The sequence below is a fragment of the Candidatus Solincola tengchongensis genome (assembly GCF_015711935.1).
Taxonomy (GTDB): domain Bacteria; phylum Actinomycetota; class Geothermincolia; order Geothermincolales; family RBG-13-55-18; genus Solincola_A; species Solincola_A tengchongensis.
This window is the reverse complement of record NZ_JACVJJ010000101.1, coordinates 1-83,199: the sequence shown is the minus strand read 5'-3', so window position 1 is coordinate 83,199 and position 83,199 is coordinate 1. Positions and strand designations below refer to the sequence as shown.

The following is an 83,199-nucleotide window of genomic DNA, read 5'->3' as shown; positions in this document are numbered from 1 at the left end:
ACGCCGTCCATGAAGGTCTGGAGGTCCCTGGAGTGCATGAAGCGCAGGAGCATCTGGGCCTGACCGGAGAAGGGCACCTCGCGCATGACGGCGCATTCCTCTTCCGGGGCATAATAGGCCATCATCCCCACCGCCTCCAGCAGGGCCATGGATTCGGCGTCGATCAAGGGGAAGGGGAGGATGCGGTTGGAATGGGGGTCGCTGCGCAGCTGCTGCACCAGGGTGGCGTAGTTGTCGGCGGTGATGTCCCTAAGCATATCCTGGATCCCCTGGGGGAGCTGCTGGAGCACGGAGCCGACCATCTCGCTCACAGGGGTAACCGTAGTGTCCAGGCCGAAGAGGCCGGCGCAGTTGTTGAAGCCGGCGTCCTCCAGGGTCTCCTCGTTCCCGTCCAGGTCCCACCCCGCGAACATAGAGGTCATGATGCCGCCCAGGGAATGGCCTCCCACGAAGACCTTCTCCCGGCGCACCTCCGGGTCGGGGACCATGGTCATGACGACCTTGAAGACGTCTTCGGTGGCCAGCTTGAGGCCGAACTCGGAGAGGAAGGGGACGTCGGGGTCGCGGAGCCATCCTCGGAAGGTGCGTCCGTTGACCTCCTTGCCCAGGTAGTAATAGTCGATGGCCTTGCGGGCGGCCTCCTCAACGGTCATCCGGCCGGCCTCTATCTCCTCCTCCAGGAAGTTGGCCACCGAGAGGTCCTCGAGGGTATTGGGCCTCCTCTCCACGGCCCAGACCTCCAGGTTCAAGCCCCGCTGTGTCTTGGCAATATATACCAGCTGACGCCCGAGGTACTCGAACCCGTTTGCTCCCTCCAGGATGCCCGGGAGCATGACCAGCATGGCATCGGTGTTCTCCGGATCGACGAGCTTCGGGTCTTCCGCATGCAGCGTTGAGCCGTCGGCGGGCCTGAAGCGCAGGAAGTGTATGTAGTCGCATTCCGGAGGCGGCTCACCGTTGTCTCGCGGCGCGGGAGAATAGACGGTCTGCTCCTCCACAACCACGGCGGCGTCCACGTCCTCCTCGCTCCAGGCCCTCTCCGCGGGCGGATGGGGATTCTCGGGAACCGGGCCGCCCGGCTGGTAGCAACCGGCACAGATCAAAAGGGCGGCAAAAAAGAACGCGGCGATTACATTGAGGGTTTTTCTCATGGCCTCCCCCTTTCTCGTCCCCCAACCGGCAATCCCTGAATTCCGCGCCCTCTCTCGCTGAAGGTGAACGCGAACTCATTATAATACTTTTCTAAATTATTGTCATCTCTGACACATGTCAAATATGTAATTATTTCAGCGACGCGAGCTCGGCGAGAGAGGCGGGATCCCCCGCAGCTACGGCGGGAATCTCACGGCTTGAAAAAGGTCAAAGCGCGGGGTTTGCCAATCACCCGTGCGGGGTTATATCATAAACCTACAGGTCATATCAGGTTCGTGAGGAAGTTCGATCGGAGGCTCAAGCCCTGGCGGCCTGGGCCTCCTGCGTTTTAGGACGGATAGAAAGGAGACAGCCCATGAAGGTCGGACCCTTCAAGACCGTGGTCCTGCGCTACGAGCTCTTCGACGAGCAGGGAGAGCTCATCGACTCCTCGCCAGAGGGTCACCCCTTCAGCTTCGTGTTCGGCGAAGGGAGCATCATACCCGGCCTGGAGAGGGAACTCGAGGGCATGGAGCCCGGAGAGGCCAAGGAGATTGTGGTCCAGCCCGAGGACGCCTACGGCCCCAAGAACCCCAACCTCATCCAGAAAGTCCCCAGGGAGATGTTCTCCGGCGGGGCGGACCTCGAGGTGGGCATGGCCTACACGGGCAGGACAGACGCGGGAAACGTGGTGAACTTCACGGTCACCGCCATGGACGACCAGAACGTGGAGATCGACCTCAACCATCCCCTGGCGGGAAAGGTGCTCCGCTTCAAAGTGACCATCGAGGACGTCCTGGATTAGAGGCATTCCGCGGCACGGAAAGCGGCCGGTCGGGACGGAAAACCACGGCCGATCGCCGGCGAAGGAGGAAATGATGGGAGAGAGAGTCCCGGCCGGCTCCGGGGAAAGGAACCCGGCCTCGGAACGTGGGGGCGGTGAAACGCGGCACGGACGCGCCAGGGATCCCCGCCTGGAGGCCCTGATATCGGACTGGAAAAGGGGAGAAAAGGACCGCTGGAGAGGCCACGGAAAATCCACGGGCAGACGGAAGCGCTGACCGCCTCCACGCGATAGGTCCCGTCCCATCCCCTTTTAAGAGGCCGTGTGGAGGCGCCACGGTTCCCCGTCGTGCTTCTCTCGAAGACCCTCTCAACCGCCTAATCCGCAAGGCCCGGCGATGCGCAGGTATTGGACATGCCGTGGGTGTACACCCTCGCTGAGGCCCACCGGGAAGCTTGCTTCCCTTTCGGTTGAGCCTAAAGCGTGCGCCTCCTGCCGAACATCCTTACGTGGCCGGGACTCACGGCCCTCCAAAGCGGTGTTGCAGGGTGCCTTACCGGTGGGCGCAAGATGCGGGGGCCGAGCGGATTCTTGCCCCATCCCCGCTTCAACAAGGCGTCTCCTGTTCCCCCAGCCCCAGCAGAGGGAGCAGCTTGCTCTTCCCGATGGCTTTCCAGTGATATTCACGGAAGACGTGCTTGAAATGCTGGAAGGTAGCGTGCGAGGAGAGGAATTCGTGAATGCGTCCGGCAACGGCCCTGGGGTCTTCCTCCAGGTCCACCACGATGGCGTTGCTCGTGGAGCCCAGGACCTCCCGCAGGGTAGGTATGTTGGAACATACGATGGGCATGCGCAAAAGCCCTGCCTCCAGGACGGGTAGCCCGAAGCCCTCGGCATAGCTGGTGAGCATAAGGACATCGGCAAGGGAGTAGATGTCCCGGGTGGCCTTCCAGTCGGCCACTGTGGGGGTCCCGTCGGCCATGCGGTATTCGCCCAGGAAGAGCACGTGCTCGCCCATCCCCAACTCCTCCACTAAACCCTTGAGCCGCTTGAAGTAGTCGCCGGCCTCCTGGTTGTGGGGGTCCACGTAACCGGTGATGATGAGCAGGAGGTCCGGATAATAATATCGGAGGGCCTGGCAGATGCGGACGGTCATTTCCAGGTTCTTCCTGGGAGTGATGCGCACCGGCGATATGACGTTGAGATCCCTCTCGTAGAGAGAAAACTCATCGATTAGCGCCGCAGCCTGGGGGGCGAGGGAGAGGAAATGGGAGAGGTCCACGCCGTTCCTCACCACCTCTATCTCCTCCTCGGGCAAGCCCAGGAGGCGGGAGAACTGCTCGCGCCGGTGCTCGGTTATGGTCACATACCTGGCGCCGGGGACGGGCTCGGTCATCAAGGTATAGGGATACTCTTCATGGGGCACGCGGTAAGCGGGGTCGAAATACGGCGAGTCATGGCACCAGACGACGGACCTCAAAGAGCCCTCCTCCATCAAGGCGCGTAGGGCGGCGGTGGCCACCAGGTTGAAGGGCATGGTCAGCATGTTGTGGACGATGAGGGCCTGGATCCCTGCCAGGAGCTCCCTGATCTTGCCCGAAAGCCGCTCCGTGGCGCGCCGGAACTCATGCCCGGACAGGTTGCGGAACGCCGGGTAGTTGGAGGAAAGCTCCGGGAGGAGAACCGTCTCCACCCCTGTTGCAATCTCCCCGCCAACGCCGACGATCACCCTCACGCGCATTCCACATTCGGCCAGGAAGACGGCCTGGTTGCGGAGGATGGTCTCCACGCCTCCCACCACAGGAGGAGCGCTGTAGTGAACTATGGCCACACCGGGACGATCATCGCCGCCCTCGAACCTCTTTCTCGAACCCATGCCTCAATTATATAGTCGGGTCGTCCGTGCGTACCCCGCTCCCTCGCGAACTATGAGCCGTGTGCATCGGGTAAACAGGCACTGCGGACCGTCCTGGCAGGCGGCTCTGACGGACACCTCGAGCACCCGCTATCCGCGGCGCATCGCGGCCCAAAGTGGTTCTCGCCCCGGCGAACGGCGAACTGGACTACATGCCGTTGCGCGCCGGATTCACCGGAGCTTCGGGGATGGGATAAAATGTAAGAGTTCCGTTGGTTCGCCAGGAAAACGGCACCGCCGCATTCGCCAAGCCTCGCTCGAGTCGCCCGGCAAGGTGAAAGGGGGCAGGAAGGATGTTCTGCGGAAACTGCGGTAAGGAGATCAAGCAAGGAGCGAAATTTTGCGTCTATTGCGGGACGCCGGTGCCTGCGGCTTTCCCTCCCGGTGTGGGTTGGGGGACACCTCCTCCTGCCGGCCGTGTCGCTCCCCCCTCACCTCCGGGACCCGGATCCGCTGCCTCGGCCCATGGCCACGGACCGGCACGACCCCCGGCACCGCCCACCCCCCAACAGAACAAGTCGGCGCTCATATGGTTGCTGGTCATCGTGGGAATTGCCGTCATCTCCATCATCGTGCTCATAGTGCTCTTCCTAATCGCCAGTGAGGGGACGAAAAAAGGCAGGGGGCTCGAGGGCACGGTCGCTGGGGGGTCATCGGAAGAGGATGCCAGGGAGGCGGAGGCCACGGTCAGATCCTTCTCCCAGGCCCTGGCGGCGGGCGACGTCGACGCTCTCATCGAGGCCATGGAACCGGATTACGTTGCCGCCGTGGAGAATGCCCTGGGGAGGGACTACCGGGAGATGCTTTCGGAGTATTACCATCACGTGCTGTTCTGGAACCTGGAGCTGGAAGTCGGCGAGTTGGACGTCGAGGTCTCGGGGGACCGGGCCACGGTTACCGTGGTCGAGGGCGCTTTGAGCCATGCCAACGACGGGGAAACCATCGGAGTGGACGCCTCGGAGGGTGGCACGGAGCCCCTGCGGCTGGTCAAGCGAGGAGGCAAATGGTACATAACGTCGGAGACCCTTGCCCGCTTAGGGCTGTCTATCGAGGACCTCATCGCTTACTTCGGCGGTGCCGATTCCACCGGAGGCCAGGCCGAGAACGGAGAGGGCCTCGCCGACAGTGAAGGGGATTGGCCGCTCGACATGGAGGTTTCCCTCCCCGTCGATTCGGAGGAAGAAGCCGTCGCCCTGGTGCTGCAGGACCCCGTGGTACTCGACTTCTACCTCACCGCGCCCAACGCCCAGATCGAGGTCACCGACGAGGGCTCCTTCTATCTCGTTCACGTCTTCGAGGTGGTGATGCACTCCGCCACGGAGGGACATAACGCCACCTGCGGCTGGTATTCCGTGGACAAGCAAACGGGCGTGGTGGATAACTACATCCTCTGACACCCCGCCTCCAGGTTGCCGATGGTCTTGGGGTCGTTCTTCTCCGCCAATCGGCCGAGAACCCTTCACGCCTATTCTGAGCGCTTGCCCTCTCCGGCAACTCTGCCTCCTCCCCCGCTCACCCCACCCACCAGAGGGCGCGGCGGCCGCAAACAGGAAGGGGCCGGCCTGATGGGGGTTTCCGGGGTTGTCGGAACTTGTGGCTCTCCGGGGGGCCGTTTCACCCGCCAACGCGTATAAGGTCGACCTGAGAGTCACCCCTGGCTGGGCGCCGGAGCCCCATAATCCAGCCGGAAAAACCCCATATTTCAGTCCCATAAAACAAATCGGGCCCGAGCACGCCACTCGGACCCCTTGCTGCCTGGCACGCCCGGAGGGAGTCGAACCCCCAACCTACGGATCCGTAGTCCGTCGCTCTATCCAGTTGAGCTACGGGCGCACATCTCGCGCCTCCCGCCTGGGTGAAGCGCATTTATTATTTTAACTTCTTGGCGCCCCCAAGCCAAGACATCATGGAGAGCACCCCTTTATTTCTGTTGATCCGCTTGCCCTATCGGGACGATAGGGCGGTTTCTCGACCTTTTTCAGCCCGAAAAGCTTCCGCGGAAACGGTTCAGCGTCAAGAGGAGTCCGGCGCTTTTTCCGCGCCCCCCTCCGCATATGCCCCACCGGCAACCTTCGGGAGGTTTATGGATAATGAAACCCGACAGCCGCAAAGCTCAAAGACCCAGCTCGCTCTCGGCGAGCTGGGAATCGGAGAAGTCCTCCGGACTCACAGAGTCCATGGCCCGGTCGAGGTCCTTGAGCAGGGAATCCACATCCGAGCGGTCGGCAACCCCAACCTGTATCCCGCCTTCACTCGAAGGCGCCGGACCCTGACCGCTCTCCTCCTTTCCGCAGGAGGTGGTCGTGAGTGAAGAACCTAAAAGGATGACAGCCGCCAGGACCAGCCCCGCAGGCCTGCTGAGCCTTCCTTCTCTCACCCTCGCACCCCCTTTGCTCATCGCCCCGACGGTCAGGCCGACTCGGGGAGCTGCCCCCTCAACTCCTGGATGTCGGCGCGTATGGTCTGCTGGTAGAAGAGCCGTATCTCCACGGCGTCCTGTCGGACCGCCTGCAGGAGTCGGCGCGCCTCGCGGAGGAGGGAGTAGAAGCTACCCTGCGCCTGCTCGGGGGAGAGGGCGGCGATCTTCTCCAGCTCCTCGATGAATGCCCGATAATCCCGGGCGAACCCCTCGAACATCCCCTCCCAGGTGGCCAGGTCCCGCTCCAGCTTGGAGACATCGTAGCCCTTGGCCTTCATCTTCTCCAGGAATTCCTCCACCGCGGCTTTTACCCGCTCGTACGTCTCTCTGTGCCTCTGCTGGTTGTTGTTGAAGCGGGTGATAATGAGCTCGATACGCTTCTGGACGAACTCCCAGCGCTCCTGCAGGCGTTCCTGCAGACGGCCCTCACCGCCGGACTGGCCCTCCTGGGCCAGAGCGGGTGCAATGGAGATGGTCAGCAACAAGGCCACCATTCCCACCATGATTGACGCCCTTTTCATCCCGCATCCCTCCTCCTTGTATCCTTTTCTCCGACGTTCTCCCGGCTTGTCTTTCGCCCGGCAAGGCCAGGAGGGAGTTCCATCGCCATCCCTGCGCCTCTCCCGGCTCGCTTTTTCTTCCATCCGCTCCGAGCCTGGTCCCCGGCGCTCTTCCCTTTTTTATTTTCGTGCCGCCATATTAAGAAAATGTTAAGCGGCCCTTAAAGTTCCTTCCCCACTCACCTTCCGCCTCCCCTAAAGCGCGCGGAAACCCCCGGTTATTGCCCCGCGAGGACAGGCACGCCGGCATTCCAGGCATCTTATGCACTCCGCCGAATCGGGATTCTCGAAGATGTCGATATCCACCGGGCAGACCTTCCGGCACTTCCCGCAGGTATCGCACTTTTCCCTGTCCACCCGCATGCGGTAGAGGCTGATGCGGTTGCAGGCGCCGAGCATGGCCCCCAGCGGGCAGACCGCCCGGCAGAAGGGCCGTCTTGAGAACATAAACCAGAGGAGGAAAGCGAGCAGGATGGCGATCTTCATCCAGAAAAACCAGCCCGTGGGAGGCAGCGGGTCGCGGGGAGGGACCGCCTTTAAGAACAGGCCCCCTTCCAGGGCACCCATGGGACAGAGGCGGGAAAACCAGCTCTCCGCAGTGAGCAGAGGCACGATCACCGCCAATCCGAGCAGGAAAGCATATCTCCCCCATGCGGCCCGTCGCGGAAGGCGCAATTCGGGCACGGGAACCTTGTATAGCAGGTCCTGGAGGAAGCCGAAGGGGCATATCCACCCGCAGGGCATCCTTCCCACCACCACGCCCACCAACCCCACCGATCCCAGGACGTAGAGCAAGGCTCCCAATCCCCGGGAAACATACCCCTTCACCTTCCCCGAGAGCAGGGAAAAGGAGTGCTGGAGGCTGCCGATAGGACAGGAGAACACGGTAAGAGGGCAGGCATTACAATTCAGGCCCGGGACGCACAGGCCCTTCATGCCGCCCTGATAAATGGAGCGGGAGCCAAAATAGAGGAAATAGGGGTTGAGGGCCAGGAGCGCCGTCAGCTGGGTAATCCTTCTTCCGCGCATCTCGCCTAAAGGGGTTCATATTAGGCCGATGCAGTCCAGGCATATGACCACCGCGTGGGCGTAAACCGTCCGCGGTCCCTCCCAGATTAGGGATAGGCCGATGGCCACGGCGAATACGGCCAGGAGCCACCACGCACGCCTGATACTGCGGCTCTTCTTTCTCGCGTCCTTCAAATCGCCCTCCTCCTCGGGCCTTTTCCGCGAGCCCGATCCCCAGAAAACAGCTGGGCCGTCGTTTAAAGTGTTGCCCATTTGGCGGACCGTGTCGAGCCCCGTAATATCCATATAGTTCGGCGAGTAGTATCACGCCCTTCTCTTATTGAATTTGCCGATATCAGATAGGGCGTTTTCTCGACTCGCTTCAAACACTGAAGCTCCCGCAAAGGGTACCGCACCAGCGCCTACCGGAACGGTGAAGCATCGCGATCCGCCGCCGGCTTTATGATACTAAGCCCTCGCGGGCATCTTCCTTGGCCACGCTTGACCGGAAATCGGGACTCGCCTCCGGGCAACTTCCCCCGCATCGCCTGGATTCCCCGACCGGGCAGGCCGCAACGCGGAAAGGCCCCGGACGTCTCCGGGGCCCATGTCACATGTTTTCCTGGCGGAAGGGGAGGGATTCGAACCCTCGAGGCGGCTTTCGCCACCCACACGATTTCCAGTCGTGCTCCTTAGGCCAGACTCGGACACCCTTCCAGCGTCGTCCCGCTCCGCCTCGGCGTCCTCGAGGCGGCAAAATCTATTATAGATATGAGCACTACGGCTTTCCAGCTAAACTCGAGTTCTCGGCTTTTCGGCTTCGGGCACCTCTCGCCATCTCCCGGAAAAGGGCCCGAGGCGCGCGGCTCAATCTCGTCCCGTCCCCCTGGAGTCCTCCCTGGATCTCTCTTTCTCGATGAGCTCCGCGACCCGGCGCGCCGCGCGCCCTACCACCTCCGAGCAGTGCTCCACCATCCCCGACCGAAAAGCCTCCTGGAGCTCCCGGGGGTCATACATGTTGTATGTGCGGCCCATGAGCCTTTTCTGGATGTCGTAACATCGCGAGCTCCCCCAGGTCTCCACGAAATGATCGTGGAGTTCCTTGCACAGGAGGTAGGAACGCATGGGTTTCATCATGTCCCGGTGGTCCTTGCGTTCCCTCCCGAAGAGCAGGCCCAGGACCATGCAGCCGCCGGTGAGGGCCCCGCAAGAGCCGTCCCCGGTCAAGCCTATGCCGTCCGCAAGGCCGCTTGCCGCTTTGAAAACGCCTTCCTCCTCGATGCCCAGGGCATCCAACAGTCCAGCGACCACAGACTGCGCACATCCGGTGCAGGTAGCCTCGTATTCCTTGGCCAATTGGTATGCCTCCTCGGCAAGGGATACCTTCTTATCTTCCAAGCCCTCCTCCTTCCTCTCACGCACGAACGGAAACACGTACGCCTCGAAACAGACCAAGCGCGGGAATCTATCTGCCCCGGCGCGGACATGAACATTGTAACCCTCCCTCGCGACGGAAGGGGCAGCATTTAAGGAACGCGAGCCGGCCTCTGTCGCGTCCTTTCGCGCCTCCGCGCATCGTCCGATGCCGTTGCTGCCCGACGGCGGCCGCATGGTCGTTCCGGATTTGTTATCCTGACCGCGGGATGTTATAAAGTGATTGTCCCCTCGCGACGAGGACGCCGGCGGAAACTTGATGGTTTTACTGGAAAAAGATGGGAGGTAAGCCTTGGCGGTTCTGGGCATCGACCTCGGCGGGACCAAGACGGCGGGAATCCTATACCATCATGGAGATATAATCGAGCGATACCGGAGCAACACGGACATCTCCTCTTCGGAGACGGTCATCGAGGGGATAAAGGCCACTTGTTCCCGGCTCCTGGAGGCCGCCCGCTCCAGGGGGATCACTGTGGAATCCATCGGATTGGGCATCGCCGGGTTCATAGACTTCGAGCGCGGCGTCGTGACCGACGCCCCCAACCACCCGCTGCACGAAGCCCCCGTGCGCGATATACTCCAAAGCGCCTTCGATCTTCCGGTCATCGTGGATAACGACGCCAACGTTGCTGCTCTGGCCGAGGCCAGGCTGGGGGCCGGAAAGGGTTCGCGCTACCTGGTACACCTCACGCTAGGAACGGGCATCGGCGGAGGCATAGTCATCGACGGCGAGGTATACCGCGGGGCCCAGGGCGCCGCAGCCGAGCTGGGACACATGATAATCGACGAGAACGGGCCGATTTGCAACTGCGGGTCTCGTGGCTGCCTGGAGGCGCTGGCTTCCGGAGTGGCCATTTACAAGCGGGTGGAGGAGCTCTCCTGGACCAAGAAGCGCTCTCCTATGCTGGACGAATTCCGAAGCGACCCCTTGTCCTTCCGGGCCGAGGCCGTGGAGCGCCACGCTGCGGCGGGAGACGAGTACGCCCTGGACATCCTCCGGAACGCGGGGAAACACCTCGGGGTGGGGATAACCTCCATCATCAACATCTTCAACCCGGACGCGGTGACCCTGAGCGGCGGCCTCCTGGGCTGCTTCCGCTTCATGGAGGAGGAGATGCGCCTGACCGTGGACGGCATGGCCATCCCCATAAGCCGCAGGCATGCCCGGATCCTGACCAGCATTCTCGGCGAAGACGGTGGAACCCTGGGCGCGGCCCTCCTGGCATCCTTGCTGCCCGCCTGAGCCCGCGCGGCCAGCCGGCAGCAGACCCCTTCGTGCCCGGGTCGTGGCTTTCACACAAGCAAAGCCCCTTTCCGTGGCCTCGAGGGCAACGGGGTCTCGTGCCGGCTACGGGCATCGTGTAACGAAGTCGGACTCGCGGCGGAGGCGGGCCTGGCCCTGAGGCCGTCTTCCATCGGCACGTCGTGACGGGGTCCGGGTTTTAAGCAATGTGGGCAGGAGGCGGTATAAGCTGCGAGCCGGACACGGTAAGAGTTCCCCCCTAATCTCCCCTTCCACACTCCATCCCGCCGTCCGATACATCAACGCCCTCCGCTTTTACCGCCCTGCCCGAGCGGTAGAGGGCCTCCCCCGCAAGGCCCATGGGTATGACCAGGGCCACGGTCAGGCCCAGCCTGAGGAAGGTGAACTTCCACCCCAGAAACTGCAGTTCCATGAGCTCCAGAGGCAGCTTTATACAGGCCCAGGCGGAGAGAAAGACCATTACGTTGGCCACCCGCGCTCCCTTCTTGAGAAGCATCGCCGCCAGGGGAAAGGCCACGTAGAGCGGGCCCGTGGGGAGGGTACCCAGCAAGATGGAAACGAGGAGTCCGGGCAACCCCGATTCCTCGCCGAGATATCTCACCACTGTCTCGCGCTTCACCCACACGGCGAAGAGCCCCATGAGGATCATGACCGCCGGCAGGATAAAGACCATCTCCTGGAAATACTCCCAGGATATGCGCAGCGCCCGGGATCCCCTGTCCCTGTAGAGCAGGGAGAGGACCGCGAAGGCGGCGATGGACGACGCCAGGAACACCAGATCCCACCTTACCCGTTTCCGCCACGAAACCTCTACGGGTCCCGGCCTCCTCGATCTTCCCCGCCTCTTTTCCATCTTCCTCACCCCGGCCGGCATCTCCCGGTAACGCTAGAGGATGAGCCCCATGATCAGGGCTATGGCCAAGGCCACCAGAAAGCTCAGGCCGTTGCGCAAGAGGGCGAAACGCCTGTCGAGTTCCCTTATCTCCAGAGGAAGGAAGACGAAGCCGATCATGGTCAGGGTGGTGATGAAGGCGGCCATGGACATCAACCCGGCCCCCATGTCCAGGAGGGACTTGGCCAGCGGGAAGGCGATGAGGGCGGGGATGAAGAGTACCGATCCCAGCGCGGCGGCGATGAGCAAGCCCAGTGCGCCCTTCTCGCTCCCTATGGTGGAAGCTATCCATTTAGCGGGAATGAACCCGACGATCAGGCCTATCACGGCTATGACGGCCAGGACGCTCGGGCCCATGCGCTTTACCGCGTTCAAGGCTATACGCAGCGCAGATGCAGTCTTCTCGCGGTCCTTGAGCAGGGAGGCCAGCAGGCAGGCCCCCACCAGGGAATCTATCACGATCGCCGTAAGAGACATCCGGAACACCTCCACGCGGACGGCGTAAAAAGCCTTCCCTACCAGCTGAAACCTCCCTCACGGGAAATCCTCCGGCGCGGTCGGGATTTCCTTATTCACATGTATATCACATCTATATGTTATTAGCATATAGTCTTTATGTCAACATCTTTTTCCGGCCCCCGCAGGTTGACGGGCATCAACCTCCATATGCTGCACGGAGCATTCATAATGCCCCCTCATAGCGTATTCATTCATAGAAAAGCGACGGAAGGCGGGCGGATGGGGTGCCAGCTGGCACCTTGGAGGCCGCTCTGCACGACTAGACATGGCACGAAAGGAGGTCGTGAGGACACATGGGTCTTTTGGCGGAATGCTGGGAAGGGTTCGCCCACTGGGGCACAGGAGGTTGGATCTGGATGGGAATAATGATGGTCGCCGGATTGGTCCTGTTGGCGGTTTTAATCTATGCCGCTTTCCGGGGCTTGTCCCACTACACTGCCGTTACCGGTCCGGGCGGAGCGGTCCGCGAAACGCCGCTGGACATCGCCCGCAGAAGGTATGCGGCCGGCGAGATCTCGCCTGAGGAGTTCGAGCGTCTTAAGGCCGATTTGGGCGGATAAGAGTGCGCGGATGCGCGGATGAGGGCAGGGGCTGAGTCGTGCGCCGGAAGCGCTGAGTCGTGCGCCGGAAGTAGAGCCTCGCCGCGACTCAGCCCTCCTCGTCGGCTCGGCTCCGGGGATCCAGACGCCTCGCGGCAATGATGTCAGCGCCTGTGCCAAGAAGGTCACGGTAGATTACCTGGCCGTCCCGTACCGGCGCATCGACCTCCACGTCGGCAAGGGCTTTCACGGCTTCCCTGACCAGGGATTTCGGTATGGGCCGGGTGGAGACCACCGGAAGCTGTGGGATGACGCCGTTCCGCACCCTGACCGTGGTGGTCACCGTCCGGCGGGGATTCCTGAACTCCTCCTCCGCATAGCGCCTCCCGACCTCGCACTCATGCCCGGTGACCTCCAGGACCTCTCCGTCCTCCTCCGTCAGCTCCAGCGCGCAGCTGAGCGGGCAGTTTATGCAGGTGAAGGCGTGCTTTCTCCTCATCCTTGCCGCCCCTTTGTCTCCTCCTCCGGCACCACTTGCACATCGAGCTCTCCCCGCGCGAGGGCCTCCTTCAACCTCTCCGGGTCAGCCTTCAACCTCACCATCTCCGGAGGCCGTACCATCCTGATCTTTCTTTCCGCCAGGAGCAGGTCGCCGGATGACAACCGTGCCCTCACCGCCCTTTCCGGACGGCTGACCCGGAAGTAAAAGTGAGCCTCCTCACCATACTCCCTCAGCAGTTGGGGAACCACGAACTTCACGTTCCGGCCCGGACGGACGCGAAGGCATTCTCCCCTCTTCCTTATCCCCTGCAGGACGTATTCCGCCGCCGACCGCCCTGCCGTCTCCGCGGTATGGGTCACGTAATCCACCAGGTCGAAGACGTTCATCACGTTCCCGCAGGCGAAGATGCCTTCCACCGAGGTCTCCATGCGCTCGTCCACCACCGGTCCGCCGGTGGCCGGATCGAGTGGGATGCCCGCCCTCTTGGAGAGCTCGTTTTCGGGAATGAGGCCCACAGAAAGCACAAGGGTGTCGCAAGGGACCAGCCTCTCCGTGCCCGGCACCGGCTTCAGGTTCTCGTCCACCCGGGACACGGTCACCGCTTCCACTCTCTTCCTGCCGTGGATGAAGGTCACGGTGTGAGACAGATGCAGGGGTATGTCGTAATCGTGCAGGCACTGCACCAGGTTGCGGGTCAAGCCCCCGGGGTGGTCCATGATCTCGTAGACCCCTTCCACCTCCGCGCCCTCCAGGGTGAAGCGGCGGGCCATTATAAGACCGATATCCCCTGAGCCCAGGATGACCACCCGGCGGCCGGGCATGAGGCCCTCGATGTTGATATCCCTCTGGGCGGCCCCGGCGCAGACCACCCCCGCGGGGCGGTAGCCGGGGATGAGTATCTGGTGTCGGGTCCTCTCCCGACAGCCCATGGCCAGGATAACCGCTTTGGGCCTTATCTCCATAACGCCGTCACGGGAATTGACGGCGGTGAGGCTGCGGTCCGGCCTCAGGTCGAGGACCATGGTGTTCAGCTTCACCTCCACGTCGGACTTCTCCAGACGGTCGATGTAGCGCTGCGCGTATTGTGGGCCGGTGAGGGTCTCGCCGAAGACGATGGACCCGAAACCGTCATGTATGCACTGGGGAAGGATGCCCCCCAGTTCCACGTCGCGCTCGATGAGCATCACGTCCTTCAGCCCGGCATCGCAGGCCGCCAGGGCTGCCCCCAGGCCCGCCGGCCCGGCTCCTATAACCACCAGGTCCGGTCTCCTAACCCTGACCATGCCCGCTCCTCTCCGCTCGCAGAAAATCCTTGGTCTCCGCCAGATAAACGGGCGAGCCTTCGCCGCTCTTGGTGATCTCGGTGACCGGTCGCCCCAACTCCCGGGCCAGGATGGCGGCCACACGGTGTCCGCAGAAACCGCCCTGACAGCGCCCCATTCCCGTCCTGGTGCGCCTCTTTACGCCGTCCATGTCCGTGGCGGGGATGAGGGAATGTATGGCCGCCAGCACTTCCGCCTCGGTCACGTACTCGCACCTGCAGATGATGTTCCCCCAACGGGGGTCCTTCCTGATAAGCGCGTCCCGTTCCTGGTCGTCAAGTTCGGCGAAACGGGGGGTCGCCGGCCTCACGTGACGGAAGTCCGGCCGGGGCTCGCGGGGTATCCCAAGCTCGTGGAGGAAGCCCATCACCATCTCCACGATGGCCGGGGCGGAGGCCAAGCCCGGGGACTGAATCCCGGCTACGTTCACGAAACCTTTCACGCGGTTCGAGGCCTCGATCACGAAGTCCTCCTCGTAGGTGGGGGCTCGTACTCCGCTGAAAGCCGAGATGACAGCATCTTTGGGAAAATCTGGTAGAAGATAATGGAAGCGCTCGAAGATCTCCTCTATCTCCTCCGCCGAGATGGAGGTATCGTACTTGTCGTCCACCTCGACCGCCGTGGGGCCCAGCTGGAGATTGCCCTCCACGGTGGGCATCGCCCCGCCTCCCTTGGAGCGCTCCTTCTTCATCCCCGGCATCCTGAATAGGGCCACGCTGGAGCGCACGTATTCGCTGGTCACCTGGCGGTCGAAGAGCAGGGTGGCGCCCTTGCGCGGGTGGATGCGGAAGCCGCCCGCCCCGGCCATCTCCGCCACCTCGTCGGCGAAGACACCCGCGGCGTTTATCACCAGAGGGGTAGCTATCTCGCCCCGGCTGGTGATTACCCCCCTCACTTCGTCGCCCTCGACCCGGAAGCCGGTCACCTCTGTATTGAGGAGGAACCGGGCCCCGTTCATCACCGCGTGCTCCGCCAAGGCGATGGTCAGTTTATAGGGGCAGACCAGCCCATAGTTGGGGTCGAAAACGCCGGAAACGGCCTCCGGGGTTACATTGGGCTCCTTTTTCAGCACCTCCTCGCGGCTAAGGATCCGGAGCCCCCTGATGCCTGCCGCTTCCCCGTAGGCAACGATGCCTTCCGGTATCTTCACCCTCAGAAGCTCGTCGAGCTGCTGGGGGTTCATTGATTCCGCCACCTCGGGTGGGACGGAGCGCGGGGTGACCACGATGAGCAATCCCTGCCGCTTGAACTCCACGCCCAGGCCCTGGACGAACCCCTCGTACATGTGGTTGCCGCGAACGTTCAATCTCTGCTTGAGGGTCCCGGCCTCCTCGCCTATCCCCGAGTGCACCTCAGCGTTGTTGGCCTTGCTGGCCCCGCAGGCCACGTCGTTCTCCTTGTCCAGCACCACGACATCCGGCGTGTAGCGGGTTATCTCTCGCGCCACCGCGCACCCAATGACCCCCGCCCCCACCACGACCGCCTGCGCCCTGGCCGGCAATCGCGGCTCAAGCTTCTCCCTAATGGGCTCACGGTCCATCTCGTCCGGCTTTCCTCCTCGCATCTGTCGCGCCTAACTCGCGGCTCAAGCCGCATGAGCGCGGATCAGTCTTCCCGTGTTTTGTTCCGTTTCAGGCAGGAGGCCAGGGTATGCCTCTCGGCCGTGCGTCAATGGCCGGCAACCGGCCATCCCATTCTATACACGAGCCCAGAGGTTCGCCAACACCTCAGCGAGGCCGCATGGTGTTGGCCTGGTTGGGGCAGAATCTCACACAGAGTCCGCATCCCTGGCAATCGGCGACCCTCGCCTTTCCCTCCATCAGGGACCTTTCTCCGAAGGCGCAGATCTCCACGCAGGTCCCGCACCCCCGGCATTTCTCCAGGTCCACCTCGGAGCGATATTTTGATGGAATATAATGGTAGCCATCTTCCTTGAAGGTACGGTACCCGATTATGGGCAGGCAGGAACAGGCGCAGCAGTTGCAGATGACGAAATAGTTGGCGCTTCCACGGAAATACATGTGGCGGTCGAGCATCTGAACCAGGCCCTTCTCGTTGCTCTCCCGCACGATGCGCAGGGCCTCCTCCTTGTCGATGGGTCGATAGTCCCGGGGGAACAGCTCCAGCCATATGGGGGCGCCGGTGAGGATGATGATGTCCGTTTCCAGGGGGTGGTCGCAGGCTTTTGTGGCCAACCGGCAGCGGCAGGGCCCGACGGCGATGCGGCCGTCATCCGGGAGCTTCCGGATGAAATCCTCCATCTCCCCCAAGGTCATCACCTGGCTGACAATGGCCCTCTCGGCCATGAACTTGGCCAGGGCGTAATAGAAGAACTTCCTAACCGGGGGCCGGGACATGAAGTCGCGGTTGAGCAGCCAGTAGAAAAAGGCCAGTAGCTGCACCTCGAACCGGGCGTAGAACTTTAGCATGCGCTGCCGAAGCTCGCTTTCTTCGGCGATGAAGACATCGCCCCAGTGAGCCGGGGCCGCCAGCCACAGGACAATCGCCGCTCCCATGAACATTCCCATTGGTGTGTACTTCCTCTTCATGGCCTAAGCTTCCCCCCTTCACGAATCTCCCCTGGGCCGGCACGAGGCCGTCCTCGCGATCGCCGCTTCCCAATGCCGATGCCCACGCCACTTCTTCCCCACATCCGTCCCGGTCGCAACTAAAGCATATCATCGCTCATGGTGTTAACGCTCCCGCGGCACATCCTCTGGAGACACTCCTTGCCGATAGCCTCGACTGCCGCAAGGCGGGAGTTTCCCCTATTCTCCCGCCACAATTCTCCGCCCTGAGGCGCGGCAACGAGCGCGCGCCCGCGTCTGCGCTCCTCAGGACCAGGACACGCGCTCCATAACCCCCATCCTCGAAGGCGCGCGGTAAGCATTGAAAGGAGGGTGGCAAAACTATAGATTAGAGGGGGCAGCGTGGGGTTTCGAGCATGTAGCGGGGTGCAGCGTATGTATCGCGGCACGTGGATCCGGCGCGCCCCCAAGGAGGAGAGAGGACATGGAACAGCGCTGGGTGGCATGGTTCAAATTGTTCCTGGTCGCTTTCTTCCTTGCCTTCGCAGGCTCCTTCGTGGCCCTCACGGTAAGGGGGGCAAAGCAAGCAGGGGCTGTTTCTTCCTGGCCGGACTCCGAGCCGCAGGCGAGCCCTTTCCCCGCCCCCCGAGCCTCCATCCCCGAATTGCTGCGCCGGCTCGACAGACTGGAGGTCCTCCGCCTGCGACCATCCTGGGAGGTGGAGGTGGGAAGTGGTCAGGCCCTGCTTTCCCTGGAAGGCGACAGGTTATACGTGGCCTCCTCGACGGATTCATCGGGGAGCTCGCTCTACTGCCTGGACGCACGCTCGGGGGCAGTCCTCTGGAGCCGCACGCTGGACGCTTGGATATCCTCTCCTCCCAGCCCCTGGAAAGAGGTCGTTTACGTGGGGACGACCTCACATGTCCTGCACGCCGTCGACGCACAAAGCGGCAACGAGCTGTGGTCCTTCACCGCCCAGGGGGAAATACTCACCCGACCTTTGGCGGACGACGGCTTGCTGCTCTTTTTCGCCGACAATAACGCGGTTTTTGGGCTCTCCAACAGACTCTACGCCCTGGATCCGGGAAGCGGGGCCCTCCTGTGGTCCTATGACACCGAGAGCTGGACGCCGTCTCCTCCCGCCACCGGGCAAGGTCTGATCTTCACCGCAGGCTCCAAGTCCACCGTCCTGGCCCTGGACAGGAACACCGGTCGGGAGGTGTGGGTCAAGCCGGTGGACAGCGCGGTTTTCTCCTCCCCCCTGCTCGCCGGTGACCGTTTGTATGTGGCCACCGTCGACGGGCGCATGTATGCCCTGGACATTCGAACCGGCGAGAGGTTGTGGGAGGTGGGGATGTATCACTTCACTCCCTCTTTCTCCCGCACGGCAAAGGGTAACGTCCTACTGGACCGCTGCCCGGACCGCGTGTTGGCCCTGTCCATGGAAGACGGCCGTATACGGTGGGGCCTGGGCGGCAATCCTCTGCTCGCGGCCGGACCGCAATCCCCTGAGGTCGTTTACGTATATTTCCCGGAAGGCAGGCTTCTTGAGCTGGACGCGGATACGGGAAGATGTCTTCGCATCTACGTTTTCGGGTTCGACTTTTCACAACGACCCTACGTGAGCGGTGGATGGGTGTATTGTGTTTCCTCGGACGGAAAGATACGCGCCTGCCTTCTTCCCCAAGCATCCACCGCGGATTGAAGGGCGGGCCGGTCGGAGCAAGCCATGAAGACGAAGGCGACGAAAGGGCCCTCCGTAGGGGCAAAGGGTCGCCCCTCGGGGGTTTTGAGGTCCGAATTGGCTTACCTGGGGATGTTGTGCCTCACCCTTTTTCTCTACATGACCCTGGCGCTATCCTCCCTGGCACCCAACGGGGTCATCGGAAAGATGTCCACCACACATATGGCGGCACAGAGGAATGTCTTCCTCCGCCAACTCCTGGAGATATGCGGCTTCCAGAACGCCAGCCCTCTCGGGCTGCGGATCTTTCTCTACGTCGTCCTACTGCTCCTTGTGATCTGCTATTTCTGGGCGGTCCATATCTTTCTGCGCCGTCCCCGCGGATTGCCCTCTATCCTCTCGGTCTGGTTTGTCCTGAACATCATCCTCCTCATCGTCCCGCCGCTCCTCAGCCGCGACGTGTTCTCGTATATGTTCTACGGGAAGATAGCGACCGCTTACGGCCGTAACCCGTACCTGGTCACCCCCCAGCGTTTTTCCGCCGACCCTCTCTTCCCGCTCACCAGTCTTTACTGGAAGAACACCCCCGTGGTCTACGGCCCCCTTTTTACGTTGCTCTCCATGCTTCTCATGCGTCTTTCCGGAAACCAGATAACCCTGGGGGTTTACCTCTTCAAATCCACCGCCGCCCTCTTCAATCTGGCCTGCGTTCTCCTCATCTGGTATATCCTGGGGAAATATTCCCCACGACGCCGTGCCTTCGGGACTATGCTCTACGCATGGAACCCGCTGCTCCTCATCCATTCTACGGGAGGCGCGCACAATGACGTCATCATGGCCGCTCTGGCCCTGGCCGCTCTGGCCCTGCTCATGCAAGGACGAAGGCGATTCGGGTTCTTTCTTCTGTGCCTCTCGTTCATGATCAAGTACATCACCCTGATCCTCATGGCCGCCTACCTGGTCTATCTCTTTCGAAAGCGAGAGAATATCAGGGGCTGGCTCAGGGACGTGTGCGTCCTGGCGCTCATCTTCCTGGCCGTCTTCGCGGCCTTTTACGCCCCCTTCTGGCAGGGGCTCAGGACCCTCTCCCCCATACTGGAGAACCTGAAGCTGCGCAATTACAATCTGCCGGCCGGATGGCTCCTGGCGGCCACGGGAGGCCTGCTGGGCCTGGTTCTCCGCCTGAACATGCGGGTGGCCTTTTCGGTGGCCTCGGTCCTCTGTTCCCTGTTCCTCAACGCCGTCTTTCTGGTCGCCTTCGCGCATTTCTCTCGTCGCTGCCGCTCGGAGCGTGACTTCCCGGAGTGCTGGTTCCTTGTGACCCTGGCCTTTATCCTCACCCGCACCTACTTTCTTTCCTGGTATCTTTTCTGGGTCTTCCCCTTCCTCTGCCTCCGGCGTTGGGACGGGCTCTCCCGCTTCACTCTCACCGCCGGAACCCTGACCCTTTATTTCGCTGACCTCATGCCCTACTCGGCGTGAAGCCCAACAAGGGGGCTAGAGCCGCGCGACGTCCGTTTACCTCTCTCGCCTCCGCTGGGCGCGATTCCCCTCCGGGGTGACCGCCAAGAGGGGGGAGGCGGCGAGAAGATTTGCGCGTTTCCCCCATGGCAGGGGATTGGCAGGCAACGAAACGCCCGATGGAGGCTGCGCGCTGCGCTTCTGACCGAACGCCGGGTGATGCAGCGCTTTGCGGCGATAAAAAGAAGGCCTTCTCGGCCTTCGGCATGAATCACTGGTGGGCCTAACTGGATTCGAACCAGTGACCTCACCCTTATCAGGGGTGCGCTCTAACCTGCTGAGCTATAGGCCCTTGCATCCATAGATTATAACCACGCTTCGCCCCCAACACAAGAAAGGGCTTTATGCACAATTTCAACAACATGTTGTGGATATCTCTATACTTCACCACCATATATTGTATTCATTCCTCGAGGGTCACGCCTTCCGGAACGCGGAAGTTATCCTCCGACACCTCCCCTACCCGGCGGTATTCCCATTCAAGCCTCTTTATCTTGCCTCCCGGCCCGATCACCTCCCACGTGGAGGGAAGATGCCCGGGCCCGTCCAGATATGCGGTTACGGTGCGCCCATCTTGCGTTTCCATGTGGAACTCCCCTCGCTCCCAATAAGAAGGAAGCTCGAAGTAGGGTTTCATCACCTGGGACGGAAGGAACCCGGACCTCTTGGATGCCTCTTCAAGGTCTATCTCGCTATAGGTCCTGCGCTGGAGGTTGACCATCCAACCCCTCCCCTCCTCACGGTTATAGATCACCACTCGCGGTATCCCTTCCAGGACCACCCGGAAGGAGCCCCCTTTATAGATCCCCACCCCAAGAACTTTCTCGTCGTCCATGGCCTTGACCTGATAGCTCCCCTCCAGGGTGCTGCGTTTCCCCTCCTCTTGGGGCACTCCCTTTATGTCCCCTCCTCCACACCCGCAAATCGCTGCGGTGAACACCACGGACGCCACTATCGCAAAAGCCGCTCTTGGCCCGCGTCTTCTCAAGGCGCCCCGACCCCCTGTTCTTCCTGGGCTCTGCCCTTTTATCCCTTCATCACCGCCACTGGTCTCATGCGGGCCACACGACGGGAGATGCCCGCCCCTTCGCATATCTCCACCACAGCACGCACGTCCTTGTAGGCCTCCGGCGCCTCCTCCGCCAGCCCCGAAAGCTGGGCCGCTCGCACGAGGATGCCCATCCTCTCCAGCCTCCTCTTGAGCTCCTCGCCTCTCACCTGCTTCTTGGCCGCCTTCCTGCTCATGGTCCTCCCGGCGCCGTGGCAGGTTGAGCCGAAGCTCTTCTCCAGGGCTTCCTGGGTCCCCACCAGGACATAGGAATGGCTTCCCATATCCCCGGGGATGATCACCGGCTGGCCGGTGCCGGAGTACCTCTCCGGCACCTCCGGCCTCGTGCCCGGGAAGGCACGGGTGGCTCCTTTGCGGTGCACCATGAGGGTCAAGCGTTTGCCGTCCACCACATGCTCCTCGATCTTGGCCAGGTTGTGTGATATGTCGTAGAGGACGTGCATCCCAAGGTTCCGTGCCCCTGACCGGAAGGTCCTCTCGAAACATTCCCTTATCCAGTGGGTTATGGCCTCGCGGTTGCACATGGCGAAGTTGGCGGCACAGGCCATGGCCGCCAGGTAGTCGCGGCCCTCCCGGGACTCCACGGGGGCGCAGACCAGCTGGCGGTCGGGCAGCGAATACCCGTATTTCTTCAGGGACGCCCCCATTATCTCGATGTAATCCGTGCATATCTGATGGCCAAGCCCCCTGGATCCGGAATGCACCATGACCACCAATTGGCCCTCGGAGAGACCCAGTTCGTCAGCTGGAGGCCTGGTCTCCTCCACAACCTGAATTTCCAGGAAATGGTTCCCAGAACCCAGGGTCCCCACCTGGTCCTTTCCCCTGGCGAACGCCCGTTCGCTGACCTTGGACGGGTCGGCTCCCGGATAGCGCCCCAGTTCTTCCATGGCCTCGAGATCCTCTTCCCATCCTATGCCCCGAGCCACCAGCTCTGGGGCTCCCTTGGCCATGAGCCTCTCCATCTCGCTGCGTTCCAGGTGAAGCCTTCCCTTGGTGCCCAAACCCTTTGGTACGGAGGCGTTGAGCATGTCCAGAAGCTCGGGCAGTTTTTCTTTCGCCTCCTCCCAGGACAAGGAGGTGAGCACGAGCCTCACCCCACAGGAGATGTCGTAACCCACGCCGCCCGGTGATATAACGCCGTCTTCCGCCAGGGTGGCGGCAACGCCTCCGATAGGAAAGCCGTATCCCCAGTGGATATCGGGCATGGCCAGGGAGGCCTTGACGATGCCCGGCAGGCAGGCCACGTTGGCTACCTGTTGCAGGGCGTTGTCCCCGTCTGCTTTTTCCAATATTTCCCTATCGGCGAAGACGATGCCCGGGACCCTCATGCCTTCTTGGGCGTCGTCCGGTATCTCCCACATGTACTCGTCAATCTTCCTAACTTTGTCAAGAAAACCCATCTTTTTCACCCCCTTCGGGCGAATCTCTCCTTCATCAAGCCGGGCTCATGGTTCACCGCCGCCTCCGAGGCGCAGGCTCTCCTCGCTTGCTTCGAGACATAGCGCGAGGGGTTGGGGGTCGAAGCCCCGCCAAACGGAGACGCAACTCATGCCGTCCCTTCCGTCCACCTCCCTGCGACGGGGTGGCCTGCGGCGCGAGCGGAAAACCCCCCTCAATTCAGACGTCGAATATGACCTGGGCGATCCAGATGCCGTTATCTTCGCCGAACGACAACATGTGATAAGTGGGGGCTTTTATCTCCCCGGAGACCTTGTGTTTCCCCGTATCAAGAGGCTCTCCCAGCCCCCATCCTTCGGCCTGTCTTTCGGTCACCTCGCGAACCTCGAAATCTCCGAAAGCCCATCCTTCCGCTTCGACCAAGAAAAGGATTTCCGATAGCCACCTCACCAGGAGCTCCTCCAGGCCCGAGGCCTCGGCGGCCACATGCCTTCTCTCCCTGGGCTCCACGCTCTCCACATCCAGGATGAGGGACATCATCCCCAGCGCGCAATTGGCGAAGGCCTCTTCCCTGGACCTCCCGTAGGCCCTTATACCTACGTCCGCGGTGTGGTCGAGGACCTCGAACCTCTTCAGCTCTCTCCCTCCTCCTCAGTTTCCTCCCTCTCGTCCGACCAACCCTCGCGGGAGGCAAGGTGGGCAATCGATGCCACCCTGTCGTCCTCCCGCAGGCTCATCACCCTCACCCCTTGAGTGGCGCGTCCCATTCGGGAGATATCCTCCACGGGGACCCTGATGACCACTCCCTCTACGGATATGGCCATCAGCTCCTGGTTCTCTCTGACCACCCTGGCATCCACTATCTTCCCTCTTGCCCCACCGGCGGCTATCGTGCGCACTCCCTTGCCTCCCCTGTGGCGCCTCGGATACTTGGAAATGGCCGTCCTCTTCCCGTAACCCTGTTCGGTGATCACAAAGAGGTCGGCGTCCTCGGCGACGATGCCCATAGCGATGACCTCGTCACCGGGCGACAGGTTTATCCCCCGTACTCCGCGCGTATCCCTTCCCATGGGGCGGCAATCCGTTTCCGGAAAACGAAGGGCTTGCCCCTCCCTGGTGACCAGTATCAACTCGCTCTGCCCATCGGTAAGACGGGTGTCGATGACCTCGTCCCCTTCCTGGAGGTCTATGGCTATCAGTCCGTCCCGGCGCGGAGAATCGTACTGCTTGAAGGGGGTCTTCTTGACCATGCCTTTTCTGGTGGCCATCACCAGATAGCTCTCCTCCGGATAATCACGGGTCGCAATCACCGAGCATATCTTCTCGCCGGGCCCGAGGGGAAGTAGGTTCACCAGGGCATGCCCTCTGGAGGTGCGGGAACCTTCCGGAAGCTCATAGACCTTCAGCCGGTACGACCTCCCGCGGTTGGAGAAGAAGTGTATGTAGTGATGGGTAGAGGCGATGAACAGGTGTTCCACGAAATCGCCTTCCTTGAGGTTCATGCCCGTAACCCCCTTGCCTCCCCTTCTCTGGGTTCGATAGGTGGCGATGGGCAGCCTCTTCACGTAGCCGGAATGGGTGATGGTGACCACCACCTCCTCTTCCGCTATCAGGTCCTCGATCTCCAGATCATCATAGTCGGGTACTATATCCGTACGGCGAGGGTCGGCGTATTTTCTCTTGATCTCCGTGAGCTCCTCCACGATCAGGGCGCGGACCTTCTTCTCGTCGGCCAGGATCTCCCTCAAACGGGCTATCTCCTTCAGGAGTTCCTTGTGCTCCTCCCGAACCTTCTCCCGCTCCATGCCGGTGAGCCTCTGGAGCCGCATGTCCAATATGGCCTGGGCCTGTTCTTCACTCAGCTTGAACCGTTTCATCAACCCTTCCCTGGCATCCTGAACGGTGCGCGATTTCTTTATCAGTTCGATGACCGCGTCCAGGTTGGCCAGGGCAATCAGAAGGCCCTCCAGGATGTGGGCCCTTTTTTCCGCCCTATCCAGCTCGAACCGCGTCCTCCGGGTGATGACCTCCACCTGATGGTTTATATAGGCCGCGAGCGCATCTTTAAGGGAGAGGATGCGGGGTACCCCATCCACGAGGGCCAGCATTATGATGCCAAAGGATTCCTGTAGTTGTGTATGTTTATAGAGCTGGTTGAGGACCACCTGGGGGGCGGCTTCCTTGCGCAGCTCGATCACCAGCCTCATCCCGGTGCGATCGCTCTCGTCCCTTAAGTCGGCTATTCCCGACAGTTTTTTGCTCCTCACCAGTTCGGCTATTCGCTCCGTGAGGCGCGCCTTGTTCACCTGGAAGGGGATCTCGGTCACGACGATGCGGCTTCTGCCCGACTTGGTCTGCTCGATGTGCGCCTTTCCCCGGACCCTTATGACGCCCCGCCCCGTCTCATAGGCTTCCCTGAGGCCCTCCAGGCCCATGACCACGCCGCCGGTGGGGAAGTCGGGCCCATGGATATAACGCATAAGGTCACGCGATTCGAGATCTGGGTTCTCTATCAGGGCAATGGTGGCCTCGATGACCTCCCCCAGGTTGTGTGGGGGTATGTTGGTGGACATACCCACGGCAATGCCCGATGACCCGTTGGCCAGCAGATTCGGAAACCTCGAGGGAAGGACGGTGGGTTCCTGGAGTGACCCGTCGTAATTGGGAATGAAGTCCACGGTATCCTTGTCGATGTCCCTCAACAACTCCATGCTGATGGGTGAAAGGCGGGCCTCCGTGTAGCGCATTGCCGCCGGGCTGTCCCCGTCGACGGAGCCGAAGTTCCCGTGACCGTCCACCAGCTCGTACCGGCTGGAGAAGTCCTGGGCCATGCGCACCAGTGTGTCGTAAATGGCCGCGTCGCCGTGGGGGTGGTATTTCCCCATGACATCTCCCACCACCCTCGCGGATTTCCGGTAGGGCCGGTTGGGGGTCAAGTTCTGCTCATACATCCCGTAGAGGATGCGACGGTGCACGGGCTTCAACCCGTCCCGCACGTCGGGGAGCGCCCTACCCACGATCACGCTCATGGCGTAATCGATGTAGGAACGGCGCATTTCCTCCTCTATTTCCACGGTCTTGATTTTTCCGGACAATGCCTGTACCATCCTCCATCCTCCCCTCGGCGAGGTTCTCGCGGGCTATCGATTTCAGATGTCCAGGAAGCGCACGTTCTTGGCGTGCCTCTGGATGAACTGTCGCCGGGCTTCCACATCATCGCCCATGAGGGTGTTGAATATCTCGTCGGCTATTATGGCATCCTCCAGGGTGACCTGTATGAGGACCCTCTTCTCCGGGTTCATGGTGGTCTCCCACAGCTGCTCGGCGTTCATCTCGCCCAAGCCCTTGTATCTCTGGATCTCGTACTTCCGCCCGTCGAATCGCTTCAACAGCTCCTCCAGTTCGGTATCGTTATAGGCATAGTAATCCGTCTTGTCGCAGTGGACGCGGTAAAGAGGGGGCTGGGCGATGTATACGTAACCGGATTCGATCATCTCCTGCATGTAACGGAAGAAGAAGGTCAGTATGAGAGTCCTTATGTGGGCCCCATCAACGTCCGCGTCGGTCATGATGATGGCTTTATGGTACCTGGCCTTGGATATGTCGAACTCCTCGCCTATGCCGGTCCCCGCGGCGGAGATGATGGCCTGTATCTCGCTGTTGTTGAGTATCTTATGCAGCCTCGCCTTCTCCACGTTGAGGATCTTGCCCTTTAGAGGCAGTATGGCCTGGAACCGCCTATCCCTCGCCTGCTTGGCCGATCCACCCGCGGAGTCACCCTCCACCAGGTATATCTCGCACATGGAGGGGTCTCTCATCGTGCAGTCCGCCAGCTTACCCGGAAGCGACGTGCTCTCGAGAAGGCTTTTCCGACGGGTCAGCTCTCGCGCGTGCCTGGCCGCCATCCTCGCCTTGGATGCACCTATCACCTTGTTCACTATGGCCCGTGCCTCCGCCGGGTTTTCCTCCAGCCACTCCGAGAGCTTGGTGTTCACCGTGGACTCCACGAAGCCCTTTATATCTGTGTTTCCCAGCTTCGTCTTGGTCTGGCCTTCGAACTGAGGCTCCTTGAGCTTCACGCTGATTATGGCCGCCAGCCCCTCCCTCACGTCCTCCCCTATCAGGTTGGGGTCCTTCTCCTTGAGAAAGCCCTTCTTGCGGGCGTAATCGTTGATCACCCTGGTGAGGGCGGATTTGAATCCGGCCAGGTGGGTCCCTCCCTCGTGAGTGTTTATGTTGTTGGCGAAGGTATATATGTTCTCCACATAGCCCTTGTTAAACTGCATGGCTATCTCAACCTGAGCCTCCTCCTGCTCGGAGCTCATGTAGATTATCTTGTTGTGGAGGGGTTCTTTGCTGGAATTCACGTGCTTTATGAAGTCGATTATTCCGCCCTCGTACTTGTATACCACCTCTTCCGGGGGTTCCTTCCTCTCGTCCCTTATCTCGATGCGCAGGCCCCGGTTGAGAAAGGCCATCTCCCGCATGCGCTGGGCGATGGTCTCGAAGTCGAATTCCACGGTCTCGAATATCTCCGGGTCGGGGGAAAACCTTATAATGGTGCCCGTTCTTCTCGTCTCACCCACCACCTGCAGTTCGGTGGTCGGAACCCCCTTCTCGTATCTTTGTTGATATACCTTCCCGTCCCTTCCCACCTCGAGAATGAGCCACTTGGACAGCGCATTGACAACGGACACGCCTACCCCATGGAGCCCGCCCGATACCTTGTACACTTTCCCGCCGAACTTGCCCCCGGCGTGAAGAGTGGTGAGAACGACCTCCGCGGCCGGCCTCTGTTGCTTCTCCATGATCCCAACGGGTATGCCGCGTCCGTCGTCTATCACGGTAATGCTGTTGTCCCTGTGGATAGTGATCCATATGTTGTTGCAATAACCAGCCAGGCATTCATCGATGCTGTTGTCCACCACCTCATAGACGAGGTGGTGTAGTCCTCTCGGCCCCGTTGAGCCTATGTACATGCTCGGCCTTTTACGAACGGCCTCCAGGCCCTCGAGCACCGAGATGGACCTCTCGTCGTAGACCTCAGCGGCGTCCTTCGCTCCGGTCATCTTTCCTCCAAGATCGAGGCTCTCGCACGGAATTTTGCTTTTTTACAAGTTAAATTATAGCATTCTGGGCGGTTTCACGTGAAAACGGGATATTCACCATGACTCTAGAGTTAAACTTGAGGTATATATTTTATGATGATGTCCTCTATTTTTAGCCCCGTCTCATCCCTTACCCTTTCTATTACCTCCTTCCTGCGCACGCTGAGCTCCTGCGCCCAGGCATGGGAGTCAACCCTTACGACAAGCTTCTCGCCTTTAAACCCGCATGGAGCCCCTTTCGGGAGGCCCCCCATCTTTTCCCACGCCTTCTTAACCTTCAGCAGGTCCTCCACCTTTTTCAGGCCCTCTTCGGCGAGCGTTTCTTTTATCAGGTCTTTTATCTCTCTCATCGCCGTTCCTTACCCTGTGGTTCCCGGTCAGATGATACCCGCCGCCGAGGACATACATCTTCGCCCTCATCGTGTCTTTTTGCTCTCTATTACGTTGTCCAAAAACCGCAGTTTCAATTTTCTTCACGGCGGTATGAGTGTATGGCTTCACCTTTATGAATCCCTGTCCCCTCGCCTCGTCAATTCAAGTATCCTGTCCGCCCCAAGCTCCTTTACCTCCTCCGTTGAAGTCACAAGTACCTGCCACCTTCGCTTAAGACTTTCGGCGAGTCTCATTCGGTTCCTGGAATCCAACTCGGAGAAGCAATCGTCTAGAAGAAGGACCACCTCTTTTCCCGTCAACTCTTCCATTATCCTGGTTTGTGCCAACTTGCACGCCAGGCAGAACATCTTCTGTTCCCCCTGTGATCCCTCCCTACGTATATTCCTTCCGTTCAGATAGAACAGGATCTCGTCCCTGTGAGGGCCGGAGAGGCTCACCCCCCGTCTTATCTCCGCCTCCCTTAACCTTCTTATCCTACGCAGGTTCTCCTCTTCACTTTCCGAGGAGAAGGACGAATAATATTTGATCTCCACCTCCCCCATCCCCCACTCCCTCAATACTTCCTCCAGTGAGTGGGACAATATACGGAGGGCTTCTCTCCTTTCCTTCACTATCTCCATACCCTGCCTCACCAGCAGGATATCCCAGCTCTCTACGTCGCTAACCCTCCAACTCTCCTTTTTTGCTATTTTCAAGGCATGGTTCCTCTGCCTCAACACCCTGCCGTAGTCCCTTAACAACTCTAAATATGCCGGTTTTATTCCTCTTATGACATCATCGATGAACCTCCTCCTCTGTTCCGGATTTCCTTTCACTAGAAAGACGTCATCAGGAACGAAGGCCACCGCTCTTATATTCTCAAATCTTTTCCTTCGCGTTTCTTCTCCTTTCCTTATGACTACCCTTCCTTCCCCCTCCACGTTTCCGGATACCCTTCCCTCGACCAACCCTTCGTCAGAACCGTTTCTTATCATCTCCTGTACATCCGCACCTTTCAGCGACCTCCCCTCTAATAAGAAAAAAATGGCCTCGAGAAGATTGGTCTTCCCGACGCCGTTTTCACCCAAGACGAGGTTCAAGCCTGGTCCGAGGTTTATCGTATATTCATCGTAATTCCTGAAGTTGTTCAGCCTTACTGTGACCAGCAATTCCTAGATCCTTATCGGCATTATTATATATATAAAATCCTCCTTGTCCTTTTCTTTTATAACCCCGGGTTTCAGAGACTCGTTTATCCCAATGACCACCACCTCCCCTTCTACCGAGTTAACTCCGTCCTCAAGAAACTTCCCGTTAAAGGCTATAGTCACGGCCTCCCCCTCGTAATCGATGGGGATTATCTCTCTTCCTTCACCAACGTCCTTTGACTCGCTGTTCAAAACCAGCTTTCCCGGCTCAACGTTTAATCTTATCGTGCTGTTGACAAGGGATGCTCTCTTCAGAGCGCTCAATAACTCGTCCTTGCGTACTTCCAGCGTCTTCTCCGTGTTCTCCGGTATAAACTGCTCATAACGAGGAAACTTACCGTCAATTAGTCTAATAGTGAAGGAGACATCCCCACTCTCAAACTTCAGTTGCCCTGCGCTCTCGTCCCTGTATATCTTAACCGCATCCTCCCCTCCCAATAGGCGGGTAAAATTCTGCATAGGGGTTGCAGGAACTATATAACTCCCTTTTTCCGCCAACTCAAAACCCTCTCTTATCTTCTTTACCGCAAGCCTGTAGCTGTCCGTACTCACCAGACTCACTTCGCTCTCCTTAAAGTCCATAAATATTCCGGTGAGCGTTGGCCTCTTTTCATCTCTGGAAGCCGCCTTTGATACCGCTTGCACGGAGCGGGCAAGAAGTAGGTTATCCATCCTCTCGACTACCGGTTTATTCACCTCCGGTGGGCTTGGAAAATCATCTATGGGCATTGTGAATATTTTAAAGACGTTGTTCTCACCGCTCACCTGCAACTCGTTTCCCGACATCTCCAATGCGAGTTTGTCTTCTCTTAGGTCTCGAAAGAGCTCGAAGAGTATCTTGTGATTTACCACGCAACTTCCTTCTTCCTCAACGTTTGCTCCGCAGAAGGTAATAGTCGACGATTCCAGATCCGTGGAGTAAAACCTCACCCTCTCTCCTTCGGCTCTTAACATAACACCCGAAAGAATAGGCATCACGCTTCTCGAACTCACGGAATGCTGCACATACTGCAGGCATTTAAGGAAATCGTCCCTTAAGACTTTAATCTTCATCATCTACGCCTCCTTATGATTACAAATAAACAATATTCAAACACATATTAGTAGTATTAAGAGCTGTTAAAGAGGTGGAAAAAAGAACGACGCTATTTATAAGCTCGCTTTTTATAAGCTGAGCCTGTGAATAAAGGTGTGAATAAGAGGTGATAGTATGTGAGGAAAGTGTTCTATAAAATCTCTCATGAAAATATTTAGACAATCCCCTCATCTTTCTCCACCTATTTTCAACATCTTTTCAACCGGTTGGTTATTTTCTGGACCATGTTGTATATATCTCTTTTTTCCTTCATCAACTCCCGTATCTTTTCTACCGAGTGTATGGCGGTGGAATGATGTCTACCTCCGAGGGCGTTGCTGATTACCGGCAGGGAAGCGTCGGTGAGCTCACGGCACAGATACATGCAAATCTGACGAGCGGTGACAAGTTGCCTCGAACGGTTAGGACTCTTCAGCTGCTCCACGGAGATGTTAAAACACTCCGCAGTAACGTTGATAATTTGCTCCACTGTTATGGTTGGTGAGGGTTCCTCGGGAAGGATGTCACGTAGGACCTCGGTAGCCAGTTCGACACTGATGGGTTGTCTTATAAGGCTGGAGTAGGCGACGACTCGGATAAGGGCCCCCTCGAGCTCACGGATGTTGGACTCGAAGCGGGAGGCAATGTAATAGATGACATCGTCCGGGACTTCCTTCTTATCAAGATCGACCTTCTTCTTAAGGATGGCTATGCGTGTTTCGAGGTCCGGCGGCTGTATGTCGGTTATCAGTCCCCACTCAAATCTGGAGATCAACCTGTCCTCGAGGTTGGGAATATCCTTTGGGGGACGGTCACTACTGAGGACGATCTGTTTGTTGTTGTTATGCAGGTCATTGAAGGTGTGAAAGAACTCCTCCTGCATCCTTTCCTTGTTGGCGAGGAACTGTATATCGTCCACGAGGAGCATGTCGTTTGACCTGTACTTCTTCTGAAAACTTGGGACCCTCTTATCGCGTATTGCGTCGATGTAGTCGTTGACGAACTTCTCCGTTGATACATAGGTGATCTTAAAGTTGGGGTATAACTTCTTTGTGTAATGTCCTATGGCGTTCATGAGATGGGTCTTTCCGAGACCGACACCGCCATATATGTATAGAGGGTTGTAAGATGTGGGGTTCTCAGAAACGGAAAGGGCCGCAGCGTGCGCAAAACGATTGCTGGGACCTATAACGAAGGTCTCAAAGGTAAACCTTGGATTCAGGTCGGATGTAGTGGTCTCTTCCTCCAGAAGGTTGACATCAAGGAATACCGGCTTCCTCCCCCCCTTTTTTCTGCGATCCTTAAAGGTGAGCCTTACGTCACTCACTCCCTCAAAAGTCTCCCTGACTACCTCCCGTATAAGGTTAAGATATCTTTTATCAACCCATTCCTTGGTGAAGATGTTGTTGGTGTAGAGGACCAAAGTATTCCCTTCGACTCCCTCGAGATTGATGTTCTTGATCCATATGGATGAGGAGTCGGGAATGCGCTTCTGTATTTTTTCCACACATTTATCCCACAGTTGGCCAGTCTTAGAGGTCATCGGATCATCCCCCGAGGTGGGTCATCGGACGCATCACAGGCGTATTCTATTATAGCGAAAGAATGCTCTGCAAGTATGATTTTCCGATATCTGAAAGGAATCTTTTTCCATCCGTGGACCGGGTGATGAGGCCTAGCCTCTCGAGTTTTACGAGCTCGCGGTGTGCGGTGCTGAGGCTGATTCCAAGCTCGCTAGCGACCTGAGAGGGGCCGACGGAATCCTCCTCCGTGAGAAGGAAGAGGATATTGTTCTGGCGGTGAGAGAGTTTTTCCACCAGACCGTCCATCCCGGTTTCGACATCGCCGGTTAGGCTTACGGAGATGTACGTGCCGCCGCCGGGTTGGCTGAAGACCTGAAGGTTGCCGCCAAGATCGGCGATTTCCTTCTCGGCCAGGTAAAAACCCAGACCAACCCCACGGATAACGGAGCGTTGCGCCTCGGTTGCGGTAGAGTAACCGGGCTCGAGGGCGAGGTCGAGGCGGCTTATACCTGGCCCGGTGTCGGATACATAGAACCTGTTCAGGGAGGGATCGACCACCACCGAGGCGGCACACGGCACCGCATGCACAAGGTTATCGATGAGTTCGCGAACGGCTGTCTCCGGCGGTTGTGGGTGGGAGACCTCGAGTGCGGACACGACAACATCCACGACCTTGTCACTGAAGGAACGGAAGTCCGTCGAGGATATCTCGTGGATCTTGAAACCTTCTCCGTCGGGAATCGCCACCCTCGTATGGGGAGGGCTGATGACCGGGTTCCTTTCCCACAGCCCCGCTGTCTCCACCTCTTTTCACCCCCTTTTTTCATGAGAGAGAAAAACCCTTGAAGATAAGGAAAAATCGCATGAAGCCAGGGAGACGGTGCCACTGCTGTGCACAAACGGTGCTCGTTAAAAGTGCTGGAACAACATCCTCACCCTTTCCTGTTGGTTTGCCCCTCAAGACCATAAAAACACAATGTTTATGCGCCAAATCAAAGTTTTCCACAGCCTTTTCAACACCTGTTGATAACTGACCGGACCCCCCTCGTCCATTGGAGCAAGAGAAATTATAACAGGGCCGATATGGGCCATTAAGGGGCATTTTTGACAACAATAAAAGAAGGCGAACGACGCCTCTGATTTCCCCGTTGCGTCAATAAAAAACCCACTCGAAAGCTCATTCGACGACTCAAAACAAAGCCTACTCGAAATACTCTGCTTCTCGCTATGCTTCTTCGTTGTGGTCCACGGCACCGACGCTCACCGTCTTGAAGAGCTTGCTCTGGGCGGAGTTTATCTCCCGGGTGAACCGAGCCTGGTCGAGCTTTCTGTGCTGCCTCCTGAACCTGCGCTTGGTGACCTCGTCCACCTTATCTCCAGCTTGCGCCTCTTGGGGGCATGCAGCCGGCCGGCAGTTGCGGCGCTCGGCGAGAGCAACTTCTTTCTCGAATCGTCTTTAAGGCTGATCTCGCCGAACTTCTACAAGGCAGCCAGGGTCTCGGGCGGGGCCGTCAGCCTCTTGCCGTAGGGGCAGTCCAGGACGGACCATATCTCGACCGAGGCCCTCTTCACCTCGGAGGTGTAGGCGGGCTTCCGGCCCCGAGGACCGTGGCCTAAGGGCCTTGAGGGAGCTTTACTGCCCCTCCCCTTCTCCGGCGGTGCCCCTCGCAGGGCCGTAGCGCATAGGAGCGGTTGTAGCCCGTGAGAACGCAGAACTCGTCCAGCATGCGGCCTTTTTCCTTCTTCGTGGCCTTCAAACCTTCTGGCTGCCTCTTGAGTGGTTCTCTTTCTGGTCATCAGATCGAATCTCGATTTCCACACCCCTCGGCCTATTCGCGCCCCGGGGGTTTTACGTGCTTCGTTTCGAGCAGATTTAATTTTTAAGGCAACGAATGCGTTTGGAGTAGATTAATTATGAGTCAACGCGATTTCTTGACACTTGGATGGGTCGCCGATATAATCTTCCTGCTTTAGTGGAGGAAAAGATGAAAAGGACCTATCAGCCGAATACCAGAAAAAGGAAAAAGAATCACGGGTTCCGGAAGAGGATGAGCACCCGTGCCGGTCGAGCTATACTGAAGAGGAGGAGGCTGAAAGGCAGAAAAAGGCTAAGCGCCTGAACGGATGGAGAGCCTGAAGAAAAGCCGCGACTTTAGAAGGGTGCTCGAGAACGGACGTCGTGAAAAACTGGAAAATATTGTCATTTTTGCGCTCCCCAACCAAGAGGGGCCGACGAGGGTGGGGATATCCGTGGCCAGAGGGATTAAGGGGAGCGTGAGAAGGAACAGGATAAAGAGGAGGATAAGGGAGGCGATCAGGAAGAACGCCTCCCTTTTACCACGGGGACTGGACATGGTCGTTCTAGCCAGCGAAAGATGTTACGACACGGAGTTCTCGGGAATCGAAAGAGATATAAGGGTATTCACTGAGAGATGGAAAAAAGGAATAGAAAAGGAAGATCAACGAAGATCGGGCTCCCGGCCAAAACTGTGATCTGGCTCATACAAGCCTACAGGCTTCTTATATCGAGCTGGACCCCTCCAAGGTGCAGATTTTATCCAACGTGTTCACAATATACTATGCAAGCGGTAAAGACCTACGGACCTGCGAAGGGCCTTATGATGGGAGTGCGACGAATCCTGCGCTGCCATCCTTTTAATCAAGGCGGATATGACCCCGTACCGGAGAGATAAACCATGATGAGTGCATTGTCCGAAATCTGGAACGGCATTGTATCCTTTTTTAATCTATTACTCCAGGCATTTTATAAGTTCAGCGGAAACTACGGCCTGGCCATCATCATCCTCACCGTCTTGGTCAAGCTGGTGTTGCTCCCGCTCACCATTAAACAGACAAGGTCCATGCTGGCTCTTCAAAAAATACAACCGGAGATAAAGAAGATCCAAGAGAAATACAAGGACGACAAGGAGCGCCTCTCCCAAGAGATGATGAAGTTCTATAGGGAGAACAAGATAAACCCGATGGGTGGGTGTCTTCCGCTGCTCCTCCAGTTACCCGTCTTTTTTGCGCTTTTCACGGTGCTGAGAAAGTACCTGCTGACACCGCCGTCAATTCTCATTGGGAACACATATTCGGTCTTCAAGGGGATGGACCTCTTGGGGGGAGCGGTGTATTCGGCACTTCCCGTGGTCAAGAAAGCCGGTTTCCTGTGGATGGGGAACCTCGCCGACACCACACGCATAGCGGACCCTTATTTTATACTCATCATCTTGCTTGCCGCATCCACTTGGTATTCACAAAAACAGGTAGTGACCGACCCGCGGCAAAAGAACATGATGATCATAATGCCTGTCTTCATTGCTTTTATCGGCTTTAGCCTTCCGGCTGGCGTGGCCCTTTACTGGGTTACCACCAACGTACTCCAGATATTGCAGCAATGGGGGATGGAGCTGTACGACAGGAAGTTCAAGAAAGAAGAGGAAGGGGCGCGTTTGCCCAAGAGACCCGAAGAAGCCAGAAGAGCGGAGGCCGCGAAAAAAAAGACGACCCAAAAAACAGCGGCCGTAAAGCCCGCAGGTCAAAAAGGAAAAGGAAAAACCCAGACGACGAACGTTGTAAAGGCAGCAGGAGGAGGAAAAAAGACGAAAACGGGAGAGGGAAAGGCAACTACGCGAGGCGCATCAGCCGGCTCCAAGCCTGGCACCAAGAAGACTTCTACGGGTAAGGCAGGGGGCTCGGGGGGGACACGAAAACGACGCCCAAAAACGCCACCCCCGGGTTCGAAAGGGAAGAGATGAGTGCGGAGTGAAGTCGGGAGAATGAAGGAGCTTTGGCCATGGAGTTTATGGAAAAAAGAAATCTTCCGAAGAGCATCGTGGTAGATATCGTGAATCTCATGAATCTGAGAACCAGAGTAACCTCGTGGGAGGACGATGAAGAGGTACACATCGACATTTGGGGGGAAGACCTCGGAATACTGATCGGCAAGGGAGGGACCACACTGCAAGCCCTTCAGGACCTGGTAACGGTCATAGCGCGGAAGAAAGGGCATGTCGATAGAAGGATAACCATTGATGTTGAGCGGTATAAAGAAAGAAAGCGGCAGAGGTTGAGAGAGTATGCTGAGAGGATGGCTGAAAAAGCGGCCAGCACGGGACGGCCGGTGAAGCTGGAGCCCATGAGCGCAAGGGAGAGAAAGATCGTGCACGATGCCCTGAAAGAGATTTCAGGCGTGGAAAGCTTTAGCGAGGGCGAGGAACCCCACAGAAGGGTGATAATAAGGCCGGCAAACACCGAATAGGGCATGATTAAGAAGGCGATATCATATAAGCCCCAATAGCACTGTTTCACGTGAAACAAAAACCAGGAAGCTTAGGCTGGGGAATCGAAACATCGAATAAATCCCACCGGTGATTTAAAAACCATAACATCATACCTGAATGGGGGCATGGAAAGACTTAGGCCTAACGTTCCATTGCCGGGCCCCCAGAGGCCTGAGTCGAAAGCTAAACCGGAACTTTATATTAATTTGCCAAAAGGGCTTGTCGTGGGGAATCAGGCAATGTACAACATGATTTGTTTCACGTGAAACTTGTGCAAGGACAAATAGGGAAGCAAATAGAAAAAGAGAAAAAAGAAAAAGATCGTGAAATTACCGAATGATGTTCTTGTCAAGGGATTTGGTCATGGGGCGAGGAGGAGGGCAAGGCCTTGTTGTTGCCTCGGTACTGATATGGGAACTGATTTCAAAGAGATCATTATGGAAGAGATCGAAGGAAACGAGAAAAAAGCCGTCGTGGATAAGGCGGATATGGTGTTCCAGTCCTTGAGGAAGGCCGCCGGAAGATTAAACATAGATATATCGCAAGAAAAATTGGATATGGCCTTAGCCTATCTTGAGGAGTTGATGCGTTGGAACAGGGCCTTCAATCTCGTTGGGAGGCGGCTCGATCTGGAGGGCATATTGACCTTGTTCATCGATTCTCTTACCCCACTTGCAGTGAGGGGTATTTCTTGGGAAGACGCTGAGGTGCTGGACATAGGAAGCGGCGCAGGGATGCCAGGCATACCTTTATACATATTCGGAGGACCATTCTCATTGACCATGCTCGAATCGCAAAGGAAGAAAATCACTTTTATAAGGCATATTTGTCAAAGGCTTGGGCTTGCCGGGGCCGGCGTGTACCCCGGCAGGCTGGAGGAAATGCGCAGAGAAGAGGATTTTATAAGCGGGTTTGATATCGGTCTGGCGAGGGCGGTAATGAATCCCGAGAAACTCGTAAGAATGGCCTCTCCGCTGGTAAGCGAGGGTGGAAAGCTGATATTGTTCCTTGGAAAGGGAGACGCGGAGACCCTCAGGCGCAACTCTCTCGATTGGGAGAGAAGGGGTTGGAAGCTCGAGGGCATAAAGTCTACGCGGCGTTTCGTGGGCAGGGAGAATTATCTTGCCATCCTACGCAAGGCCTCATGAAGAGGATGAGGGCGGAGAGAGGCGGTATGATGTTCAAGAAGGCGGCGGATAATATGTGTTAGCCCTGACGGGCTTTTATACGACAGATGTTCTATCGCGTGGCGAGAATTGTTTGGGGCAACGAGGGGCGGAGAGAAAGGAGGGCGCATAAGATTCGCTGGGCCTGGTAAGGAAGCGTGCAAGGGGTGAGGGCCATGCAAGAGGAGGAAATGACCTCGCAGGACGTTAGTAGGTCGGCAAAGGTGGTGGCCATTGCCAACCAGAAGGGAGGAGTGGGAAAAAGCACCACGGCCATCAATCTAGGGGCATATTTGGCGTTGGAGGGGAGGCGCGTACTTGTCGTCGACCTCGATCCTCAGAGCAATGCCACTAGCGGCCTTGGGGTTGGGCCGTGTCTGGACGGGCAACAAATATACGATGTGCTGGTGAACGAAGTGCCGCTGAGGGAAGTAATCGTCCCCACATCCACTCCAGGCTTAGACCTGGCACCATCATCGCTTCGCCTAGCGGGAGCGGAAGTCGAGCTCGTTTCGGTGCTCTCCAGGGAGAGCAGGCTGAAAAGGGGTATAGAGACAGTGAGGGGGGAATATGACATAATATTGATCGATTGCCCGCCATCCCTGGGGCTGCTCACGGTCAACGCTCTTGCGGCGGCCGATGAGGTTCTGATTCCCATACAATGTGAATATTATGCTCTCGAGGGCCTTGTGTTGTTGCTACGGACGATAGAGAAGATAAAAGTCTATCTTAATCCAGGACTCCGCATCGGCGGCATCCTCCTGACCATGCACGACCCGCGGACCAACATCTCCAAGCAAGTCATGGAGGAGGTGAGAAAACAGTATCCGAGGGAGACGTTTCGCACTGTGATTCCCAGGAATGTTCGCTTGAGCGAGGCGCCGAGTTACGGAAAACCCATCTCCGAGTACGATCCGACCTCCAAAGGAGCGCTGGCCTATCATGAGTTAGCGAAGGAAGTGATGTTGCATGGCTAAAAGAGGATTGGGGAAGGGGCTCGGGGCGTTGATATCTTCGAGTGCCGCGGGGGAACAACCGCGCTATGAGATGATACCGGTGGACAGCATCTCACCCAGCCCACTTCAGCCGAGGAAGAAGTTCAGGGAAGACAGCCTGGAAGAGCTAGCCGCGTCCCTGAAAGAGCATGGCGTTGTCCAGCCGGTGATCGTGAGACCCTCGGGAGCGGGGTATGAGCTTTTGGTCGGGGAAAGAAGATGGAGGGCCGCTCAGCTGGCGGGACTGCAGTCGATACCCGCGGTGATAAGGGAGGCCGAGCCATCGGAGTGCTTGCAGGTGGCGCTGGTAGAGAATCTACACCGCGATGATCTTAACGGCATAGAGGAAGCCACCGCTTACCGCCAGCTCATAGAGGAGTTCGGCATGACACAGGATGAGGTAGCGCAGAAAGTCGGCAAGTCTCGGTCAGCGGTGGCCAATGCGCTACGCTTACTTCAACTTCCAGTTGAGATTCAGGCTTCAGTGGTGGCCGAGGAAATCACAGCGGGCCATGCCCGCGCACTCCTGGCCCTGCAGGGCGACCCGTACCAGGGGGAACTTCTCAGGCGGATAATCGAGGAGGGCCTTTCCGTGCGCGAGACGGAGGAGTTGGTCCGGAGAAGGTTGAGCGGTGCCGGAGCAGAAAAGGGAAGGAGCAGGGAAAAGCCGAAACAACTGCAGCATTATGCGGAGCTGATCTCCGCCAGCCTCCAGGCCCGGGTAAAGGTGGTGCAAGGGAAGAGGAAGGGCAAGATCGTCATCGAGTTTAAAGGGGAAAAGGACCTGAAGAGGTTACTGAGAGAGATCGGCGTTCAGGTCGAGGAAACCCCCGCCGGTTAAGCGTATTTTTCCATCGCCAGCTCTACCAGGCGCTCCACCAGGCGGGTAAAGGATATGCCTGCCGCTTCCGCGGCCATTGGCAAGAGGCTTGACTCCGTCATCCCCGGGCTTATGTTCAATTCCAGGACCATGGGCACGCCCTCCTCGTCCACGATCATGTCCACCCTGGAGAGGTTCTGACATTCCAGGCAGCGGTGGGCCTTGAGGGCCACCTCTGTGGCCCTGCGAGCGGTTTCATCTGGGAGGCGTGCGGGGCAATAATAGTCGGTAGCCCCGAGGGTGTAACGGGATTCAAAATCGAAAAAGCCGCCGCGCGGGACTACCTCCACTATGGGCAGGACCTCAAGTTCGTCGTTGCCGAGGATGCTCACGGCGACTTCGGTGCCGGAGACGAATTTCTCCAGGAGGATCCGGTCGTCGTAATGGAGAGCCGAACGCACGGCCTCCGGCAGGTCCGCATCTTTTTCCACGACCCTTATCCCCAGCGCTGAGCCCTGGGCCACCGGTTTTACCACCAGGGGGTACCCTAATTTTTCTCCCGCCGTGGACAAGGCGGCCAGAGCGCCCATTTCCTCGAAGGTTGCCTCGCTGAGCACGAAGAAGGGCGGTGTGGGGATGCCATTTCGGATGAAGACCTCCTTGGAAAGGGCTTTGTTGAAACCCATGGCACTGGAAAAGACCCCCGGGCCCGTATATGGGATGCCCAGGATTTCCAGCAGTTCCTGCACCGTCCCGTCTTCGCCGAACTTTCCGTGGAGGGCGATGTACACGAGGTCCAGACGTGCTTTTTTCAGGTTGGGGACCAGGCTTTCGTCCATGTCGAAATCCACTACGTCATGCCCAAGTTCCTGGAGAGCCCGCGAAACCCTCCTCCCGGAGCGCAAGGAGATGTCCCGTTCCAGGGACCTTCCCCCCATGAGAACACCTATGCGCATCGTCCTTAACCCCCTATTCCTTCGTGCGGGATCTGCCGCTCGCTTTTCCCTCCATGCCGAGGGCTTTGGCCAGAGCGACCTCCCGCTTTACCACCTTTGACAGACGCTTGATGCCCTCCCAGACCATATCCGGTTCAGGGTAGCTGAAGTTAAGCCGCATGCTGTTCTCGCCCCCTTCATAGGGGAAAAAGCCTCTGCCGGGGACGTAAGCCACTTTGGCGTCGATGGCCGATGCCAGCATGTCGGAGGTCTTTATGAACTCCGGAAGGGTGACCCACAGGAAGAGGCCTCCCTGGGGTCTCGTCCAGGACGCGATTCCGGAGAGGAATTCCTCCATGGCCTCCAGCATGACATTCCTCCGCTCCCGGTAAATCTCCACCAGTTGCCTGACCTGACCCCTCCAGTCCTGGCTGGCGAAATAAAGGTGAGCGATCCGCTGGGTGAAGGACGAGGTGCATAGATCCGCCGACTGTTTTGCCAGGAGGAGTTTCTCCAGGACAGGATGAGGGGCGGCCACCCACCCTATACGCATGCCCGCGGAGAATATCTTGGAAAGGGTCCCCAAGTAAATCACCCGACTCTCATCCAGGCTGCGAAGAGTCGGGCAAGGCTCACCCTCGAAGCGAAGCAACCCGTAAGGATTGTCCTCCACCACAAGGCAATCGAAAGCCTCCGCCAGCTGCAGGAGGCCGTAACGCCTCTCGGTACTCATGGTGACACCTGCGGGGTTATGGAAGTTGGGCACGGTATAAATGAACTTTACCTTGCGGCCTTGCACGGAAAGACCCTCGAGGGTCTCCTTAAGGCGGTCGAGGAGTATCCCCTCCTCGTCGACAGGTATGGCGTGGATGCGAGGCTGATAGCTGAGGAAGCTGTTTAGCGCCCCTACATAGCTTGGGGCTTCGGTGACGATGTCGTCGCCGGGATTTATGAATATTTTGGAAATTATTTCCAAGCCTTGCTGAGCGCCGTTGGTGACGATGATGTCCTCAGGAAGGCAGGGGGTACCTTCCTCGCGCATGATTTCGACCAGGCTTCTCTTAAGGGGGGCGTATCCGTCCGTCGGTCCGTATTGTAAGGCCGCAGCGCAATCATCCCGCAGGATCTCCTCTACCAGACCCAGTATCATGTCGGGATTCATGGCCTGAGTGTAGGGTAGGCCTCCGGCGAGGGAGATGATATCCCGGCGGGCGGTGACGGCCAGGAGGTCGCGGATCTCGGAGGAGAGCATGCTGGAGGTGCGGTGAGCGTACTTGTCACCGAAAGGATCCAGCACGAACCTCTTCGACATGGCCGCATCACCCCTCGAACGCGGGCGGGCAACGCCGTATGTCCTGTAGTATACAGCACCTCCACCAGGGAGGCGGATATGATGAAAGGGGCTCCGGGAGAAAGGAAGCGGGGGCAGGCTCCCGACATGGCCGCATCACCCCTCGAACGCGGGCGGGCAACGCCGGCGGTTGGTGGCGGTCGATGTCCTGGCCGGAAAGACCGGGGCAGGTAGATAACGAGGGTATGGCGCCATGGAGGAACGGCTTAATTTCCGGGATTTCCGGGGGGCGGGCCTTCAAGGGCGTGGCGCGTGGAGACGATAAATATTAGGCTTGAGGCACAGGCGTGGACGACTTAAGCCTGCGCGCACACGAATAGACGGACCGAGAAAAATGACGTCATGCCGATATATATCTGGAAATCGGTGGGGCGATGAACGAAAGCGCGCATAGGGAACAGGAAGAGGCACGGGGGAACTCCGGAAGGGAGGATCTGGGCTTCGACCTTCTCCTGCGGTATCTCGGCTCACAATTCGGCCTCGATTTCAAGCAGTACAAGCCAAATTATCTGCGGCGGCGAATCGGCGTGCGCATGAGAGCCACCGGTTGCAGCGACTACCTTCACTACCGCCAGTACGTGCGCCAACACCCCGAGGAGTACAAGCGCCTGATAAACGACCTGACCATCAACGTCACGGAATTCTTCCGCGATCCGGACGTCTTCGAGGCCTTGCGCTCCTGGGTCATACCCGAGATATTCGATTATAAAGGAAGGATAGGATCATATAACCTGAGGGTGTGGAGCGCCGGATGCGCCACCGGAGAGGAGCCCTATTCTCTTTCCATATTATTCCATGATGCCATAAGGGAAAGGGGCCTCAGCACGTCATGGATATTGCGCATCACAGCCACCGACCTGGACGACGAGGCTTTGAGAATAGCCAAGGAAGGCTATTACGAGAACGTCAGGCTGCTTCCGGGCATGGAGCTGGACAGGTACTTCCATCGGGAAGGTAAGGGCTACCGCGTGAAGGAGGAGATAAAAAGGCCGGTCCGCTTCGTCTTGCTGGACCTTATGCGCAGGCCGCCCCTGCGCCACCTGGACCTCGTACTATGCCGCAACGTACTCATATATTTCGAACGGGAGAAGCAGGTGAAAATACTGGACATCTTCGCTCAATGCCTTCGATCCGGCGGCTTCCTGGTCCTTGGCAAGAGCGAGACCATCGCGGGTTCGGAGGGATCGAGTTTCAAGCCCTGGCGAAGAAAAGAGAGGATCTATGTCCGGGTTTAAAGCCCTGGTATCGGTGCGCCCGCCTTCCGTGCATGGTGCCGGGTAGGGGCGCTACGGCCAAGCCGGAGGGCAGAGGCAAGGAGGCCTTTCGGGGACCGGAAAGCGAGGAAGATGAGGAAATGACCGCGCCCCGGAAGGAAGGACCGCAGGCTGAATATAAAACTATTATGAACGGTTGCCGATTATGCCAGTGGCGGAATGGCCGGAGGATCTGTCGTGCCCGGGAAGCAGCCGTGATAGCCCGGGTCCCGGCAGCGAGGATGGAGGGAAGGGCGCATGGACAAGGCGGCCGCGACCGTTGACGGCGGAAGGTTCAGGATGAGCACCAGGCGGGCAGCCTTCACCGCGGGCATTGTCTTTACGGCCCTGGCTCTAGCGGCTTGTCTCCTGGGGACGGTGATCCTGTCCGCTGGGGCATCCAGGGCGGATCGTGCCGCCGAGGCCGGGGAACTGGACGCCGCCAGGAAGGATGCGAAGTCCGCGTCGGGCCTTCTGCGTGTGGCGTGGGGGTTTTTCGTGGCCTTGTTGGTGGCGGAAGCGGTCCTGGCCGCCGCGTGGATCACCTTGATCTACAGGTGGATAACCGGAACGGTGAAGGAGATGACTTGGCAGATACAGCAGGTTTCCGCAGGCGACGGAGACCTCACCCGTCGGGTGGTGGTGCGCGACCGGAGAGTGTTCGGAAGTCTCGCCGACAGCATTAACGCCATGATCGGGGCCCTGCAGGGATCGGTGGCCGAGATAAGCCGCATCGCCTCCGACCTCAACAGCAGCGCTGAGCAGATGTCGGCGGTAATACAACAGATGAACGCTTCCAGCCAGGATATCTCCAACACCATCGCCCACATCGCTAAAGGCGGGGAGGAGCAGGCCAGAAGGGTGCTGGAGACCTCGCACTCCATGGAGCTTATGAACACCTCCATCCAGGAAATGGCGGAGAAGGCCGACCTCTCGAACCAGGCCGCCATGGAGGCCATAGAGATCGCCCAGAGAGGAGCCGAGGCGGCGGTGGAAACGGCCACGGCCATGGATGTGATCCGTGAAGCAGCCGAGGCGGTGGTGGAAGCGAGTGCCGGGCTCGAGGAACGGTTCATGCAGATCGGCATTATCGTGGACGTCATCACCTCCGTGGCCGACCAGACCAACCTTCTGGCCCTCAACGCGGCCATCGAGGCGGCCCGCGCCGGAGAGCAGGGTCGAGGCTTCGCGGTGGTGGCCGAGGAGGTCCGCAACCTTGCGGAGAACTCCCGTAAGTCAGCGGAGCAGATTGCCAACCTCATAAGGGAGATAGAGAGCGGCGTGAACCGCATGAGGACAAGCATCGACTCGGCCATCGAGCAGGTCAAGGGCGGGACCGAGGTAGTGGAGAAGGCGGGCAAGGCCCTGCAGGAGATAGCGGTGACTATACAGACGACATCGCGCTATGCCAACGAGATAGCGGAAATAACCAGGCGACAGGTGAAGGAGAACGAGGAGGCCCTGAAGGCCATCACGGAGATTGCCAGCATCGCCGACGAGACAGCTGCCTCCTCCGAGGAGGCCTCCGCTACGGTGGAGGAACAGACGGCTTCCATGCAGGAGATGGCGGCGGCCGCGGCCGAGCTGGCGGCCATGGCGGAGAAGCTCAACCAGCTGGTGGGCGGCTTCAAGGTCTGAGGCAGGAGGGGTGGGGAAAAAATGGATTCTCGTGAAGCGGAGATAAAGAAAGCCGCGGAGAGCATCGCCAGGTTCGTGGCCATCACCTCGGCCATCGTCTTTCCCCTGGGGATCGCGCTGAACATCGGGATCGCCTACGCCGCCGCCAAGCTTTCCTGGAACCCCGCCCTGGTAGGCCTCCTGTTCGGCTCCATCACCATCACGTTGACCATGTCCGCGGCTGCCGCGTATGTGATTCCCGTATATCTCCTACCCGTCCGCAACCTGCGGCGGATACTGGATCGGCTCAGGGAGGGCGACTTCACGGTTCACGCCGATGAGGAAAGAAGCGGGCTTTTGCGCGGCTTCGCCATGGCCCTCAACGACCTGGCGGATTCCATGCGCGAGATGTTGAGGGAACAGGCGGAGACGGCGGACCAGCTCACCTCGGCAAGTGAGATGATGGCGGGTGTGTCCCGGGAGACCACCGAGACGGCACAGGAAACGGCAAACACGGTCTCCCAGCTGGCGCGGGGTGCGGAAGAGCAGGTCAACGCCATCATGCAGGCCCAGAACACGGTAAGCGAGATAGTCAGCGAGATCTCCAGGGTGGCGGAGAGCTCCCAGGAGGCCGATCACTTCAGCCAGCAGGCGCGGGACACGGTCGCCAAGGGCGTGCTGGCCGTGCAGCGGGCAACGGAGAAGATGCAGCAGATAAAGGCCACCGTCGACGCCTCGGCGGACGCGGTAAGGGAGCTGGGGGAGCACTCCACACAGATCGGACTCATCGTGGACGTCATCACCTCCATCGCCGACCAGACCAACCTTCTGGCCCTCAACGCGGCCATCGAGGCGGCCCGCGCCGGAGAGCAGGGCCGGGGCTTCGCGGTGGTGGCCGGGGAGGTGCGCAACCTGGCCGAGGGGTCGGCCAAGGCGGCTTCCCAGATTGCCAACCTGGTGAGGGAGATACAGCGGGGGATCGACCGCACCATCCAAGGGATGGAGGGCGGGACCCTGGTGGCCGACGAGGGGAACATGGTGGTCGGCGAGGCCAGGGAGATGCTCAGGGAGATCGACGAGGCCTCGAAGGCCATCGCCGAGAAGGTGTCCGCCATCTATGAAGCCACACAACAGATATTCGAGAAGAGCGGAAAGGTCGTGGAGGCCATGAGCTCCATCGCCGGGATCTCGGAGGAATCCGCGGCCTCCACCCAGGAAGTGTCCGCTTCCATCCAGGAACAGACTGCGGCCATGGAGGAAGTAACCGCTGCCGCTCAGGAGTTGGAAGAAATAGCCAACAGACTTCGGTCCATGCACCGGCGGTTCAGGCTTTGAGCGACAGGCTTCATTGAGGGCCGCAGCCGGTTGGGATATAGTGAGTTTAGGGCCGGAGCGGTCCAGGCGGGAGGAGATGGAGATGGCTGAGGAAGCGAGGGCGGCCGAGGAGATGCAGCTGGTGGTCTTCGGCCTGGGAAGGGAGGAGTTCGCCGTAGAGGTGACCCAGGTCAGGGAGATCATCCGCATGGAGGAGATCACGCGGATGCCCAAGAGCCCCCACTTCGTGGAGGGGATTATCAACCTCCGCGGGCAGATCATCGCCGTCATAGACCTGGCCAAGCGGTTGAACATCCCCTCCGGGGAAAGGGGCCCCGAGACGAGGATCATAGTGGTGGAAGCCGGGGAGGTCAAGGTGGGCATGATAGTGGACTCGGTCTCCGAGGTGTTGCGGGTGAGCTCCGAGGCCGTGGAGCCCAACCCCTCGCTGGCCTCCGACGTCTCCGCCGCCTTCCTCCAGGGGGTGGTGAAACACGACAATCGCCTCATCATCCTTCTCGACCTCACCAAGATACTTTCCCTGGAGGAGATGGCGGGACTTGGGTTTTAGGAAAGAAGAGGCACCTTTCGATATATATAGGCGGAGACGAAAGACGGACCCCGGCCGGTAGGGGACCTGGGGCGGGGCGTCAAAGGCTACGTCAGAAACATCACGAGCACGGGAGCTGAGAGGTATGGCCGAGAAGAGAGCGAGTACCGGAAACTCCGATAAGCCTAAAGGAAAGGAGGGGAGGATGGCGCCGACCGTTCTGATCGTCGACGACGCCCTTTTTATGCGCATGATGATCAGGGATATCCTGTCCAAGGACGGCTTTGAGGTGATCGGAGAAGCCGAGAACGGCGTGGAGGCGGTGGAGCGGTACAAGGAAATGCGGCCGGACCTGGTGACCATGGATATCGTCATGCCTGAGATGGACGGCATCGAGGCGGTCAGGCAGATCATGAAGATAGACCCCAACGCCAAGATACTGATGTGCAGCGCCATGGGCCAGCAACCGCTGGTGGTGGAGGCGCTTGAGGCGGGGGCAAAGGACTTCATCATCAAACCCTTCCAGCCTTCGAAAGTCATCGAGGCGGTCGAGAAAGCGCTCAAGAGCTGAGCGTTTCTCCCCTGAAGGGGAGGAGGTGAACTTTTTGCCCCGCAAGATCAGGGTGCTGATAGTCGACGATTCCGCTTTAGTGCGCAAGCTTCTGAAGGACATCATAAGCGGCGATCCGGACATGGAAGTGGCTGGCCTGGCCACGAACGGGGTGGAAGCCATCCGGGCAGTTGCCGAGCTCAAACCCGACGTCATGACCATGGACATCCACATGCCCGAGATGGACGGCCTCACGGCCCTGGAATACATCATGCGAAAGATGCCCCTCCCCGTGGTGATGCTCAGCGCCATGGCTCAAAGAGGGGCGGCGGCCACCCTGAAAGCCCTGGAACTAGGGGCAGTGGACTTCATCGCCAAGCCCTCTCACTACCCCTCGGCGGTAAAGGAGGTCCGCGAGGAGGTGATTCTCAAGATAAAGACTGCCTTTCACGCCCGGGACAGGGTGAAAGCGGGTTACCCGAAGCATAAGGAGAGGAGGAAGACCCTTCCGGCCGTGAAGCCCGGAAGGCGAGAGAAGCTCGTGGTCATCGGAGCCTCGGCGGGCGGACCTCGTGCACTTGCGGAGATCCTGCCCATGTTCCCCAGGGACATGCCGGCGGCCATGCTCATCGTCCAGCACATGCCGGGCGTCTTCACGCGCTCCTTCGCCGCCAGGCTCAACACCCTTTCGGAGCTCCCGGTTCGGGAGGCGGAGGACGGCGAAGAGATCAAGCCGGGCACGGTTCTCGTGGCCCCCGGGGGAAAGGACCTCATCGTGAGCCCGGATCGCAGCGGCTTGGGGAGGGTGGAGCTCATGGATTCCGCCAACCGCGCCGGCGCCACCCCCCGTATCGACACCACGATGATAACCGCAGCGGAGACCTTCGGCCCGCGGACCATAGGGGTGATAATGACCGGCATGGGGTCGGACGGAGCGAGGGGAATGGAGAGGATAAAGAAGAACCAAGGCATCACCATAGCCCAGGATGAGGCCAGTTGCCTGGTGTTCGGCATGCCCAAGGTGGCCATCGACAGAGGCTTCGTGGACTGGGTGGTCTCCCTGGAGAAGATACCGGAGAAGGTCTTGGAGCTTTTGCAACTTACCGAATAGGCCCTCTCGAGGTGACGGCCCATGGACATGGACGTGTCCCAGTACAAGGAATTGTTCATCAATGAGGCCCAGGAACACCTCGAGGCCCTGAATCAGGCCATGGTGGAACTGGAGAAGGACCCGGGGAACCCCGACGTCCTCACGGAGATATTCCGTTCCGCGCATACGCTTAAAGGCATGTCGGCCACCATGGGTTTCGACCAGCTGACCGAGCTGACCCACGAGATGGAAAACGTCCTTGACGGGCTGCGCAGCGGGGACATCGAGGCGAGCACGGAGATCGTGGACCTCCTTTTCGGCTGCCTTGACCTCCTGGGTTCCATAGTGGCGGCCATAGCGGAGGAAAGCGGCCGGACAGTGGACACCCAGCCCGTAATCCAGGCTTTGCGGGAGGCTTATGGAGGAGGCAAGCCCCCCTACGAGGTCGCGGTCCGGCGCGAGGGCCCGGTTGGGGCCCTCAGGCCCACCATCACGAGAGGGGAAAAGGAGGAAGAGGGCACGGCCCCCGAGGAAAAGAAGGCGGAGACGCCCGCCGGAAAGGAGAGGGAGGTCCGCCTGCGGGTCACCCTGGACAGGGACTGCGCCCTTAAGTCCGTCAGGGTGTTCATGGTCTTCAAGAAGCTTTCCAGAGTGGGGAAGATAACAGGGTCACAACCCTCCATGGAGGACCTGGAGGACGAGAAATTTGAGCGCTCCTTCGACGTAAGCCTCATCACGACGGAAAGCGAGGATAGTCTCCGCCGCGATCTGATGACCATTGCCGAGGTCTCAGACGTGGAGTTCCTCGCCGTCGGGGAGGAGGTGGCGCCCGTGGTCATGGAAGGGGAGACACGGGAGGGCCCCGAAGCCGCGGCCCCGGGATCGGGGACGGAGTTCGACCGCCCGGGAGTGGGCGCCCCGGTGCGCACCCAGAGTGTGAGGGTAAACATCGCCAGGCTGGACAACCTCATGAACCTCATCGGCGAGCTGGTGATCAACCGGACTCGCCTCCAGGAGATAGCCTCTTCTTACAACATCCCGGAACTGAAGGAGGCCCTGGCCCAGACGGCGCGCCTTACCGCCGATCTGCAGGACGAGGTGATGAAGACGCGCATGGTCCCCGTGGACCACGTCTTCAACCGCTTTCCGCGCATGGTGCGTGACCTGGCCAAGAGCCGCGGCAAGGAGATCGATTTCACCATGGAGGGAAGGGATATCGAACTGGACCGAACCATACTTGACGAGATAAGCGATCCCCTCATGCATCTCCTACGCAATGCCGTGGACCACGGAATCGACAGCCCGGAAGAAAGGGAAGCGCGGGGCAAGCCAAGGAGGGGCAGCATCAGGCTGGCCGCCAGAAGGGATCGCAACTACGTCTCCATAGAGGTGACCGACGACGGGCAAGGAGTCGACGAACGCAAGGTGTACGAGGCGGCGGTGCGGGCAGGGCTGGTCTCCCCAGAGGAGAAGAAGAGCCTCAGCGACGAGGAGCTGCTCCGCCTCTTGACCACTCCAGGTTTTTCCACCGCCCAGGAGGTGAGCGGGATCTCGGGGCGGGGGGTGGGCTTGGACGTGGTGCGCAGCAAAGTAGAGTCGTTGGGCGGGATGCTGGTGATGCAGACCAGCAAGGGGGAGGGGACGACCTTCGCCATGAAGCTGCCTCTGACCCTGGCCATAATCCAGGCCCTGCTGGTCAAGGTGCAGGGCGAGACCTACGCCATCCCACTGGGGACGGTCTCGGAGACGGCGGTGATTTCTTCCCACGAGATAAGATACGTCTCCAACCAGGAGGTGATCTTCCTGCGCAACGAGACCCTCCCCCTCCTGAGGCTGGCCAGTTGCCTGGGGTTGCCGGAGGACGACGGCCGCGGGACCTTCCCCGTTGTGGTGGTGGAGGTGTCCCCCCGCACGGTGGCCATAGCCGTTGACGAGCTGCTCGGTCAGCAGGAGATCGTCATAACCAGCCTGGACAGGTTCCTGAAGGGGATACGGGGTTTCGGCGGCGCCACCATCCTGGGGACGGGAGAGGTGGCGCTCATACTGGACATACCGAGCCTGATATCCTGATAATACAAGGACGTTGGGCACGAGGACCGGGAAAGGAGGAGTCATGGCCGAGAGGAAAGGGCTCACCCCTCTCCAGCTGGACGCTTTGAGGGAGGTGGGAAATATAGGATCCGGAAACGCTGCGGTAGCCCTTTCCACCATGGTGGACAAGAAAGTGATGCTCAGCGTGCCACGCGCTTCCCTGGTCCCGCTGGTCAAGGTCTCCGACCTGGTGGGCGGGGCGGAGACTCCGGTGGTGGGGATCTATCTACACATCAGCGGGGACGCATCGGGAAGCATGCTCCTCCTGCTCGAGGAGAAGAGCGCGCGGGAGCTCGCCCACCTCATGGTCTCCGGCATGGAGGGCGGCGAACTCACGGTGGTGGAGCAATCCGCGCTCCAGGAGACGGGAAGCATCCTGGCGGGGTCCTATCTCAATGCCCTCTCGCAGATGACCGGCATCCTCCTCAAGCCTTCGGTTCCCGGCTTCGCCATGGACATGGCGGGGGCCATCATCGATTTCATCCTGGTGGAGATAAGCCAGTCCGAGGACTACGTCCTGGTCATCGAGACGGAGTTTGACGTTCTGCAGCACAAGATAAGGGGGCACCTGATCCTCTTCCCGGACCTGGGGTCCCTGGATATAATCCTGGGAAGGCTTGGAGTGACTACGGATTGATGGAAGAAACCCTGACCGAGCAAGTGGTGAACGTGGGGGTGGCCGAATACTACGTGACCCACAACCCCCACGTTCTGGCCAGCTACGGGCTGGGGAGCTGCGTGGGCGTGGCCCTTTACGACGAGCGGAAAAAGATCGGCGGCCTGGCCCACATCATGCTTCCCGATTCCAAGGCCATAAGCAGGCCGGGTAAGCCGGGACGCTACGCCGACACCGCCATCAGGGCCATGGTGGAGGAGATGGAAAAACTGGGCTCCCGCCGAAGGGACATCAAGGCCAAGATCGCCGGCGGTGCCTGTATGTTCACCATTCCCGGTGCCACCAATCCCAAGAACGTCCCCGGCCCAGCCATCGGCATGCAGATAGGGGAGAGGAACGTGGAGGCGACAAAGAGGGCCTTACGGGAATTGAACATCCCTCTGGTGGCGGAGGATACCGGAGGGAATTACGGTCGGACCATGCGTTTCAACGTATCCGACGGCAGGGTGGTGATAAGCTCCATCAGGCACGGGACCAGGGAGCTCTGAGGCGGCCATGAAGGGAGAAGGAGTGGAGGTATCACGGGAAGCCATCGCCACCCTGGCGGCGCAGGCAGCCTGCCAGGTGCCGGGCGTGGTATCCTGCTACCGCAGCCCCGTGGACAGCCTGGCCTCAAGGGTGAAACGGGAATTCGTGCACAAAGGCATCAAGGTGGAGAACGTGGAGGGAGCCTACCGCCTGGGCGTCCATCTCAGGGTGGAATACGGCGTCAACCTTCCTTCGCTAGCGCGTGAGGTGAGGAATAAGGTTCGTGAATACCTGGAAGGCCTCACCGACGTGAAGGTCGAGGAAGTGGAAGTGATAATCGAGGACATCGAGCCTCCCGCCACCTGATATGCGGCACTTGCTCGCCGCAGGCCCGCCTTGGGAGACTCCTCCGTTGCCCGAGGCGGATGTCGGCTCTGGCGAGGCGAGGTCAGGAATTTCCGCCTTCTTCCTCCGGGGGGCTGAAGTAATCGGCGAGGGCTCTCGCCAGAGCCGGGCCCAGGCCCGGGGGGATCTCCCTCCTGGGAGGCCACTCCACCACGACACAGGGCATGCGCGTCTCCCTCAGCAAGGGATAGCTCCGTGGGGCGGGAGGCGATACGGGAAGGCCGAGCCCTTTCTCCAAGCCGCAGGCCACCAGCTCCGCGAGGCGCCTGCCGCGGGGCGAAAGATACTGCCCGCTTCCGAAGAAGAAGACGTGGAAGCGATCGGTGTCGCCGGGCCGGAATCCGAGGACCGCATCCGCTCCTTCCTGATTGGCCTTGAGGGCACGCCGGCTCTCCGAGTCGGGCGATTCGGGCCCCCCGGTATATATGGAAATTATTCCCATTCTTTTGAGGGCCTCGGAGGCGCTGCGTAAAACCTCCACGAGTTCGGGTTGTCCCGGATCGAGGTCCAAGACCACCAGGCGCTCCTTCAGGCCGCGGTCCTCCCCGTCCCTCAGGGTCTCATGGACCACGGCTACGCTGGTCTCCTTCATGCCGTGCTTCAACCTGAGGAGGCAGGAGATCGTGGAGGTTCCGGCAATGCCGTCGACCGGGAGTCCCATGTCGTGCTGGAAGGCCCGCAGGGCCTTGTCGGTCTCCTGGCCGAAGATCCCGTCCTCGCGGCCGGCGTTGAAGCCAAGGCGATTTAGATAGGCCTGGAGCTCCCTGACGTCATCGCCGCGGAAAGGGGGCACTCGAAGGTAGAGAAAGCGGTCGCCGAGCCGGAAAGAAGCCTCCACCAGCTCCCGCCAGGTGACCTCGTCCACGCGGCCGTCCGGACGCAGCCCCCGGGCGGCCTGGAATTCGCGTATCGCCGCCTCCGTGGCCTCCCCGAAGGAGGACTCCCGCATCTCGATCTCCATGCCCGGCGGTGAGTATCCCAGCTCGTGCAGTCTTTTCTGGACATCGGCCACAGGGAGGCCGCGATCTCCGCGAGAGATGAGCTGCACCCCTCATTCCCCCTCGTGAACGGGAAGGGTGAACTTGAACGCGGATCCCTTCCCCGGCTCGCTTTCCACCCAGATGCGACCTCCATGGCTTTCCACGATGCCTTTGGATATCACCAGCCCCAAACCGAGGCCTCCGGCCGATCGCGTGGAATCGGTCTCTACTTGGTAAAACATGGTAAAAAGCTTCTTCTGTTCGTGAAGGGGTATTCCGGGCCCGGTGTCCCGGACCTCGAACTCCACCATGCCCTCCTCCGCCGAGCGGCGAGCCGAGACCTCGACCGTCCCTCCCGGAGGAGTGAACTTTATGGCGTTGCCGATGAGGTTCTCCAGCACCTGATGGACCCTCCATACGTCGACGCTTACCGGCGGGAGCCCTTCCTCCACGGAGGATATGAGCTCCAGGCCGCTCTCCGCGGCCTGGTTGCCGTATTCCGAAACGGCGTTGGCGATCAGCCCCTCGACGGGAGCGGGCCACTTCTTGCCCACAAGGCGTCCTTCCTCCAGCCTTGTGATGTCCAGGAGGTCGTTGATGATCTTGGTCATCTGGTCCGCGCGGGAATTGATGATCTTTATCTTGTCCATCTGGAAGGGGGTGAGTTCCCCCAGCTCTCCGAACTGGAAGGCATCCGCGTATCCCTTGATGATGGAGAGCGGGGTTCGCAACTCGTGTGAGGCGATGGCTATGAAGTCGGATTTCATCTTGTCCAACACCGAAAGCTCCTCGTACGCCCTTTCCAGGTCCTGGTGGCTCTGCTCCACCATGGCTTCCAGGCGCCGGCGCTCACTGAGGTCGTGAGCGATGCCCACGATTCCCACCATGTTTCCTCCGCGGAAGACGGGTGCCGAGCTTATCTGCACCGGGAGTGCGGTCCCATCGGCCCGGCGCAACGAGGTCTCGAAGAAGACCTTCTCTCCCCTGCGCCGCCTCTCCATCATCCGCTCCACCTTGTTCACCTCTTCCGGGACCACGACCTCGCGGGGCTCCCTGCTCATCAACTCGTCGGGATGGCTGAGGCCCAGCATGTCCAGGAAGGCCTGGTTGCAGAAGGTGAAGCGGCCCTCGGCGTCCATGGCGTAAAAGCCGTCGTTGAGGCTCTCTATGAGCAGGTTGAGGTAATCGGTGGTCTCGGCAAGCCGCCGCTCCAGACGTACATATTCGCTCACTTCCTCGAAGAGAAGGAGCGCCTCGCGCACGTTGCCCTGTTCGTCCAGCAGGGGATGCAGGCGGACGCGGTGGAAATGGTCCGTGCCTCCCACCTCCTGGTGCACCCTCGGCTGCTCGAACGAGCGCCCCTCCACCAGGACCCGGCGCAAGATGTGCTTCCAGTCGGCACGGAATTCCTGAGGCATGATGTCCAGTGCCGGGAGGCCCTGTAGGTCCTGGGGGTCGACGCCCAGAGCCTCGCTCACCCATTCCTGCATGGGCCGGTTGCAGCGCAGGACTCTGAAGTTGCGGTCCAGCACGGCGATCTTCACCGGAACGCTTTCGAAGAGCCCCGCCTCGCGTTCCGATACCTCCCGGAGGGCTGCCTTTTCCCGCGCCTCGGCGGTGATGTCCTCCACGAGCACCAGCAGAAGCTCGCCCCCCTGCGCTTCCGGCGAAGCCGCGTGAGCGGGGCTTATTCGCACCCGGCACACCCCGGAGCGGTCTTCCAGGAAGTAGGGCTCGAAATCGCGGTCCAGCGTCCCTCCCTGTTTGCGCGCCTTCCCCAGGTAGAGGGGCCAGCTGCCGAAGAAGGGGGGAAGGAAGGACTCGCCGATGCTCATGCCGGGCTCAAGGTCGCGGTCGCTTCCCGCGGAGCGCGCCAGGTCGCGAGCCGCCGGGTTGGCTCCCAGGATGCGCCCGCTCCCCTCCACAAGCACGGCGGGTATGGGCAAAAGGGAAAGGAAGGCCTCCCACCGGGTGGCGGAAGGTTGTGAGGGGCGGTTTCGCCGGGCGGGCGACTTGAGGAGAAGGGAGGCGGAGAGAGGAAGAGAGGCCAGGGTCAGGGCGGCGAAGACCACCCCCGCTCTCCTCTCGCCCGCCGCCGTGAAGGCCAGGCAGAGCAGGGCCAGGGGTACGGGAGCGCATACGCCGAGCAGGATGAGGCTAGCGCGCCTGCTCATCCCCCTCACCTCCCTCCCGGCGCGTGCCGCGAAGCTCGCCCCATATCCAGTTCCAGTACCGGGCTACGGTAGGCAAGGCGAAGGAGATGGCGATGGTCATGGGGAATGAGGCCACCGCCAGTTTTATCGCCAGAGCGGTACGGGGGTCGGGTTCGGGGAGCCCCCAGGCCTTGAGCAACAGGAGTACCCATGCGACGGGCAGGGGGAGGAGGAAGAAAAACACCGCCAGCCCGAAAAACCGGTAGTAGGGAGGCATCTCGAGAGCCTCTCCCAGACGCCTGCTGAGGGCCATGAGGAGCAGCAGCATGGTCCCCACCGAGAGGGGTCCGAGTATATAGAGAGACGAGGAAAGGTAGATCATCTTCCCAACATCAGGCGATAAGCCCTGTAGACCACCACGAAGAGGCATGCGCCCGCCAGCGCCGGCCAGATCGCCAGGTGAAGGTATATGGCCACTATCGACTCCCCCACGGAGAAGATGAACGTGCTCATCCCCATGAGGATGAAGAAGGGGATGATCAGGACGGGGAAGGTGCGGCCACCGAACTTGTTCTCCGCGAGCCGGCATATCCCGTAGAAATATACCAGCACCACGGCGGTAGCGGAGGTGTTGTACAACCACAGGAAAAGGGACAAGGTCTTAAGCCAGTCGTAGGACGTCACCGCTCTCCCCTTCCCGGCTTGAGGTCGCACCCGGGCCCGTTCAGGAAGAGCCCGAGCCACGCCTGCGTTCGTCCAGGATGCGCCTCACCTCGGTAAGAAGCTCCTGCTTGCTGAAAGGCTTGGTTATGTATCCCGCCGCCTTCATCACCGATAGCCCGATCATCTTGTCGATGTTCTGGGTGCGCGCGGTGATGAAGGCCACCGGAGTGTCCTTCGCCTCGGGGTCGTTCTTGATGCGGCGAAGGACCTCCCACCCGTCCACCCTGGGCATCATGATGTCCAGGAGTATGAGATCGGGCTTTTCCCGGAAGGTCTTCTCCAGCGCCTCCTCCCCGGAGAAGGCCGAGATGGTGGTGTATCCCGCGTTGCCCAGGAAGAGCTCGATGAGTTCCACCATCTCGCGGTCGTCGTCCACGACGAGGATCTTTTCCGCCACCTATTTCACCTCCCCCTTCCCGGCTTTCCCCTTGGGGCCGAAGACCTCGACGAAGGCGTCGATCTCCCTCTTGCGGGGCAACCCGGAAAGCACCCCTTCCCGGTCGGAGAAAGGTTCGCCGATCTGGATGCCTCGACCTGTGATGCGAAACTCCCGGATGGACTTGTCGTGCGAGCTGGCCCTCTGCTTCAACACCAGCATGGCCCGGGCGATGGAGGAATCGAGCTCCACGTAGCGCAGGATGATGACCGCGTCCACCAGGTAGGAGATGCCGTACTGGGCGGCGGCCATGTCTCCGGTGATGCCCGGGTCTTCCTGGGTGACCAGCGCGGTGAGGCCGTGCCGGAGGAGTGCGTTGGTGAAGGTGAAGGCGATCTCCCGCATCTTTACCGGGTCGCGGGTCAACCTCTCCAGGTGGGAGATGGAGTCCACCAGGATCCTGCGCGCCCCGAGCTCCTGCACCATGGTGTCAAGGAGCCCGCCCGAGGCCTGCGCCTGTTCGAAGAAGATCTCCGGGGAGGTGAAGAGGATGCGCACCAAGCCTCTCCGCTCCAGTTCCTGGAGGTCGAAGCCCAGGGAAATCGCGTCACGGAGAAGCTTTTTCGGGAAATGCTCGAAGGTGACGATAAGCCCCGGCTCCCCGAATTCCTCAGCTCCCCTGGCGATAAATTCAAGTCCCAGGCAGGTTTTTCCAGTTCCGGGCGCCCCCAGCACCAGGGTCACCGAACCGCGGTACGGCCCGCCGTCCATCATCTCGTCGAGCCTGGCGATGCCGGTGGAAGCCCTTTCCCTTACCGAGTCCTCGTTCATCCGGCCTCCTTTTCACCTCTTATTATACACGGCGGCCTCCCTCCCCTTCCCCGCCGCCCCGGCTTGAGCCCGGTCGCGGGCGCGGGGCGATGGCTCGCGGACCGGGGTGGCGTGGGGCGATGGCCCGTCGGTCGGGGATTGCGGCGTAACCAACCGGCGCCAAAACCGGGCCGCCGCGGGGGTCGCGGGGGCGTGCTATACTTATATCGTGATCGTGCTAAGCGGGGAGCTAGCGGTGCCCTGTACCCGCAATCCGCTATAGCGGGGCCTAATTCCCAACTGAGGCTCTCCGGTCTTGAGTATGGCGCGCCGGCAAGCGGCGTTGAAGGTCGGGTCCTGCGCAACGGGAACTTGCGAACCCCGTCAGGTCCGGAAGGAAGCAGCGGTAAGCAAACCTTCCCGGGTGCCGCAGACCAACCTGACCGGAGCAGGCTACCGGCGTAGCGCTCGGGGCCGGGAGTCGAAGGCGGGTGCACGATCACATATATTTACCTGCTGTCAGCCGGTGACGGAAGACCGGGAGAAGATAAGAGTTGGCCTACATCTCTCTTTACCGCAAGTGGCGCCCTCAGACCTTCGAGGAAGTGGTGGGCCAGGAATACGTGACACGGACTCTGGCAAATGCCGTTCGCTCCGGCAATATCGCCCACGCCTACCTCTTCGCCGGTCCGCGGGGAACGGGGAAGACGAGTACCGCCCGCATCCTGGCCAAGGCCCTCAACTGCGAGGAGGGCCCCACGCCCAATCCCTGTAACCGCTGTTCCTCCTGCCGCTCCATAACCGACGGCACCTCGGTGGACGTGGTGGAGATAGACGCGGCCTCCAACCGAGGCATTGACGACATCCGGGATCTACGGGAAAGGGTCATCTTCACCCCCGCTTCCTCGCGGGTCAAGGTCTACATACTGGACGAGGCCCATATGATAACCAAGGAAGCGTTCAACGCTTTCCTCAAGACGCTCGAGGAGCCGCCGTCGCACGTGGTCTTCGTCCTGGCCACCACCGAACCCCACAAGCTCCCTCAGACCATCCTTTCCCGTTGCCAGAGACACGACTTCCGCAGTGTGCCCGCTCCTCTGCTGGCTGAATATCTCCAGAGGGTGGCCGGAGAGGAAGGATTCAAGATCACCCCGGAGGCCCTCCGCCTGGTGGCGCGCCGCGCGAGAGGATCAGTGCGCGACGCCCTGGTCTCCCTCGAACAACTAGCCAGCTATGGTGAGGGGGTGGTGGAGGAATCCGATGCCGCCGGGTTCCTGGGGCTCATTGAGGACGAGCTGCTCCTGGGGATGGGAGAGTCGCTCATCGAGGGCGATCTCCAGGCGGTGATCTCCATGATCGAAAGGGTCCACGAGGAGGGAAAGGACCTCGAGCACTTCGCGTCTCAGGTCCAGGAACATTTCCGAAGGATACTGCTCCTCCAGCACGCCGATCTCGGACCAGTGGACCTGGAGGTGGACGAGGATTCCCTGCTCAGGCTGCGCGAACAGGCCCCCCGCCTTTCGCCCGAGAGGGCCCTCCACTTCATAGCCGCTCTGGGGCGTGCCCGCGAGGAGATGAGGAATTCCTCCTCCCCGCGTCTGGTGCTTGAGAGCACGCTGATATCCATGGTCAGGGAGGAGCTCGAGGACACCCCGGAGGCCGTTCTCGCCCGCCTTGAGAGGTTGGAGGAAAGGGTGGAGAGGCTGGCGCACTCGAAGGCCGGGGCCTCGGAGCCCCGCGAGAAGGTCCGTACTGGGGGTGGCGCAACCCCTCGCGGAGTGAAAGCGGTTGTGGCCTCGGGCTCGGGGACCCACGGCGGGGTTCCCGAGGAGGAGTCGGAAGGGGGCGAGGCCGCGGAGGGGGTGACGGAAAGGGAATTCCCGGAAGGGACGGAGGTCGCCGCGGAGGAAACCGCGGCTGCCACTGCCCGCGATATCGCGCCGGCATCCGGAGTGGACTTCGCGACGATTCGGAAATCCTGGCCCCGGATCAGGGAGCGGGTGAAGGAGATAAGAGTCCCGACCCACGCGCTGTTGCTGGAGGGAAAACCCGCTCGTCTTGAAGGGGACCGGTTGGTGATCTCATTTCCCGCCGACCGCTCCTTTCATCACGGGGAGCTGAGCAAGGAAGGTCACAAGAGCGTGGTAGAGCGCGCCCTCAAGGAGGTACTCGGATTCCCCCTGCGAGTTAACGCGGTTCTGGAGGGGGAGGGTCGGGAGTCTACCGAGGCTTCCTCCACGGGCGGAAGGACGCAAGCCGCATCCTCAAGGTCCGGAAAGGCGGCGAGGGGTGAAGTGGCCGGCAGGACACCCGGCTCCGGAGAGGAGGGGGGCGTCCCGGGGCCTCAGGCGGAAGCGAGGCCGCGACGGGCGGTGGAGGACGTGGAAAAAGACGCGGGGGTTGCAGGCGGAAAGGAAGCCGGGAGTGGGGAGACGGGGAAGGTGAAGCTGTTGAAGGACATCTTCGGAGCGGAGATGGTGGAGGAGATAAAGCTCCAGGAATGACGTTCCCGCTATACGAGGGGCGGGCGGCCGCCCGGCGTCCTGGGAGCGCGCCATGAGGAGGTGGAGCATGAACGGGAACCTTCAGAAGATGATGAAGCAGGCCCAGAAGTTACAGCGCCAGATGCTGGAGGCGCAGGAGGCCTTGGCCGAGGAGAGGGTGGAGGCCACTTCCGGAGGGGGGATGGTCAAAGCGGTAGCCGACGGCCAGCAGAACATCCTGGAGATAAAGATCGACCCGCAGGTCGTGGACCCCGAGGACGTGGAGATGCTTGAGGACCTGGTGCTGGCGGCGGTCACCGAGGCGTTGAGGAGATCACGCGAGCTGGCGGAAGAAAGGCTGGGGGCCTTCACCAAGGGCTTGAAGATACCGGGGCTCTTCTAGGAGGGAGAAGTGTTGTACACGCCTCCCCTCGCCAGGTTGGTGGAAGAACTTTCCAAGCTCCCGGGCATCGGGCCGAAAACAGCCCAACGGCTTGCCTTTCACCTTCTCAAGGTACCGCCCGAGGAAGCCCAATCCCTGGCCCGCGCCATCGTCGAGGCAAGGGAAAAGATCTCCTACTGCCGACGCTGCTTTAATTTCTCCGAAGAGGAGCTCTGTGAGTTTTGCGCCGATGCCCGGCGTGACCCGGCCCTGATATGCGTTGTGGAGCGCCCTCAAGACATAGTGGCCGTGGAGAGGACGGGCGAGTTCCGTGGCCTTTACCATGTCCTGGGGGGCGCCATATCTCCCATAGACGGCATCGGGCCGGAGGAGCTGCGCATCCGGGAGCTCCTGGAGAGGGTGCGCCGGGACGGGGTTCGCGAGGTGATCATCGCCACCAATCCAAGGGTGGAAGGCGAGGCCACGGCCATGTATCTGGCCAACCTTCTCAAACCCCTTGGTGTGCGCGCGACGCGCATCGCCAGCGGATTGCCGGTGGGAGGGGACCTGGAGTACGCGGACGAGGTAACCCTGGGGAGAGCCCTCAAGGGGAGACACGACCTCTGACGCCTTGACAGCCGCATGGCCCCGGCGTAAAAAGAGAAAAAGCCGGCAGAAAGGCAAACCGCGGAATAATAGTCATTATCTGGAAAATGGACGGAAAGCGGATTCTCGTGCAGAAGTTCGGCGGGACTTCCGTTGCCGACACGGAAAAGATAAAGAACGTGGCCAGGCGCATCGCGGAGACCCGCAGCAAGGGCTACCACGTAGTGGCGGTGATCTCCGCACTGGGGGACACCACCGACAGGCTTGTGGAGCTGGCCTATCAGATAACCCCGCGGCCACGAGCAAGGGAGATGGACATGCTCCTGGCAACCGGGGAGCAGATCTCCGTGGCCCTGCTCTCCATGGCCATGCACGAACTCGGACACGAGGCCATATCCTTCACCGGGGCCCAGGTGGGCATCGTCACCGACAGCGCGCACACCAAGGCCAAGATCCTCGACGTCAAGGTGGGCCGCATACTCGAGGAGCTGGAGAAGGGGAGCGTGGTGATCGTGGCCGGTTTTCAGGGCGTGTCCCTCGACGACCAGATAACCACCCTGGGACGGGGGGGCTCGGACACCACGGCGGTGGCCCTTGCGGCCGCCCTGGGCGCGGAGGTTTGTGAGATATATACCGACGTGGACGGTGTTTATACCGCAGACCCGCGCCTGGTGCCCGAGGCGCGGAAACTCAGCCGGCTCTCCTACGAGGAGATGCTCGAGATGGCCGCCACCGGAGCCAGGGTCCTGCAGCTGCGCAGCGTTGAATTTGCGAGGAATTACGGGGTGGTGATTCACGTGAGGTCCAGTTTTTCCCAGGAAGAAGGCACCTGGATAACCGAAGAGGACGAGCGCATGGAGAAGGCCATCATCAGTGGGGTGACCCACGACGTGAGCGAGGCCAAGGTCACCGTTTTCGACGTGCCGGATCGGCCAGGGGTCGCCGCGGCCCTCTTCAAGGCCCTGGCGGCGGAGAACATAAACGTGGACATGATCATTCAGAACGTCAGCGAGAACCAGAGGACGGACATCTCCTTCACCGTGAGCAAGGAAGACCTTCAGAAGGCGGAGGAGATAACCGCCCGGGTGGCGGAAGAGCTGGGGGCGGGAGGCGTCAGCGTGGACCGGGATATCGCCAAGGTCAGCCTCGTGGGAGCCGGCATGCGGACCCACCCCGGCGTAGCGGCGGACATGTTCGCCGCCCTGGCGGAGAACGACATAAACATCGAGATGATAAGCACTTCCACCATCAAGATAAGCTGCGTCATAAGGGCGGAGGACGTGGAGAAGGCGGTGCGAGCGATACACGCCAAGTTCGGCCTGGACCGCGGCGTGGTGATGAGAGCTTGATCGCTGGTACCAGCACTGGAGGCGACCATGGGAAAGGAATACCGCGTGGCCGTTGTAGGAGCCACGGGGATGGTGGGGATGACCATGCGGGAGATCCTCGAGGAGCGTCGATTTCCCGTGTCCGAGCTGCGCCTTCTGGCCTCGGAGCGCTCGAGGGGGAGACGCCTTCCCTTCCGCGGCGAGGAGATCGAGGTCCAAGTCCTGGAAGAGAGCTCCTTTGAGGGAATTGACCTGGCCCTCTTCTCCGCCGGCGCGGAGATATCCAGGCGTTTCGCTCCTCACGCCGTGCGAGCGGGAGCCTTGGTGGTGGACAACAGCAGCGCCTTCCGCATGGATCCGGATGTCCCCCTTGTGGTGCCGGAGGTAAATCCCGAGGCGGCTTTCGGCCACCGGGGGCTCATCGCAAACCCCAACTGTTCCACTATCCAGATGGTGGTGGTGCTAAAGCCACTCCATGACCGCTCACCACTGCGCCGCGTGGTGGTATCCACCTATCAGTCGGTTTCCGGCACCGGCAGGGAGGCCGTGGATGAGCTGCGGGCCCAGACGGAGGCGGTGCTCAGGGGGGAGGAACCGGTCCCCCAGGTGTATCCGCATCCCATAGCCTTCAACTGCCTGCCGCATATCGATGTCTTCCACCCCAACGGATATACCAAGGAAGAGATGAAGATGGTGGAGGAGACCAGGAAGATCATGGGAATTCCCGATCTCCCGGTGTCCGCCACCACGGTGCGCGTGCCCGTCTTCATCGGCCACTCGGAGTCGGTGAACGCGGAGTTCGAGGATCCCATCTCCCCGGAGGAAGCGAGGCGCATATTGTCCGAGGCGCCAGGGGTAGAGGTGGTAGACGACCCCGATACCTTCCGCTACCCGCTTGCCGTTGATGCGGCAGGAAAGGACCCCTGCTTCGTGGGGCGCATCCGGGCCGACCTCTCCTGCCCCCGGGCCCTCAATCTCTGGGTGGTTGCCGATAACCTGCGCAAAGGTGCGGCCCTGAACGCGGTGCAGATAGCGGAGCTGGTACTGGAGACCTGAATGTCCGGGGAAGACCGGGTGGATGGGGGCCGGGAGGTCGAAGGACCGCGCTGTTACTGGCACCCTCTGAAGCGCGCCAAAGCCATCTGCGTCTCCTGCGGGCGAGCGGTTTGCGCCGACTGCGACCGCCTCGTGGGTTACCGGCACCACTGTCCCCTATGCCATTCTGCCGCGGCCGCCCCTCAGGCGTGGGGGCCGGGCACCCATGTGCCTCCCGTCCCGCCGGGCGCAGGCCCGTATCCCCCGCCCTCCATTCCGCCGCCCAGTCCTTTCACGGGACCGCCACCCCCCTCTTCCCCCATTCCGCCATCCCCACCTTATCCGGGACCCGGATACCTTCCCGCGCCACCCCCTTCCTTTGCGGCGGCCGGAGAGCCGCCCGAGCCGGAAGAGCCCAGGGAACGCCGCTGGTGGAGGGCGGACTGGAAGCTCTCGGAGGTGACCGCGGCCCTTTTCGTCGTCTTCGGGATCTACAACCTTTTGGGAGTGGTGCTCATGCTCACCACCGAGAACCCGCTTTTCTACGAATATCTCTCTTACGCTCTTTTCTTCTGCCCCTTGATAATCCTGTGCACGGCTTGGATCCTTAAGCGCCACGGAAGGGGATGGAAGGAACTGGGTCTGAACTGGGACCGGCCTCTGAGGCTGCTGCTCTCAGGGCTGGGCGGAGGCGTGGCGGCCCTGACGTTGAGCTACGCAGCCTTCTTCGCTCTATATTTCCTCTTCTATCTGATAGCCGGTAGGCCGCCTTCCGTGGGAGAGACGGAGGAGCTGAGGGGGATCGGCGGGGGCGGACTCACCTTGGTGGTCATGGTGGTGGTCCTGTTCGCTCCCGTTTTCGAGGAGATATTCTTCCGGGGGCTCTTTTACTCCGCCCTGCGCAGGAGGTTGGGGCCGAGAGCCGCGATAGCCGTCAACGGGATCATCTTCGGGGCCCTGCATTTCCAGCCTCCCTTCATGATCTCCCTGGTGCTGGTGGGAATGGTCCTGGCTTATCTCTACGAGAAGACGGATTCACTTTTCGCCCCCATGGCCGCCCATTCGCTCTACAACCTGGCGGTGGTCCTGGCGTCTCTTTTCATAGCCTGGTGAAGCCGGCCGGTAAGGGGGATTCCGGCCATCGGAAGCGACGGATGGAAGCGGCTTTCAGGCGCCGCGAAGAATTACCGAAAAAAAATTACGTGCTCTGACGAGCGGGCTGGAGCGACAGGCAGGAGAAGCCGATGGACATGCCGAGGTGCGCCGTTCATCCTGAAGAGCCGGCCGCCGCTGCCTGCGCGGAATGCGGTGGCCATTACTGTTCGCGCTGCCTGCGCCGAATTGGAGGCCGTTTCCTGTGCGCATCCTGTGCGGAGAGGGTGGCTCGCGGGGGCCCAGCGGCTTACGGCGTGGAACTCCCCCCTTCAACCGGAGGCGGACCGGTGGGGGCCAGGGTCGTGACCACCTGCGCCTTCCATCCCGGCGTGAGAGCCGTCGGCCGCTGCACTTGCTGCGGTGCTTTCGTCTGTTCCGCGTGCCAGAGGATAAGCGGCGACAAACGTTATTGCAACTCCTGCCATCAGGACATGACGAGCACACCCCGGCGAGAACCGGCGGCGGGCGGTAAAGGGGCGGCCACACCGCCTGCCTGCGGTGAAATATGGAAACTGTGGCCAGCACTGGCCTTCCTCCCCGTCCCCTTCTTCTTGAGCTGGCTCATGACTTACATGATGCGCCAGGGAGAAGAGGTATCCGTGGCGGCCGCTCAGCTGCTCGTCAGCCTCCTGCTCTATTCCTCCTCGCTGGCTTTCGCCTTCCTCGTTGTCTCGAGATACGGGAATGCGCGGGAGCTTTTGGGCATGCACGGAAAGAACCTGGCGGGCTCGCTCGGGCTAGGTGTCGTCTGCGGTTCGCTGGCCTTCTGGATAGGGACTGCCGGGAGCCTTATGTCCGCGGGCCTCCTCGAGCGCGTCAGCTGGGTGGAGGAATGGCTCCACGGCTTTTTCGACGTCAACGTGAAGAGCGTCACCGGCCCGGACCTGCTGGTGGCCGGGCTGGTGATAATCGTCGCCGCCCCGGTGTGCGAGGAGATCTTCTTCCGGGGTTTCCTCTACCCGGCGATGCGGCGGAAGATGGGCGTATGGGCGGCTTCACTCCTTAACGGGTTCCTCTTCGCCGTGGTGCATTTCAGCCTTTTCGGGCTGCTGGGGAGGACCCTTGTTGGAGCCCTGTTGTGCCTGCTTTACGAGTACGCCGGAAACCTGTGGTCGCCGGTGGCCGCCCACGGCATCAACAATTTTGTGGCCTTTTTCCTCCCCCTGGGGGCCATGTGGACTTGAGGAGGGTTCCTTGTCTAAGGTAGGGTGCCTCCGGCTGCGAGCGGTACAGGGAGGCGGACATGGACCCGGGTGATACGCCGGGCCTCTCGGCGTTACGCTCACCGCGGTTCCCTCCAGGCATCCGCCGCGAAGGCGCTTTAACAAGCGGCGTGAAGGAGTATATGATGGTAGTGGAGAATTCAAATTAAAGCTTAACAAGAGGTTTATATATGAGATGTGAGGAGTGTGGGTCGGAGAACCGTGAGGACGCGGCTTTCTGCATGGCCTGCGGCGTCCCCCTGCCAGGCACGCCGTTCACTTCCCCTCGATACTCCAGAGGAGGGGCAAGAGAGCAGGAAACCGCGCCCTCGGCGAAGCTGACGAGCTTTTCCCCGCCGGGGACAGGCGAAGGGGAGAAGGGCGGCGGCGCTTATGCCTTTCCGGCCGGGGAACGGCCTGGAGGGTCCGGCGAACCCACTGCGGACCTCGCGACGATGGCCGGGAGTATGGAGAGGGGTGATGCGGTGGGATGGAGCGGGCCCCTTCCGTCTCCCGGAAAGCCCATCCAGGCGGGGGCGACTACTGAGGCGGGAGCCTCGCCCGAGGGGGGCTATCGGGTTGTATCGCCAAGCGGCTTCGTCTTCGGGGTCTCCGGGGCGGAGGCACCCGAGCCGAGGGCGGAGGAAATCGACACCCGAGGAGCGGGGATCGCGGACTCCATGACCTCGGGGAGGTCAACGGGGAGCCCCCTCGATGGACCAGGCGGGGAGGGAGGAGATAGGGCGCCGTGGCAGGACGAGACGGTCGCCCGGTCCGCTGCGGTCTCCGGAGGGGAGGAAGGAGAAATGGTTTACATACCGCCGGAATCAGACATCCCCCCCTCCTTTGTTGCCTCCACCTCCACTCCCGCGGAGAGACCACCGGCGGTGCCGCCGGAGCCGGCGCTCTCCGATGAGCGCACCCAGGCCATAGAGCCGGTCCGCGAAACGGGCAGGGTACGTGTTCCGCAGGTGACCTGCCCGGAGTGCTATGCCCCTAATCCGGAGGTAAACCGTTTCTGTCAGGAGTGCGGGAGCCCCCTTTCCTTGACGGCACGAGGAGGGGCGGCAGCAAAGCGGCCCGTCCCGGCGGGGGCCGATTACCGCCCCACGGCGGCCCTTCACCTCCCGGAGGAGGATGTCGAGGCTGTGGGATATACGCCGGACCGGGGGAGGGAAGTCCGCGCGGAGAGGAGGTTCGGGGCCGCAGATGCGCTGGCCATCGGCGCGGCGATCCTCCTGGCCGCTTCCCTGGCGCTCCCCTCTCTCTTGGAAGGTTTTTCCTACAAGAAAGGGGTGGACCTGGGGGTCTTCTCCCACCAAGGAGCATACGTGCGCGGCGCTTATGAGCTGCTCGGCGGGCCTGGTCTCCTTCCCTATCGGGGCGTGGAGTTCTTCACCGTAGGCCTGGTGTTGGCCGTGGCCCTCCTCCTGACCCTCCTTTTCCTGGCCCTTCGCCTGGGGAGGGGGCCTATGTTCATCCTGGCCGGCTGTCTGGTGGCCCTGCCGCTGGTTTATCTGTTCTTCCAGGCCCTCTTGCCTCTACGGGAGATGGGCGTGGAGATAGAGCCGGCCTTGGGGCTGGGCAGGCTGTTCTTCGGCGGTGACGGGGCCCCCGGCCTGGGGCCCACGGTTTGGATGTCCTGCGCCGCCGCCCTGTTGCTCGTCATGGCCGGTTTTCTGGCTCCTCCGCGGGGATGGGGGAGGTTCTTCACCTTCCTGGTCTTCTTCAGCCTCGCCCTGGGGGCGGGTTTCCTGTGTGCCGCCTGTTATAACTGGAATTTGTTCATCAGCGGAACCTCGGCGGGGTCCTCCGGCGTGCCGGCTCCCCTCGGGATGCTTGTTCCGTGAGCTTTCCGCGGCGCGGGCGTGGACCAATCCCGGACGTGCATCCTCTCCACATACGTGCGAGCGATTCCCCCCGGCACGCTCGATACAGGAGGGGAGTCGGGCTCCCGGAATGGTGGAGCGGAATGAAGGTCGCGCAACCGGAACCCCCAGCTTTTAAGAGGACGTGACCCGACGAGCCCCGGAGCCCTTGTTGAAGTCAGAATGAGGAGCGACTTTCCGCCGGGTGTCGGGAGTCCACCGTTTCGGTTGGGGCTTTGGGCTGCGAAAGGAGTCATGAAATCACCCCATCTCAAGAAAGTGGGCCGAGGGGACACCCTTCGTTGACGCCCCTCCGAGCCCCGGTTATAGTATGTCTCACGAATCCCGTCCGCGGTGAGTCAGGCCCATGCCTGCATGAGGAGGTTCCGCATGACGGGTCGAATCCCGGAGGGCGTTATGCGAAGGCGAGGATCGGATTGCACGAACGCAGCGAGGCTGGTTTGTGTTCTCATGTTCGGCCTTTTTACGGCCTTGGCGTTCTCGGGATGCTTCGGGGGAGCTCCCGAAGGGGTGAAGGTGGCCGAAGTGAGCCGTGGGGACGTGAGCAGGGTGGTCACCGCGGTGGGCAAGCTGGAGGCGGACAACCCCGTCGATGTCTATCCTCCCGCCAGCGGGACCATTGCCGCTCTTTACGTCCAGGAGGGGGATCGCGTGGAGGCCGGCGACCTCCTGGCGTCGCTGGACCAGGAGGAGCTGAAGGCGCAGGCGGCCAAGGCCAGGGCCACTTATCTCACCGGAGCGGCGGTAGGGGATGTCCTAGCCGGGCAGTACTCCGGCATGCAGGCTCTCTACCAGGGGGCGGAATACGCCATGCAGGTCTTCGGGCAAACCCAGGAACAACTGGACGCCGTGGTCCTCAATCTCTTTGACCTGGTCCCCCTGGTGGTACCCTTGCTCCCTCCGGACCAACAGGAGTTCCTTAAATCTCTCATCGCCGAACAGCGGGAATCCTACCTCCAGGCCATCGCCTCGCGCCCCGCGATGCCCGCATTGTCGCCCCCCGCCTACCCCTCCGGGGCTGCAGCGGCGGGAGAGGCCATGAAGGAAGCCTCCAGTTACGATTATCAAAAGGCGGTCTATGCCGCAAACCATCCTCATCTCGTGGCGCCGGTGTCCGGTTACGTGGTCTTCTCCGCCCCGCCCTCCGTGCCCGGACTGGATTTCCTCACCGAGATGCTGGGAGGGCTCGGCTCCTTCCTCACGGGGATGGGGGACCTCACCTCCCTTCTGGGAGGTGACCTCAGTGCCCTCGCGGGAGGACGGGCGGGCGCGGAGCTGAAGGTGGGGACCAAGGTGAGCAAGGACAGTCCCGTGTTCCAGATAGTGGACCTCCAGAGCATGCGGGTGAAGGCGGAGGTGGAGGAGACGGACATCCCCAAAGTGCGGGTGGGACAGAGGGTGAAGGTGTACCTCGATGCCTACCCCGACCTGTCTTTCGCCGGCGAGGTTGTACAGGTGGGAATCCGGGCGGAAAGCGGCTCGGGCGGGACCACCGTCTTTCCGGTGATTGTCAGGCTGGACCGCACCGAGGTCCCGCTGCGTCTAGGATACAACGCCACCGTGGACATCGAGGTCCTGAGCCGGGAGGGCATAATCTCCCTCCCGCTCACCGCCCTCTTCTCCGAAGAGGGAAGGGATTATGTGTACGTGGTTGAGGAGGGCAAGGCCCGCAGGCGGGAGGTCACTGTGGGGGAGCGGAGCGAGGAATGGGTGGAGATCCTGGCCGGACTGGAGGAGGGGGAGAGGGTGGTCACGGAGGGGGTGGGCCTGGTGAAGGAAGGCCAGAGGGTGGAATGAACCCCTCCGGAACGCCGGCGCATGGACTTTGAGGAGCTGGTCCGGGAGATAAGCGAGGGCTGGGGGGAGGGTCAACGGGTCGCCTACCTGGAGGTCATACCCCCCCGCGAGGCACGGCTCGTGGAGCTGCCCGAGGGATTGCATCCTACCCTCTCCGAGACCCTCAGGCGCATGGGCGTAACCCGCCTCTACGTCCATCAGGCACGTGCCCTGGAGCTCCTCTCGGAGGGGCATAACGTGGTCATCGCCACCGGGACGGCCAGCGGCAAGAGCCTCTGCTACCACATACCCGTCTACCAGGAGATCTTGGAAAACCCTTCCAGCAGGGCACTGTATATTTTCCCGACTAAGGCCCTGGCTCAGGACCAGTTGCGCAGCCTGGAGGAGCTTCACGGGGGGGAGGTGGTCTCGGCAACCTACGACGGCGACACGCCGCTGGAGCTTCGGGGGTGGATAAGGCGGCAGGCGCAGGTGGTGCTCACCAACCCGGACATGCTCCATTACGGCATCCTTCCCAACCACAGGCTGTGGGGCGGGTTCTTTCGCCATCTCCGCTACGTGGTCCTGGACGAAGCCCACGTGGCCCGCGGCGTCTTCGGCTCCCACGTGGCCCAGGTGCTGCGCCGGCTCAGGCGGACGGCGGAGCACTACGGGTCGCGGCCGTCGTTCGTATTCGCCAGCGCCACCATCGCCAATCCGGAGGAGCACGCATCGAGGCTGTGCGGGTTGGAGGTGAGAGCGGTGGAAGACGACTCCTCCCCCCGGGGCAGGAAGGTCTTCGCCCTCTGGAACCCGCCGGACATCCTGTCCCGGGAGGGCGGTGAGGTGCACCGTTCCTCAAACCTGGAGACGGCGGAGATACTGGCCAGACTTATACGGCTCGGGGTGCGCACCATAGCCTTCTGCCGCTCCCGTAAAGCGGCCGAGCTGGTCTACGGGTATGTGATGCGCCTTCTGGGGGCGGAGGAGAGAGGCCTGGCGGAAAGGGTCTCGCCCTACCGAGGAGGCTACCTTCCCGGGGAAAGGCGGGAGATAGAAAGACGGCTGTTCTCGGGAGAGCTGCTGGCGGTGACCACCACCAACGCCCTGGAGCTCGGGGTGGACATAGGGGAGCTGGAAGCCTGCCTCATGAACGGCTATCCGGGGACCATCGCCAGCACCTGGCAGCAGGCGGGGAGGGCGGGCCGCCGGCAGGGTGAATCGCTGGCTGTGCTGGTGGCCGCCGACGACCCGCTGGACCAGTATCTGGTACGCCACCCGGAGTTCCTCTTCGGCTCACCCTGCGAGGAAGCGGTCATCGATCTGGAGAACCGGCGCATCCTCGGAGACCACCTGGTCTGCGCGGCCTTCGAGTTCCCTCTGCGTGAGGAGGACGAGGAGTATTTCGGGCCCGCCATGGGGGAGGCACTCGAGGAACTGGTACGCGAGGGGCGGCTGAAAAAGAGGGGCGGGAGATGGTACTTTGCAGGAGCGGGATCCCCGGCCCAGGATGTCAACCTGAGGTCCGCTTCCGGGAAGCTTATCAGTATCGTGGACCGGGAGACCGGAACCCTTCTGGGCACCGTGGAAGAGGCTTCCTGTTTTTTCCATGTACACCCCGGTGCGGTTTACCTACACCAGGGGGATTCCTATCTCGTGGAGGAACTGGACCTGGAGCGCATGGTGGCCCTGGTGAGGGCCGAGGAGCTCGATTTTTACACCAACCCCATGGACAACACCGACGTCATGGTTCTGGGCGAAGAATGGACATCGGCCCCGGGCCCTCGGGCGTGTTCCCTCCACTACGGAGAAGTGGAGGTCTCCGTCAAGGTCTACGCTTACCAGAAGCGACGCCTCCTGACTCACGAGGTGCTGGAGACTCTGGCGCTGGACCTCCCCACCCGGGTTCTGAGGACCAAGGCCCTATGGTACACCCTCCCGCTGGAGCGCTTGGCCCCCCTGGAGATGGACGAATACACGCTTGCCGGGGGGTTGCATGCCCTGGAGCACGCCTCCATCGCCATGCTCCCCCTCTTCGCCATGTGCGACCGCTGGGATATCGGGGGCATGTCGACGGCCTTCCACCCCGACACCGGCAGGGCCACGGTATTCATATACGACGCCTACCCGGGAGGGGTGGGCATCGCCGCCCGTGGTTTCCGCCTGGCGGCGCGGCACCTGCGGGCCACACGGGAGATGGTGGAGAGATGCCCCTGCGCGGAGGGCTGCCCCTCCTGCATCCAGTCTCCCAAATGCGGGAGCGGGAACGAACCCCTTCACAAGCGTGCGGCGGTGGAACTCCTCAAGCTCCTCGAGGAGGACCTCGACGGGGAATGAGACCCAGACCCGCCTGGCGCTCGCGTCACCGGGCGTGTCTTCCGTTCCTCGATATCGGCTGCCGACCGCCCGGGCATGCGGTGATGAGGGGCGGGAGCGGGCAAGAGTGAGGAACGCGCTGGACGGGCATCTCGGAAAGGCGGCAAGACGGAAGGCGGCCTCACGCCGTTTCCGCTCCGGGAAAAGACGGCGCCACCTCCCTTCCGCAGCTTCACCCCGTCCAGGGCCGCCGGGCGTAGATAAATATGGAAGAAAGTGGCAATATATCTAGGTTCCTCAATAGCCGGTGACCGTGCCGAGCATCGCGCCCCAGCGGGCATGCCCGTTCAATTATTTGCTTTGCCAAAAATCCCGATTCCTAAGCCTTATAATCGCTGCGGCGGCAACCGATATAGACATAGGGAGAGGGAGACCGCGGCGATGGTCAACCTTCCAAAAGAGGTAGTGTGCGAGTGTCTTGACCACGACTCTCCCTCTCCCCTAAATTACAGCTTCCCGAATTGACGCCATGGCCGTCCTCCAATCCATCATGTCATATGTGAAATCTTTTATGAAAAATGAAAAAGTGTTTAATGTCATAAAATCGCTGTTATAATCTCCTTATGGAGGGGAGAAAAGACGTCGACGCATCGGGACGGCGGGAGCGCAAGAAGAGGCAGACCCGCGAGGCCTTGGAGAAAGCCGCCCTGCGCCTCTTTCAGGAAAAGGGCTACGACCGCACGACCATAAGGGACATCACCGAGGAAGTCGACGTCTCCCAGCGCACCTTCTTCCGCTACTTCCCCTCCAAGGAAGCCGTGCTCTTCGGGAACTGGGAAGAGAGCCTGGAGTTGTTGCGAAGGCTCATCCTTGAGAGGCCCAGCGAGGAGCCGGTCTTCGTCACCCTCTATCGCGCGGCCCTCAAACTGGCTGAGGCCGACCGGGAGAACGAGGCCTGGCTGGTGACGGTGAAGCGGCTGGCGGAGAAGTCGCGTCGCATCGGGGAGTTCGAGCGCAGCGTGATCTATCCGGGCTTTGAGAGGGTGGTGGCCGAGGCCCTGGCCGAGCGCATGGGAGTGGACCTGGAGGAGGACCCCCGGCCAAGGGTCCTGGCCGCGGTCTCCGTAGCCGCCTGGACCACGGCGAGGAGTATATGGATGGAAAGCGGCGGGAGGATGGCCATCTCCGACATCCTCTCCCATACCTTCGGTTCCCTGGTGGAGTTCATGCCCGAATCCCGCGGGACGGGTGGAGGGCGGAAGGCGGAAAACCCGAGGGCGGGGAAGAAAAGAGGCCATAAGGCCGGTTCCCAGGGAAGAAAGAGGACATGATGGGGCGTTCCGGCGGGTTGGCGCCGTGACATGCCTGCGCGGGTCGAGCTCATGCGGCGAAGAATCTCCGAACGCCGGGGAATGAGGCTCCCGCGGCTAGAGAGATTGCTTTGGGGGTGGATTCCACCCGGAGGAGACGGGGGAAGCGGGTTTCATGCGCGCGGCCTTCCGTTGGGGATTCACGGCCGCCCCGGCACTCGTTGGCCCCGCTACAGGAAGTAGGGGAGCGGGATGGCTCAACGCAAGTCGTCGAGGGCTTTTCTCGCCGCCTCCAGGATGGGGGTGCTGATGCGCGGAGGAGTCTTTCTGAGGTAATCGAGGGCCCTTTCCTTCGCCTCCGGGCGCAGGCCCTTCAGGTAGTCGATGACGTTTTCCGGGGTGAGTTCCCGGCGAGTACGCCTCTCGAAGTCCGGGCGGAGGTCGTTCCAGATCACAACCCCAATCTTCCGTCCCTCCCGGTTCTTCTCCTCGGCCCAGCGCCGGATGTCCGGGAGGCACTCGTCCACCGTCCGGCACCAGTGCTCCCCGGTGACCAGGTCCAGGAACCCGACGTTCTCCGGCTTGCACTCCGCCCTCTGCGAGAGGTTCCACACCGCCTCGCCCACGCTTTCCGTGGCCATGAGAGACCAGTATACCTGTACCGGCGTAGAGCCTCGCCGGAGGGTAAGGGTCAGGTGTCTCTGTGGGGCCACGCGGGATAGCTCTACGGGCAGGAAAGGCCCGTCGTCGAACCATCGACCCCCGCGGAGCATGAGCCCTTCCGGCTCCGTGACCATGGGATCCCATCCCAGCACCGCTATCTCCGACAACTCTCCCACCTCCCGTCCAGGGCGGGATCGACGCCGCCTTCGAGGCTCCTCGGTTGTCTCGGAGGGGAGCCGCGGCGAGCGCCTCAAGTCCCCTTACGGCGTTCCTCCGCGTTTTCTCCGGATGTGAATTTCGGCGCATTACGCCTTGGACTGAAGGGGGTTACGCCCTTTCGGAAAGACGTTTCAGGACCAGGGCCGAGAGGCCATCCGAATGCCCCGCAGGCGGGCAGCGCCCCCGCAGGGTGAGAGGGCGTGCGGGACGAACCCCTTCTTATGGGGATACCATGGCGATCGGATCTGATATCCTATAGGGCATGAGGTTTTCCTGGGACTACGGGCATGGCACGCAGGAGTTCGAGGTGCCCGACGACCTTCTTCTCGGCGTGGTGGAGGGCACGGCCGTCGAGCCCCTCGCCGACCTGAGGCATGCTCTGGAGGACGCGCTGGAGAACCCGCTGGGATCCCCTCCCCTTTCGGAGGTGGTGCGCGGTGGTGACCGGGTGGCCGTGGCCTGCCCCGACTTCCACCGCCTGTGGGTCCGCGCTCGCGTGTGGATGCCCCTGCTGGTCGGCTACCTGAACCGCTGCGGGGTGCGAGACCGGGACATCACGGTCATCATCGCCAACGGGACCCATGCCCCTCCGGGATACGGAGGCCTGGCGATGATACTCGGGGATGACCTTCTCCGCCGGGTCCGGGTGGTCAACCACGACGCTCGCGACGAGGCGGCCCTGCGCTTCCTGGGGCACACCACCTACGGTACCCCCCTTTGGGTAAACCGCCACGCCCTGGAGGCCGACCACCTCATACTGACCGGGGCCGTGGTACCCCACACCTTCGCCGGGTTCGGAGGGGGCCGTAAGGCGGTATTGCCGGGCATGGCAGGGCTGAGGACCATACTGGCCAACCACCGCCGGGCCCTGAGCGACTCCCCGGGCGGCGGCATCCACCCGCGGGCGGTCCCCGGCGTTCTGGACGGCAACCCGGTCCACGAGGACATGCTGGCCGCGGCACGCATGGTCGGGCCTCGCTTCATCGTGAACTTCGTCCTCAGCGAGGAGGGCGACTTTCTGGGGGTCTTCGCCGGGGACATGGAGGAAGCCCACCGGTCAGCGTGCGCCTTCGTCGAGAAGGCGTTTCGGGTGGAAATTCCTTCCAAAGCGGACATCGTGGTCGCTTCCCGGGGAGGTTATCCCATGGACCTCACTTTCTACCAGGCCTTCCAGTCCAACGCCAACGCCCGCGCCGCTCTGCGCGAGGACGGGAGGGGAGTCCTCATAATGGTCGGGGAGTGCTCGGAGGGCCTCGGCCCCTACGAGTTCCAACGCTGGTTCCGCATGGGAGGGCTCGAGGAGATGGAGCAGGAGCTGCGCCGCGCCTTTACCGTTCCCGGGTTCGTGGTCTACCGGGCAGCGTTGCTCGCCCGACAGGCAGAGAAGGTCATTCTGGTCTCCGGGCTGGACCCGGAGGTGGTGAAGAAGATAGGCATCGTCCCCCATGCGAGCGTCCAGGAGGCGCTTGAGGAGGCCCTGGCCACGGTACCGGGGGGGAGGATCCTCCTCATGCCTCACGCCTCACAGACCATACCCTCCCCGGCCTGCTGAGACCACGACGGGCCGCTTCGTTCAACGCTCCGGTCCCAGCACGGCCTGCACGGCCTCCTCCGGGCTGGAGGCGCGGAGCAACTTCTCGTCCGGCACGCCCTGCCGGGAGATGTCCCAACTGGAAATGGCCACCACCCTCTTCCCCATCTTCAGGGCCATGGCGATCTCGGAGAGGGTGCCGTATTCGCCCCCCACGGCTATGACCGCATCCACCGTTCTCACGATGACCGCGTTCCGCGCTTGCCCCATGTCCGTGGCAATGGCGTGGTCCACGTAAGGGTTGGCGTCCCCCCGGAAGGGGCCGGGGAGGATTCCGATGGTCACACCTCCTTCCTCCTTGGCCCCCTTGCAGGAAGCCTCCATCACCCCACCCAGGCCGCCGCAGACGAGGACGGCTCCCCTGCGAGCCAGCAGACGGCCCACCTCATAAGCTAGTCGGGCTTCCTCCTCGCTACAGAACTGCCCGCCCACCACTCCCACGTACACTCCTCGACCTCCTGGTACGAAACCGAATTCGCCGTTACGGGCACCGGCCAGTACTTATTACCATTATTTACCATGTTACCCTTCGCCGCCTCCGGGCTCTCTACCGGATAGCAGGTCGCGCGCCGCCTCCTCGGCGGAGGCGTAGACCTCCTTTAAAGGCACGCCGTGCCGTATCGCCGCCCTCCGGCAGTCCTCGTATTCGGGGGCCACGTTCAGGGGGCGGCCTTCGCGGCGGGCCACCTTCACCCTGATGGGCCCGAAGTCCGTGTCCACCTCCAGCACCTCCCGGTCCAGGTATTCCTTATCCACTTCCTCTATGCGTATTCCCAGGGTCTTGGTCTCGGCGAAGATGACCTCCTTTATCTCTTCCTCGCGGGAGGGAGGGGAGAGGACGGAGATGGTCACCGCGGGTCGCGATTTCTTCATCTGAATGGGGGAAAGCCACACGTCCTCCGCCCCGGCCTCGAAGAGCTTCTCCATGACATAGGGGTAGATCTCCGGGTTCATGTCGTCGATGTTGGCGGAGAGGACCACCCTTCTTTCCCGGGACCTGCCTCCCGCAGGAACTTCCCTCTCGCCCAGGAATCCCCTTAGCACGTTGGGTATCTCCAGGTCGCGGTCCCCGGCTCCGTAGCCGACGGCCTGAATGCGCATGGGGGGCAGAAGACAGAAATCCGAGGCCAGGGCGGCGACTATGGCCGCCCCGGTTGGGGTGACGATCTCCGTGGGGATGCCGCTGGAATACACGGGCACGTCTTTAAGGATCTCGGTGACCGCGGGCGCCGGCACCGGGTAAATCCCGTGGCTGGTCTTGATCATCCCCGTGCCCATGGGGAGAGGGGAGCAGAGAAGCTCCTCCACCTCCAGGTGCTCCAGGCAGGCCACCGTGCCCACCACGTCCACAAGGGTATCGGCGCTTCCCAATTCATGGAAATGGACCTGGTCGATATTCCTGGAGTGGATGCGGCTCTCCGCCTTCGCCAGGAGGGCGAACACCTTCTGGCTCTTCTCCTTGGCCTGCGGCGAGAGGTCGCTCCGCTCGATGAGCTCCCTTATGTGAGCATAGGTCCTGACGACCTCCCTTTCCAGCACCCTCACGTGGACTTTGGTGGCCCCGATGCCCTTGCGTTCGGTACGGGAAGCGGTGATGCTCGCCTCGCTCAGGCCAAGGCGCAGGGCGGTCTCCTGCAGGAGACCGAGGGGGGCCCCGAGGTCCACCAGCACGCCCAGCATCATGTCCCCGCTTATGCCCGCAAAGGCGTCAAGGTAAAGCGTCTTCAAGCCTTCACACCTCCGGGTCCGCCGGAAAGCAGCCCTTTCCTTGGATTTAGCTCGTCGGTTTCAGGAATATCACATCCCCCTCAGGCCGTCAGCAATGACCATATCGATCATACCACCTCGACCCCCCGGCCACCCGCCGCATAGGCAGGGCCGAATCCCCGTTCGCCCGTCAAGGTACCCCCACGGCTCGCCTCCGATGTCCTGACGGGCTTGGGTGTCTCCCCCCGGCCTCATGGGTGCGAGATTCGTGCGGGCCCTGAAGGGCGTGTGGCGACATTCCCCCGCCGCGTTTTGCGGCTCTCTCCCCACCGACCCTTCCGACAGGAAAAGATCTCGGCTTCCGGAGATTCGATTGTCGGCATCTTAAACATCGGGAGGCGAAAAGGAGGAAACGTCTCCCTCCCCATCCCGGAAGATGGTGAGCACCTTCCTCCTCTGCCCTCCCCGGTCCATGCTCCCGCTGCGGTAGCCCTCGAGGTCGAGGTCAAGGCGGCGGAAGCCCAGCTCCCGGAATTTTCTCTCCGTCGTCGAGCGGTTCTCGCCGCGGGCAAGGGAGGAGGTCTCCTCTTCGCCCGCCTCGATCCGGGCCCATTCCGGCCCTTCCAGGCGCACACGGAACTCGTGCCACCCGAGGCCTTCCAGGAACTCCTCAGCTGCGTCCACCCTCCATATGGCCTCACGGCTCAAGCGGGCGCCGTAGGGGAAACGGGTAGCCAGGCAGGGGCGGGAGGGGGCGTTCCAGTTGGGGAGTCCGAGCTCGCGGGCCAGGAGACGGATGTCGCGCTTGGTGAACCCCGCTTCCTCCAGGGGGCTGAGGCAACCCTCTTCACGGGCCGCCCTCCTTCCGGGGCGGTACACGAGAGCGTCGTCTGCGTTCCCCCCATCCATGATCGCCTCAAGGCCGCGGGAAGAGGCCAGGCTCCGCAGGAGGATCAGGCGGTGCTTTTTGCATAGATAGCAGCGGTCGCGGGGGTTGTCGGGGAAACCCTCCAGGGTGAGCTCGTTGCTTTCTGCCACCTGGAGCGGAAAGCCCAGCTCTCCGGAAATGCGTATGGCGCGTTCCGTCTCCCGCGGGGGCATGAGCGGGGAGGAGATCAAGACGGCCAGCATGCGGTCGCCCATCGCCTGTCTGGCCAGGTGTGAGAGAAGCGTGGAATCGACGCCCCCAGAGTAGGCGACCGCCGCGGAGGGAATTGATTCCAGAATTTCCCATAAACGTAGCTGTTTGGCCTTCAGCTCGCCGTCCATAGCCACTCCCAAACCTTTGACCGAAGTATATCATTCCCCGGCGACCGAGGGGATGTGAGGCACCACTCAGACCGCGGCCCGTTTCCTCTGCAGTGCCGGGAGAAAACCGAAATGTGGTATTCTCTTGTGGTAAAGGAGGACGGGACATGTTGGAAGCCTTTAAGAACAATTCCGGCCTGATGATAACCCTTCTTCTGCTGGTGGACTTCCTGTTGCTGGCGGGAGTCTTCGTCCTTTTCCGGCAGCTCTCCCTGCTGCGCCGTAACGTGACCATCCTCAAGCGGGGGGTGGACGGGTCGAGCCTCCTGGAAAAGGTGGCTTCTCAAGCGGTGCAGATACAGGACATCTACCGTCTCCTGGAGCAGCAGGCCGCGGAGAAGGACTACCTTGCCGAGGTGCTCGCCGGCTCCCTGCAGAGGGTAGCCGTGGTGCGCTTCGATGCCTTCGACGACATGGGCGGCAAGCTCAGCTATTCGGTGGCCATGCTGGACGAGAACGGGGATGGGGTGATATTCACCTCCATCTACGGGCGCAACGAGAACCGCACCTACGCCAAGGCGGTGAAGAACGGGAAAGCTTCGCATGTCCTGTCCCGCGAGGAGGAGGAAGCCCTGCGCCGCGCCCTCACCGTGAAGCCGCCCATGATTCGCGGCCGCAAGGGGGGCGCCGGCAGGCTCTTCGACCTGGAGAGCGCGGAGGAAGCCGGCGGAGAATCTCGAAGGGAGGAGGACGGTTCTTGGGTGATGTGAGCGTTCCCCTCTCCTGCCGGCGCGTGGCTTACCTGGGGCCTCCGGGGACCTTCACCGAGGAGGCCCTCCTCTCATGGCCGGACCTGGAGTTCGAGGCCTCCATCCCCTTCCCCACCGTAGAGGAAGCCATCCTGGCCGTGCAGGACAACCTGGCGGAGAAGGCCGTGGTGCCCATCGAGAACTCCCTGGAGGGCTCGGTAAACGCCACCCTGGACTGCCTGGCCTTCGAGGCGGACGTCTTCATCCAGGCGGAGAAGGTATGCCAGGTAAGGCACTGTCTTTTGGCCCGTCCCGGCGTGGGCCTGGAGGAGGTGGCTCGCGTGATCTCCCACCCCCAGGCGGCGGCCCAGTGCCGGAGGCACCTCATCGAGCTGCTGCCCGGCGTGGAGGTGGAAGCGGCCAACAGCACCTCCGAGGCGGCTCGCCGTGTGGCGGAGTCCGGGGAGCCCCTGGCCGCCCTGGGAAGCGCTTTGGCCGCCGAGCTCTACGGGCTGCAGTTGCTTCGTGAGGGAATGGAGGACCATCCGGAGAACCGCACTCGGTTCGTGCTCCTGGGAAGGGAGAAGATGCCTCCCAGCGGACGAGACAAGACCTCCATGGTCTGCTTCATCCACCAGGACAGGCCGGGCATGCTCCTGCAGATACTGCAGGAGTTCGCCTACCGCTACATAAACCTTTCCAAGATCGAGTCGCGGCCCACGAAGAAGAGCCTGGGGGAGTACTGTTTCTTCATCGACTGCGAAGGGCATGAGGAGGACGAGGTGGTGGCCTCGGCCCTGAAGTGCCTGCGCTGCAAGCTCCCGCGGGTGAAGCTCCTGGGCTCCTATCCCGCTTACCGGGAGGATTGAAAGCATGCTGGACCTCAAGTTCGTACGGGAGAACGCCGACCTGGTGCGCAAGGCCCTGGAGGACCGTTGCCTGGAGGTTCCCCTGGACGACCTCCTGGAGAAGGACAGCAGGAGGCGGTCCCTCCTCGCCGAACTGGAGGAGAAGCGCGCCCGCCACAAGAGGGGGAACAAGGAGATCGGCGAGAGGATAAGGAAGGGCGAGGACCCCGCCGCTCTGCGGGAGGAGATGGGGGCCTTGAGCGAGGAGATAAGGTCTCTGGAGGCCGAGGCGGACGGGCTGGAGGCGGCCGTGCGGGAGATACTCGTCCGCCTCCCCAATCTCCCCCACGAATCGGTTCCCGTGGGGCCCGACGAGACCTACAACCGGGAGGTGCGCCGCTGGGGGGAGCCGCGGGCCTTCGACTTCCAACCCCTTCCCCACTGGGAGCTGGGGGAGCAGCTGGGGGTGCTGGATTTCCAACGTGGGGTGAAGATCGCCGAATCGCGTTTCACGCTTCTGCGCGGAAAGGGGGCCCTCCTGGAGCGCGCTCTGATAAACTTCATGCTCGACCTGCATACCCGGGAGCACGGCTACACCGAGGTGTTCCCCCCCATACTGGTCAATGAGGAGAGCATGTTCGCCACCGGGCAGCTCCCCAAGCTGGAGGGTGAGATGTACCGCTGCCGGGACGACGTTCTGTACCTCATCCCAACCGCTGAGGTCCCGGTGACCAACATCCACCGCGACGAGGTCCTGGCCGAGGAAGACCTGCCCCTCTATTACTGCGCCTATACTCCCTGTTTCCGGAGGGAGGCGGGCTCTTACGGGAGGGACATCCGCGGGCTCATCCGCCAGCACCAGTTCAACAAGGTGGAACTGGTCAAGTTCAGCCACCCCGAGAGCTCCTATCAAGAGTTGGAAAAACTTACCAATGATGCGGAGGAGGTGCTGCAGCGCCTTGGGCTACCCTACCGGGTGGTGGTCCTCTCCACCGGGGACCTCTCCTTCGCCGCCGCCAAGTGTTACGACCTGGAGGTGTGGCTGCCCTCCTATGGGGAGTACAAGGAGATCTCCTCCTGCTCCAACTTCACCGACTTCCAGGCCCGCCGCGCCAACATCCGCTTCCGGCCGTCCGGCGGCGGCAAGGCGCGTTTCGTCCACACCCTGAACGGTTCGGGGGTGGCCGTGGGGCGCACGGTGGCCGCCATCCTGGAGAACTACCAGCGTGAGGACGGGAGCGTAGAGGTCCCCGAGGCCCTGCGCCCCTACATGCACGGACTTGAGGTCATCGAGCCCGACTGAAACGGCGGCGCGGGCCGGCGGCAGACCTCGGTGGATTCGTTGTCCCTCGCGCCATCTCCTTACGGGGTGATGACCTAAATGCCGGAAGCCGGCGGCACGTTCTTATGCCGGCGCTCATGTTGCGGAGCGAGGGTGAGATCCGGGGATGCACGGTTCGCCGGTGAGGCGAGCGCCTGATCCTCGCGATGTCGTCACAAGGGCCTCTCGACGCTGTCCGAAAGTGATTCTTGAGGTCACGCCACATGGGCATGGGGGCTGTTTGGGATTCGAGGATTCGCGATTCCTGCCGAAACAAGGCGCTTTCGATAAACGGTTTTCGCTGTCCCGTTGCGCTTGGCGCTCCTCCCGGGAGTCGTGACGGCTTGACAGGAACTCCGTCCCGATACCGAATAAAATAAAGGGTGTAAAACCTCGGACGGCAGGTGAGCGCAGGTGCAGGGGGACGAGATACTCGGTATCATCAGGCGCATCACCCGCGATTTCGCCCCCATCCTCCCCGGCCTTCGCCTGGAAGTGGTCTCCCCGGAGGGATTCCGGGCCCGGGTGAGAGGCAAGCCCATCGTCGCCGATGAGGCCATGTTGCGTGCCGTCCTCGGTGAGGAGCGGGGAGGGGCGGGGAGGAGTGGGGCCCGGGCGCGTGAGAGGGCGGCGCTCGGAGGCGCCCCCGGGGGAGGAAGGACTTCCGGGGAAGGGGGAAATGCCGGAGCCCCGAGGGCATCCGGTAAGGTGCGTACGGGCACAAAAGCCGGCGATGCCGCGAGGATCGGCGGAGTTCCGGGCGGGGAGACGCGCGGCGTCTCCGACCGTACAGGCCCGGGGGCGGAAGGGCGGAAGCGGGAAAAGGCGGGAGAGGAAAGGTCACGTGAGGGAGCGGCGGAGAGGTATCCCCTCTACGCTCTCCCCACCAGTCGTACAATCATGGTGGAGATGAAGAGCCTCTCGGAGAGGATCAACCGCGAGGACCACCGTCTGCATCGTCCCCTTGTGGAGGGACTCGTCCTGCGCGAGGTCCTCTACCTCATCACCAGCGGCCAGCCTCTGCCCGATCCCCGAGCGCGCGCGGAGCGCATTCTCCGCCGTCACTGGCCCTTCCAGTACGCCGCCCTGCGCAGCGTGGGCCTGACGGTCACCGGTTTCGAGAGGCCCCAGACGCGACCGGAAATGGCCAGAGACAACTGAAGGCTTAGGTGTCCAGCGTTCGATGAGGGGGTGCCCGCATCGTTTCTACGGAAGTTGGCGCGCCTGCAGCCGCCCGGATCTCCGATTTCCGCGGACGGGAACCCTCGGCGGATTTACGCTTCGAGCCCACCCCAAGTAAAATGGTTCCTGGAGGGGTGGCAGAGCGGACTAATGCGGTGGTCTTGAAAACCATTAGCCTTCGCAGGCTCGCGGGTTCGAATCCCGCCCCCTCCGCCAGATCTTAAGCTCCATGAGGGCCCCCTCTCGAGCAGCGATGTCAGGTGATACCTCTCCACCGGCTGAAGAAGGAGCGAGAAGAAACGCGAAAACGAGACACGGCGCCGAGGGAAGGATCGTCTCGTATACCAAAACGCATGGAGCATCACCTATCCCCGTGCAACCGCCGCGTCGAGCCTGTCCCCGCGCCGCTGCATCACGATGGGCGCGTGTACCGGGGCGAACACTACTTTTCGATCCGGTAGGGGAGGGATTAGCGGCAGCGCATGGCCGTATGCGGGATCGTTGGCTATCGGGTTAGCCTTCCTCGGCTCGGTAGATCATGACGTCCAAGTCCTGGACGGTCACCAGGCCCTCCTTGACCAACTCGTCGATGACCGGGAGGACGGACCTGATGCGCTCCTCCCTGTCTATCACCTGGATGACCACGGGCAGGTCCTCGGACAGCCTGAGGATGGAGGCGGTGTGGATGCGACTGCTCTTCCCGTATCCCTCTATGCCCCGCAGCACGGTGGCTCCGGCCAGGCCCTTTTCCCGCAGCCTCTCCACTATGACCTGGTAGAGGGGCCGGTGGTGGAAATGGTCCTGCTCCCCGATGTATATGGAGAGCAACTTGGCCTTACCCTCGATCTTCATGAGACCGCCTCCTCAGATCAGTTTAGCGATCAGGATTCCCACAAGCGTCGCCGCAAGGCACCCGAAGAGTGTGGTGCCGGCGTTCAGGGCGGCCATGGCGTAAGCGCCTTCCCGCAGCAGCTCAACGGTCTCGTAGCTGAAGGTGGAGAAGGTGGTGAAAGCTCCCAGGAACCCAACGGCGAAGAAGAGCCTCACGCCCGGGCTCCAGGAGAACCTCTCCAGGGCCAGTATCAGGAAGAACCCGATGATGAACGATCCTAAGAGGTTGACCGCCAGGGTCCCGTAGGGAAACCCGCCGTCCGTGCGGTTGGATATCCATCCCGAGAGCCCGTACCTGGCCACCGCTCCGAGCATCCCTCCTATGGCAACCAGAAGATACCTCGTCATTCCCGCGACCTCTCCTGCGACTCATGCTACCGTGCTTGCCACGTAAAATCCGCCGCCATGGAGATGGTGGCTTGCCTTTCCCGCAAGGGGCGCCGCGTTAGGCGCTACGGGACCTTGAAAGAAATTCCGCCGCGGAAATAATACCACCTCCCAGTCAAGCCGTCATATCCGGCTTGCCGGTCGCTGCCCGGATACGGGTCTGAGGCGCGCTTGCGCCAGTGGGTTCGAGATGGCTGGAACATCATAATTGAAAGTTGCTCTGTTTGCGAATCGCCGGAAAGTATACGGCAAGATCTCGGTCGGCGCTTTGGGTTGGAAGGCGATCGAATGGAACACCTTCGTCATGGCAAGGCAGGAAAAACAAAAGGACGACAGGAACCTCGGACTTTCAATTTTCGACAAACGACGTCACGCCCGGCCCGCGAAGCGAAGATTCGGAAGTAAACCGAGGGAAAGGGTGCTGTATCGTTTCAGTAGGCGCTTTCCGGGTTGAAAAGAGTCGAGAGACCACCCTATCATCCTGACAAAACAAGCCGAGTTGGCAGGAAGAAAGGGGTGATCTCTCT

The 83,199-nt window shown here is 61.1% G+C and carries 78 protein-coding genes, 4 tRNA genes, 1 other RNA gene and 3 pseudogenes; 45 read left to right on the top strand and 41 right to left on the bottom strand.

Annotated elements, in window-relative coordinates:
- Positions 1–1,151 (bottom strand): annotated as a pseudogene (locus H7007_RS09845) (hypothetical protein); the annotation flags it as partial.
- 356 nt (positions 1,152–1,507) lie between these two features.
- Here H7007_RS09845 and H7007_RS09840 point away from each other — a divergent pair.
- Both H7007_RS09840 and H7007_RS09835 read left to right on the top strand, forming a co-directional pair.
- Entirely contained in the window at positions 1,508–1,936 is a 429-nt protein-coding gene (locus tag H7007_RS09840) for an FKBP-type peptidyl-prolyl cis-trans isomerase (protein ID WP_287155063.1), read from the top strand.
- 73 nt (positions 1,937–2,009) lie between these two features.
- Positions 2,010–2,192: a hypothetical protein gene (locus H7007_RS09835; RefSeq protein ID WP_287155062.1), complete on the top strand. Its 183-nt coding sequence runs from the start codon at positions 2,010–2,012 to the stop codon at positions 2,190–2,192.
- Between the two features lie 330 nt (positions 2,193–2,522).
- Here the strand turns inward: H7007_RS09835 and H7007_RS09830 are convergent, their stop codons facing one another.
- Complete coding sequence (locus H7007_RS09830; RefSeq protein WP_287155061.1) at positions 2,523–3,791, bottom strand: glycosyltransferase family 4 protein; 1,269 nt, start codon at positions 3,789–3,791, stop codon at positions 2,523–2,525.
- Positions 3,792–4,123: 332 nt separating this feature from the next.
- On the opposite strand from H7007_RS09830, the pseudogene H7007_RS13750 reads away from it, so the two are divergent.
- Positions 4,124–4,189, top strand: a pseudogene (locus H7007_RS13750) (zinc-ribbon domain-containing protein); the annotation flags it as partial.
- A gap of 174 nt (positions 4,190–4,363) precedes the next feature.
- Complete coding sequence (locus H7007_RS09825) at positions 4,364–5,224, top strand: YybH family protein (protein WP_287155060.1); 861 nt, start codon at positions 4,364–4,366, stop codon at positions 5,222–5,224.
- 362 nt (positions 5,225–5,586) lie between these two features.
- On the opposite strand, the gene H7007_RS09820 is transcribed toward H7007_RS09825, so the two are convergent.
- The 7 genes from H7007_RS09820 to H7007_RS09790 all read right to left on the bottom strand — a co-directional run bounded on the left by H7007_RS09820 (position 5,587) and on the right by H7007_RS09790 (position 9,215).
- Positions 5,587–5,663, bottom strand: a tRNA-Arg gene (locus H7007_RS09820).
- A gap of 280 nt (positions 5,664–5,943) precedes the next feature.
- Positions 5,944–6,207: a hypothetical protein gene (locus H7007_RS09815; protein ID WP_287155059.1), complete on the bottom strand. Its 264-nt coding sequence runs from the start codon at positions 6,205–6,207 to the stop codon at positions 5,944–5,946.
- Between the two features lie 32 nt (positions 6,208–6,239).
- Complete coding sequence (locus H7007_RS09810; RefSeq protein WP_287155058.1) at positions 6,240–6,770, bottom strand: hypothetical protein; 531 nt, start codon at positions 6,768–6,770, stop codon at positions 6,240–6,242.
- Positions 6,771–7,004: 234 nt separating this feature from the next.
- Complete coding sequence (locus H7007_RS09805; RefSeq protein WP_287155057.1) at positions 7,005–7,838, bottom strand: 4Fe-4S binding protein; 834 nt, start codon at positions 7,836–7,838, stop codon at positions 7,005–7,007.
- Between the two features lie 15 nt (positions 7,839–7,853).
- Positions 7,854–8,012 carry a hypothetical protein gene (locus H7007_RS09800; protein ID WP_287155056.1) on the bottom strand — a complete coding sequence of 53 codons (159 nt, stop codon included), beginning with the start codon at positions 8,010–8,012 and terminating at the stop codon, positions 7,854–7,856.
- 428 nt (positions 8,013–8,440) lie between these two features.
- Positions 8,441–8,534: transfer RNA gene (locus H7007_RS09795), tRNA-Ser, on the bottom strand.
- A gap of 150 nt (positions 8,535–8,684) precedes the next feature.
- On the bottom strand, positions 8,685–9,215 hold the full coding sequence (locus tag H7007_RS09790; RefSeq protein WP_287155055.1) for a C-GCAxxG-C-C family protein: 531 nt from the start codon (positions 9,213–9,215) through the stop codon (positions 8,685–8,687).
- A gap of 328 nt (positions 9,216–9,543) precedes the next feature.
- On the opposite strand from H7007_RS09790, the gene H7007_RS09785 reads away from it, so the two are divergent.
- Positions 9,544–10,494 carry an ROK family protein gene (locus H7007_RS09785; protein ID WP_287155054.1) on the top strand — a complete coding sequence of 317 codons (951 nt, stop codon included), beginning with the start codon at positions 9,544–9,546 and terminating at the stop codon, positions 10,492–10,494.
- Positions 10,495–10,753: 259 nt separating this feature from the next.
- Here the strand turns inward: H7007_RS09785 and H7007_RS09780 are convergent, their stop codons facing one another.
- The gene (locus tag H7007_RS09780) at positions 10,754–11,290 is read right to left on the bottom strand and encodes a permease (RefSeq protein WP_287155053.1); all 537 of its coding nucleotides are present in this window, start codon (positions 11,288–11,290) and stop codon (positions 10,754–10,756) included.
- 111 nt (positions 11,291–11,401) lie between these two features.
- Positions 11,402–11,884: a hypothetical protein gene (locus H7007_RS09775; protein WP_287155052.1), complete on the bottom strand. Its 483-nt coding sequence runs from the start codon at positions 11,882–11,884 to the stop codon at positions 11,402–11,404.
- A gap of 335 nt (positions 11,885–12,219) precedes the next feature.
- On the opposite strand from H7007_RS09775, the gene H7007_RS09770 reads away from it, so the two are divergent.
- The gene (locus tag H7007_RS09770) at positions 12,220–12,486 is read left to right on the top strand and encodes an SHOCT domain-containing protein (RefSeq protein ID WP_287155051.1); all 267 of its coding nucleotides are present in this window, start codon (positions 12,220–12,222) and stop codon (positions 12,484–12,486) included.
- A gap of 88 nt (positions 12,487–12,574) precedes the next feature.
- Here the strand turns inward: H7007_RS09770 and H7007_RS09765 are convergent, their stop codons facing one another.
- From H7007_RS09765 to H7007_RS09750, 4 genes are all read right to left on the bottom strand, one after another.
- The gene (locus H7007_RS09765) at positions 12,575–12,964 is read right to left on the bottom strand and encodes a DUF1667 domain-containing protein (RefSeq protein WP_287155050.1); all 390 of its coding nucleotides are present in this window, start codon (positions 12,962–12,964) and stop codon (positions 12,575–12,577) included.
- On the bottom strand, positions 12,961–14,250 hold the full coding sequence (locus tag H7007_RS09760) for an NAD(P)/FAD-dependent oxidoreductase (protein WP_287155049.1): 1,290 nt from the start codon (positions 14,248–14,250) through the stop codon (positions 12,961–12,963). The genes H7007_RS09765 and H7007_RS09760 overlap by 4 nt, the downstream gene beginning before the upstream one ends.
- Complete coding sequence (locus H7007_RS09755) at positions 14,237–15,853, bottom strand: NAD(P)/FAD-dependent oxidoreductase (protein WP_287155048.1); 1,617 nt, start codon at positions 15,851–15,853, stop codon at positions 14,237–14,239. Before H7007_RS09755 ends, H7007_RS09760 begins: the two co-directional genes overlap by 14 nt.
- Before the next feature lie 163 nt (positions 15,854–16,016).
- Positions 16,017–16,838: a 4Fe-4S dicluster domain-containing protein gene (locus H7007_RS09750; protein WP_287155047.1), complete on the bottom strand. Its 822-nt coding sequence runs from the start codon at positions 16,836–16,838 to the stop codon at positions 16,017–16,019.
- A gap of 463 nt (positions 16,839–17,301) precedes the next feature.
- Between H7007_RS09750 and H7007_RS09745 the strand changes: the two genes are divergently transcribed.
- Entirely contained in the window at positions 17,302–18,522 is a 1,221-nt protein-coding gene (locus tag H7007_RS09745; RefSeq protein WP_287155046.1) for an outer membrane protein assembly factor BamB family protein, read from the top strand.
- A gap of 84 nt (positions 18,523–18,606) precedes the next feature.
- Positions 18,607–19,983, top strand: a complete 1,377-nt coding sequence (gene mptB / locus H7007_RS09740) for a polyprenol phosphomannose-dependent alpha 1,6 mannosyltransferase MptB (RefSeq protein WP_287155045.1) — start codon at positions 18,607–18,609, stop codon at positions 19,981–19,983.
- 254 nt (positions 19,984–20,237) lie between these two features.
- On the opposite strand, the gene H7007_RS09735 is transcribed toward mptB, so the two are convergent.
- The 12 genes from H7007_RS09735 to H7007_RS09680 form a co-directional block, all read right to left on the bottom strand.
- Positions 20,238–20,314: transfer RNA gene (locus tag H7007_RS09735), tRNA-Ile, on the bottom strand.
- Between the two features lie 111 nt (positions 20,315–20,425).
- Complete coding sequence (locus tag H7007_RS09730) at positions 20,426–20,914, bottom strand: hypothetical protein (RefSeq protein ID WP_287155044.1); 489 nt, start codon at positions 20,912–20,914, stop codon at positions 20,426–20,428.
- Between the two features lie 134 nt (positions 20,915–21,048).
- Positions 21,049–22,494 (bottom strand): RtcB family protein, encoded by a 1,446-nt coding sequence (locus tag H7007_RS09725; protein ID WP_287155043.1) that lies wholly within the window; start codon positions 22,492–22,494, stop codon positions 21,049–21,051.
- A 217-nt stretch (positions 22,495–22,711) separates the two neighbouring features.
- Positions 22,712–23,128, bottom strand: coding sequence for an archease (locus H7007_RS09720; RefSeq protein WP_287155067.1), 417 nt, complete (start codon positions 23,126–23,128; stop codon positions 22,712–22,714).
- Positions 23,125–25,599 carry a DNA gyrase subunit A gene (gene gyrA, locus H7007_RS09715; RefSeq protein WP_287155042.1) on the bottom strand — a complete coding sequence of 825 codons (2,475 nt, stop codon included), beginning with the start codon at positions 25,597–25,599 and terminating at the stop codon, positions 23,125–23,127. The genes H7007_RS09720 and gyrA overlap by 4 nt, the downstream gene beginning before the upstream one ends.
- Positions 25,600–25,641: 42 nt before the next feature.
- A complete protein-coding gene (gene gyrB / locus H7007_RS09710) occupies positions 25,642–27,561 on the bottom strand; it encodes a DNA topoisomerase (ATP-hydrolyzing) subunit B (protein WP_287155041.1) in 1,920 nt (639 codons plus the stop codon).
- A 110-nt stretch (positions 27,562–27,671) separates the two neighbouring features.
- The gene (locus tag H7007_RS09705; RefSeq protein WP_287155040.1) at positions 27,672–27,950 is read right to left on the bottom strand and encodes a DciA family protein; all 279 of its coding nucleotides are present in this window, start codon (positions 27,948–27,950) and stop codon (positions 27,672–27,674) included.
- Positions 27,951–28,103: 153 nt separating this feature from the next.
- Entirely contained in the window at positions 28,104–29,141 is a 1,038-nt protein-coding gene (gene recF / locus H7007_RS09700; RefSeq protein ID WP_287155039.1) for a DNA replication/repair protein RecF, read from the bottom strand.
- A 3-nt stretch (positions 29,142–29,144) separates the two neighbouring features.
- Positions 29,145–30,236 carry a DNA polymerase III subunit beta gene (dnaN, locus tag H7007_RS09695; RefSeq protein WP_287155037.1) on the bottom strand — a complete coding sequence of 364 codons (1,092 nt, stop codon included), beginning with the start codon at positions 30,234–30,236 and terminating at the stop codon, positions 29,145–29,147.
- 227 nt (positions 30,237–30,463) lie between these two features.
- Entirely contained in the window at positions 30,464–31,798 is a 1,335-nt protein-coding gene (gene dnaA / locus H7007_RS09690; RefSeq protein WP_287155036.1) for a chromosomal replication initiator protein DnaA, read from the bottom strand.
- Between the two features lie 49 nt (positions 31,799–31,847).
- On the bottom strand, positions 31,848–32,582 hold the full coding sequence (locus H7007_RS09685; protein ID WP_287155035.1) for an ATP-binding protein: 735 nt from the start codon (positions 32,580–32,582) through the stop codon (positions 31,848–31,850).
- Between the two features lie 421 nt (positions 32,583–33,003).
- Positions 33,004–33,147 carry a hypothetical protein gene (locus tag H7007_RS09680; protein WP_287155034.1) on the bottom strand — a complete coding sequence of 48 codons (144 nt, stop codon included), beginning with the start codon at positions 33,145–33,147 and terminating at the stop codon, positions 33,004–33,006.
- Positions 33,148–33,763: 616 nt separating this feature from the next.
- Here H7007_RS09680 and rpmH point away from each other — a divergent pair.
- The 8 genes from rpmH (at position 33,764) to H7007_RS09640 (ending at position 39,063) form a co-directional block, all read left to right on the top strand.
- Complete coding sequence (rpmH, locus tag H7007_RS09675; protein ID WP_287155033.1) at positions 33,764–33,898, top strand: 50S ribosomal protein L34; 135 nt, start codon at positions 33,764–33,766, stop codon at positions 33,896–33,898.
- 4 nt (positions 33,899–33,902) lie between these two features.
- Positions 33,903–34,271, top strand: a complete 369-nt coding sequence (gene rnpA, locus H7007_RS09670; RefSeq protein ID WP_287155032.1) for a ribonuclease P protein component — start codon at positions 33,903–33,905, stop codon at positions 34,269–34,271.
- Positions 34,211–34,471: a membrane protein insertion efficiency factor YidD gene (gene yidD / locus H7007_RS09665; RefSeq protein WP_287155031.1), complete on the top strand. Its 261-nt coding sequence runs from the start codon at positions 34,211–34,213 to the stop codon at positions 34,469–34,471. Before rnpA ends, yidD begins: the two co-directional genes overlap by 61 nt.
- Positions 34,472–34,474: 3 nt before the next feature.
- The gene (locus tag H7007_RS09660) at positions 34,475–35,536 is read left to right on the top strand and encodes a membrane protein insertase YidC (protein ID WP_287155030.1); all 1,062 of its coding nucleotides are present in this window, start codon (positions 34,475–34,477) and stop codon (positions 35,534–35,536) included.
- 38 nt (positions 35,537–35,574) lie between these two features.
- Positions 35,575–36,039 carry an RNA-binding cell elongation regulator Jag/EloR gene (jag, locus tag H7007_RS09655; protein ID WP_287155029.1) on the top strand — a complete coding sequence of 155 codons (465 nt, stop codon included), beginning with the start codon at positions 35,575–35,577 and terminating at the stop codon, positions 36,037–36,039.
- A 345-nt stretch (positions 36,040–36,384) separates the two neighbouring features.
- A complete protein-coding gene (rsmG, locus tag H7007_RS09650) occupies positions 36,385–37,209 on the top strand; it encodes a 16S rRNA (guanine(527)-N(7))-methyltransferase RsmG (RefSeq protein WP_287155027.1) in 825 nt (274 codons plus the stop codon).
- A gap of 194 nt (positions 37,210–37,403) precedes the next feature.
- A complete protein-coding gene (locus H7007_RS09645) occupies positions 37,404–38,204 on the top strand; it encodes a ParA family protein (protein ID WP_287155026.1) in 801 nt (266 codons plus the stop codon).
- Positions 38,197–39,063, top strand: coding sequence for a ParB/RepB/Spo0J family partition protein (locus H7007_RS09640; protein ID WP_287155025.1), 867 nt, complete (start codon positions 38,197–38,199; stop codon positions 39,061–39,063). Before H7007_RS09645 ends, H7007_RS09640 begins: the two co-directional genes overlap by 8 nt.
- On the opposite strand, the gene H7007_RS09635 is transcribed toward H7007_RS09640, so the two are convergent.
- Entirely contained in the window at positions 39,060–39,998 is a 939-nt protein-coding gene (locus H7007_RS09635) for a D-alanine--D-alanine ligase family protein (protein ID WP_287155024.1), read from the bottom strand. The genes H7007_RS09640 and H7007_RS09635 overlap by 4 nt on opposite strands.
- A 13-nt stretch (positions 39,999–40,011) precedes the next feature.
- Positions 40,012–41,289 (bottom strand): aminotransferase-like domain-containing protein, encoded by a 1,278-nt coding sequence (locus H7007_RS09630; protein ID WP_287155023.1) that lies wholly within the window; start codon positions 41,287–41,289, stop codon positions 40,012–40,014.
- A gap of 413 nt (positions 41,290–41,702) precedes the next feature.
- Here H7007_RS09630 and H7007_RS09625 point away from each other — a divergent pair, with 413 nt between their 5' ends.
- From H7007_RS09625 to H7007_RS09580, 10 genes are all read left to right on the top strand, one after another.
- Complete coding sequence (locus H7007_RS09625) at positions 41,703–42,563, top strand: CheR family methyltransferase (RefSeq protein ID WP_287155022.1); 861 nt, start codon at positions 41,703–41,705, stop codon at positions 42,561–42,563.
- A 276-nt stretch (positions 42,564–42,839) separates the two neighbouring features.
- Positions 42,840–44,219: a methyl-accepting chemotaxis protein gene (locus tag H7007_RS09620; protein ID WP_287155021.1), complete on the top strand. Its 1,380-nt coding sequence runs from the start codon at positions 42,840–42,842 to the stop codon at positions 44,217–44,219.
- 21 nt (positions 44,220–44,240) lie between these two features.
- Positions 44,241–45,533: a methyl-accepting chemotaxis protein gene (locus H7007_RS09615; protein ID WP_287155020.1), complete on the top strand. Its 1,293-nt coding sequence runs from the start codon at positions 44,241–44,243 to the stop codon at positions 45,531–45,533.
- Between the two features lie 82 nt (positions 45,534–45,615).
- Complete coding sequence (locus H7007_RS09610) at positions 45,616–46,083, top strand: chemotaxis protein CheW (RefSeq protein ID WP_287155019.1); 468 nt, start codon at positions 45,616–45,618, stop codon at positions 46,081–46,083.
- Between the two features lie 184 nt (positions 46,084–46,267).
- Positions 46,268–46,633 (top strand): response regulator, encoded by a 366-nt coding sequence (locus tag H7007_RS09605; protein WP_350340641.1) that lies wholly within the window; start codon positions 46,268–46,270, stop codon positions 46,631–46,633.
- Between the two features lie 25 nt (positions 46,634–46,658).
- A complete protein-coding gene (locus H7007_RS09600) occupies positions 46,659–47,723 on the top strand; it encodes a protein-glutamate methylesterase/protein-glutamine glutaminase (protein WP_287155017.1) in 1,065 nt (354 codons plus the stop codon).
- 21 nt (positions 47,724–47,744) lie between these two features.
- Positions 47,745–49,772 (top strand): chemotaxis protein CheA, encoded by a 2,028-nt coding sequence (locus H7007_RS09595; protein ID WP_287155016.1) that lies wholly within the window; start codon positions 47,745–47,747, stop codon positions 49,770–49,772.
- Between the two features lie 43 nt (positions 49,773–49,815).
- Positions 49,816–50,430 carry a chemotaxis protein CheC gene (locus tag H7007_RS09590; RefSeq protein ID WP_287155015.1) on the top strand — a complete coding sequence of 205 codons (615 nt, stop codon included), beginning with the start codon at positions 49,816–49,818 and terminating at the stop codon, positions 50,428–50,430.
- A complete protein-coding gene (locus H7007_RS09585; protein WP_287155014.1) occupies positions 50,430–50,957 on the top strand; it encodes a chemotaxis protein CheD in 528 nt (175 codons plus the stop codon). The genes H7007_RS09590 and H7007_RS09585 overlap by 1 nt, the downstream gene beginning before the upstream one ends.
- A gap of 7 nt (positions 50,958–50,964) precedes the next feature.
- A complete protein-coding gene (locus H7007_RS09580; RefSeq protein ID WP_287155013.1) occupies positions 50,965–51,303 on the top strand; it encodes an Asp23/Gls24 family envelope stress response protein in 339 nt (112 codons plus the stop codon).
- Between the two features lie 82 nt (positions 51,304–51,385).
- Here H7007_RS09580 and H7007_RS09575 read toward each other — a convergent pair whose 3' ends face one another.
- From H7007_RS09575 to H7007_RS09550, 6 genes are read right to left on the bottom strand one after another with little or no spacing between them, the layout of a single operon-like run.
- Positions 51,386–52,390: a peptidoglycan-binding protein gene (locus H7007_RS09575; protein WP_287155012.1), complete on the bottom strand. Its 1,005-nt coding sequence runs from the start codon at positions 52,388–52,390 to the stop codon at positions 51,386–51,388.
- A 3-nt stretch (positions 52,391–52,393) separates the two neighbouring features.
- The gene (locus H7007_RS09570) at positions 52,394–54,496 is read right to left on the bottom strand and encodes a sensor histidine kinase (protein WP_287155010.1); all 2,103 of its coding nucleotides are present in this window, start codon (positions 54,494–54,496) and stop codon (positions 52,394–52,396) included.
- A complete protein-coding gene (locus tag H7007_RS09565) occupies positions 54,480–54,857 on the bottom strand; it encodes a hypothetical protein (protein WP_287155009.1) in 378 nt (125 codons plus the stop codon). Before H7007_RS09565 ends, H7007_RS09570 begins: the two co-directional genes overlap by 17 nt.
- A complete protein-coding gene (locus tag H7007_RS09560; protein ID WP_287155008.1) occupies positions 54,854–55,159 on the bottom strand; it encodes a hypothetical protein in 306 nt (101 codons plus the stop codon). Before H7007_RS09560 ends, H7007_RS09565 begins: the two co-directional genes overlap by 4 nt.
- Before the next feature lie 40 nt (positions 55,160–55,199).
- A complete protein-coding gene (locus H7007_RS09555) occupies positions 55,200–55,595 on the bottom strand; it encodes a response regulator transcription factor (protein ID WP_287155007.1) in 396 nt (131 codons plus the stop codon).
- Positions 55,596–56,405, bottom strand: coding sequence for an RAD55 family ATPase (locus H7007_RS09550; RefSeq protein WP_287155006.1), 810 nt, complete (start codon positions 56,403–56,405; stop codon positions 55,596–55,598).
- Between the two features lie 212 nt (positions 56,406–56,617).
- Between H7007_RS09550 and ffs the strand changes: the two genes are divergently transcribed.
- From ffs to H7007_RS09490, 13 genes and pseudogenes are all read left to right on the top strand, one after another.
- Positions 56,618–56,883, top strand: an RNA gene (ffs, locus tag H7007_RS09545) — signal recognition particle sRNA large type.
- Between the two features lie 55 nt (positions 56,884–56,938).
- On the top strand, positions 56,939–58,888 hold the full coding sequence (gene dnaX / locus H7007_RS09540; RefSeq protein ID WP_287155005.1) for a DNA polymerase III subunit gamma/tau: 1,950 nt from the start codon (positions 56,939–56,941) through the stop codon (positions 58,886–58,888).
- A 67-nt stretch (positions 58,889–58,955) separates the two neighbouring features.
- The gene (locus tag H7007_RS09535; RefSeq protein WP_502754852.1) at positions 58,956–59,270 is read left to right on the top strand and encodes a YbaB/EbfC family nucleoid-associated protein; all 315 of its coding nucleotides are present in this window, start codon (positions 58,956–58,958) and stop codon (positions 59,268–59,270) included.
- A gap of 9 nt (positions 59,271–59,279) precedes the next feature.
- On the top strand, positions 59,280–59,876 hold the full coding sequence (gene recR / locus H7007_RS09530) for a recombination mediator RecR (protein ID WP_287155002.1): 597 nt from the start codon (positions 59,280–59,282) through the stop codon (positions 59,874–59,876).
- 86 nt (positions 59,877–59,962) lie between these two features.
- The gene (locus tag H7007_RS09525) at positions 59,963–61,204 is read left to right on the top strand and encodes an aspartate kinase (RefSeq protein WP_287155001.1); all 1,242 of its coding nucleotides are present in this window, start codon (positions 59,963–59,965) and stop codon (positions 61,202–61,204) included.
- A gap of 27 nt (positions 61,205–61,231) precedes the next feature.
- On the top strand, positions 61,232–62,239 hold the full coding sequence (locus H7007_RS09520; RefSeq protein WP_287155000.1) for an aspartate-semialdehyde dehydrogenase: 1,008 nt from the start codon (positions 61,232–61,234) through the stop codon (positions 62,237–62,239).
- 438 nt (positions 62,240–62,677) lie between these two features.
- Positions 62,678–63,331 (top strand): CPBP family intramembrane glutamic endopeptidase, encoded by a 654-nt coding sequence (locus H7007_RS09515; RefSeq protein WP_287154999.1) that lies wholly within the window; start codon positions 62,678–62,680, stop codon positions 63,329–63,331.
- Positions 63,332–63,462: 131 nt separating this feature from the next.
- A complete protein-coding gene (locus H7007_RS09510; protein WP_287154998.1) occupies positions 63,463–64,557 on the top strand; it encodes a CPBP family intramembrane glutamic endopeptidase in 1,095 nt (364 codons plus the stop codon).
- A 209-nt stretch (positions 64,558–64,766) separates the two neighbouring features.
- Positions 64,767–64,829: pseudogene (locus H7007_RS13745) on the top strand (zinc-ribbon domain-containing protein); the annotation flags it as partial.
- 552 nt (positions 64,830–65,381) lie between these two features.
- Entirely contained in the window at positions 65,382–66,425 is a 1,044-nt protein-coding gene (locus H7007_RS09505) for a zinc ribbon domain-containing protein (RefSeq protein ID WP_287154997.1), read from the top strand.
- A gap of 549 nt (positions 66,426–66,974) precedes the next feature.
- Positions 66,975–68,261, top strand: a complete 1,287-nt coding sequence (locus H7007_RS09500; RefSeq protein ID WP_350340640.1) for an efflux RND transporter periplasmic adaptor subunit — start codon at positions 66,975–66,977, stop codon at positions 68,259–68,261.
- Between the two features lie 21 nt (positions 68,262–68,282).
- Complete coding sequence (locus tag H7007_RS09495) at positions 68,283–70,577, top strand: DEAD/DEAH box helicase (RefSeq protein ID WP_287154996.1); 2,295 nt, start codon at positions 68,283–68,285, stop codon at positions 70,575–70,577.
- 602 nt (positions 70,578–71,179) lie between these two features.
- The gene (locus H7007_RS09490) at positions 71,180–71,887 is read left to right on the top strand and encodes a TetR family transcriptional regulator (protein ID WP_287154995.1); all 708 of its coding nucleotides are present in this window, start codon (positions 71,180–71,182) and stop codon (positions 71,885–71,887) included.
- Between the two features lie 236 nt (positions 71,888–72,123).
- Here the strand turns inward: H7007_RS09490 and H7007_RS09485 are convergent, their stop codons facing one another.
- Positions 72,124–72,696 (bottom strand): hypothetical protein, encoded by a 573-nt coding sequence (locus H7007_RS09485; protein ID WP_287154993.1) that lies wholly within the window; start codon positions 72,694–72,696, stop codon positions 72,124–72,126.
- A 314-nt stretch (positions 72,697–73,010) separates the two neighbouring features.
- On the opposite strand from H7007_RS09485, the gene H7007_RS09480 reads away from it, so the two are divergent.
- Positions 73,011–74,300, top strand: a complete 1,290-nt coding sequence (locus H7007_RS09480) for a nickel-dependent lactate racemase family protein (RefSeq protein WP_287154992.1) — start codon at positions 73,011–73,013, stop codon at positions 74,298–74,300.
- A 21-nt stretch (positions 74,301–74,321) separates the two neighbouring features.
- Here H7007_RS09480 and H7007_RS09475 read toward each other — a convergent pair whose 3' ends face one another.
- The 3 genes from H7007_RS09475 to larE form a co-directional block, all read right to left on the bottom strand.
- The gene (locus tag H7007_RS09475) at positions 74,322–74,786 is read right to left on the bottom strand and encodes a TIGR00725 family protein (RefSeq protein ID WP_287154990.1); all 465 of its coding nucleotides are present in this window, start codon (positions 74,784–74,786) and stop codon (positions 74,322–74,324) included.
- A gap of 75 nt (positions 74,787–74,861) precedes the next feature.
- Positions 74,862–76,067 carry a nickel pincer cofactor biosynthesis protein LarC gene (gene larC, locus H7007_RS09470; RefSeq protein WP_287154989.1) on the bottom strand — a complete coding sequence of 402 codons (1,206 nt, stop codon included), beginning with the start codon at positions 76,065–76,067 and terminating at the stop codon, positions 74,862–74,864.
- 363 nt (positions 76,068–76,430) lie between these two features.
- Positions 76,431–77,315 (bottom strand): ATP-dependent sacrificial sulfur transferase LarE, encoded by an 885-nt coding sequence (gene larE, locus H7007_RS09465; protein ID WP_287154988.1) that lies wholly within the window; start codon positions 77,313–77,315, stop codon positions 76,431–76,433.
- A 146-nt stretch (positions 77,316–77,461) separates the two neighbouring features.
- Here larE and H7007_RS09460 point away from each other — a divergent pair, with 146 nt between their 5' ends.
- The 5 genes from H7007_RS09460 to H7007_RS09440 all read left to right on the top strand — a co-directional run bounded on the left by H7007_RS09460 (position 77,462) and on the right by H7007_RS09440 (position 81,610).
- Positions 77,462–78,064, top strand: a complete 603-nt coding sequence (locus H7007_RS09460; protein WP_287154987.1) for a DUF4446 family protein — start codon at positions 77,462–77,464, stop codon at positions 78,062–78,064.
- On the top strand, positions 78,061–78,912 hold the full coding sequence (pheA, locus tag H7007_RS09455; RefSeq protein ID WP_287155065.1) for a prephenate dehydratase: 852 nt from the start codon (positions 78,061–78,063) through the stop codon (positions 78,910–78,912). The genes H7007_RS09460 and pheA overlap by 4 nt, the downstream gene beginning before the upstream one ends.
- A gap of 4 nt (positions 78,913–78,916) precedes the next feature.
- Positions 78,917–80,194, top strand: coding sequence for a serine--tRNA ligase (serS, locus tag H7007_RS09450; RefSeq protein ID WP_287154986.1), 1,278 nt, complete (start codon positions 78,917–78,919; stop codon positions 80,192–80,194).
- A gap of 432 nt (positions 80,195–80,626) precedes the next feature.
- Positions 80,627–81,373: a hypothetical protein gene (locus tag H7007_RS09445; RefSeq protein WP_287154985.1), complete on the top strand. Its 747-nt coding sequence runs from the start codon at positions 80,627–80,629 to the stop codon at positions 81,371–81,373.
- A 149-nt stretch (positions 81,374–81,522) separates the two neighbouring features.
- A tRNA-Ser gene (locus H7007_RS09440) sits at positions 81,523–81,610 on the top strand.
- A 297-nt stretch (positions 81,611–81,907) separates the two neighbouring features.
- Here the strand turns inward: H7007_RS09440 and H7007_RS09435 are convergent.
- Positions 81,908–82,246 carry a DUF190 domain-containing protein gene (locus tag H7007_RS09435; protein ID WP_287154983.1) on the bottom strand — a complete coding sequence of 113 codons (339 nt, stop codon included), beginning with the start codon at positions 82,244–82,246 and terminating at the stop codon, positions 81,908–81,910.
- Between the two features lie 12 nt (positions 82,247–82,258).
- Positions 82,259–82,633, bottom strand: a complete 375-nt coding sequence (gene crcB / locus H7007_RS09430) for a fluoride efflux transporter CrcB (RefSeq protein WP_287154982.1) — start codon at positions 82,631–82,633, stop codon at positions 82,259–82,261.
- Positions 82,634–83,199: the final 566 nt, after the last annotated feature.

What these genes read in the sequence shown, in the direction of transcription:
- H7007_RS09595 (WP_287155016.1), top strand. Translation starts at nt 47,745, where the DNA reads ATGGACATGGACGTGTCCCAGTACAAGGAATTGTTCATCAATGAGGCC.
- H7007_RS09835 (WP_287155062.1), top strand. Translation starts at nt 2,010, where the DNA reads ATGGGAGAGAGAGTCCCGGCCGGCTCCGGGGAAAGGAACCCGGCCTCG.
- crcB (WP_287154982.1), bottom strand. Translation starts at nt 82,633, where the DNA reads ATGACGAGGTATCTTCTGGTTGCCATAGGAGGGATGCTCGGAGCGGTG.
- H7007_RS09765 (WP_287155050.1), bottom strand. Translation starts at nt 12,964, where the DNA reads ATGAGGAGAAAGCACGCCTTCACCTGCATAAACTGCCCGCTCAGCTGC.
- H7007_RS09840 (WP_287155063.1), top strand. Translation starts at nt 1,508, where the DNA reads ATGAAGGTCGGACCCTTCAAGACCGTGGTCCTGCGCTACGAGCTCTTC.
- H7007_RS09625 (WP_287155022.1), top strand. Translation starts at nt 41,703, where the DNA reads ATGAACGAAAGCGCGCATAGGGAACAGGAAGAGGCACGGGGGAACTCC.
- H7007_RS09830 (WP_287155061.1), bottom strand. Translation starts at nt 3,791, where the DNA reads ATGGGTTCGAGAAAGAGGTTCGAGGGCGGCGATGATCGTCCCGGTGTG.
- dnaN (WP_287155037.1), bottom strand. Translation starts at nt 30,236, where the DNA reads ATGATGAAGATTAAAGTCTTAAGGGACGATTTCCTTAAATGCCTGCAG.
- H7007_RS09745 (WP_287155046.1), top strand. Translation starts at nt 17,302, where the DNA reads ATGGAACAGCGCTGGGTGGCATGGTTCAAATTGTTCCTGGTCGCTTTC.
- H7007_RS09635 (WP_287155024.1), bottom strand. Translation starts at nt 39,998, where the DNA reads ATGCGCATAGGTGTTCTCATGGGGGGAAGGTCCCTGGAACGGGACATC.
- gyrA (WP_287155042.1), bottom strand. Translation starts at nt 25,599, where the DNA reads ATGGTACAGGCATTGTCCGGAAAAATCAAGACCGTGGAAATAGAGGAG.
- serS (WP_287154986.1), top strand. Translation starts at nt 78,917, where the DNA reads ATGCTGGACCTCAAGTTCGTACGGGAGAACGCCGACCTGGTGCGCAAG.
- H7007_RS09775 (WP_287155052.1), bottom strand. Translation starts at nt 11,884, where the DNA reads ATGTCTCTTACGGCGATCGTGATAGATTCCCTGGTGGGGGCCTGCCTG.
- H7007_RS09705 (WP_287155040.1), bottom strand. Translation starts at nt 27,950, where the DNA reads ATGAGAGAGATAAAAGACCTGATAAAAGAAACGCTCGCCGAAGAGGGC.
- dnaA (WP_287155036.1), bottom strand. Translation starts at nt 31,798, where the DNA reads ATGACCTCTAAGACTGGCCAACTGTGGGATAAATGTGTGGAAAAAATA.
- H7007_RS09590 (WP_287155015.1), top strand. Translation starts at nt 49,816, where the DNA reads ATGGCCGAGAGGAAAGGGCTCACCCCTCTCCAGCTGGACGCTTTGAGG.
- H7007_RS09770 (WP_287155051.1), top strand. Translation starts at nt 12,220, where the DNA reads ATGGGTCTTTTGGCGGAATGCTGGGAAGGGTTCGCCCACTGGGGCACA.
- H7007_RS09495 (WP_287154996.1), top strand. Translation starts at nt 68,283, where the DNA reads ATGGACTTTGAGGAGCTGGTCCGGGAGATAAGCGAGGGCTGGGGGGAG.
- H7007_RS09580 (WP_287155013.1), top strand. Translation starts at nt 50,965, where the DNA reads ATGAAGGGAGAAGGAGTGGAGGTATCACGGGAAGCCATCGCCACCCTG.
- H7007_RS09585 (WP_287155014.1), top strand. Translation starts at nt 50,430, where the DNA reads ATGGAAGAAACCCTGACCGAGCAAGTGGTGAACGTGGGGGTGGCCGAA.
- H7007_RS09570 (WP_287155010.1), bottom strand. Translation starts at nt 54,496, where the DNA reads ATGAGCAGGCGCGCTAGCCTCATCCTGCTCGGCGTATGCGCTCCCGTA.
- jag (WP_287155029.1), top strand. Translation starts at nt 35,575, where the DNA reads ATGGAGTTTATGGAAAAAAGAAATCTTCCGAAGAGCATCGTGGTAGAT.
- rnpA (WP_287155032.1), top strand. Translation starts at nt 33,903, where the DNA reads ATGGAGAGCCTGAAGAAAAGCCGCGACTTTAGAAGGGTGCTCGAGAAC.
- H7007_RS09620 (WP_287155021.1), top strand. Translation starts at nt 42,840, where the DNA reads ATGGACAAGGCGGCCGCGACCGTTGACGGCGGAAGGTTCAGGATGAGC.
- H7007_RS09535 (WP_502754852.1), top strand. Translation starts at nt 58,956, where the DNA reads ATGAACGGGAACCTTCAGAAGATGATGAAGCAGGCCCAGAAGTTACAG.
- H7007_RS09750 (WP_287155047.1), bottom strand. Translation starts at nt 16,838, where the DNA reads ATGAAGAGGAAGTACACACCAATGGGAATGTTCATGGGAGCGGCGATT.
- yidD (WP_287155031.1), top strand. Translation starts at nt 34,211, where the DNA reads ATGGAAAAAAGGAATAGAAAAGGAAGATCAACGAAGATCGGGCTCCCG.
- H7007_RS09640 (WP_287155025.1), top strand. Translation starts at nt 38,197, where the DNA reads ATGGCTAAAAGAGGATTGGGGAAGGGGCTCGGGGCGTTGATATCTTCG.
- H7007_RS09480 (WP_287154992.1), top strand. Translation starts at nt 73,011, where the DNA reads ATGAGGTTTTCCTGGGACTACGGGCATGGCACGCAGGAGTTCGAGGTG.
- H7007_RS09755 (WP_287155048.1), bottom strand. Translation starts at nt 15,853, where the DNA reads ATGCGAGGAGGAAAGCCGGACGAGATGGACCGTGAGCCCATTAGGGAG.
- H7007_RS09490 (WP_287154995.1), top strand. Translation starts at nt 71,180, where the DNA reads ATGGAGGGGAGAAAAGACGTCGACGCATCGGGACGGCGGGAGCGCAAG.
- H7007_RS09725 (WP_287155043.1), bottom strand. Translation starts at nt 22,494, where the DNA reads ATGGGTTTTCTTGACAAAGTTAGGAAGATTGACGAGTACATGTGGGAG.
- H7007_RS09610 (WP_287155019.1), top strand. Translation starts at nt 45,616, where the DNA reads ATGGCTGAGGAAGCGAGGGCGGCCGAGGAGATGCAGCTGGTGGTCTTC.
- H7007_RS09805 (WP_287155057.1), bottom strand. Translation starts at nt 7,838, where the DNA reads ATGCGCGGAAGAAGGATTACCCAGCTGACGGCGCTCCTGGCCCTCAAC.
- gyrB (WP_287155041.1), bottom strand. Translation starts at nt 27,561, where the DNA reads ATGACCGGAGCGAAGGACGCCGCTGAGGTCTACGACGAGAGGTCCATC.
- H7007_RS09460 (WP_287154987.1), top strand. Translation starts at nt 77,462, where the DNA reads ATGTTGGAAGCCTTTAAGAACAATTCCGGCCTGATGATAACCCTTCTT.
- rpmH (WP_287155033.1), top strand. Translation starts at nt 33,764, where the DNA reads ATGAAAAGGACCTATCAGCCGAATACCAGAAAAAGGAAAAAGAATCAC.
- H7007_RS09550 (WP_287155006.1), bottom strand. Translation starts at nt 56,405, where the DNA reads ATGAACGAGGACTCGGTAAGGGAAAGGGCTTCCACCGGCATCGCCAGG.
- H7007_RS09565 (WP_287155009.1), bottom strand. Translation starts at nt 54,857, where the DNA reads ATGATCTACCTTTCCTCGTCTCTCTATATACTCGGACCCCTCTCGGTG.
- H7007_RS09505 (WP_287154997.1), top strand. Translation starts at nt 65,382, where the DNA reads ATGGTTTACATACCGCCGGAATCAGACATCCCCCCCTCCTTTGTTGCC.
- H7007_RS09810 (WP_287155058.1), bottom strand. Translation starts at nt 6,770, where the DNA reads ATGAAAAGGGCGTCAATCATGGTGGGAATGGTGGCCTTGTTGCTGACC.
- H7007_RS09605 (WP_350340641.1), top strand. Translation starts at nt 46,268, where the DNA reads ATGGCGCCGACCGTTCTGATCGTCGACGACGCCCTTTTTATGCGCATG.
- H7007_RS09510 (WP_287154998.1), top strand. Translation starts at nt 63,463, where the DNA reads ATGGACATGCCGAGGTGCGCCGTTCATCCTGAAGAGCCGGCCGCCGCT.
- H7007_RS09615 (WP_287155020.1), top strand. Translation starts at nt 44,241, where the DNA reads ATGGATTCTCGTGAAGCGGAGATAAAGAAAGCCGCGGAGAGCATCGCC.
- H7007_RS09520 (WP_287155000.1), top strand. Translation starts at nt 61,232, where the DNA reads ATGGGAAAGGAATACCGCGTGGCCGTTGTAGGAGCCACGGGGATGGTG.
- H7007_RS09630 (WP_287155023.1), bottom strand. Translation starts at nt 41,289, where the DNA reads ATGTCGAAGAGGTTCGTGCTGGATCCTTTCGGTGACAAGTACGCTCAC.
- H7007_RS09435 (WP_287154983.1), bottom strand. Translation starts at nt 82,246, where the DNA reads ATGAAGATCGAGGGTAAGGCCAAGTTGCTCTCCATATACATCGGGGAG.
- larE (WP_287154988.1), bottom strand. Translation starts at nt 77,315, where the DNA reads ATGGACGGCGAGCTGAAGGCCAAACAGCTACGTTTATGGGAAATTCTG.
- H7007_RS09525 (WP_287155001.1), top strand. Translation starts at nt 59,963, where the DNA reads ATGGACGGAAAGCGGATTCTCGTGCAGAAGTTCGGCGGGACTTCCGTT.
- H7007_RS09660 (WP_287155030.1), top strand. Translation starts at nt 34,475, where the DNA reads ATGATGAGTGCATTGTCCGAAATCTGGAACGGCATTGTATCCTTTTTT.
- H7007_RS09760 (WP_287155049.1), bottom strand. Translation starts at nt 14,250, where the DNA reads ATGGTCAGGGTTAGGAGACCGGACCTGGTGGTTATAGGAGCCGGGCCG.
- H7007_RS09645 (WP_287155026.1), top strand. Translation starts at nt 37,404, where the DNA reads ATGCAAGAGGAGGAAATGACCTCGCAGGACGTTAGTAGGTCGGCAAAG.